General features: G+C 35.6%; 96 protein-coding genes, 5 tRNA genes, 1 pseudogene and 1 riboswitch (2 of these 103 cut by a window edge). Of the genes and pseudogenes, 61 read left to right on the plus strand and 41 right to left on the minus strand.

Translation table 11 applies throughout. From position 1 onward, the window contains the following. From Q5N69_RS06165 to Q5N69_RS06190, 6 genes are all read right to left on the minus strand, one after another. Positions 1-346, minus strand: the start of a protein-coding gene (locus tag Q5N69_RS06165) for a radical SAM protein (protein ID WP_304367983.1). Its footprint begins 557 nt before the window's first position; only the first 346 of its 903 coding nucleotides appear in the window; its start codon is at positions 344-346; the stop codon falls past the left edge of the window. Between the two features lie 84 nt (positions 347-430). After that, entirely contained in the window at positions 431-1,348 is a 918-nt protein-coding gene (locus Q5N69_RS06170) for a hypothetical protein (RefSeq protein WP_304367984.1), read from the minus strand. A gap of 80 nt (positions 1,349-1,428) precedes the next feature. Next, the gene (locus tag Q5N69_RS06175; RefSeq protein WP_304367985.1) at positions 1,429-2,076 is read right to left on the minus strand and encodes a hypothetical protein; all 648 of its coding nucleotides are present in this window, start codon (positions 2,074-2,076) and stop codon (positions 1,429-1,431) included. 84 nt (positions 2,077-2,160) lie between these two features. Further along, positions 2,161-2,634 (minus strand): hypothetical protein, encoded by a 474-nt coding sequence (locus Q5N69_RS06180; protein WP_304367986.1) that lies wholly within the window; start codon positions 2,632-2,634, stop codon positions 2,161-2,163. A 60-nt stretch (positions 2,635-2,694) separates the two neighbouring features. After that, a complete protein-coding gene (locus Q5N69_RS06185) occupies positions 2,695-2,955 on the minus strand; it encodes a DnaJ domain-containing protein (protein ID WP_304367987.1) in 261 nt (86 codons plus the stop codon). Positions 2,956-3,184: 229 nt separating this feature from the next. Then, a complete protein-coding gene (locus Q5N69_RS06190; RefSeq protein WP_304367988.1) occupies positions 3,185-5,572 on the minus strand; it encodes a TonB-dependent receptor in 2,388 nt (795 codons plus the stop codon). Between the two features lie 381 nt (positions 5,573-5,953). On the opposite strand from Q5N69_RS06190, the gene Q5N69_RS06195 reads away from it, so the two are divergent. The 4 genes and pseudogenes from Q5N69_RS06195 (at position 5,954) to Q5N69_RS06210 (ending at position 9,860) form a co-directional block, all read left to right on the plus strand. Next, the gene (locus Q5N69_RS06195) at positions 5,954-7,516 is read left to right on the plus strand and encodes an amidohydrolase family protein (RefSeq protein WP_304367989.1); all 1,563 of its coding nucleotides are present in this window, start codon (positions 5,954-5,956) and stop codon (positions 7,514-7,516) included. A gap of 109 nt (positions 7,517-7,625) precedes the next feature. Further along, positions 7,626-8,087: a RidA family protein gene (locus Q5N69_RS06200; RefSeq protein WP_304367990.1), complete on the plus strand. Its 462-nt coding sequence runs from the start codon at positions 7,626-7,628 to the stop codon at positions 8,085-8,087. Positions 8,088-8,172: 85 nt separating this feature from the next. Beyond that, positions 8,173-8,781: pseudogene (locus Q5N69_RS06205) on the plus strand (DUF4433 domain-containing protein). Positions 8,782-8,789: 8 nt separating this feature from the next. Further along, the gene (locus tag Q5N69_RS06210) at positions 8,790-9,860 is read left to right on the plus strand and encodes a macro domain-containing protein (RefSeq protein ID WP_304367992.1); all 1,071 of its coding nucleotides are present in this window, start codon (positions 8,790-8,792) and stop codon (positions 9,858-9,860) included. Positions 9,861-10,049: 189 nt separating this feature from the next. On the opposite strand, the gene Q5N69_RS06215 is transcribed toward Q5N69_RS06210, so the two are convergent. Further along, entirely contained in the window at positions 10,050-11,306 is a 1,257-nt protein-coding gene (locus Q5N69_RS06215; protein ID WP_304367993.1) for a Y-family DNA polymerase, read from the minus strand. Next, positions 11,294-11,707 carry a LexA family transcriptional regulator gene (locus Q5N69_RS06220; RefSeq protein WP_304367994.1) on the minus strand — a complete coding sequence of 138 codons (414 nt, stop codon included), beginning with the start codon at positions 11,705-11,707 and terminating at the stop codon, positions 11,294-11,296. The genes Q5N69_RS06215 and Q5N69_RS06220 overlap by 13 nt, the downstream gene beginning before the upstream one ends. Before the next feature lie 250 nt (positions 11,708-11,957). On the opposite strand from Q5N69_RS06220, the gene Q5N69_RS06225 reads away from it, so the two are divergent. The 6 genes from Q5N69_RS06225 to Q5N69_RS06250 all read left to right on the plus strand — a co-directional run bounded on the left by Q5N69_RS06225 (position 11,958) and on the right by Q5N69_RS06250 (position 15,718). Continuing rightward, entirely contained in the window at positions 11,958-12,206 is a 249-nt protein-coding gene (locus Q5N69_RS06225; protein WP_304368092.1) for a hypothetical protein, read from the plus strand. 127 nt (positions 12,207-12,333) lie between these two features. Then, positions 12,334-12,663 (plus strand): type II toxin-antitoxin system PrlF family antitoxin, encoded by a 330-nt coding sequence (locus Q5N69_RS06230; protein ID WP_304367995.1) that lies wholly within the window; start codon positions 12,334-12,336, stop codon positions 12,661-12,663. Positions 12,664-12,665: 2 nt separating this feature from the next. Further along, complete coding sequence (locus Q5N69_RS06235) at positions 12,666-13,124, plus strand: type II toxin-antitoxin system YhaV family toxin (protein ID WP_304367996.1); 459 nt, start codon at positions 12,666-12,668, stop codon at positions 13,122-13,124. Positions 13,125-13,591: 467 nt separating this feature from the next. Then, the gene (locus Q5N69_RS06240; RefSeq protein WP_304367997.1) at positions 13,592-14,671 is read left to right on the plus strand and encodes a site-2 protease family protein; all 1,080 of its coding nucleotides are present in this window, start codon (positions 13,592-13,594) and stop codon (positions 14,669-14,671) included. A gap of 79 nt (positions 14,672-14,750) precedes the next feature. Continuing rightward, the gene (locus Q5N69_RS06245; RefSeq protein ID WP_304367998.1) at positions 14,751-15,146 is read left to right on the plus strand and encodes a hypothetical protein; all 396 of its coding nucleotides are present in this window, start codon (positions 14,751-14,753) and stop codon (positions 15,144-15,146) included. A 53-nt stretch (positions 15,147-15,199) separates the two neighbouring features. Beyond that, positions 15,200-15,718 carry a hypothetical protein gene (locus Q5N69_RS06250; protein WP_304367999.1) on the plus strand — a complete coding sequence of 173 codons (519 nt, stop codon included), beginning with the start codon at positions 15,200-15,202 and terminating at the stop codon, positions 15,716-15,718. Between the two features lie 107 nt (positions 15,719-15,825). On the opposite strand, the gene Q5N69_RS06255 is transcribed toward Q5N69_RS06250, so the two are convergent. From Q5N69_RS06255 to Q5N69_RS06265, 3 genes are all read right to left on the minus strand, one after another. Continuing rightward, the gene (locus tag Q5N69_RS06255) at positions 15,826-16,350 is read right to left on the minus strand and encodes a RidA family protein (protein ID WP_304368000.1); all 525 of its coding nucleotides are present in this window, start codon (positions 16,348-16,350) and stop codon (positions 15,826-15,828) included. 62 nt (positions 16,351-16,412) lie between these two features. Further along, on the minus strand, positions 16,413-17,747 hold the full coding sequence (locus tag Q5N69_RS06260; protein WP_304368001.1) for an aminotransferase class V-fold PLP-dependent enzyme: 1,335 nt from the start codon (positions 17,745-17,747) through the stop codon (positions 16,413-16,415). A gap of 371 nt (positions 17,748-18,118) precedes the next feature. Next, complete coding sequence (locus tag Q5N69_RS06265; RefSeq protein ID WP_304368002.1) at positions 18,119-21,379, minus strand: TonB-dependent receptor; 3,261 nt, start codon at positions 21,377-21,379, stop codon at positions 18,119-18,121. Positions 21,380-21,673: 294 nt separating this feature from the next. Between Q5N69_RS06265 and Q5N69_RS06270 the strand changes: the two genes are divergently transcribed. From Q5N69_RS06270 to Q5N69_RS06355, 18 genes are all read left to right on the plus strand, one after another. Beyond that, positions 21,674-23,185: a tryptophan halogenase family protein gene (locus Q5N69_RS06270; RefSeq protein WP_304368003.1), complete on the plus strand. Its 1,512-nt coding sequence runs from the start codon at positions 21,674-21,676 to the stop codon at positions 23,183-23,185. Positions 23,186-23,216: 31 nt separating this feature from the next. Continuing rightward, positions 23,217-24,731, plus strand: a complete 1,515-nt coding sequence (locus tag Q5N69_RS06275; RefSeq protein WP_304368004.1) for a tryptophan 7-halogenase — start codon at positions 23,217-23,219, stop codon at positions 24,729-24,731. Next, complete coding sequence (locus Q5N69_RS06280; RefSeq protein ID WP_304368005.1) at positions 24,728-26,245, plus strand: tryptophan halogenase family protein; 1,518 nt, start codon at positions 24,728-24,730, stop codon at positions 26,243-26,245. The genes Q5N69_RS06275 and Q5N69_RS06280 overlap by 4 nt, the downstream gene beginning before the upstream one ends. Before the next feature lie 30 nt (positions 26,246-26,275). Then, positions 26,276-27,775 (plus strand): tryptophan halogenase family protein, encoded by a 1,500-nt coding sequence (locus Q5N69_RS06285; protein ID WP_304368006.1) that lies wholly within the window; start codon positions 26,276-26,278, stop codon positions 27,773-27,775. Positions 27,776-28,408: 633 nt separating this feature from the next. Further along, positions 28,409-29,593, plus strand: a complete 1,185-nt coding sequence (locus Q5N69_RS06290) for a hypothetical protein (protein ID WP_304368007.1) — start codon at positions 28,409-28,411, stop codon at positions 29,591-29,593. Next, positions 29,584-30,378 carry a hypothetical protein gene (locus tag Q5N69_RS06295; RefSeq protein WP_304368008.1) on the plus strand — a complete coding sequence of 265 codons (795 nt, stop codon included), beginning with the start codon at positions 29,584-29,586 and terminating at the stop codon, positions 30,376-30,378. The genes Q5N69_RS06290 and Q5N69_RS06295 overlap by 10 nt, the downstream gene beginning before the upstream one ends. A 223-nt stretch (positions 30,379-30,601) precedes the next feature. Next, the gene (locus tag Q5N69_RS06300) at positions 30,602-30,802 is read left to right on the plus strand and encodes an AlpA family transcriptional regulator (RefSeq protein WP_304368009.1); all 201 of its coding nucleotides are present in this window, start codon (positions 30,602-30,604) and stop codon (positions 30,800-30,802) included. Continuing rightward, positions 30,795-31,280: a helix-turn-helix domain-containing protein gene (locus tag Q5N69_RS06305; RefSeq protein ID WP_304368010.1), complete on the plus strand. Its 486-nt coding sequence runs from the start codon at positions 30,795-30,797 to the stop codon at positions 31,278-31,280. The genes Q5N69_RS06300 and Q5N69_RS06305 overlap by 8 nt, the downstream gene beginning before the upstream one ends. Further along, positions 31,270-32,373 carry a site-specific integrase gene (locus Q5N69_RS06310; protein ID WP_304368011.1) on the plus strand — a complete coding sequence of 368 codons (1,104 nt, stop codon included), beginning with the start codon at positions 31,270-31,272 and terminating at the stop codon, positions 32,371-32,373. Before Q5N69_RS06305 ends, Q5N69_RS06310 begins: the two co-directional genes overlap by 11 nt. A 214-nt stretch (positions 32,374-32,587) precedes the next feature. Beyond that, entirely contained in the window at positions 32,588-33,136 is a 549-nt protein-coding gene (locus tag Q5N69_RS06315; RefSeq protein ID WP_304368012.1) for a recombinase family protein, read from the plus strand. A 157-nt stretch (positions 33,137-33,293) separates the two neighbouring features. Beyond that, a complete protein-coding gene (locus Q5N69_RS06320; protein ID WP_304368013.1) occupies positions 33,294-33,470 on the plus strand; it encodes a helix-turn-helix domain-containing protein in 177 nt (58 codons plus the stop codon). Beyond that, positions 33,440-34,399, plus strand: coding sequence for a restriction endonuclease (locus Q5N69_RS06325; protein ID WP_304368014.1), 960 nt, complete (start codon positions 33,440-33,442; stop codon positions 34,397-34,399). Before Q5N69_RS06320 ends, Q5N69_RS06325 begins: the two co-directional genes overlap by 31 nt. Positions 34,400-34,429: 30 nt before the next feature. Further along, complete coding sequence (locus Q5N69_RS06330; RefSeq protein WP_304368015.1) at positions 34,430-36,508, plus strand: class I SAM-dependent DNA methyltransferase; 2,079 nt, start codon at positions 34,430-34,432, stop codon at positions 36,506-36,508. After that, a complete protein-coding gene (locus tag Q5N69_RS06335; protein WP_304368016.1) occupies positions 36,505-37,848 on the plus strand; it encodes a restriction endonuclease subunit S in 1,344 nt (447 codons plus the stop codon). Before Q5N69_RS06330 ends, Q5N69_RS06335 begins: the two co-directional genes overlap by 4 nt. Before the next feature lie 2 nt (positions 37,849-37,850). Continuing rightward, on the plus strand, positions 37,851-41,591 hold the full coding sequence (locus Q5N69_RS06340; RefSeq protein WP_304368017.1) for a DEAD/DEAH box helicase family protein: 3,741 nt from the start codon (positions 37,851-37,853) through the stop codon (positions 41,589-41,591). Between the two features lie 321 nt (positions 41,592-41,912). Further along, on the plus strand, positions 41,913-42,746 hold the full coding sequence (locus Q5N69_RS06345) for an ATP F0F1 synthase synthase (protein WP_304368018.1): 834 nt from the start codon (positions 41,913-41,915) through the stop codon (positions 42,744-42,746). Positions 42,747-42,874: 128 nt separating this feature from the next. Then, complete coding sequence (locus tag Q5N69_RS06350) at positions 42,875-43,708, plus strand: Hachiman antiphage defense system protein HamA (RefSeq protein ID WP_304368019.1); 834 nt, start codon at positions 42,875-42,877, stop codon at positions 43,706-43,708. Then, positions 43,698-46,814, plus strand: a complete 3,117-nt coding sequence (locus Q5N69_RS06355; RefSeq protein WP_304368020.1) for a DEAD/DEAH box helicase — start codon at positions 43,698-43,700, stop codon at positions 46,812-46,814. Before Q5N69_RS06350 ends, Q5N69_RS06355 begins: the two co-directional genes overlap by 11 nt. 172 nt (positions 46,815-46,986) lie before the next feature. Here the strand turns inward: Q5N69_RS06355 and Q5N69_RS06360 are convergent, their stop codons facing one another. From Q5N69_RS06360 to Q5N69_RS06370, 3 genes are all read right to left on the minus strand, one after another. Then, positions 46,987-48,228 (minus strand): integrase domain-containing protein, encoded by a 1,242-nt coding sequence (locus Q5N69_RS06360; protein WP_304368021.1) that lies wholly within the window; start codon positions 48,226-48,228, stop codon positions 46,987-46,989. A 166-nt stretch (positions 48,229-48,394) separates the two neighbouring features. Then, a tRNA-Val gene (locus Q5N69_RS06365) sits at positions 48,395-48,471 on the minus strand. A 127-nt stretch (positions 48,472-48,598) separates the two neighbouring features. Then, entirely contained in the window at positions 48,599-49,969 is a 1,371-nt protein-coding gene (locus Q5N69_RS06370; RefSeq protein ID WP_304368022.1) for an MATE family efflux transporter, read from the minus strand. 213 nt (positions 49,970-50,182) lie between these two features. On the opposite strand from Q5N69_RS06370, the gene Q5N69_RS06375 reads away from it, so the two are divergent. Both Q5N69_RS06375 and Q5N69_RS06380 read left to right on the plus strand, forming a co-directional pair. Further along, entirely contained in the window at positions 50,183-50,842 is a 660-nt protein-coding gene (locus Q5N69_RS06375; RefSeq protein ID WP_304368023.1) for a riboflavin synthase subunit alpha, read from the plus strand. A gap of 14 nt (positions 50,843-50,856) precedes the next feature. Further along, entirely contained in the window at positions 50,857-53,433 is a 2,577-nt protein-coding gene (locus Q5N69_RS06380; protein WP_304368024.1) for a prolyl oligopeptidase family serine peptidase, read from the plus strand. Positions 53,434-53,573: 140 nt separating this feature from the next. Here Q5N69_RS06380 and rrtA read toward each other — a convergent pair whose 3' ends face one another. After that, positions 53,574-54,167, minus strand: coding sequence for a rhombosortase (rrtA, locus tag Q5N69_RS06385; protein WP_304368025.1), 594 nt, complete (start codon positions 54,165-54,167; stop codon positions 53,574-53,576). A gap of 141 nt (positions 54,168-54,308) precedes the next feature. On the opposite strand from rrtA, the gene Q5N69_RS06390 reads away from it, so the two are divergent. Both Q5N69_RS06390 and ggt read left to right on the plus strand, forming a co-directional pair. Beyond that, a complete protein-coding gene (locus Q5N69_RS06390; RefSeq protein WP_304368026.1) occupies positions 54,309-54,971 on the plus strand; it encodes a tRNA-uridine aminocarboxypropyltransferase in 663 nt (220 codons plus the stop codon). Between the two features lie 35 nt (positions 54,972-55,006). Continuing rightward, a complete protein-coding gene (ggt, locus tag Q5N69_RS06395) occupies positions 55,007-56,821 on the plus strand; it encodes a gamma-glutamyltransferase (protein ID WP_304368027.1) in 1,815 nt (604 codons plus the stop codon). Positions 56,822-56,956: 135 nt separating this feature from the next. On the opposite strand, the gene Q5N69_RS06400 is transcribed toward ggt, so the two are convergent. The 9 genes from Q5N69_RS06400 to Q5N69_RS06440 form a co-directional block, all read right to left on the minus strand. Further along, positions 56,957-57,388 (minus strand): hypothetical protein, encoded by a 432-nt coding sequence (locus tag Q5N69_RS06400; protein WP_304368028.1) that lies wholly within the window; start codon positions 57,386-57,388, stop codon positions 56,957-56,959. A gap of 97 nt (positions 57,389-57,485) precedes the next feature. After that, the gene (cysK, locus tag Q5N69_RS06405) at positions 57,486-58,454 is read right to left on the minus strand and encodes a cysteine synthase A (RefSeq protein ID WP_304368029.1); all 969 of its coding nucleotides are present in this window, start codon (positions 58,452-58,454) and stop codon (positions 57,486-57,488) included. 286 nt (positions 58,455-58,740) lie between these two features. Then, positions 58,741-60,378 carry an HD domain-containing phosphohydrolase gene (locus Q5N69_RS06410; RefSeq protein WP_304368030.1) on the minus strand — a complete coding sequence of 546 codons (1,638 nt, stop codon included), beginning with the start codon at positions 60,376-60,378 and terminating at the stop codon, positions 58,741-58,743. A 6-nt stretch (positions 60,379-60,384) separates the two neighbouring features. Further along, complete coding sequence (locus Q5N69_RS06415; RefSeq protein ID WP_304368031.1) at positions 60,385-62,565, minus strand: CHASE2 domain-containing protein; 2,181 nt, start codon at positions 62,563-62,565, stop codon at positions 60,385-60,387. 67 nt (positions 62,566-62,632) lie between these two features. After that, positions 62,633-63,505: an MBL fold metallo-hydrolase gene (locus tag Q5N69_RS06420; RefSeq protein ID WP_304368032.1), complete on the minus strand. Its 873-nt coding sequence runs from the start codon at positions 63,503-63,505 to the stop codon at positions 62,633-62,635. Positions 63,506-63,673: 168 nt separating this feature from the next. Next, the gene (locus tag Q5N69_RS06425) at positions 63,674-68,149 is read right to left on the minus strand and encodes an Ig-like domain-containing protein (protein WP_304368033.1); all 4,476 of its coding nucleotides are present in this window, start codon (positions 68,147-68,149) and stop codon (positions 63,674-63,676) included. 53 nt (positions 68,150-68,202) lie between these two features. Then, positions 68,203-69,486 carry a FecR family protein gene (locus tag Q5N69_RS06430; RefSeq protein ID WP_304368034.1) on the minus strand — a complete coding sequence of 428 codons (1,284 nt, stop codon included), beginning with the start codon at positions 69,484-69,486 and terminating at the stop codon, positions 68,203-68,205. 11 nt (positions 69,487-69,497) lie between these two features. Then, positions 69,498-70,823, minus strand: a complete 1,326-nt coding sequence (locus Q5N69_RS06435) for a DUF2860 family protein (protein WP_304368035.1) — start codon at positions 70,821-70,823, stop codon at positions 69,498-69,500. Positions 70,824-71,133: 310 nt separating this feature from the next. Continuing rightward, positions 71,134-73,509 carry a carbohydrate binding family 9 domain-containing protein gene (locus Q5N69_RS06440; RefSeq protein WP_304368036.1) on the minus strand — a complete coding sequence of 792 codons (2,376 nt, stop codon included), beginning with the start codon at positions 73,507-73,509 and terminating at the stop codon, positions 71,134-71,136. 474 nt (positions 73,510-73,983) lie between these two features. Between Q5N69_RS06440 and Q5N69_RS06445 the strand changes: the two genes are divergently transcribed. The 14 genes from Q5N69_RS06445 to Q5N69_RS06510 all read left to right on the plus strand — a co-directional run bounded on the left by Q5N69_RS06445 (position 73,984) and on the right by Q5N69_RS06510 (position 86,353). Continuing rightward, positions 73,984-74,709: a DUF599 domain-containing protein gene (locus tag Q5N69_RS06445; RefSeq protein ID WP_304368037.1), complete on the plus strand. Its 726-nt coding sequence runs from the start codon at positions 73,984-73,986 to the stop codon at positions 74,707-74,709. Continuing rightward, the gene (locus Q5N69_RS06450; protein ID WP_304368038.1) at positions 74,702-75,190 is read left to right on the plus strand and encodes a DUF2919 family protein; all 489 of its coding nucleotides are present in this window, start codon (positions 74,702-74,704) and stop codon (positions 75,188-75,190) included. Before Q5N69_RS06445 ends, Q5N69_RS06450 begins: the two co-directional genes overlap by 8 nt. Before the next feature lie 25 nt (positions 75,191-75,215). Beyond that, the gene (gene dnaQ, locus Q5N69_RS06455; protein ID WP_304368039.1) at positions 75,216-75,938 is read left to right on the plus strand and encodes a DNA polymerase III subunit epsilon; all 723 of its coding nucleotides are present in this window, start codon (positions 75,216-75,218) and stop codon (positions 75,936-75,938) included. Positions 75,939-75,958: 20 nt separating this feature from the next. After that, the gene (locus tag Q5N69_RS06460) at positions 75,959-77,281 is read left to right on the plus strand and encodes a TIGR03503 family protein (RefSeq protein ID WP_304368040.1); all 1,323 of its coding nucleotides are present in this window, start codon (positions 75,959-75,961) and stop codon (positions 77,279-77,281) included. Positions 77,282-77,423: 142 nt separating this feature from the next. Further along, a tRNA-Asp gene (locus Q5N69_RS06465) sits at positions 77,424-77,500 on the plus strand. A gap of 49 nt (positions 77,501-77,549) precedes the next feature. After that, a tRNA-Asp gene (locus Q5N69_RS06470) sits at positions 77,550-77,626 on the plus strand. A 47-nt stretch (positions 77,627-77,673) separates the two neighbouring features. Beyond that, a tRNA-Asp gene (locus Q5N69_RS06475) sits at positions 77,674-77,750 on the plus strand. A gap of 431 nt (positions 77,751-78,181) precedes the next feature. Further along, entirely contained in the window at positions 78,182-80,002 is a 1,821-nt protein-coding gene (locus tag Q5N69_RS06480; protein ID WP_304368041.1) for an acyl-CoA dehydrogenase C-terminal domain-containing protein, read from the plus strand. A gap of 312 nt (positions 80,003-80,314) precedes the next feature. Then, entirely contained in the window at positions 80,315-81,328 is a 1,014-nt protein-coding gene (gene galE, locus Q5N69_RS06485) for a UDP-glucose 4-epimerase GalE (RefSeq protein WP_304368042.1), read from the plus strand. A 227-nt stretch (positions 81,329-81,555) separates the two neighbouring features. After that, a complete protein-coding gene (locus Q5N69_RS06490; protein ID WP_304368043.1) occupies positions 81,556-81,906 on the plus strand; it encodes an HIT domain-containing protein in 351 nt (116 codons plus the stop codon). A 155-nt stretch (positions 81,907-82,061) separates the two neighbouring features. Further along, a riboswitch (TPP riboswitch) is annotated at positions 82,062-82,186 on the plus strand. 39 nt (positions 82,187-82,225) lie between these two features. Further along, a complete protein-coding gene (locus Q5N69_RS06495; RefSeq protein ID WP_304368044.1) occupies positions 82,226-84,352 on the plus strand; it encodes a TonB-dependent receptor in 2,127 nt (708 codons plus the stop codon). Between the two features lie 141 nt (positions 84,353-84,493). Beyond that, positions 84,494-84,760, plus strand: coding sequence for a hypothetical protein (locus Q5N69_RS06500; protein WP_304368045.1), 267 nt, complete (start codon positions 84,494-84,496; stop codon positions 84,758-84,760). 25 nt (positions 84,761-84,785) lie between these two features. Then, entirely contained in the window at positions 84,786-85,409 is a 624-nt protein-coding gene (gene pnuC, locus Q5N69_RS06505) for a nicotinamide riboside transporter PnuC (protein WP_304368046.1), read from the plus strand. 83 nt (positions 85,410-85,492) lie between these two features. Then, a complete protein-coding gene (locus Q5N69_RS06510) occupies positions 85,493-86,353 on the plus strand; it encodes a phosphotransferase (protein ID WP_304368047.1) in 861 nt (286 codons plus the stop codon). A gap of 187 nt (positions 86,354-86,540) precedes the next feature. On the opposite strand, the gene pyk is transcribed toward Q5N69_RS06510, so the two are convergent. Both pyk and Q5N69_RS06520 read right to left on the minus strand, forming a co-directional pair. Then, positions 86,541-87,992, minus strand: coding sequence for a pyruvate kinase (pyk, locus tag Q5N69_RS06515; RefSeq protein WP_304368048.1), 1,452 nt, complete (start codon positions 87,990-87,992; stop codon positions 86,541-86,543). A 50-nt stretch (positions 87,993-88,042) separates the two neighbouring features. Then, the gene (locus Q5N69_RS06520) at positions 88,043-88,891 is read right to left on the minus strand and encodes a MurR/RpiR family transcriptional regulator (RefSeq protein WP_304368049.1); all 849 of its coding nucleotides are present in this window, start codon (positions 88,889-88,891) and stop codon (positions 88,043-88,045) included. A gap of 317 nt (positions 88,892-89,208) precedes the next feature. Between Q5N69_RS06520 and zwf the strand changes: the two genes are divergently transcribed. From zwf to Q5N69_RS06545, 5 genes are read left to right on the plus strand one after another with little or no spacing between them, the layout of a single operon-like run. Beyond that, the gene (zwf, locus tag Q5N69_RS06525; protein WP_304368050.1) at positions 89,209-90,678 is read left to right on the plus strand and encodes a glucose-6-phosphate dehydrogenase; all 1,470 of its coding nucleotides are present in this window, start codon (positions 89,209-89,211) and stop codon (positions 90,676-90,678) included. After that, positions 90,678-91,370 (plus strand): 6-phosphogluconolactonase, encoded by a 693-nt coding sequence (gene pgl / locus Q5N69_RS06530; protein WP_304368051.1) that lies wholly within the window; start codon positions 90,678-90,680, stop codon positions 91,368-91,370. Before zwf ends, pgl begins: the two co-directional genes overlap by 1 nt. Before the next feature lie 2 nt (positions 91,371-91,372). Continuing rightward, positions 91,373-93,196: a phosphogluconate dehydratase gene (gene edd, locus Q5N69_RS06535; RefSeq protein WP_304368091.1), complete on the plus strand. Its 1,824-nt coding sequence runs from the start codon at positions 91,373-91,375 to the stop codon at positions 93,194-93,196. 2 nt (positions 93,197-93,198) lie between these two features. Then, a complete protein-coding gene (locus Q5N69_RS06540; RefSeq protein ID WP_304368052.1) occupies positions 93,199-94,173 on the plus strand; it encodes a glucokinase in 975 nt (324 codons plus the stop codon). 9 nt (positions 94,174-94,182) lie between these two features. Continuing rightward, a complete protein-coding gene (locus Q5N69_RS06545) occupies positions 94,183-94,836 on the plus strand; it encodes a bifunctional 4-hydroxy-2-oxoglutarate aldolase/2-dehydro-3-deoxy-phosphogluconate aldolase (protein ID WP_304368053.1) in 654 nt (217 codons plus the stop codon). Between the two features lie 61 nt (positions 94,837-94,897). Here Q5N69_RS06545 and Q5N69_RS06550 read toward each other — a convergent pair whose 3' ends face one another. The 4 genes from Q5N69_RS06550 to gap form a co-directional block, all read right to left on the minus strand. Next, the gene (locus Q5N69_RS06550; protein WP_304368054.1) at positions 94,898-95,155 is read right to left on the minus strand and encodes a glutaredoxin domain-containing protein; all 258 of its coding nucleotides are present in this window, start codon (positions 95,153-95,155) and stop codon (positions 94,898-94,900) included. A gap of 9 nt (positions 95,156-95,164) precedes the next feature. Next, positions 95,165-95,833, minus strand: coding sequence for a cupin domain-containing protein (locus tag Q5N69_RS06555; RefSeq protein ID WP_304368055.1), 669 nt, complete (start codon positions 95,831-95,833; stop codon positions 95,165-95,167). A 117-nt stretch (positions 95,834-95,950) separates the two neighbouring features. After that, entirely contained in the window at positions 95,951-96,523 is a 573-nt protein-coding gene (locus Q5N69_RS06560) for a TetR/AcrR family transcriptional regulator (RefSeq protein WP_304368056.1), read from the minus strand. Positions 96,524-96,725: 202 nt separating this feature from the next. After that, positions 96,726-97,730, minus strand: a complete 1,005-nt coding sequence (gap, locus tag Q5N69_RS06565) for a type I glyceraldehyde-3-phosphate dehydrogenase (protein ID WP_304368057.1) — start codon at positions 97,728-97,730, stop codon at positions 96,726-96,728. 291 nt (positions 97,731-98,021) lie between these two features. Here gap and msrB point away from each other — a divergent pair, with 291 nt between their 5' ends. Then, a complete protein-coding gene (msrB, locus tag Q5N69_RS06570; RefSeq protein WP_304368058.1) occupies positions 98,022-98,399 on the plus strand; it encodes a peptide-methionine (R)-S-oxide reductase MsrB in 378 nt (125 codons plus the stop codon). Between the two features lie 49 nt (positions 98,400-98,448). On the opposite strand, the gene Q5N69_RS06575 is transcribed toward msrB, so the two are convergent. Further along, on the minus strand, positions 98,449-99,258 hold the full coding sequence (locus Q5N69_RS06575; protein WP_304368059.1) for a DUF2989 domain-containing protein: 810 nt from the start codon (positions 99,256-99,258) through the stop codon (positions 98,449-98,451). A 155-nt stretch (positions 99,259-99,413) separates the two neighbouring features. Here Q5N69_RS06575 and Q5N69_RS06580 point away from each other — a divergent pair, with 155 nt between their 5' ends. Both Q5N69_RS06580 and Q5N69_RS06585 read left to right on the plus strand, forming a co-directional pair. After that, positions 99,414-100,862 carry a glyceraldehyde-3-phosphate dehydrogenase gene (locus Q5N69_RS06580; protein WP_304368060.1) on the plus strand — a complete coding sequence of 483 codons (1,449 nt, stop codon included), beginning with the start codon at positions 99,414-99,416 and terminating at the stop codon, positions 100,860-100,862. 491 nt (positions 100,863-101,353) lie between these two features. Continuing rightward, complete coding sequence (locus Q5N69_RS06585) at positions 101,354-101,560, plus strand: hypothetical protein (protein ID WP_304368061.1); 207 nt, start codon at positions 101,354-101,356, stop codon at positions 101,558-101,560. Between the two features lie 149 nt (positions 101,561-101,709). Here Q5N69_RS06585 and Q5N69_RS06590 read toward each other — a convergent pair whose 3' ends face one another. The 6 genes from Q5N69_RS06590 to Q5N69_RS06615 all read right to left on the minus strand — a co-directional run bounded on the left by Q5N69_RS06590 (position 101,710) and on the right by Q5N69_RS06615 (position 104,620). Further along, a complete protein-coding gene (locus Q5N69_RS06590) occupies positions 101,710-102,048 on the minus strand; it encodes a TusE/DsrC/DsvC family sulfur relay protein (RefSeq protein WP_304368062.1) in 339 nt (112 codons plus the stop codon). Between the two features lie 2 nt (positions 102,049-102,050). Further along, positions 102,051-102,347, minus strand: a complete 297-nt coding sequence (tusB, locus tag Q5N69_RS06595; RefSeq protein WP_304368063.1) for a sulfurtransferase complex subunit TusB — start codon at positions 102,345-102,347, stop codon at positions 102,051-102,053. Between the two features lie 25 nt (positions 102,348-102,372). Beyond that, a complete protein-coding gene (tusC, locus tag Q5N69_RS06600; protein ID WP_304368064.1) occupies positions 102,373-102,738 on the minus strand; it encodes a sulfurtransferase complex subunit TusC in 366 nt (121 codons plus the stop codon). Beyond that, positions 102,738-103,121 carry a sulfurtransferase complex subunit TusD gene (gene tusD, locus Q5N69_RS06605; protein WP_304368065.1) on the minus strand — a complete coding sequence of 128 codons (384 nt, stop codon included), beginning with the start codon at positions 103,119-103,121 and terminating at the stop codon, positions 102,738-102,740. Before tusD ends, tusC begins: the two co-directional genes overlap by 1 nt. 104 nt (positions 103,122-103,225) lie before the next feature. Continuing rightward, on the minus strand, positions 103,226-103,891 hold the full coding sequence (locus Q5N69_RS06610; RefSeq protein ID WP_304368066.1) for a Bax inhibitor-1/YccA family protein: 666 nt from the start codon (positions 103,889-103,891) through the stop codon (positions 103,226-103,228). Between the two features lie 132 nt (positions 103,892-104,023). After that, entirely contained in the window at positions 104,024-104,620 is a 597-nt protein-coding gene (locus Q5N69_RS06615; protein ID WP_304368067.1) for a DNA-3-methyladenine glycosylase I, read from the minus strand. A gap of 147 nt (positions 104,621-104,767) precedes the next feature. On the opposite strand from Q5N69_RS06615, the gene Q5N69_RS06620 reads away from it, so the two are divergent. From Q5N69_RS06620 to Q5N69_RS06650, 7 genes are all read left to right on the plus strand, one after another. Continuing rightward, positions 104,768-104,858 (plus strand) — tRNA-Ser (locus Q5N69_RS06620). A gap of 468 nt (positions 104,859-105,326) precedes the next feature. Further along, on the plus strand, positions 105,327-105,770 hold the full coding sequence (locus Q5N69_RS06625; RefSeq protein ID WP_304368068.1) for a hypothetical protein: 444 nt from the start codon (positions 105,327-105,329) through the stop codon (positions 105,768-105,770). 305 nt (positions 105,771-106,075) lie between these two features. Further along, a complete protein-coding gene (locus tag Q5N69_RS06630; RefSeq protein ID WP_304368069.1) occupies positions 106,076-106,456 on the plus strand; it encodes a DoxX-like family protein in 381 nt (126 codons plus the stop codon). After that, positions 106,446-106,898, plus strand: coding sequence for a thiol-disulfide oxidoreductase DCC family protein (locus Q5N69_RS06635; RefSeq protein ID WP_304368070.1), 453 nt, complete (start codon positions 106,446-106,448; stop codon positions 106,896-106,898). Before Q5N69_RS06630 ends, Q5N69_RS06635 begins: the two co-directional genes overlap by 11 nt. Positions 106,899-107,043: 145 nt before the next feature. Beyond that, a complete protein-coding gene (yiaY, locus tag Q5N69_RS06640) occupies positions 107,044-108,192 on the plus strand; it encodes an L-threonine dehydrogenase (protein WP_304368071.1) in 1,149 nt (382 codons plus the stop codon). A 205-nt stretch (positions 108,193-108,397) separates the two neighbouring features. Beyond that, complete coding sequence (locus tag Q5N69_RS06645) at positions 108,398-109,759, plus strand: DEAD/DEAH box helicase (RefSeq protein WP_304368072.1); 1,362 nt, start codon at positions 108,398-108,400, stop codon at positions 109,757-109,759. A gap of 160 nt (positions 109,760-109,919) precedes the next feature. Then, a complete protein-coding gene (locus tag Q5N69_RS06650) occupies positions 109,920-110,711 on the plus strand; it encodes a hydratase (RefSeq protein ID WP_304368073.1) in 792 nt (263 codons plus the stop codon). A gap of 90 nt (positions 110,712-110,801) precedes the next feature. Here Q5N69_RS06650 and Q5N69_RS06655 read toward each other — a convergent pair whose 3' ends face one another. The 4 genes from Q5N69_RS06655 to Q5N69_RS06670 form a co-directional block, all read right to left on the minus strand. Continuing rightward, on the minus strand, positions 110,802-111,626 hold the full coding sequence (locus Q5N69_RS06655) for a peroxiredoxin family protein (protein ID WP_304368074.1): 825 nt from the start codon (positions 111,624-111,626) through the stop codon (positions 110,802-110,804). 355 nt (positions 111,627-111,981) lie between these two features. Beyond that, positions 111,982-112,902 (minus strand): carbohydrate kinase, encoded by a 921-nt coding sequence (locus Q5N69_RS06660; RefSeq protein WP_304368075.1) that lies wholly within the window; start codon positions 112,900-112,902, stop codon positions 111,982-111,984. Then, positions 112,902-114,434: a mannitol dehydrogenase family protein gene (locus tag Q5N69_RS06665; RefSeq protein ID WP_304368076.1), complete on the minus strand. Its 1,533-nt coding sequence runs from the start codon at positions 114,432-114,434 to the stop codon at positions 112,902-112,904. The genes Q5N69_RS06660 and Q5N69_RS06665 overlap by 1 nt, the downstream gene beginning before the upstream one ends. A 155-nt stretch (positions 114,435-114,589) precedes the next feature. Then, positions 114,590-115,343 carry the 3' portion of a cytosine permease gene (locus tag Q5N69_RS06670; protein ID WP_304368077.1) on the minus strand. The gene runs 962 nt beyond the window's last position, so only the last 754 of its 1,716 coding nucleotides appear in the window; its start codon lies off the right edge, out of view; it ends in the stop codon at positions 114,590-114,592.

Consider the following 115,343-nt stretch of genomic DNA (forward strand, 5'->3'; position numbering starts at 1 on the left):
TTTTATTAGTTAAGTTTCTAGGTAAACAATAACTTGAAACTCGGGTGACTTGTGGCAAGTGAGTTTTAATAAGAAGTAAAATTTCTTTTAAGCGATTAAAAGGTAGCATCATGGCATCGCCATCAGCCAAAAACACACGGCCTACAGGTAAGCCAGAAGCAACTATTTGCAGTAATTCTTGTTCGATTACATCTGTTTTTTTAGGCTTGAATTTTTTACTGTCAGCCGTATACATGTCGCAAAAAGTACACTTATTATAAGAACAGCCATTAGTGACTTGTAGTATTAGGCTTTTCCATTCACTTGGTGGGCGAAAAACAGGTTCTATATAATTTAGTGGGTACATATTATGCTCTTTGTTTTAACGTTTTTGCTTTTGTTACTTACAAATTGTTTTTACTAGAGTTGTTTTACACAACTCTAGCGTATTTTACTTATCATCAAACAGATAAGCTAAGTCTTCATCGTCATCTGCATGGAAATCATAACCACCATCAAAGTCATCGTGTAATTCATTCATTACAGAAACTGGAAGCTCTAAGATATCAGGGATGAAAATAGAGATATCCATTTGTTGTTCAATTAAACCTTTAAGATCGCTAAACTCTAATAAATTAAGCTCATCTAAATAGTCTCTTGCAGCAACAGGTAGCTGTTTAGTGATGTTTTCGATACACGTTTCTAGTTTGTCAAAAATATCCACTTGATCACTTGTTGTTAGGTAGGAAATTAACTCTTCGTATAAGCTATTGGTATATTTCTTTTTATCTGTATCTATTAATAATAAAGTTACCGCAGAGTTTAAAAACTTCTGTATTTCAAACTGCAGCATTTCTTCATCGTTATCAATGAGAATGGTATTTGCACAATAAACTGATGCGATGCTTTTATAAATATTTAATAGCATGGCACTTTCGTTACCGGTTTTTTCTATGGCGTTATGCATTAATCGGATATCAGAAGTATCGTTAACTGATTGTGCATAATTGGTGATTGATACTTCCTCAAAGTACGAAGGAGATATTTGCTTTAATTTAGCGTATTTAGCCCAACCCGCTCTAAAGCAATAAACTATACCTTGGGTGAGTAATATCTCTTTGGCTTTTTCTGTGTCGTTATCGCAAAGATCTAACAAACCTAAATTGCTCATACCGAGTACAATTTCACAACCTTTTCTAATTTGATCGGCATAAATAATTGATAAGTTATCTGACGCTATACGTAACGACATATCAGACAATTGCTGCTTAGTTTTATGCATGTATTCTGGCGTAAAATAGCCTTCACTTTCTCCATCTTTTAACACTAAAAGAAGAAAAGGATGATTACGTAACTCTGCTATTTTCATTAATGGTTCCTAATCAAATAATACTGATGATAATGCGTTAATATTCTATATAAATCTTTAATTATTAATTGGTTATAAAATTAAAGTGGCGCGAACATATCGTCTGTATCCATTTCAATAGCGGTAACGCGTTGCTTGTTAGCGTTCTGTTTTAATGATTTTTCAATGTTTTCAAGTGTACCATTTGTACTGATTGTCATCACTTCACGGTAAGCTTCTTCACTTAACGATTTTATCTTCATTAATAGCTCTTCAACGCTGCCAGATGTTTGCTCTTCGTCTTCTTCTATTTCTGAAAAATCGTGACCAACAAAAGGTAAAGATAAATATAAAAGTCCAAAGTCGTCGTGCAATATAGCGTTCAATACTTCAAGTTGTTTTTCTTCATCATCTGTCGATAAGAATATTTGCGTTAATAAACTATGTGCTTCGGTTTGTGCGCAAAATACTTCGTCTTCTTCCATGTTTTGCCAGTACGAAGGTTCAACATTAAGTAGCTGCTTAATTGATTCTGCGTCCATTAACCAAGTAGCAATTGATGGAATAGTCGCATCATGCTCTCGAACAATTTTAGCAACAGTTAAAATATCCATCTCCGTTAATACGGCAAGCATAGTTTCGTCACCTTGTTCTGAAGCTATGGCTTCTAAAGATGTGCCAGCACGTCTACCGCTTTGTTGCGCTTGTTCAATAATATCGGTGGCTAGAATTAATGCGTTTTTAGTCAAGGGAGTTCCTTAAAGCTTATGTTTGTTATTTTATTTATTAAGTTTTTTATATGTTTCTAGTAGAGCTAGCATGTTGCTATAAAACTAATAGTTCTCATCATAATCGTCAGATTCATATCCGTTTGAACCATAATCATCGTCGTCATCATCATTTTCTTCAGCTTTTAATGGTGTAGCATCGTAGCCGTTATAAAAATGAATCAATAAAATAGCGGTTTTTAAATCTTGCTCAGCATTTTCCATTATCTCTGTAATGCAAGCTCTTGCATCAGCATGTACGCCAACAAAGGCTTTAACATCTGCCCATGTTGGTTCTTCAGATAACTCAATTTTTGCTAAGCTTTTGCTGTCGATTCTTACTTTTGTTGCAATGGCCATAGCAAGTTGATCAGGCATGCCTGTAAATAGTAACGGCATTTCTTGCAATTGCTTGAACAAATTAGATAAATAATTGGTTAACAGATCCGGATTTTCAGGATCAGCTAAAGAGTTCATATTTTCTAAATACATAGAAAAATCACCGCTTAAATATTCAGGTATGCTTACTTCGGTTTGCATTTGTTATTTCCAGTTGGAGAGTCTGAGTAAAATCGTTAATTTATATTATTAAATAAATGCTTAGCTTAATGCACCATTCCAAAATGCATCAGCCACTTCGCGTGGATCTGTGATGATGGTGTAATTACTTTTTAAATATAAAGCACGTTTTTTAGGGTCAACAATCGCATCGTAAGCTTGTTGAATTAATTGGAATTTTTCTTTGGCTTCTTCACCGTCATTTCTGTCGGGATGATACTTATTAGCAAGCTTGCGATAAGCTTTTTTTATTTCAATGGTAGTTGCTGCTCTACCTACACCTAATTGTTCAAAATGATCCATAAATATACCGCTACCTTTTGCTAAACAACATTTAAATGCGTGTTGCTATAATAAGGCTAATTCTACCTTCGCAGCTGTATTATTCAAATCTTTATGTTTGCTTATTTTCGATTAAGGTTTGATTTGAGACTTATTTAAGCAACTTGATGAGTAAAAGATATCGAAGAGCATTTCTGATCTCCGATATCTGTCTTTAGCTGTAACAGCTTTGAGTTATACAAAGTACTAACTAAAAATTATACGTTCCTGTAATGGTATAGGTGCGAGGTGGATCTATTGCAACCCAATAAGCAAATGCATTACCTGGTAAATCTTGTGATGAACGTACCACTTGCTCGTCTGTTAAGTTTTTAGCTAACAAGGCAACACTCCATTTTCCATCGTTTGCATCACTTAGCCCGATACGAAAGTTAAGCTTAGCAAACGAGTCTTGCTTAGATTGTTCGTCTAAATCTGACGCGGTGTAAAACGATGAAGAGTAGCTTACCGATAAGTTACTTGATAACAACACAGAGCTTGTTACTTCATCGTCGTAATTTAATGAAAAACTTGCTGTTACTTCAGGTGCATAAACGCCACGTCTGCCAGTTAAGTTTTGCCCACCTAAGCCTTCTACCTTGTCTTGCCATACGGTAGCCACTCCATTTTCAAAACTATCGTATTCAAAATCTAAGTAAGCAGCAGCGCCAGACACGTACAAGTAATCGTTTAATATAAAGGTGAAGTCTGTTTCAAGCCCTTGTACGATAGATTTTGCAGCATTATCTACTACATAACTTTGCCCATCCCACGCAGATACTTGCATGTTGTCAAACTGGGTATAGTAGTAAGCAACATTGAATCTACCTCTGCCATCTAAAATATCTGACTTTAAGCCTATTTCAAATGCAGTCGCTTCTTCATCTTCATATTCAAACGAGTCTGCTGGAATAACCGCAGGATTGAAGTGATTATATGGGTCGCCAGAAGGTGAGCTTGTACCCATACTGCCTGTGTTATTTAATAAGGTTCCGTCGAATCCACCACCTTTACTACCAACAGTTGCGCTGGCGTAATACATCAGGTTTTTGTTTTCTTGATAGCTTAATTTTAAGCTAGGTGAAAAATGCGTTTCATCACGTTCTTCATCAAGTAGATGATTACCTGCGCCAAATGCCGCCAAAATAGTATCTGCTAAACCTAATGCGTTAGCTTCGGGTAGCCCAAAGTCTGCGGTGTAGGTTTCTTGAGATGAAGTTACTGTTTTATTTTCTTTGTCGAAACGTAAACCTAAATCGAGTTTAAGCTTTTCGTTTACCTGCCAACCTATCGAAATAAAGGCAGCAATGCTCCATTCGTCTAATGCAAAATCAGAAAATAAGCCGTAGCGACTGTCTGGAATAGGCGCAGATGGAAACTCAAACATATCCGCATTTTGGTTCAAGTCTAAGTTCTGGCGAGTGTAAAATAAACCTGCAATATAATCGAATTCTCCTACCTCAGCTTCAGGCGTTACAAAACGGAACTCTTGGGTAAGCTGATCAAAGTTTTCGGTTCTATCAAGAGCAACCCAGTTTTGTTCTGAATAAGTAGGATCGTAAGCGTTATTCCAAGTGTAATCTTGATAACTGGTGATTGAGGTGAGGGTATTGTTATTTAAATCGTATTCTAGGGTTAAAACCGCGGTATCGCTTTCAAAGTTGTCGTTAAAAGGAGATTGATCGCCCGCAGTATCATCAAACTCTACTCGTTGATCTATTATCGCGTTAGGATCTAACAAAGCCGTAAGTCCAGCTTGATGACCTTGATCTATCGCAGCAGCTAGTGCTTCGTTATCAACATAATATTGTCGAGAGCTCAGCTCAAAGTCCGATTCTGAATGTTCAACTTTAAAACCAATAGATAAACCATTATCTAAGTCGCCTTGTAGGGAAAGTCTTACGCCTGAGTTTTCTTGTCCGTCGATATGATCTACGCCTCGAATATCATTATTGTCGAGGTTGTTATCCATAAAACCATCTGTGGTTTTAAGCACTGCAGCAATACGAGCAGACCAATTGTCATTAATCGCAGTATTGAACATACCTTCAAGACTTAAAGTAGAGTGAGAACCATAGCTTGCACTGAATGAACCTTCCGTGTCGTTAATTGCGCCTTTAGTCATGGTTGAAATAACACCCGCGGTGGCATTTTTGCCAAACATAATACTTTGTGCGCCTTTAAGTACTTCAATTCTTTCTACATCAAATACCGGTGCTCTAGCCATAATAGCTCGGCCCATATAAATATTATCTTTAAATTGGGCAACAGATTGCTCAAAGCCATAATTAATACCTGCGCCAATGCCTCGCATATATATTTGCGGCATAGAACTCGTGCTCGATATTTCTACATTAGGCATCATGTCTGACGCATCAACTAAGCTAGTGATATGGTTGTTTGTAAGTTGTTCGCCAGTAAAGGCACTCACTGAAACGGGCACTTCTTGAATGTTTTGCGTACGTTTTTGTGCGGTAATTTCGATTCGCTCAAGTTGACTGCTTTCAACGTCTGCTGTGTCTTGAGCATAACTTTGTACAGATAAGACCGTAATGATGGCTGTAGATAGTAATTTAAACTGAAATTTTCTTGCTTCCATGTTGCAACTCCCCAGTTATTGTTTTTTATTTTATCGACTTAATTTGTCACATAGATTAATAATAGTACAGTTATCAATATACCCATGAGTTTTTAGCCAGATAACTGATAAATATTAAAAACAACATTTTTCTATTTTTAATTTATTGAAAAGTAAAAGATTAATTTGAGTTGTTCTAGATTTAGCATAACCTAATATACGAAGATCTAGCTCAGGATATGTATAAACTAGATCTAATAAGAAGACCGCCTATACTCTGATCACTAAGTAATGACTTAGTATCAAGTTTGAAGTGCAACAAGAGTTAAGCAAGGACACATATTACGCGTTTAAAAGAAGTAAATACTATTCATAAAACCAAGTAGTAGCTGAGGATAAATAATGGAAATATATAAAAACAAACTGATCACATTGCTCGTTATGGTTACCACATTAAGCTTTTCGTCAATCAGCATGGCTGAAAATTACGATTTAGTGATTAAAAATGGCCGAGTGATAGATCCCGAAACAGGATTAGACGCCAAACGTTGGCTAGGTATTTCTGCAGGTAAAATCGCTAAAATATCGGAATCATCCATTAAAGGTAAAAAGATCATTGATGCTACCGGCTTAGTGGTTTCGCCAGGCTTTATTGATTTACATGCACATGGCCAATTATTACCTTCAGCTCGTTTACAAGCCTTCGACGGTGTAACAACTGCATTAGAATTAGAAGCAGGTGTACTCGAAGTTGATAAGTTTTACAGCAATATAGCCAAAGAAGGGCGACCTATAAATTATGGCGCTTCAGCTAATTGGTCGATGGCACGTGCAATGGTGTTAGATGGCGCAACCTTTAATGGTGTTCCGGGTGAAGCCTTAGGTGTGTTTTCTTTACCTAACTGGAGCTCAAAGCTCACCACAAAAGCACAACAAGATGAAATTATAACGATTGTTGAAAAAGCCATTGATGCTGGCGCGCTAGGTGTAGGGATTTTGTCGGGCTATAGTCCTAATTCTAATAGAAAAGAATATTATCAACTGCACAAGTTAGCGGCTAAACATAATGTATCTACCTTTAACCACATTCGTTTTGCTAGTGCAGAAGAGCCTAAAAGCGCTTTTGAAGCCTATCAAGAATTGATTTCTGTAGCGGCAAGTACAGGTGCTCATGCACATATTTCTCATTTAAACAGTACCAGTGCACGCGATATAGAAGATGTAGCCGAACTTGTATTAAATGCGCAAAAGCAGGGCGTTAATATTTCTGTTGAAGCCTATCCATATTCAGCTGCAAGTACCGCTATTGGCGCACAAATGTTTCGTGGCGAAAATTGGAAAGAGCGATTAGGTAATGCTAGCGAAAGCGACTTCTCATTTAACGGACAAACCCTTAACGCTAAAACCTTTAAAGAGTTACAAGATAAAGATCCGCGTTCTATTATCATCTTCCGTTATTTAGATCCTGAACATTCAGAGTCAGACCAACACTTATACGACATCTCGCAACTGTTTCCTAACGGTGCTGTTGCTTCAGACGGTATGCCATTAATTGATTCTAAAACACGCAGAATGGTAACTGGTGACGTTTGGCCTTTACCTGAAAGCGCTAAAACACATCCAAGATCAGCAGGCACGTATTCGCGCTTCATTAGAGAGTTTGTTAAAGAAAGCAAAAAAGTATCGTTAAGTGAAGCCATCAGAAAAATGTCGTTAATACCTGCACAAATTTTAGAAGGCAGTGTGGCTCAAATGAAATTTAAAGGTCGAATTCAAGAAGGTGCCGACGCTGATATCGTAATTTTCAATTTTGCAGAACTGACCGACAGAGCAACATTCGCTCAACCTATATTAACGTCTACAGGCATGAAAACCGTTATAGTAAACGGCACGCCTATTATCGAAAATGGCGAATTAATAAGAACAGCTATGCCAGGAAAAGCGATTAGAAGAGAAGTTAAATAGGGAAGTGAAATAGGTAGGTAAATAAAAGTTAACTTTTTATTATCATCAATCACTAACAACTCAATATTAGCTCTTATTTTTAGGAGCTAACATGAACAAAGGAGAGAAAATGAAAAAATTATCAACCATTATTACGCTGGCGACACTTTTATTCACAAGTCATCTTTATGCAGGTTCAAGCGCTAAAGTTGAGTATTTAGATACAAGTAGTGTGTTTCCTAAATCAGCGAATATGCCATTTTCAGAAGCTGTTCGTGTTGACAACACACTGTATATTTCAGGTCAACTTGCCGTTACTCCAGGTACACTTAAACTTGTTGAAGGTGGTATTGATGCTGAAACCACACAAACCATGAATAACATTAAAACAATACTTGCTGCTCACGACTTAACCATGAAAAACGTTGTTAAATGTACGGTTATGTTAGCTGATATGAAAGACTGGCCGCGTTTTAACGAAATTTACACCTCATTTTTCAGCAAGCCATATCCAGCGCGTAGTGCTTTTGGTGCAAATGGATTAGGTTTAGGCGCAAAAGTTGAAGTGGAATGTATTGCTGTTTTTAGTTAATTATTAACTGATAAATTATCAAGTTAACTTTAGAGCGTTAAGTTATATTTTGGTAGTAGCTAGAATGATATAAAGGAATATATTAATGGCAGTCAAAATTTCACATATTACTCATGTCAGTAACTTAGCAAGTATTATAGAGCAGGATTGTTTATGGTCAGACTATAAACGTATTGAACTCGGTTTAGTTAATCAAAATATTGGTTATAATCATATTAAACAACGTCGTTTAGTTAGACCAGTATCTGTGGCGGCTGGCGGTACTATTGGGCAGTACGTACCATTTAATTTTTGCCCTCGCTCAGTTATGCTTTATGTAATTCATTGCCGTCATGATGACTTTCAAGAAGGACAAGAGCGAGTTCTGCATTTAATAAGTGATATAGACACGATTAAGCTAACCAACGAAAATTGTTTCTTTACCGATATTCATGCTGATCTTGATTATGCTGAACAAATAGATGATTTTACTCGTATTAATGAGCTAAACATTCAGCGAATAATCAATGAACGCTATTGGCAAGATTTTAAAGAAGAAAAACAAGCTGAATTTTTGGCATTTGAGTCAGTAAAATAGCACACTATTCATCAAGTTGGCGTTAAAAATCAAGCAATAGCAGATGAAGTCGCTGTATCATTACTAAGTTCTCAGCATAAGCCTGAAATTCTTATTCGCCCGGAGTGGTATTATTAGAGATTATTATGATTACGTATCAAAAAGGTAATATTTTACATGATCAATCTGACGCTATAATTAATACAGTTAATACTGTAGGTGTTATGGGTAAAGGATTAGCATTACAGTTTAAAAAAGCCTTCCCTGATAATTTTAAACAATACAAAAAAGCTTGTGATGATAACGTGATTCGTACAGGACAAGTTTTTTCTGTTCCTCTAAATTCGATGAGCGCACCATTCTATATTATAAACTTTCCAACTAAAGCCCATTGGAAAGGCAAGTCGACACTTGAATATATTGAACAAGGTCTGAGTAGTTTAAAAGCTGATGTTATTAAATTAAAACTTAAATCAGTCGCTATTCCTGCCTTAGGTAGTGGCTTAGGTGGTTTATCTTGGCAAGATGTTGAGCCTCTTATACAAAAATCTTTGGCTGAACTTCCAGATGTTAATTGGCATCTGTATCCTCCTCAAGAAGCTCCTAAAGCAGACGTTATGTTAAATAATACCAAACGACCTAAAATGACTATTGGTCGTGCTGCTGTTATTGGTTTAATTGATCGTTATGTTTCTACCGGTTTTGACTATCGTTTGTCTTTACTTGAAGTACAAAAACTTGTTTATTTTTTAACTGCTGTTGGTGAGCCTTTAAATAAAGTAGTGTTTAAAAAGCATCACTTTGGTCCTTATGCTGATGTATTGCGACATGTTTTAGACAAAATGGAAGGTCATTTTATTAGTGGGTATGCGGATGGTTTAAATAAACCTGAAACATCTATCGAACTGAAAGCTGATGCAGCAAAAGAAGCTTTAGCTTACTTAAGTGAAAATAAAGAAACGAAAGAAAGATTTGATCGTGTAGCACAACTTATTGAAGGCTTTGAATCACAATATGGTATGGAGTTACTTTCTACTGTCCATTGGGTTTTAACACAAGAGTCTGATAATAAAATACAAACAAATGAAAGCTTAATTGAAAAAGTTCATGGTTGGAACAATAGAAAAGCTCAAATGAAACCTGCACATATTTTAGCTGCTTGGAAGCGTTTAAAAGAGCAAGATTGGCTTGAGAATAAAGCACCTGCAATAGTCTAATATTTATAACAGATAAAGTAACATGGAGGGGGATGGTTGCTTTTTCATCCCTCAATCAGCAATGTTGTTGCGTCTTTAGCGCTTCGCTTATTTACCTGATGGAAATTATACCTTAGTAGGTATACACCAATTTCATACCTTATATTGATATAAAATCAGATCTGAGTATGTGTTGTTTTTAGCTAATGACTAACAACCTATTTTAGGAATATCACGCCAACTACTTGTATATTGTGGCGATAAAAAGCTACGTCGCATTTGCCATTTTTCTGCTTTACCTTCACTCGCTAGTGTTATTGCCCCTTGTCCATATCGGTTATTTACCTTATCAAAACAATCCATAATTAAAGGGCTAGGTTGTATCGGTGAGAATAAATCGGGTTGCTGATATTGCTCACTTTCTAGTGCAACAGCACCTACACCGCAGCGATAAAACTGAATACCTGTTTGGAATATTTCACGTAAAAGAATATTGATAGCAGAGGCTATTTGGCTGTTGTTATTGGTGGCTAGCTGAAATTCAAAAATCAGCGATCTTTTATAATACTGCGTATCGTGTGGCGAACTAGCAGCAAAAACCAGTAAACGTTTTACTAAGGATCCTTGCCTACGCAGCTTTTTACCGACAATAACGCCATGAGTGACTAAGGCAAACATGAGCGTTTCATAATCAGTCACTCGTTCACCAAAACTCCGCGTAGAGAATATTTCTTGCTTAGGCGCTTTAACTTTATCCCAAGACAAACAAGCAACACCATTAAGCTCATTCACCGTTTGTTCAACCAACACGCTAAACTGTTTTCGCATGTGCTGAGGCGACTGTTGAGCTAATTGTTGTGCTGTGTTTATGCCTAACAAATTAAGCTTTTTACCTAACCTGTTGCCAATGCCCCATACATCGGTAACGCTCATTTTTTGTAATATAGGCAAGCTTGATTGTTGGCTATCAATCACCGCTACACCGTCAAACCCTGCTAACTTCTTGGCTGCATGATTAGCGGCTTTCGCTAATGTTGGCGTTGTACCAAAACCTACACCCACAGGTAAGCGCGTTTCTTTCCAAATGGCTCTACGTATTTCGTGTCCGTATTTATGCCAATCGGTAATTAAACCATCGTATTGTTTAAACTCTAAAAAAGACTCATCAATCGAATAGATATATTGGTTGTCGCAGTAACGGGCAATCACATTCATCATGCGTTCGCTTAAATCGGCATATAGCTCATAATTTGACGAGCGCACAACAACGCCATGCTTACTTAAAAAGTTTTTAATTTGAAAGTAAGGAATAAATTTAGGAATACCTAAGCGTTTAGCAATAGGGCATACCGCACAAACACAGCCGTCGTTATTGGTAAGAACAACAACAGGTCTGTTACGGATGCTGGGATCGAATACTTTCTCTGCACTGGCATAAAAAGATACCGCATCAACTAGTGCGTACATAACGTAATTTCAGGCGACTTTTGATGTAACCGAATTGAGCGAGTAACTATACCTTCTAGCTGAAACTCATCTTCAGGTTTAATCTGCACAGGCGGATGTTCGCTTGAAGCCGACAGCAAGCGCGCTTGTGTTTTATCAATAAGCTTACACACAAAACAGCCATTGTAATTAGCCACAATAATATCGCCATTTTTTGCTGTTAATGATCTATCTACAATTAGCAAATCACCATTGAAAATACCCACACCTTGCATAGAATCACCGTTTGCTTGACCAATAAATGTCGCATTAGGGTGCTTAATTAATAATTGATCTAACGACAAACCTAACTCTTTATACTCGGCCGCTGGCGATTCAAAACCACTAATGCCAGCTTCTGCAAATATCGGAATAACTTTCATAAAACATCTATACCTTTCACAAAAAACTAAATGCTGTATTTTTGTACAGTATAGTTGTCGTTATTCAAAATAGAAAGATAAAACCGACTATTCTCTAACAGGTAGCTAATCGCTCCCTAACAAATAACGAATAAACACCTAGCAGAGTGTTTAATTAAAAGCCGAATACAGGAATAGTTTCGATAAACCTTGAAGCATTAGAAAATATAGCGAGAATCGTGCAAGGTTTTATTTTTATTGAGTTTATAAAGTGCAATTATTAGAAACACAATGTTTAGGAAAAACATTACGCCTAGAAGGTTCAATGGCAGGGTGGCAGCAACTTTTTTGGGACGATCAATGTGTATCGCAAATAGATGCAAGTGCCGACAGCGACACTTTTGTACATAAGTTTCCTCTGCAAAACGCACAAGGCGAACTTCACGTAGAGCTTAATGGTTCTTTAGAATGGCAGCCATTTGATCTGCAATTTTATCTACAATCAGTAAATCACCATTAAAAATACCTACACCTTACTTAGTATCGACCATCAGCATTAAGTGGTAAAAGCTTATTTCAAGGATATTTGCAATGGTAATGCACTTGCATTACCATAGTTTTATATACTTAACCTTTTGGAGGTTGTTATGTTACAAAAAAATTTAGAAACAGAATCTACATTAACAGATCGTTTTCAAACAACAGTGCCGAGTGTTGTTCGTCAAGCATTGCACTTAGAAAAAAAAGATAAAATTAAATTTACAGTTCAGCCGAACGGTAGTGTGTTATTAACACGCGTTGAAGCATCTGAAGAAGATCCTGTGGTTGAATCATTTTTATCATTCATTGCTGATGATATGCGTGAGCACCCGGAAAAGCTTCAGCCACTTACGGCCAGTATGCGTGAACGTATTGAATCATTAACCGCTGATGTTACGCTTGATTTAGACACACCACTATTGGATGAGGACGAGTAATCTTGTCTGATAATAATGCACTTATTGTTAATGGATGGACACTCTATGCCCATCCATTATTTGTAGAGCAAGTTGAGGCTCTTGAGAAAAAGGTTGAGGCGCTAAAAGTAAAAGATCCTGTTGGATATATCAAAAAAAATGATACGAAGAGGTTAGCTGCTATTAACAAGCTGGCTTATGAAATTATTCCTCAAGATCCTACTAAACCTGATTACCGTCAAGGTAAAACATTAGGTGAACAAAATAAGCATTGGTTCAGAGCAAAGTTCTTTCAACAATACCGATTGTTTTTTCGTTTTCATGTACCGTCTAAAGTGATTGTTTTCGCCTGGGTCAACGATGAAAAAAATAAACGAGCGTATGAAAGTAAAAATGATGTCTATAAGGTATTTTCTAAGATGTTGAAAGCGGGAAATCCACCTGATAGTTGGGATGACCTTTTAAAGTCAACTAAAAAATAAAGATCTCAAAAAAGCCTTGTTAAAGAGCTACAGAATTAAGGAATAGCGGTTCGTAAAATCAATTACTGTATATAAAGGCACGATACTATGATCCAGTTATTGGGCGTTTCTCCTCGAATGATTCGACGGATATGCTCGAAGTGATTCGAAGAGGCTAACCTGTCCATGGATTCAATTGATATGTTAATGTTGATACTACTACAACCGTTGCAAGTGTTTTAGGAGGAGGTCTTGTTGCGAAGGGGGTTGCGAATATGACAATGAAACCAGTCGAGGGTTAAGCACTGCCCCAAGATAAAACCGACTATTCTCTAACAGATAGCTAATCGCTCCCTAACAAATAACTAATAAAGACTTAGCAGAGTGTTCAATTAAAAGCCGAATACAGGAATAGTTTCGATAAACCTTGAAGCATTAGAAAATATAGCGATAATCGTGCAAGGTTTTATTTTTATTGAGTTTATAAAGTGCAATTATTAGAAACACAATGTTTAGGAAAAACATTACGCCTAGAAGGTTCAATGGCAGGGTGGCAGCAACTTTTTTGGGACGATCAATGTGTATCGCAAATAGATGCAAGTGCCGACAGCGACACTTTTGTGCATAAATTTCCTCTGCAAAACGCACAAGGCGAACTTCACGTAGAGCTTAATGGTTCATTAGAATGGCAGCCATTTGATCTGCAATTCAAACTACTGATTAACGACGAACTTGTTGAAGAAAGCACACTCAACGAAAAAGACATAGAACAACGCGACGTTAGCCAAAATAAAAAACAGTCTTTTAAATTTAGCTTTGTAGGCATGGCAGGCTTAGGTTTAAAACTCCTTAAAAGCGCAAAAATAGTTAAAGTATTATTTGCCGCAGGTAGTTTGGCAGCCTACAGCTGGTTGTTTTCAATTGAATTCGCCATCGCACTAATTCTTTGTTTAGTGTTTCACGAATATGGTCATATTAAAGCCATGAAATACTTTGGACTAAAAACCAAAGGCATTTACCTTATTCCTTTTGTGGGCGGTTTAGCACTTAGCGACGACAAAATTAACACCCGTTGGCAAGACGTTGTTATATCCATCATGGGACCGTTTTTTGGTTTGATCCTCTCGGTAGCCGCGTTAATTGGCTATTGGATAACCGACATAGAAATACTGGCAGGCATCGCCGTATTTAACGCACTACTTAACTTATTTAACCTACTGCCTGTATTGCCGTTAGATGGCGGACACGTACTGAAAAGCATCGCATTCTCTATAAATTCACGCATTGGTTTAGTGGCATGTATATTAGGCGCAGCACTGGGTATTTACATCAGCTACCAGTTTGGCTTAGCACTGTTAGGCTTTTTGCTCGCTATTGGTTGTGTTGAAATATTCTTTGAATACAAACGCCGACACTTAAGCCAACTACTACCACTTAACCGCTACGCGCAAATCGTTTCAGGTGTTTGGTATGTATTAACAGTAGGTGGTTTAAGCGCGATTATTTGGTTAGTAGGGCAAACTGATAACGGAGCATTGTCGCTACCGCTTAAAATATTGAATAGTTAGGTTGTGCTTTAATAAGCGTTAACCTAAATGGTTTTCAAAGATTAAAGAACAAAAGACTTTCATATCTCTAGGAATAACAGTGTTTGAACCTTATAAATTTCTTACATGGTACGCTCATAAAGAAGGTCGAATTCTTTTCGCTGCTTTTTTTATTCCTTTGATTATAGTTACCATTTGGGGAAGCTATCCAGATTACCAATATAAGAAAAAAACTGAGGAGTTAAGCGAATATTTTTTCAAAGAAAACTTAACCTTTATTATTTCTCATAGCTCTGGCAATGGAGTGTTCATAAAACTAAATTATTCTGACGGAAATCCTAAAAGAAATAATAATGATCAAATTAAGCAAGACTATAGAAAATTCATAATCCAAAAGGTTTGTAACTACCCTCATTATATTAAGAAGTTAAAAATGGTAGGAACATTTCAATTGACCTTATTGATAAAGATAACTTTAAACCATTTTTTAATTTAAATATCAAATCTGAAGATTGTGGGATATAGCGAATACCTCAACGAGATACATGTATGAAACCAAAAGAAGCGTATGCGTTATACATTCTGAACAACTTGAACAGTAATGAAATAGTTGAACTTGCAAATGAATGGCTCTTGAATGGTTTCTTCACAGATAGTCTTACAGATCTCATTTTTGAAAAAGAACCTGAAATGTATATTGTTGGGCCTATGTTTGAAGCACTTATGGAAGAGTTAAATATTCCATCATTAACTAGGCTTGAAGCTGCTCACATTGCTATAAAAAGAATTTTGACACGTATTGTTAATAATGAAATAGGGCCTAGAGCGGGCGCATCTTCTATTTATTATGATGTTTGGAGTGAAATCGAAGAAGAGTATCCAGCCATTAAATATCTTGGAGATAGTTTAGGTCTAGAGTTTATATTTTGTTGGCTTCGTGAAATATGGGATTGCCGTGATGGCTCTATGATCTTGTATTATTCGGATCTACCTCGTGACCAAGCAGAGCAAAAATTTGAAGAACACCTTATTGAAGAGGCTAGAAATTGGTTAACTAAAGCTAGATAATATGGATCTGTTAACTGAAATATTAATGGCTAACTTGTAGATTTATAAAAAACCAGAAGTCTCTACTAAAGAACTTCTGGTTTTTTTTGTTTAAATTAAAGTTAAATCTACTTCAATTCTACAATCGCACTTATTTCAACTGCCCAGTTAGCTGGTAAGCTACTCATTCCTACAGCGGCTCTTGCAGCCTTGCCATCGTCGCCAAACGCGGTAACAAACATGTCTGAGAAGCCGTTAATCACTTTAGGGTGATCGGTAAATGAAGAGGTGGCGTTTACCATGCCTGAAATTTGTAATACTTGTTTCACTTTAGACAAATCACCTATGGCAGATTTTATTGTTGCTAATGCACATAAACCTACTTGTTGTGAGGCTTCATATCCTTGTTTTACATTAAGGGTGTCGCCAAGCTTACCTAATACGCTTTTACCTTCACAAGCTCCGTGTCCTGATAGATATAAGGTTTTACCAGACAGTCGCCATGTTACGTAGTTGCCAATAGGCTTAGTGGCTTCAGGTAATACAAAACCTGCTTTTTCAATACGCTGTTCTGGCGTTGTTGATTGAGCACTTACACTTAATGGTAGAACTAAGGCAGCAGATAACATTGAGCAAAAGATAAGTTTTTTCATAGTGTTCCTAATTTTATTGAAGGTAATGGTTATTTATTTAAGTGACGATTTATTAAAGTATTTTAAGCAAGCGCTTGCATGGCTTTTACCAGTTGTTGCACTTCTGTAGCAGATATAAATATTTGTGGTGTGATACGCATACAGCAGCCACTGGCTAGGCCTTTACGTAAAACGGTAAATACACCAAATTCATTTTCTAGTCGTTTTTGTAAATGCTTGGCGTCATCTAGCGATGTTTTTCCTCGTAAGCGAAATGAGCACATACCGGTAGACGATTCTTCATCTAAACCACCAAGTACTTCGATGTGAGGCATGTTTTTAGCTTCGCTTGTCCACAGTGAGCGTAAGTGTCGTAATCGAGCTTCTTTATTTGCGGGTCCGATAGACTGATGAAAGTTAATCGCAGCAGGTATGGTTAAAATTGAGGCGAAGTTTGTTGTAGCTGTATGAACTCTGGTGCTGGCATTTATGTTGTTTGCATCGTGTTCTCCGGGGTAGGGCGATATTTTTTCCAGTGAGCCTTTTTTCATATAAAGCGCACCAACACCTACAGGCGAACCAATCCATTTATGTAAATTGAAACCTGCCCAATCTACACCGAGGTCGGTTATTTTAAAGTTAAGTAAACCCCAAGATTGAGCACAATCACAAATAACATCAATGCCGCGTTGTTTTGCTGCTTTAGCGATTTTTTTAACGGGTAATACTAAACCGTGTTGATTACTCACGTGGGTAAGTAACATCAGTTTTAGGTTGGGGTGTTGATCAAAAGCTTGTATATATAAATCTAAAATTTGTTGTTGGTTAGCTTGTGCTGGAAGTACAACTTCTACTGCTTTCTGGTTACGCGAGCTGGCTAACCATTGCATGGTTTCTTTAAAACTAGGATAGTCGATATCAGTGAACAGCACAGTGTCGTTTTCACCCAATGCGTTGTATTGTCTAATTAAGTTGTGAATAGATTCTGTAGCATTACGGGTAAGAACAATTTCTTCTGCTTCTGCACCTAGGGCTTTAGCGACTTTTATTGTGCTAAGTTCATTATCTTTTGAAAAACTTTTGCGAGCATAAAAAGAGAGTTCAGTATTAACCTTTTGAGTGGCTTCAATAAAAGTAGATTGCACGGGACGAGACATTTTGCCCCAAAAGCCATGTTCAAGATTAACAATGCCTTGAGCTTTGTCATAAAGGAGTGCAACTTTAGCCCAAAATGATTCATCTTGTGCTAATAATACAGGAGAAATATCTGCGGGTATTTTGGGAAGATCAAGATCGTTAGTTGTGTTTTTTTGTGTACTAGCATGCGTTAATCCAGAAGCGGTTATTGAGTATGCGGCGCCAGCTGCTAAGGTTTTTAGTACATTTCTACGACTTAGATTTCTTGTTTTTTTGCTCACCACAATAACTCCTTTTTTGATGCGTACTTATATAGTTAGGTATTCGTTATAGTAAAGTTGTCGTAGTTCAAGCATAACGCGAGCCAATATAATAGAAAGTGTGTTTTGTAGTGTAAGTAAATGTTATGGGTTTGGGTTTTAAGGAGCTTGATCACTTTCGCTGTGTAGCAGAAGTAGCATTTAAATTTTGTTACTAAGATGATTAGTAAGGTAAAGTTTGAAGGTATTATAGTGGTGCTGTAGTGCTGTTGTAGTGAAATGGTTGGATTGTGTATTTTGCGTTTATTACTAAGGGTTTTAATAAAAATATAAGTAAAGGGAGAGGTTAACCTCTCCCTTTTTTGCTTAAATAGGCTTAATAACTGTTTAAGTTAAAACGTATAAGTTAATCCTACTTGCATACGACGGTCATTTAAGAAGCTAGAGCGTTGGTAACGAGTACCCGCTTCATCAATTTGCGTTTCTGACTTGTTTTTCTCGTCAGTGATGTTTGCAATTAAAAGATTTGCCGTTAGGTTGTCATTAAAGTGATATCTAACAGACGCATCAAAGAATCCAGTCGCTTTTTGGAAAACAGGGTTGCCCGTTACAAAGTCACGATATGAATTTAGATATTCTGAACGGTAGTTATAAATTAAACGAATTTCTAAATTATCATCTTGATAAATACCAATTAGGTTACCTGTGTGCTCTGACTGTCCAAGCAGATTATCTAAACCAAAACGGAAAGTCGTATCTGCCGAGTCTGGAACTCCATCGTCATCAGCATCTAAAAACTGTGGCGGTGGTGTTGCTGACGCGTCAACAAAGGTGTAGTTGGCTTGAATACCAAAGTTTTTCCATATACCTGGTAATCCAGTAAAGAAATCTTGATAAGCAACTTCAAAACCTGATACTTCGGCTTCAGCTAAGTTAAGTTGACCATTGAAGTTAACATTAACTTGTGTGTTGTCTAAGTTGATTGTGTCTACCGGTTTTACGCCATATTGCACGATGTTTTTAATATCTTTGTGAAACACACCAAAGGTAATAAAGCCTGTTTCAAAGTACCATTCATATGATATGTCAAAGCTATTCGCTGTAGTTGCTACAAGGTCAGGGTTACCACCATTAATACGAATATTTTGTAAGGTACCATTAATTAAACCACGAGGAACATCAATGTTTGGATCATCAGGTTCAAGATTGGCAAAACGTTCAACACTTGTTTTGGCACTGATTGATTGAGTAGCGTTAAGGTCTGACATGTTTGGACGAGTAACACCTTTGCTCGCACCAAAACGAATAAGCATATCGTCGTTAAGGTTTAATTTAACATTTAATGAAGGCAACCAATGCTCATCTTCTACATCAACTCTTCGTACTGAATCTGCAGTTTTTAAATATGCTTCAGTTTCAGGCAAGAAGTCGTTTATTTCATCGATATCTTCAACTTCTTGTGTGTAACCTGGATACGTCACAGGATCGTCAAGCTCTTGTCTATCTTCACTGAATTCGTTGTAGCTAAGCTTTCCATTTGAACCCAATGTATTTTTAACATAACGTAAACCTACATTACCGTCTATCCACATTCCGTTGTCAAAATCTTGAGCAAATTTTACCATGGCATATAAATTAATTGTCTCTTCAACAACATCTGAAATCCCGCCTGGCTGATAAATTTTAGTATAGTTGCCATCGTTTGTGCGACGCAGTTGGTCTGGATTAGCTGGATTGTCAGGGTTAAGATCTGTAGTCGCGAATGGCGAATAGAACGATGTTGCGAAATCAGGTTCAGCCTGCAAGTAATCGTAGAATGACTCTGGGTTACGCAACAGGCTAGCTTTAGGGTAAAGTAGTGTTGTATTTTCACCACCTACCACGCCACCACGGAAGAAATCACTAAAATTAACTTCGTCGTAAATATTTTCCTCTAACGAATTTAAAGGTGCTACACCGCCGCCCCATAATGGGCTAACGCCTTTCCAGTTACCACCAGCATCTTTGTTAACTTGTTCACGTTCAGAGTAGCGTACACCCATTTTAACAGATTGAAACCAACCGTCTGTGTCGTCAAGTGCATATTCAACATCAAGCTTAACTGCCTGTAAATCGCCTTCGCCTTCACGGAATGTATCGTTCGCAAAGCCAACATAAGAACCTGAAGGATCTGCTGGGTTAGTTGGTGCTACGTACGGAACTTGAACCGTGCCGCCGTCTTGACGGTTGCCTTCAGCTATATTGGTACGTGGATCAACAGAAAATTCTAAATATGGATTATCCAAATCAGGACGAGAAAATACGTTTAAGAATGTATTTACACCAATCCATTGTTCTTCGAAAGACGCTTCAGCTGTTGTTCTATGAGCATCAAATTCAACAGTTAGTTGATCAGTAGCACGCCATTTTACGTTAATACTAATATCATCAGTTTTCGAATATTCTTGCTTACCTATACCTAGGTTAGATACTCGTAATCCGTACGCGCCAGCCCAGCTTCGGAAGTCATCTGTTATGAGTCCTTCTTCCATTAAACCACCTGAAACAGGGATTAGTTCGTCACATTCGCCAGCAAATTCTTCGTTGCTACCATTACATTTAGGAATACCGTTTGATGTAAATGGCGACACAACCAAATCGCTAACTTCTACGCCTCCTGATCTAACGGTTTCTGCGTCAGCATACCATTCAGAAGTACGTTCAAGACCATTTACTTCATTTTCTACAGTTACGTATTTAACCAATACTTCAAGGTTGTCGTCAGCACTACGCCATTGCCCAGCAAGGTAGTAACTTTCTCTTTCGCGATCAACTTCGTTAGTACGTAAATTGAAACCCGGTGTTAGGGCAACAGTGCCTACAGGGTTACTTACATCTTGACCATCAGCAAAGCTTTCGCCTGTTACATTATCGCGAGGAACAACCATACCTGCTTGATAACCATTAATGTCTGACTGTAATTCAGATGAAGAAAATGAACCTACAAATCCAAACTTGCCGTTGTCGGTATCAAAGTTTTTACCAAATATACCGCTATAGGTTGGGCTCCATTCTTCGCGTATATCGGTATAAACGGTATCAGCAGCAATTTGCGCTATACCGTCTTCGTTATCAAATGGTGCAAGTGTTTGTAGGTTAATCGTTCCACCAATACCACCTTCAATAAGGTCAGCTTGTTGGTTCTTGAAAACGTCTACACGGCCTACAAGTTGTGTAGGTACAGCAGACCAATCTAAAGCTCTGCCGCCGTTTGCTGAGAACGCATCACGACCATTAAATTCTGAACGAATAAAGCCAAGACCACGAATTAAGTTGCCTGAACCTTCTGGAGAAGGGAAATCACCAGCTGTTCCACCAGCGGTAAAACGAGAAACTGTTAGCCCTGGGATACGCGAAAGGGCTTCAGCAACTGATAAGTCAGGAATAGCAGATGCGTCAGATGCGGTAATAGAGTCAACAAATGTGGATGATTCACGTTTAATTTCAGCTGCATTAGCTAGCGCACCACGAATACCGGTAACTTGGATAACTTCAACCGCTTGTACTGGGGCTACAGCTTCTTCTTCAGCCTCTTGAGCGTATCCCAACGTGGATACGGTCATCGATCCTAGCGCAGCTAAGATGGAGGTGGTTAATATCTTTTTATTAAACATTTAAATCCCCTTATTGTTTTATATGTTTTATGTATTTTATGTTTACTTTTGTTATTGTCTAAATGACAATTACATTTTTAGCACATTATATTCAATATGACAATAAGGCGCGATAACTAAAGTTTAATTTATAATTCGAAATATTTATTTACAATATAGTATATATTAACGTTAATATGTTAGCGTTAACATTGTTTTGGTAGCATCATGCCAAACATTATTAACAATGTTTTTTGAATTTGCGGTACTTATGAAAACAAAAGTTAAATTTAATAATAAAAAACAGGTTGAATTATGCACTTATGTATAGTGGGAGGAGGCTCTGCTGGATGGATGACCGCGGCTGCACTTGCAAAGAAGTTTTCAAGGCAGAAAGTTCAAATTACCCTAGTTGAATCAGAAGAAATTGGTACGGTTGGAGTTGGTGAAGCTACCTTGCCACATATAAGGTTTTTCAATCAAACTTTAGGTATAGATGAGCGTGATTTTATGCGCAAAACCAAAGCTACATTTAAACTAGGCATCGAATTTGTTAATTGGGGAAGCAAAGGGCAGAGTTATATTCATCCTTTTGGTGATTTTGGCGAAAAAATAAATTCAGTCGACTTTTATCAGTATTGGTTATTAGCTCAAAAAAATAATGACATTGGTAATTTAGAGGATTACGCCTTTGGTATTGCCGCCGCAAAAGCGAATAAATTCAATATACCTGAGCTGGGAGCACCCGATTTAAAAAACTCTTTTGGTTATGCCTACCAATTTGACTCAAGCCTGTATGCGAAATACCTACGCGAATTTTCATGCAAACTTGGGGTTAATAGAATAGAAGGTAAAATCGTTAACACCTCGTTAAATGGAGAAAATGGCAATATTTCAGAGATAACGCTGGAGAATGGACAACGTATTAGCGCTGATCTATTTGTTGATTGTTCAGGTTTTAGAGGTTTACTGATTGAGCAGAGTTTAAAGTCGGGCTACCAAGATTGGTCTAATTGGTTGCCATGTGACCGAGCTATTGCTGTACCTTGTGAACGTACAGAAGAGTTAAATCCTTTTACCCGTTCAACAGCTCAAGAAGCGGGTTGGATATGGCGAATTCCGTTACAGCATCGTACTGGAAATGGTCATGTGTATTGCAGCAATTTTATTAGCGACGATGCAGCGCAAAACTCACTTTTAGAGCAATTAGACGGTAAAGTGTTGGCGGAACCTCGCAAACTAAGGTTTAAAACAGGCCGCAGAAATCACTTTTGGAAAAACAATGTTATTGCTATTGGATTGTCGGCAGGCTTTTTAGAGCCACTCGAATCAACATCCATTCATTTAATTCAAGAAGGGATTACTAAGTTAATTGAGCTATTCCCAGCGTGTGATGATCAACAAAACTCCTCAAATATACTGACAATAAATGCACTAGATATTAAAGAATATAACACTCAGATGAGCTTAGAATATGAACGTATTCGAGATTTCCTGTTATTACACTATGTTGCAAATGACCGAAGTGATAGCCCTATGTGGGCATATTTTAAAAATATGACACTACCCGATAGTCTGCAAGAAAAACTAGATTTGTGGATGCATCGTGCCTACATTCAACGTTATGAAATAGGCGCATTTTTACCTCCAAGTTGGGTTGCTGTTTTGCTTGGACAAAACTTGATGCCTCATAATGTTTATCCTAGAGTACAAGCGTTTGGTGCTGATCATATACGCTCTAAAGCAAATGCGATGCGCGAAGATATCAAGCTAGGTTTAGATCAGGCTCAAGAACATCAAGCCTTTTTGAATCGCTATTTATCATAACTTTGCCGAAGTATCGTAAGGAATATTGTAAATGAATAAAAATGAAGTGCCGAAGGCCAACCCCGATAATATATCGAATTCAAAGAAACTAGATATAGTGATATATGGTCATAGTATTGCTGCTTTCATGTCGGCTTTGGCAATAGATAACTCACTTGCTGATCAAGTGTCGCTTTCACTTATATTACCTGCTGAACAGACACACAGCGATATATTATATGGTGGTACAAGTTCTCCTGATGCTTATAATTTTCATTTGGCCATGGGGATTTCTGAACCAGAGTTATTTCAACAAACTCATTCCAGTTTTTCGTTTGGCACTCATTATAAAAATTGGAGTGGAGAAGAGTTTGATTGGGTACAAGCCTTTAGTTTGCCATTTACCTTGGAATACGGCGTCAACTTTCATCAGGTTTTGTTAAAACACCAACAAGACTTGCAAGCATACTTAGTAGGCGCTCAATCTGTTTTACATGACAAGTTTGCTCATCCACCTCAGAATCAACCAGCATCGCCATTGTCTAGGGCTGAATATAGCTATAATTTTGATTATCAAGATTACGCTCGGTTTCTACTAAATAAGCTTAAGCAGAAAAAAATAAAACTGATTCAGTCAGATGTTTTAGCAGCCAAGGTTGAAGATGAACATATTACTAGCCTGCAACTAAATGATAACTCGTGCATTAGCGCAGACTTATTTATTGACTGTTCAGGCGCTAATGCTAAATTAATGAGCGCTTTGGGCTCGAAGAAACAAGTACATTCGCAAATAAATCTTTCGTTATTAACTAACGAAAATGACACACAGATGAAACCCTGTAATCGAGTGTCAGGAGATATTAATGCTTGGCAGTCGACTCTTTATTTACAAAACTCTAGTCAGGTATTTCAAGCTGTAAGTACAGAATCTACTTCTGTAGAAAATAAATGTTCTGCTAACAGCCTTGTATCAATAAGCGCTGAGGTTGGCGAACAAGAACAAGCTTGGGTTGGTAATTGTGTTGCTATTAGCCTGAGTGCCGCTGTACTTGAGCCATTTTCCAATGCGCCGTTCAGATTACTTAAGCTTGATGTTGAGCGCCTCTTAGAGCTAATTCCTTTCTCGAATAATATGGCTATGGAACAAAAAGAGTACAATCGGCGCTATCGTTCAGACGTTCAACACGCCAAACTATTTAACTTGGCATTGACGGATACAAGGCATCTTTTGCGACATGATCACGCCACACAAAATCAGATTGCCGCTAGTGATCTTGATAACGACATACGAGCATTACTTGATAGAAAATTAGAGCAATATTTGCACCGAGGATTAATGGTTACCTATGACTTTGAACCTTTCAATACGGAAGATTGGATAATACTTCACTTTGGTATGCAGCGTGTTCCAAAACGCCTCAATAGTTTATGCGACAACATCGACAATCCCAATGTTAAACAACATTTATTACATACAAAAAATGCAATAGCAGCCATTGTGCCCAAAATGCCAAGCTGTTCACTATATACAGAAAAGTTTTTGAATTATTTAAAGAGGCAATCATGAATCAGTCATCTAGCAATCGTATCCGGAAAATCGTTATCGCTGGCGGTGGAACCGCAGGTTGGATGTCTGCAGCGGCACTAGCAAGTATGCTAAGCCCTGATAACGTGCAAATTGTGCTAGTAGAATCTGAGGAAATTGGCACGGTTGGAGTTGGTGAAGCGACTATTCCCGATATTATAAGCTTCAATCGTATGTTGGGCATTGATGAAGCTGAATTTTTAAAGGCAACCAACGGTACTTTTAAGTTGGGAATAGAGTTTAGTGACTGGGGTAAACTTGGCGACAAATACTTTCATCCATTTGGTAACCATGGCGCAGATATGAACGGTATTGATTTCCATCAATATTGGCTGCATACAAGGCAAGCTGGCAACAGCAACAGTTTAGAAGAATACAGCATGTGTGCAGTAGCTGCTAAAAACATGAAGTTTGCGCTACCTAACGACAATCCTCGATCGCTTTTATCACAAATTGGTTATGCCTATCATTTTGATGCTACTGCATACGCATTATTTCTAAGAGACTACGCAGAAAAGCGTGGTGTGATACGAATAGAAGGGCGTATTGAGCAGATAGTACAAGACGAAAAAACTGAAAATATTTCAGCGCTTGTTATGCAAAATAATCAACGTGTTGAGGGTGATTTCTTTTTTGATTGCACGGGTTTTAAAGCTAAGTTGTTAGGCGAAACACTTGGCGTACCATTTCACGATTGGTCAAAGTGGCTGCCATGCAACAGTGCTCAAGCCGTAGCAAGCGAACGCCGTGGTGAATTATTACCTTACACTAAGTCGATGGCAAAAAGCGCTGGTTGGCAATGGCGAATTCCAACTCAGCATAGAACTGGAAACGGGCATATTTATTGCGCTGACTTTATGGATGATCAGCAAGCTATCGATGTACTTATGCAAGGACTTGATGCTCCGGCACTTTCTGATCCTCGTACCATAAGGTTTACCACTGGGTGTCGAGACAAGTTCTGGCATAAAAACTGTATGGCCATTGGCCTTTCTAGTGGGTTTTTAGAGCCTTTAGAGTCAACTTCTATTTTTCTAATACAGCAGGGAATAAGCCGCTTTATTGCGTTATATCCGTCATTAACGCCAGCCGCAAAAGTAGTAGAAGAATACAACCGTTTAATGACACGTGAATTTAATCAAGTTAGAGATTTTATTATATTGCATTACAAAGCCACTCAACGCACAGACAGTGAGTTTTGGCGCTATTGTAAAAACATGTCGATACCTGATTCTTTGCAACACAAAATGGAGTTATTTCAGTGTGCAGGACGAGTATTCAGAGATGATCACGAGTTATTCTCAACTTCTAGCTGGGTAGCCGTAATGACTGGGCAAAATATTTATCCTGAAACCCCAGAACCCATGTTGCTTGGTGTGCCTATACAAAATATTGAACAAAGCTTACAAAGTATGCAAAGAGCAATGCAACAAACAAGCATACAAATGCCAACACATGCCGAGTTTATAAAGAATTATGCTGGTTCTTCGATTTAAATTTAAGCAGTTAATTAAATAGGTAATTTTATGCAAAGTATGGATGTTAAAAATGTTGTCATCGTTGGTGGTGGAACTGCAGGGTGGATGTCAGCAGCAGGCATGTCCAAACTACTTGGCAACAGAAAAATCAATATACGCGTCATTGAATCTGAATCGATAGGTACCGTTGGTGTCGGCGAAGCCACCGTTCCGCATATTCAATACTTTAATCGACTGTTAGGCATTGATGAAAACAGCTTTATTAAAAAAACAAATGCGACCTTTAAATACGGGATAGAGTTTGTTGATTGGCATAAACTTGGTGAATCTTATTTTCATTCATTTGGCCCTTATGGCATGGACATGGAAGGTATTCATTTTCATCATATGTGGTTACGCCAGAACAAAGCGGGAACAGCTAAACCCATCGACGAATTTAACCTACAAATTCAAGCATCTAAAGCGGGGAAATACATGCCTGCACGTCCTGAGTTGCAGGGTAGTCCATTAAGTGCACTTTCGTATGCCTTTCAATTTGATGCAGTATTATACGCGGCCTTTTTACGTGATTTTTCTGAAAATAACGGAGTGATAAGAACCGAAGGTAAAATTGTTAAGGTTACACAAGCAGAAAACACTGGCCACATTGAATCAGTTACATTGGAAAATGGCGAATGTATTAAAGGTGACTTGTTTATTGATTGCTCTGGTTTTAAGGGCTTATTGATCGAAGAAACGTTAAAGACTGGATATGATGATTGGTCGCATTACTTGCCTTGCGACAGTGCTGTCACGCGTCTTAGCGAGCGCATGACAAAGCTTCCTCCATATACCCGAGCGACGGCTAAAACTGCAGGTTGGCAATGGCGTATTCCACTACAATCAAGAACTGGAAATGGTTATGTATACTCAAGCCAATTTTTAAGTGACGAGGATGCAATCGAAAGCTTAAACCAAGACATTGATACTGCGGCCATCTCAGAACCTCGTCAGTTAAGGTTTAAAACAGGAATTAGAAAGCAACCGTGGAACAAAAATGTGGTTTCGATAGGCCTTTCGTCTGGTTTTTTAGAGCCTCTTGAATCAACATCTATTCACTTAATACAAACGGCTATTGCTAGATTAATGACTAACTTCCCGGATATGTCATTTAATCAGCCCGATATTGATTATTATAATGAACGTACAAAGAATGAATATGTACAAATCAGAGATTTCTTAATTCTACATTATAAAGCAACTACACGTGACGATAGCCCTTTCTGGAACTACGTACGCGAAATGGATATTCCAGAGTCGCTAGAGAAGCGCATCGCTATTTATAAAGAAAACGCGCGCTTATATAGTGAAGATAAAGAGTTATTTAATCACAGCAGTTGGTTTGCCGTATTTAATGGCCAAGGTATTCACCCACAACGTTATCATCCTATCGCCAATTTGTTAGAAGAAAAAGAGATGGAAAGGCGTATGACAGAAATTCATACCGTGACACAAAAATGCTTAAGCATCATGCCATCGCATGAAGATTTTTTAGCGAAGTTACCTTAGTTTTTTAAATTTTGTTTCAAAGAACTTGCATCCTTATCAGGTACCTAGCGAGAATGTTTATTTAAGATACGGTGAAAACTATATAGTTTCGAACTGAGCAACGGAAAAGTAATTACTATGCATCGTGTGAGTGGTTAGATATTAAATACTTAATCGATAATAAAGTGAATTAATGTATTTAGAAGTACTGCAGGTTACTTGATTTGTCTGGTACCGCTTTTAGTACTACTAAAAAGATAAATCAAACCTAATAATATTGATATTCAGCAGACATAAAAAAACCAGAAGCCTTTATTACTAAAGAGTTTCTGGTTTTTTTTAGGTTCTAAGAACCCTAATTTGGTGCGCTACTGGACTCTTCTGTATTGCTTAATTTATTGATAAATAAGTATTTGATTGGTTCGTTTTGTTTGTGGTACTACTATTGGTACTACTAAAAAAGAAAGTCACTTATTTTTTTGATAAATTTTAGCTGTTTTGAAATGTTTACAAAATGAGTGATTAAAGTTTAATACATAAGTAATAAATATATTTTTATATAATAACATCAAGTTTATTAAGAGATTACCTTTTCCTATAAGGTGTTAACTGCTACAGTTTATTTTGTCTGAATTTCGTACAAAAGGATTTTTAATGGCAGAGCCGTATTCACCAAAGCAATTTTTTAGAAATGTATATAATGTATTTTTGATTCAATACTTTGAAAAGAATAATATTGAGTTTCCTTTAGATCTTTATGCGATAAAGGAAAAACAAGTTGCTGTTATCTTCGATGCCTTTTTAACTTTAGATGATGATACCCGACACAAAATTGAATCAGACTTTCAAAAAGTTCATGCTTTAGCTACCGACGCTGGTATTATTTCATTAATTGAAGAGGCCAAAGAATTTGAAAACCATAAATTTATTGATACCTTACAAGGGATTTCTGGTTTACACGCTAAAGCAATGTGGGCTTTTATCGATAGTCCAGAATATTGGCAAGGTGCGTCAATATTATATCAAACTAAGATTATCCCTTCGTCATATTGGGTTAAAATCAATGAATTACCAGCACTAGAGCAGCCTTATACATCTAAAGATGTTGAATTTTTAGCTCAAGCGATAGGTGAATATTTTTTTAATAATGAAGGACGTGGCAAGCGGTGTAAAATTGATCACTATAAGCGGGGGAAAAATGATTACTTTTTTGCCTTTCCTGAAGATTTTGCTAAAACAGCAGTAGAGTGGCTTGATAATGACTTACAAAGTATACCGCATCAGATGGCCTTTGAAATAGTTTTTGTATATTGTGAACACACGGCAACTTTAGATTTATATGCAAGAAAAAATGCTAAAAATATTCCTCATTTACAAGAGCTGTTTGCTTTATATATTTTGAAAGCTAAATTAACTAACTTTACCCCCTTCGTTGAAAATAAAAGCTATGATCTTGAACCTATTTTCGAAGCAGGTTTTGAATTTAACATTCCAGATAAATCAGATGTTTATACAGTGCAAATATTATCGGCAGAAGTCACTTGTAAAAATAACCCTTCAAGCCACGTAACAGTAACTATATCCCCAAATAAGAACAAGGATGCTGTTCGTGATAGGTTGTTAAAAATACGCACCCAAACAGAATATGTTAGTGGCGTAAAATTAAAAGTGTTTTTTAAGCCTAATGGAATGAGAACGAAACCCGCCAAAGTAGTCACAATATCAATGCCAGATAAATGTAACTTAGGCTGTAGTGACGATGATATATTAATTAGTGAAATTTTATCCGCTTCAGGTATTGAGCCGCAACCGATAAACATGAGCTTACCATGCCTGTAGATCAGGTTTTATTATTACTATTAAATTCACTTTCACTAAAGAACCATAAACTTGTTTTAAGCTGGTTTTCGGTTAACTTATGGGAAGATCAAGCATTTAGTTTAATGCTTGATAATAAGCTGATAACGCCAGTTTCAAAAGCCAAGAGCATCCAATGCAGATATTGTGAAAAGAATTGCACCCTAGATGTTATCCCGCATTCATACCCTAATAAAACGATCTATTATGCTATTTGTGATGACCCAATAATGAATGAGCAAGTAGGACGAATGACTATTCCACCTGAGCAGCTTAACCAGTGGAAAATAAGTATTAAGCAACTTGCGGTATCTATTGCTGATTTATTGGGTTTACCTTGTGATATTAGCTATAACGCGGATCAAAGGAGCATTGTATTAGGCGCATTAAAGAGTAAGACGGCAGGGCGTAAAAGTGTTCTTTTAAATGTAGAACCTTTATCATTACTTATTAACCAAAGTGAGTTACTGATTAATGAAGTCCTATACTTTGAAAACAATAAGCTAGCGTTAGATAAAGAACAAATTGACCATGCTTTAAACCTTAAGCAATTATCTTCTGTTAAACCCTACCGCGCTAATACCGATAAAAAAGAACAACGTAAAGCTAACACTCAAGCCATGTATCAAGACTGGCAGGAGCAGGCTTTAAAGCTTCATAAACTTAATCCCACTAAGTCCAAAACGTGGCTATCACAACAAATTGCAAAAATGGCAATAGCAAAAGGTAAAAGCCCCGAAACAATAAGAAGAAATATCAATATTTAGCATAAAGTTGGGGGCAAACTTTGCGCCCAAAATACCTATCCTAACCTGTTGTTTTTAATAAGCTTAAAAACACACCTCAATTAAAGTGATATTTTTTAAACTCCCTTACCTGAATAATATCAATGAGTTAACGTGAGTTACTTACGTTGGTACATATCTTTTATCGCCCAAATCGCACACTTAATCTTTTAGCCGTTCCTACAAACTACTAAGAGATTTAAATATGTCTAATAAGATCATTCGCTTACCAGCGGTTAAAGAAAAAACAGGTTTATCACGCAGCAGTATTTACTTACGCATGACTAAAAACGATTTCCCCAAGAGTATTTCTTTAGGGGAACGTGCTATTGGTTGGCTTGAAAGTGATATTGAACAATGGCTTGATGAGCGTATCTCAGCATCTAAGGCGGCTAGCCATGAGTAGTCGTAATAACCCTAACCGTATCAAAATCCACCGTAGTTATACCGTTATTGATGTTAGTGAAACATTGGGTGTTCATCCCAAAACTGTGCGTAATTGGATTCGTGTTGGATTACCTGTTTTCGATGAAAAACGTCCACTCTTAATTCGTGGTATTGACTTAAAAATTTATTTAAAACAGAAACGAAAAACTTACATGCATCAATGTGAAGTACATGAAATGTATTGTTTCAAATGCAGACAACCTAATAACCCGAATATTGAATCACTTCAATTCATAGCTAAGCCTGCTGGAATGGCTCAAATGACAGGGGGTTGTGAAGTGTGTGGATGCAAAGCAAATAAGTATGTTTCTTGGCGTGATGTAAATCAAATTTGGCTTGAACTAGGAGGGAAATTCCCGATAGCTGAAAAACACTTAAACCTGAGAGGAAAAGCTCTCTTAAATTGTCCTTTAAATAAGGTATTTAATGATGAATAAAAGTAGCACAAATAATGTCAGAATTTTGCATGAATACATCAAGTATTTGAGAGATGCAAAACGCCAAGATCATTCAACAATTGATGGTGCATTAAAGTCAATTAATCGCTTTGAAAACTATTCGGGCTATCTTGATTTCAATAAGTTTAAGGCAAAGCATGCTATTGGATTTAAGAAGCACCTTCTTACTCAAAAATCACTTGTGACAGGGGAAAAGTTAAGTAAAGCAACGATGCTAACAGCCACTCGACACTTAAAAATGTTTTTCCAATATCTTGTCACACAAAAAGGCTATCGAGCAAAAATAAACTACAGCGATATTGAATATTTCAATTTGTCTGAAAAAGATACTCGCATTGCTAATGCCAAGCGTAAGAGAAATGTGGCGACAATTGAGCAAATAATGAAAACCTTGGAAGCTATGCCTTACTCTACTGAGATTGAAATGCGTGACAGAGCTTTAATTGCCTTTATTATATTAACAGGCGCAAGAGACAGTGCTGTTGCTTCAGCTAAGATTAAGCATATTGATATGGATGAACAAAGCTTTTATCAGGATGCAAGGGAGGTAAATACAAAGTTTAGTAAAACCTTTACTACTTACTTTTTTCCTGTGGATGAATTGCCATCAAAGATTTTGATTAAATGGATTGAGTATTTGAATAAAGAGCTTGGGTTTAAGCAAAGTGATCCATTATTTCCAAAAACTAAATTGGCACACAACAAAAATCAACAATTTGAAGCCGTTGGTTTACTTAAAGAACATTGGAGTAATGCAAACCCAATTCGCAAGGTCTTTAAACAAGCCTTTGAATCTGCTGATTTACCTTATTTTAACCCCCACAGCTTCCGTAATACTTTGGTAAGGCTAGGTGAAAGCCTTTGCCGAACGCCTGAAGAATTTAAAGCATGGAGTCAAAACTTAGGTCATGAAAGCGTGCTGACTAGCTTTTATAGTTATGGGGATGTACCAGATTACAAACAAGCTGAACTATTGCGTAAATTAACTAAGCCAGCTGAAAGTATTTCTTTAGATATGGAAGAGAAGTTTAAGCAATTTATGGCATTTCAAGAAATGATGGATAACAAATAAAGCCCATCTCAATGACTTGATTATCTGGTATCAATAAACAGTCGGATATTGATGCCAGTTTTTCAATAAGATATTTAATGTACATTTTAGGCATAGTCAAAGTGTACGTTCATCATTAATTGCTATTGTGTTCATTTTAAGTTGCTTTAGATTAAGTGTACGTATATTGTTATGACACCTAAAACTTAAAGTGAACACTTTTCAAGGAATAAATATGAGTGGTAAACAAATCGGGTATATTCGTGTTTCGACAATAGAACAAAACACCGAACGACAATTAAATGAAATCCCACTAGATGAAACGTTCACTGATAAGTGTAGTGGTAAAGATACAAACCGACCTGCTCTGAAGGAACTTATAAAATTTGTAAGAAAGGACGATACGGTTCATGTGCATGATATCAGCCGAATGGCTCGTAATACTGAAAATCTTCTTACACTTGTTAAAGAGTTAACTGATAAAGGTGTAAAGCTTATATTTCACAAAGAATCACTAACGTTCACTGGCGAAGATAATCCAATGCAGCAACTAATGCTGACAATGTTAGGTGGTATCTATCAATTTGAGCGTTCTATGATGCTTGAACGTCAACGTGAAGGTATAGCGATAGCCAAGCAGAAAGGGAAATATAAAGGTAAACCTGTCAATATTGAATTAAATGAAAGTATCTGTGCACTTGCGAATACAGGTATTAATAAATCTCAAATAGCTAAAAAGCTCAATTGTTCACGGACAACGGTTTACAAGGCTCTTTCTAACTAGTACGCAGTAGTCGAAAAGCTAAATATTGAGCTTTTTGGAAGAAAAACTGGCAATACTAAAACTTCCTTTTTCAGTACAGACGAGCATTGATACTCAAATGGTAGCTTTTTCCCTAATTTTCCCATATTCTCTCAATAGGTCTTTTGAGAGAATAATAATGACTGAACATATCATGACCTTGAAAGAGGTAGCAAAGTATCTAAAGCTCACCGAAAAAACTGCTTATCGCCTAGCTGCGGAGAAGAAGTTGCCTGGTTTCAAAGTGGGCGGTTCTTGGCGTTTTAAAAGTGAAGATTTAGAAACATGGATAGAAGAACAAAAGGACAAGGAATGATCCCAAATTATCAACAATTTATGCGTCCCTTCCTTGAGATAGCAAAAACAGCTAATAATTCACCTGAAAATAATAACGAAGTTAAACTTCGTGATGTTATTAATGAGTTGGCTGAAGTATTTAACCTATCTGAAGAGGATAAAGCTGAAACACTACCTAGTGGCAAGCAAAGCATTCTCGATAATCGAGTAGGTTGGGCACGTACTTATCTAACAAAAGCAGGTTTACTGGAAGTTACTAGACGAGCTCACTTCATTATTACCGAGCGGGGTATAAAAGCACTTAAAGATAAAAATGTCGTTATTGATAACAAATATCTAAAGCAGTTTGATGAGTTTATTACATTTAAAGATCAAAAAAATGTAGCTAGCGACAATGTTATTGAAACCATTGAAGGCACAGATGATATTACTCCTGATGAAGTCCTTCGTTCTGCTTATAAAAAAATTAATGACGCACTAGCCACCGATATACTCGACCGTACACGTAAGGTAACTCCTGATTTCTTCGAAGACTTACTTATCGAATTGCTACTTGCTATGGGGTATGGCGGCACTGGTGAAGGTGCAGCTCATGCTTTAGGAAAAACGGGTGACAATGGTATTGATGGCGTAATAGACCAAGACCCGCTTGGCGTAGACCAAATATACATACAAGCTAAACGTTATGCTCAAGGTAATAATATTGGTTCAGGTGATATAAGAGACTTCTTCGGTGCTTTAAGTCTTAAAAAAGCACAAAAAGGCATATTCATTACGACATCAGACTTCACACCATCCGCAGTACAAACCGCCAAAGACTTAGGCATGCGTATTGTACTTATCAACGGTAAAGAATTAGCCAAACTCATGCTGCGATACAACATCGGTAGTCGAGACGAACAAATACTGCACCTAAAGAAAATCGACGAAGAATTTTTTGAAATATAAATTTCAATAACCAATTTAAAAGAGAATAGAATGAACATTTTACAATACGAATCAAAAATATGGGCTACTGCTGACTTACTCCGAGGTAGCGGCATTAAAGAGTCTGAATGGCCATCGTTTATGATGCCATTTTTTGCTTTAGTCATGATTGAAAGCCGACTTATTCGTATGTTTGAAGAGCTCAAAACTGAAGTTGGTGAAGAAGCTTTTGGTCAAATTCAAAAGGAAGATCTCTACGACCTTATTAAAGACAAAGGGCAAGGTTATAACTCATATATCTTCGAAAAAGATCTATCCCTTCAAGGAATTTGTCAAAATGATAAATCTTTTGAAACTGACCTTGATGGTTATCTCAAAGGATTTGATGGTGAAACAAAAGATTTATTAGGCGTTGATGCCGGCGACGGAGAGAAATTCCTAGATATCAGAGGTGTAATAACCAAGCTAAAAGCCAAAAAAGTACTGCTTGGCTACACCAAGTTGTGGGCAGAAATTGATTTAAAACCATTTAACAACTCAGAAATCACAACACTCGAAGAGCATATTAAGCGCAAATGGGCAGACATCTCTGCTGAAACTGCTGGGGAGCAATATACCCCCGATGACGTCATAGCGCTTATAAGTGAAATAGTGGCTTCAAAAATTGAAGAGTCTGACAAACTCCTAAAAATATACGACTGTACCTGTGGTGGTGGCAACATGTTGTTTGGTGTTGAAGATCGTATAAACCAAAAATTTAAACGTCTCACACAAACTTATGGCCAAGATTGGAACGACGCTCTTTATGCTCTGGCAAAAATTGAAAGCCGATTTCGGCCAGACTCAAAAATAGAACACGGCAATACCTTAGTTGATGATAAATTCGACAACGAAGAATTTGATGTGGTTATTGCTAACCCGCCTTATGGTGTTAGTTGGTCTGGTTACTCTAAAGACATACAAAACGACAAAACCGAACGCTTTAAATTCCTTCCATCTATATCTGATGGCCAACTCCTTTTTATGCAACATCTGATATCTAAACTAGATTCAAATGGTATTGGGGTTGTTGTTCACAATGGTTCAAGCTTATTCAGTGGAGAGGCGGGTTCTTCTGAAAGTAACATTAGAAAATGGATGCTAGATAATGATCTTGTTGAGGCATTAATCCAATTACCAACTGAAGAATTCTTCAACACCAATATTTATACTTATCTCTGGGTATTAAACAAACGAAAGGATCATATAAAACAAGGTAAAGTTCTTCTAATAGATGCAAGTAATAGCGCTACACCACTAAAAAAGAAAAAAGGAGAGAAGAAAAAGGAATTGGCCAAGGCGGCAATCCAAACCGTAGTGGATAGTTTAACCTCATACACAGACAACTCTTTATCTAAACTTGTTAAGAAAGAACACCTGTATTTTAATAAGCAAACCATTATGCTTACTAACGTCGATGTAAATGGATTAAGTTTTGAATCTCAGCTTCCATTAAAGGAAGATAAGAAAACAAGCGAAAAGAAACAAGCTTCCTCAATGGTATTAACGCCTGTTTTGTTAACAGATGGTGAGCGTGAGTTAACTGAGTTCAGCATCACGACGTTTGATGAAGATCGATATACTTCCTTATTAGATTATTTTGAACTAAATATCAAACCGTTCATTTCGGCATTAGACTACAAAGAGCAGCCACTTAAAGTATCGACACCATTGCTGTCATACTGGTATGACAATGCTCAGGAAACTCTGATAAAAGAAGACCTAAAAACAGGTAAAAAAGAGAACTTAGGTTGTGGCAAAATAATCATTAAGTCTACTTATAAAAAAAAGACAAAAAAATTACCTGAGCGTATAGCTATTAGTATTGAGTTAACGCCAAACTATGAGAAAGACTATGAAATTACTCCTTTTGACAAAGATGAGTCGATTAATCAGCAAATCATAAGTAAGCATATGAATAAATACGTTGGACGACAATTCAAATATTTAGAAAATACAGTTGGCGTTGAGATTAACTTTAAAAAAGAGTTTTATAGGAAGACAAAGCTTAGGAGTACAAAGGATATTCAGTCAGAACTCATAAAATTAAATAAAAAACTAATTGAACTAGAAAATGAGTTTTTCTTGTGAAAATAATCGATAAGAGCAATACCTACATTAATTCTGATCTAAATTGGTTAGCAGATATACCTGCAAACTGGAGCATAAAAAGAATAAAGGAAATTATGTTAAGGCTAGACCAAGGATGGAGCCCTAATGCTGCTCCTTGGCCAACAATGTCTAATTCCTATGGCGTGCTTAAATTGTCAGCGATATCAAATAACCAGTTTTTTGAATTGGAAAATAAAGAAATTCCCCCGGATGAAGTATCTAGTGATGTCCTTCTAGCTGAAAAAGGTCGAGTACTGATGACAAGGTCAAACACTCCCGACCTTGTAGGGGAGGCGTGCTTTATTCGTAAAACGCCATATGCAAAACTTATTGTACCGGATCTCATTTTCTCATTACTGCTTAATCCAAATAAAGTTTCCTCATCCTATTTCGCCTACTTAATTAACAGTCATTCGTTTAGCTACTTAAAAACTATTTCTGCGAGAGGCTTGAACGACTCAATGGTCAAAATTTCTCAGGCTACTGTCAAAAATTGGAAAATTTGTTTACCGCCAAAAGATGTTCAACAGAAAATAGCCAATTACATTGAAATGCAATTAACGGATATCAATAAGACAATTGATATCCTTGAAGGGAAAATAGAACTTTATGAAAGCCTTCGGCTGAACATGATTTTTGATTGTGTAACAAAGGGAATCAATTTTAACAACAATAATATGACTGACACAGAAAGTAATTGGCTGGAAAAAATCCCCAAAGGATGGAAGATGTTGCCTGTCAGGAATGTTCTTAATAATATTTCAGTAAAAAATAAAAACTCTATTAATAATAATTATCTGTCTTTAGTGGCAAAAATAGGTGTAATTCCTTACGCCGAAAAAGGTAAGTTGGGAAATAAAAAGCCAGATAATCTCGAAAAATGCAAAGTTGTGTCTTGTGGTGACTTGGTTCTCAATACTATGAATTTCAGCATAGGGAGTTTCGGATTATCAAAATATAACGGAGTATGTAGCTCTGTTTACTTGGTTTTAAGAGCAAATAAAAACTGCAACGGTAATTATTTGTACAGAATATTTCAAACAAAGCACTTCCAAAACTACGTGTCCTCATTTGGAAAAGGAATATTGGATATAAGAATGGCTATAAAGTGGGAGTCGTTAAAAAACATTGAAATACCTATACCATCTGAAGAAGAGCAAATCAAAATAGCACACTATATAGATATAAAAGAAACTGAGATCAACAATGTTATAAAAAACATGAAGAAACAAGTCTCTTGTTTGAAAGAGCTTTCTATAGCCTTCGTTGATGAGGTTACGACAGGGAAGAGAACGTTTACTTATGAAAAGGATATATAAAAATGAACGAACTACACCTACAAGATAAGTTTTTAATACCTTTCTTCTGTAATGATCTCGTCTATAAAGAGGTTAAAGCGAATACGGTAACTAACTCATTGATCATAGAAGAGGATCTTGAAACTTTTATAAGCCAAACGGCCCTTAATGAAAAGGCATATGAATCGCTATTAAAGAAATACAAAGGTAACAAGGCTAAATTATTACAAGAGCTAATTGCCTTGATTCAGGAGCGTATTGGTAGCAGCCGAAATATGGCGCTGTTTATTAACGTCAATAAATCCATAACTCTGCAAGGTGTAAAGCTCCATCTATTTTACCCTAGCGATAGTATTACTCATGGCAATGAGATGTTTAATGAAAACATCTTTTCAGTCGTACAAGAGTTGTCTTATAAGTTTAAATTTCAGGGCGAAAAAATATTCTCATTTCGGCCTGACATTGTGCTTTTTGTTAACGGTATTTACCTTGGATACAGTGAATTAAAAAACAACTATACTAGCCAAAATGCCAACAAAAATGGCCGTGGTAAAGTTATTAAAGACTATTTTGAAGCCGTAAAAGTTTACCATCAACATATTGATAGCAATAACATGCTTAGTGAGAATGAAAAGCTATCTCAGCGCAAAGACTTCTTAAAGATTTTTGAAAAAGCTATTCATATTACCACCACCGATATCGGTGAAACCTATGTTATTCGGACTATTTCTGATTATTTTGACGAAATCCTAACAACTTGTCGTGAAGGTAAATTTGATCGAGAAGAAGTAGAAAAAAAGGCTCAAAGTGTTTTTAAGCTGTATCCGTTAATAAAGCCAGATGCTGACAAAAAAGATAAGCTGAAAGAACTATTTAATGCCTTGTACAGCAAGTTCATGATTGAGAAAGAGATACTCTACTACAATTTTATTGAACGTGATGTATATGTTAAAAAAGGTGTTAAGGAAGTCAAGAATGAGCAGGGCTTTCTTATTTCCCCAAGACCAAAGCAAAAGTTTGGCACTGATAAAATCATGGCTAAGATCGATGAACTCTTAGAGCATGAACAAGAACCCGATTACTTTGAAAAGCTACTTGAGAAGCAATTGTCTGGTGTTAGTGAATCAAAAAGGACTGAACTGTTACTAAAGCGTAGAGCTTACTCAAATAACAAAAATGTATATTCACTGCTAATGCAGTATGCGGCAGGCTTTGGGAAATCGAACATCATCGGCTGGTCAGCGCTGCAATTAAAAGATCTACTTCGTCCTGATGCTAATGGCAATATGAAGTATGTTTACGATAAAGTCATGATAGTTGTGGACCGTTTGCAATTGCGCAGCCAGATTGACTCATTAATGCTCAATATGAACATTGATAAGCGCTTGGTTGTTGAGGCAACCAATAAGAAAACATTTCAAAACGCTTTGGCCTCTGATAGTCGCATAGTAATCGTGAACTTACAAAAATTCGGTGCGGTTAAAGAGATGATGGGAGCCGAGGTGTTAGAAAGACTAGCTAAAATGCGTATAGCTTTTCTAATAGACGAAATTCACCGTTCTAACAGTGGCGACCAACATGAAGATATGGTGAGCATTTTTGATGAGCTACAAAGCCCATTTGATAGTAGTAAATATGCAGCTATAACCACCAAGAAAAACTTGATTGTCGGCTTTACCGCTACCCCAGACGACCACACGCTAGCAAGATTTGGTGAATTTAGTGGCTACGCTGAAAGCGAAAAGCTTTGGCGTCCGTTTGATAGTTTTACCATGAAAGAAGCGATTGAAGATGGCTTTATTCTTAACCCACTAAAAAATATTATTCCTGTCGCATCTAAAATGATATTTGATTTACCAGCTAACAAACTAGCTGGATTTACTGAAAAAGATTACAAAGATATCCCCAAGAAAAAAATCTACGAAGAACGTGAGCGTATTAATGCAAACGCTCATTACGTAGCGGACCTATTGGTAAAAGATGTTTATCGCCAAATTCGAGGAACGGGTAAAGCAATGCTTGCCGTATATTCCATTAAATCAGCTATAGCTTACAAAGAATCGGTAACTAAATGTTTTAATGAGTTGGTAAAGCTGCCCAAATACGAGAAGTATGCTGAAGCGCCTATTCATATTGTTTATTCTAGTAATCAAGATGAGCAAAGTGCTAAAGGGCTTAATGGCGGCTTGTCTGAAGAGAAAGTACTAGAAAATTTTGCCTTGAAGAAAAATGGCTTAATAATTGTTGTAGATAAACTTCAAACTGGTTTTGACGAAAAGAAATTGCATACTTTATTTCTGGATAAAGAAATTCGTGGCATAAGTGCGATACAAACAATTTCACGTGTTAACAGAACTGCCAAACATAAAAATGACTGTAAAATTGTTGATTTCTCATACAACAATGTAAATGTACAAAATATAAAAGATGCTTTCGAGCATTTTTCTGATGTTGTGGTTAGTGACTTTGATCCTTTTGGAGATAAAAAGGTTTTAGATATTCTCCTGATTGAGCTAAATAAATCAGATACCTACGATAAATTTTTCAATGCCTTCATGTCGATTTATAAAGATCCCATTAAACAATACCTGCCTGAGTCTTACCTTGATTTTGAAAGTAGCCTGAAGAAGTATATTGAGGCCAATCCAAAACGAACTGCTGATACCAAAGCTAAAGCTGGACAGTACTTTACAATCCTTAATCGCATCGAGTTTGTGATTGCACTTGACGCTAAATACAGTGATTCTAGTTTTTTATTTTTTTGGCGAAAATTCAACACGCTCTATAACATGTTGCATCGAAGTGAAGACATTAAAGATTCGATTGCAGTTTATTTTGACAACAAAATTGGAATAGTAGAAGTCGTTGCAGAGGAAACTAAGAAAAAGAAAAAGAAACTGACTGAAGTTGCAACCGGAACAATTCCAGGTGAAAGTGGACAATACGATATACTTTCAATTATTGCAGCACGTAATAAGCAAGAGGAAAAAACTGGATTTCTTATTCAAGAATTCGAAAATAAAATATGCAAGTTTTTCGAATTTATAAAAAAATCCGACGAAGGCAAGAGATTAATTGTCAAGATCAAATCGAATAGTACAGAGGATGAGATATCTAGTGAGTTTGCTAAATTATATCGTCGTTATCGAGCATTATTCCGTTCAAAAGTTGGCGATTATTTCTTTAAAGAGATGGATGATCTAGTAGAAAAGCTCTGCGATGATTTCGAAAATATTATCAGAGAAGATATATTTGACGAATTAGCTAAAGCAAATTCACACTTATTCTTAAGCACTAATAACTTAGAGGAAGCTGAGAAAGTCTTTGAGCATTTTGAAAAATTTACTCAGAGTCTAGGTTTTACTATTGACAATAAAGGTAAGCTGGAGAAAGGTTCTTGGATTAAAAAGGGAATAGAAGCGATAAAACGAATCAGTAGTAGTGAAGAAGCAAATGAACTTTATGTAAAAGGAAAAAAAGCTTTAGAGCTGGCGTCAATTGACAAAGTCCAATCGGAAGTGAACAAAAATAATGCGGAAGCTGCTGCTGCATTATTTGTAGCACTTAAGGATATTGATCATGCTGCAATGAGGATAGGTTCATTAGTTCTTATAAAAACTAATGTCAACGGTCAATCTCAAGCCATAACTCATGTGTTATCAACTGAACAAGTTTTACTTCTTGAAAGTAAGCCTGAACTTTTGAATCAACCCTCGTTATTGCTGGAGTCGTTGGATCTATCATCTAGTGAAGCCAAACATTAACTTGTAAAGCTCAGGCTCTTATAAGGTGTAGTTTTATATGACAAACTTTGCATACCGATTATTGTTAACTATAACAGCAACGTCATTGTTGCTGATAATTTTTGCTGTACAAAAAGGTTATACGGTTGGACTTTCCTATCGCAAGCACTCTACTTTAACCCACTGTTTCTGTTATTTGGTTTTGAGTTTTATAACATCAAAACGAAAAGTGGAGCAACAATCTTTCTGATAAGCCGAGAACGCTATAAAACACCTTCTGATATCGTGATTGATAGAGCATATAGAATTAATAATTATACATTTATAGAGCGAGGATAGTTTATGGATCAAGTACTGACCAAAGTTAAAGGACATAGCAAAAAGACAATATTTAAATTGTTATCTGATCAAACACTTTTTGATGAGTTAGTTATCACGGATGATGCTTGTGTTGAGTATGTACCAGACCATAACTTGGATGAGGATTCTTGGTTCAAAATAGAAGGTTTTAGTGAAAAATCATATTGTATTGAAATACTAAAAAAAGATTTTGACTCTAAAGACTACGATGATTTACCTAAAGCGAAGTTTAAAGGTATAACTCAACTTTATGCTATCCAAGGTAATGATTTCTATTTTCAGAAAATCACTCCTTCTCTGTTCGTTAGTAAGAAGATGATTGCATTTGGTGAAGCTGCTACCTTAGAAAATATTGGTACGCGACTTGTTGTAAATACATTTCCGGATGCAGTTTACTTTAAAAACACCGATAAGTTAGTCTTTAAGAGTTTAGCAACCATCTCTAGCATTTTTAAAGGTATTGATGTTCTATATAAAGAAGCTACTAATGAAGAGGTTAAAACCTTTCTTGACGAAGATTTTATTGAGCTATCAGGTGATTTTAGTATAGATAAAGTATCAAAGCCAAATCGAAAAAGAGTTGCATTAGCTATGGATACACTTGCAGCTATGCCATCTGAAGATAGAGACCAAATGTGTTCTTATATTCATAGCTACTGTGAGAAAAAACTTAAGTTTGATAAGGGTAACAGTAAGTTTGAAGTAACAACTGATGATGAACTAAAGTACCTGCTATATGGTATCGAACAGAGATTTTATACAACACCATTAGGCCACGAGAAACGTTTAGCTAATTCAGTTCAGGCGATGGATTAATTTAGATACAATATGAGATATCAAAAGAATTGATAAATACATTAGTCAATTTTTAGTTTGGTAAATACAAAGAATTTTTCATTAAAGCATATGACTATATTGAAGAACCTTATTAAGGAAAGAGTAGTATGCCATGGACAAATCAACACCTGAAATGGTTAGAAGATACAGGTCAAATAATCACTACAGCTTGTGGTAAAACAGCTCCTATTTATACTTTCAATCCAGATATGACAGACGAAGCTACTTTGTCTGCTTGGGCAAAACATTTCAGAAACCATTATTGTGATGATAATGAAATTGATGACTTAAGAGATGGTACTGGACTGTCTAGAACAGAGTACTTACTAAAAACAAAACTCCCCGTTCAAAATGTTACTGCACCCCATGAGAAAACAGGCCCAGCTACTAGGTCAGGAGATTTCACAGAGATACTTGTATCAGACTTTCTCGAGTTTAATTTAAATTACTGGGTTCCAAGGACTCGCTATGAATTTAAAGTGAACCCAAACTTATCTGAAAATGGTTCTGATGTAATTGGTTTTAAGTTTTCTAATGATGGTAAACCTAATAATGATGAATTAATGATTTATGAAGTGAAAGGGTCATTAACTGGAAAAAAACCTTCCAACCGATTACAAATAGCAGTTAATGATTCAAATAAAGATCGCTTTAGAATTGCAGAATCTCTTAATGCAATAAAACAACGATTAAAATTAAAGGGACTTCAACAAGATGTTCCTAAAGTTCAGCGTTTTCAAAATATTGGAGATCGCCCATACAAAGAAAAATACGGGGCAGCATCTGTTTTAACTAATACAATGTACTCGGACGTTGAGTTGAATAAAACGGATACTACAGGACATGTTAATAACTCTTCTTTGAGTTTATTGGTTATAAAGGGAGATGCTTTAATGGATTTAGTTCATTTCTTATATCAGAGGGCTGCTGATGAAGCTTGAACGTAGCTCAAAAATATATCTGTCTATTACCAAATCTAAAGCAAAAATGTATGAATTTGGTGTAGAGGAAGAACACCATATTAAGTTAACTATTGAACCTCAAAAATTACTGCTATTAACTATTGGTATACTAGGCGATTTATCAGCTATAGAGGCTTCTGATTCAGCGCAAGATGAAAATAATGAAGAATATCTAGCCTTAAAAAGTCAATTGATAGATGTAAGCCAATATTTTGATTCTTTGAAAAACTCAAGATTAGAAAGTTCATTATCTGATTATCTAAATTTGTTAGGTTCAGCCTCGTATTACTTAGCTGATATGCCCGGTAGTTCTTTAGTTTTAATCAAGTATGTAAATTATAATATTGATGAACTCACTCCTTCCTATATTGAAGGCGTGTTGATCTGGCTGCTAAAAGGAGACTTAGAGCATGAGTGGTATGTTTATGAAGATGGCTCCTTTAAAGACGAGTTAGAATATTTCACATCTAGTATAATTAATTGCTTTAGACAAGTAGTGCCATTTGCCGAATTTTATCATTCAATAAAAAAATTAAGGAAGGCTGTATACGAAGGGGGTAATGCTCGTGAATTGCTGATTGTTGATATCTTGTCCGCTGTAGCTAAAAGAAAATTACAATATTCATCTTTAATTTGTCTGCCAAAATATACAGGTTTATCAGTGGATATTTGGAAGGCTGCACTAGCAAAAAATAATTTCATGAAGGAATTTTGGCCAGCGCAACGTCTATTAGGTGAAAAGGGGATCTTTGAAGGGAGATCAGCTGTAGTTCAGATGCCTACCAGTGCAGGTAAAACTAAATCAACAGAGTTAATGATACGTAGTTCTTTTTTATCAAAAAGAACAAATTTAGCTGTTGTTGTCGCCCCATTTAGAGCTTTGTGTAGGGAAATCGCTGACTCATTTAAAAAATCATTTTCAAATGAAAATATTAAAGTTAATGAACTGCAAGATGTTCCACAACTAAATCCCAATGATTTAGCAATGATTAACGACCTGCTGAATATAGAGGACGATGAAGATGTAAGTGATTCAGTCATTGTTTCAACACCAGAGAAATTAGTTTATTTACTACGCCATGAACCAGAATTGGCTTCTAATATAGGTTTGTTGATTTTTGATGAAGGTCATCAGTTTGATTCTGGCTCTAGAGGTATTACATATGAATTATTACTGGCATCCTTAAAGGCTAATATTCCTGTTGATTCCCAACTAATCCTTATTTCGGCTGTTATGTCTAACGCTGAAACTATCGGTGATTGGTTGTATGGGGAGAATGGAACAGAGGTTAAAGGTACTCATTGTTTGCCTACAATTAGATCAACAGCATTTGCCAGTTCAACAGGTAAGTTACAATACATAGATAAAGATTTTGTAAGAGAAAGGGAGTTTTTTGTTCCTAGAATAATAGAACAAGTAAATTTAGGAACTCGCGGTACAGAAAGCGTTGATCGAATATTTCCAAAAACAGGAGATAACTCGGCTATATCTGCGTATTTAGGTATTAAATTGGCTCAACAATCACCAACTGCTATATTTTGTGGAACGAAAACAATAATCACATCCATTTGTAAAACTCTTGTAGATTATTATTCAAGAGGATTAGAAATACCACCCCCTTTATCTAAAAGTGATCAACAAGAATTATCAAAAATTGCAAGTTTAAGCAGAAAGCATTTTGCAGATAAAAGTATATTCCCTGAAGCTATAGATTTAGGTATTTTACCTCATGGATCTAATATTCCAAATGGACTTAGAGTTTCAGCTGAATGGGCGATGGAGAATAATAAAGCTTCGCTTGTTGTTTGCACTTCAACATTAGCTCAAGGTGTAAACCTTCCAATTAAGTATTTAATCATTTCAAATACAGCTCAGGGTATAAATAAAATATCCACAAGAGATTTTCATAATCTTATAGGTAGGGCTGGGAGATCTGGCTATCACACTGAAGGTAGCGTTATTTTTGCCAATACAAAGCTATTTGATGAACGACTTACATGGGGTGGTGATAAAAGATGGCAAGAAGTAAGAGCTCTATTAGACCCTTCCAATTCAGAGGACTGTGTAAGTAGCTTAAAAGGGTTGATTGAACCAATTATAGTTGGCATGAGACAATTGGCAGCTATTGAGTTTATCAAAAGCCCTAATGAGTATAGAGATTTATGCATAAAAATTGCAATAGAAGATAAAATGACAAAGCAAGATTTAAAGGATTTATCATTTGAGTTAGAGAGTAAAAAAAAGACAATCAATGCTCTTGAAAGCTATATGATGTCTTTTCTGAAAGACGCACCAGACGATGATAATGAAACTGTCTTTTTAGATTTGGCTCAAGGTACATTGGCTCATCATTTGTGCTCTGACAAAGAGAAGCTCTTACTCATTGAAGCTTTTGAATTAATTTATCAATCTGTAATGCAAATTGCCCCAGAAAAATTATCTTTTTACGGTAAAGCACTATTAGGGATAGAAGACTTAATATTTATTGAAGAATGGTTAGAAGAAAACTATGAACATTTGTGTACTCAAGAAGATATATTTCAACTATTTAAATGCATTTGGCCACTGCTGCTAGATGTGTGCAAAAACGAACTGTTTGAAAAATTAAGCCCTTTGGAGGTGGTTTTAGAATCGTCGTGTTTATGGATATCAGGGGCTAGTTATAGTGAAATATTTAACTTTATGGATAAGAAAAAGGTTAAATACCAAGCAGGAAGACAATCTAGAAAAGTCACTATGGATCAAGTTGTTAAATATACTGATAACACGTTAGGCTATGATGCAATGTTGATAGTAGGCGCATTAGCTGACCTATGTAGCGGAAAATATGACAATGAAGATTTAGAAGAAAAGTTTAAACATTTGCAAAATAGTTTAAAGCTTGGTTTATCCGGTAATTTTGAATTATGGCTGTATTCAAAAGGTTATGTGGATAGAGAAATTTGTAAACAGCTTGCAAAAACCTTCATTTCAGCAGAGGTTAATATAGACAGCTTTCAAAATAATGTGTTAATTGAAAATGCTGAGTTAGTGCAGAAAGAATTAGCTAATTTTCCTACTTATTTCACACATGTGAAAACATAACTAATATATGATTGCCTAATTTAGTGTCATTATAAATAACGGGGTATAAGTAGGGGTATCTTTTAATTGCCTTTTATATATTTATTTACTTATCAAGTGGTTATGCTATGTTGGGCGGCATGATGTAGACTGCCCAATGTGGGCAGAATACAGCATTTGAAGCATTTATAATTTAAACTACTTTTAAATGCTTAAGGTTATCTTCAATACTAGTTTTTCCACTTGCTGCTGTTTCAATATGTTGTGACCACCAGCACATTAACACACGTCTACGTTCTAGGTATTCAGCGCGATTATAAGCGCGTCTTACTTCATTTTTATCTACATGTGCAAGGGCAGCTTCAATAACATCTGGATCATGCCCTTGTTCATTTAGTGTTGTACTGGCTAAAGCGCGTAAACCATGAGCCACTAACTTGTTTTTGTAACCCATACGACTTAATGCTTTATTTGCTGATTCAACATTACAGTGTTTATTGTGATCAATGTAAGAAGGGAATAGGTACTTTCTGTCACCACTTAGTGGCTTTAATCGCGTTAATATTTCAATGGTTTGTGGCGTTAAAGGGACTTTATGTTCAAGTCTCATTTTCATCCGCTCGGCTGGGATCGTCCAAAGCTGATTTTCAAAATCAATTTCAGACCATTGTGCTTTCGCGCTTTCACTAGGGCGAGTCATGGTATGTAGTTGCCATTCTAGTAAACACCTTGTGACTAATTTTATGCTGGCGTAACTTAGATCATTCATTAGCTTACCAAGCTCATTAGGTCTAATAGTTGCCATATTGGTAGCTTTGGCTGTTTGAAATGCGCTACGAATACCAGACAAAGGATTATGGTGCAAAATGCCTGTATTAACTGCATGATTCATTACATTGTTTAAGTGACCAATTATTTTACCTGTTGTTTCTAAATTACCTTTAGCGGCTAAGGGCTTTAATGCTTCAATAGCTTCTGGCGCTAATATTTTATCAATAGGGCGGTGGCCTAACTTGGGGAAAACGTGGTTTTCAAACTTACGCCATAAACTTTTAGCGGTATTTTCTGCAATAGTCGTTTTCTTAATAGCAAACCAGTCGGTAGCTACACTTTTAAATGTATTGCTGGCGGAAAGTAGTTGTTCGCGGTGTTTATCGTCTTTGAATTCTTTGGGGTCAATGTCTTTGGCTAATAGCTCCCTTGCGACTACTCGTTTTTTCCTCGCTTCAGCTAATGAAACTTCGGGATATGTGCCAAAGCCCATTGAGCTTCTTTTTTTAGTAATAGGCTTAAAATAGTCAAACAACCAAGATTTAGCTCCTGTTGTTTTCACTCTTAATTGTAAGCCACCACCATCAGCGAGCTTATAAAGCTTATCTTTAGGTTTTGCTTGTTTTACTTCGGTGTTTGTAAGAGGAGTAACGCTTCTAGCCATTTTAGTAGTACCGCTTGGTTGTAATTTGAACTGGTACTACTTACGGTACTACTAAAAAGCGTGGATTACAAAGAACATAATGAAATAGCTTAGGACATAAAAAAACCCGCAAGCCATGTTTTATATGGTATTGCGGGTCTTTAACGGCTCTTAATGAACCCTAATTTGGTGCTCGCTACTGGACTCGAACCAGTGACACCTTGCATGTCATGCAAGTACTCTAACCAACTGAGCTAAGCGAGCTTTTTTTTAAACAGCTAATGATATAAATTAAATAGCATGTTCGAACGAGGCGATATGTTAGCTATGTGTTTTGTTAGTTGCAAGCAGTTTGTTGGTTTCACATTAAAATATAGAGTTTAATGATTATTTAAGCAGCAACTTGCGCTAACTCTATACGGTTTTGTACTATTTTTAAGCGCCAGCCAAGTAATATAGCCGCTAACGTTAAACCTGTGATAAAGCCTACCCAAAAACCACCAGCGCCCATGCTTGGAATTATCCAATCTGTTAAGCCTAATATTAGGCCTGCACTTAATCCTACTATCCAATATGAAAAGAAGGTGATGTATAAAATGGCTTGCGTGTCTTTGTATCCTCTTAAGGCGCCAGCTGAAATAACTTGTATGGCGTCTGAGAACTGAAATAGGGCAGCTAAAAACATTAAGCTTGATGCTAGGGTGATCACTTCTAAATTGTTGGTGTAAATTTGTGACACTTGGGTACGAAATATAAGAGTTAAACCTGCTGTAAATATAGCAATAATTAAACCTAATATAATAGAGTACTTACAAAGTTCTTTGGCTTCTGCAAAGCTTTGTTTACCCACTGCAAAGCCAACTTTAATGGTTACAGCCATACCTAAAGATAAAGGCACCATAAATACGATACTAGAGAAGTTAAGCGCTATTTGATGGCTTGATACAACGGTGGGCCCAAAGGGCGCTAAAATTATCGCTACTACAGCAAATAAGCTCACTTCAAATAATAACGACAGTGAAATAGGAACGCCAATCGCTAATATGGTTTTTATTTGTGACCAGCTAGGTGCATAAAATTTAGCGAATAAAGGGGTATGAGCAAAAGCTTTGGCAAAATAAGTGTACACCAAAGTGCATACAAACATTAACCAGTACACTAGTGCTGTAGCTATACCACAACCTGCACCGCCATAAGCGGGAACACCAAATTCACCGTAAATGAAGATGTAGTTAGCTGGAATATTTATTAGCAGGCCTATTAAGCTAATGATCATAGTAGGTTTGGTATGAGACAAACCTTCAGAGAAGTTACGTAATACCAGGTATAAGAAGTAACCTGGCGCTCCCCAAATGATGTAACTAAGGTAATCAAATATTAAGGTTTTGAATGTAGGCTCTAAATCAATGCTGTTTTCTGCTATTGGCGCAACAATAAAGAATAAGCCAATAAATAACAGACCTAAAATAGCGGCAATCCAACCGGTTTGATGGGTGGCTTTAACCGCGTCTTCAAATTTATTTGCACCTGCGTACTGCGACACTATGCTGGCGAGTGCCATAATTAACCCAAATACGGTTAATACTAAAGGTAACCAAACACTACTTGCTATGGCTACAGCGGCTAAATCTGTAGGGCTTACTCTACCTGCCATTACCGTATCAGCAAAACCCATTAAGGTTTGCACTAGCTGGGCAATTAAAATTGGGTAGGCTAGTTTCATTAAGCTTTTAGTGCTTAGTACAAATTTGTTCACATTCATTTAGTGTTTATGTCTCGATGCTTATGCTGTTGAGGTTGTTATTTCTATTTAATCTTAGTTGATTAAGTGCCTTTTAAGGGGCTTATTTTAAAAGTTAATTCGCAGAAAGTAATCAGGAAAAAGTATTAAATTGTGAGTACTTATGTCTTGAACCTTATCTCTTTAAGTAGAGTTTGATATTATGCGAATCATAATAAATTTCATGGATCATATATGTTTACAGGTATTGTGCAATCTCAAGCTGAAGTTATTTCTATAAAAACTGAAAATCAGTTGAGTCGATTAGTGATTTCGGTAACGCCTTCACTTGTTTCTCAGTTGGAAATAGGTGCAAGTATTGCTATTAATGGTGTTTGCTTAACTGTAGTAGAATTCTCTGAACACACTGATAATACTTATGTTATAGCGTTTGATGTAATAGCTGAAACGTTACGCGTTACCAGTTTGGGCGATTTATCTGTTGGCTCTTGGGTGAATGTAGAGCGTTCATTAAAATTTGGCGATGAAATTGGTGGTCATATTGTTAGTGGGCACGTTCAATACAAATCTACCTTGATAAAAAAACAAGAAACACCTACCAATACTACTTTATATTTTGAATGTGCAGCCGCTTGGTTGAAGTACATTTTTGATAAAGGTTTTATTACTGTTAATGGTGCAAGCTTAACGGTTGGAAAAGTTGAAACTATGACGCTAGATGGCATAGAGAAAAATTGCTTCAGTGTGCATTTAATTCCTGAAACGCTGAGTCGTACAAATTTAGGAAAACTGAATGTGAGTGATGCTGTGAATCTTGAATTTGATCAGCAAACTATCACTATTGTGAAAACAATCGAGCGCTTAAATCTAAGCCATTTAAACATCACACAATAAATTATGGAAAAAGAATGAAATTTAGATTACTAACTGTGGCATTAAGTGCTGTTTCAATGTCGTGTGCTAATACGTCTACTTTACTTGAAACGAACAATACTTCAGAAACAAACAATAAAAGCGTTATTGCGAATGCAGCACAAATTAATTCATCAGTTGCAAATAGCGCGAACGTAAACTCTAACCTTAATGCTGACAGTGTTTCTGTTAATGATCAGAACAGCAAAGAGATAGAGATAACGTTAGAGCAAATTATGTCGGATCCTGATTGGTTTGGTCGTCAGGCTGAGTCTTGGTATTGGGGCGATAACAGCGATACCTTGTTTTATAAGCAAAAGCGCGAAGGTAATAATTTACGCGACTTATTTGTTCAACCTATTTCAGCTGCAAACAAAGGGGCTGAAAAAGTAGATTTAGCTGATATACATAAAGTATTAGATCAAAATGCTGTGCTTAATAGCGCTAAAACTCAAGAAGTGTATACCTTTGAGGGTAATGTATTTGTTAAAACTTTAGCGACAGGAAATGTACACCAGTTAACTTATACGTCGGCTGTTGAAAGCGATGCTATGTTTTTAACTAATGGTGATGTTGCCTATAGAGTGGGTAATGTTTTTTATCGTTTTGATAGTAAAAATAAACAAATTAAAGAACTCGCTAACATTGTGATGAACGAAGACAGTAGTCAAACCACTTTAGAAGATGACTATTTAGCGAAAGAACAAAATAAGCTGATCCAATATGTGGCTTTGCAGGCTAAAAATGCTCAGTTAGAAAAAGACCAAAAGCGTAATTTTCGGGTAAATAATAAATCTATTACGCAAACTAACTTTTATTTTAATAAAGATTTAAAAGTGGTGCATGCGAGTTTATCGCCATCAGGCACTAAAATTTTGGTGAGTGTTACAGATAAAGACAGCAGCATTTATGGTAAGGGTAAAGACAGCGATGTAATGCCAAACTATGTTTCTGACTCAGGCAATATTTCAATTATACCTGCACGCAGTCGAGTTTCAGCTAACAGTCAATATCATGAATATATGTATGTGCTTGATATTACCGATGGTACTAAAGAGTATTTAGCTTTTGATGCGCTACCAGGATTTGATGAAGATGTATTAGCGAGTGTGCGTAAAGAAAACTACAAAGCACAAGGGCATACCTACAAAAGTGAGAAGTCAGCACGATATATTCATGTGATGGAAGCGAATAATCCTATTCAGTGGAATAAAAGCGGAGACAATGTCGCAGTTTTATTTGAAGCATGGGATAACAAAGACAGATGGTTAGCAACAATCGACTTTGAAGCTAAGAAACTTGTTTCGCAACATAGATTACACGATAACGCTTGGATCAACTGGTCGTTTAATGAATTTGGTTGGTTAAATAAAGGAGCTGCTGATACGGCACAAAGTAACGATGCTTTATATTATTTATCAGAAGAGTCGGGTTACTCGCATGTTTATGTTAAGCCTTTAAATGGCAAAGCTAAGCAGTTTACTTCTGGTAAGTTTGAAGTGAATGATGTGACTTTGGCTAGTGATGAACAATCATTATTTTTCCGTGCGAATATCAAACATCCGGGCATATATGAAATTTATGAATTGGCTTTAGATTCAGCTGACATTACTCAGTTAACAAATTTAGGCGGCGATAACTATTATCAGTTAAGCCCTGATAACACTAAGTTACTTATTTCTCATTCAACCATTAATATGCCTCCTGAGCTTTATGTTGAAACAGTAGATGCTACACCTGAAGCAACACGCTTAACCTATACTGTTTCAGAAAAGTTTTTAGCTATGCCTTGGTCTATGCCTAGTGTTGTGGCGATTGAATCTAGTCATCAAGCGGCGCCAATTTATTCTAAAGTGTATTTACCTGAAGGTTATGATTCGTCTACAAGTAAAAATAAAGCGGTTATGTTTACTCATGGAGCCGGTTACTTACAAAACTCTCATTTAGGTTGGTCTGGTTATTTTAGAGAATATATGTTCCATAGCATGCTGGTTCAAAAAGGTTATGTTGTGATTGATATGGACTACAGAGCTTCAGCAGGTTACGGACGCGATTGGCGAACTGCGATTTATAGACACATGGGTAAGCCAGAAGTTGAAGATATGCGCGATGGCGTTAACTGGTTAGTAGAAAATGCTAATGTAGATCGCAACCGTGTAGGTACTTATGGTGGTTCTTACGGCGGGTTTTTAACCTTAATGTCGATGTTTACCCAGCCTGATTTATTTCAGTCGGGTTCGGCTTTACGTTTAGTGTCTGACTGGGCTTATTATAATCATGGTTATACTTCTAATATTTTGAATACACCTTTTGATGATCCTATTGCTTACGAGCGTAGTTCACCGATTTATTTTGCTGAAGGGTTACAAAAGCCATTGTTGATTAATGCTCCTATGATTGACGATAACGTGTTTTTTCAAGATACCGTGCGTTTAGTTCAACGTTTAATTGAGTTAGAGAAACAAGATTTTGAAACAGCGATATATCCTGTAGAGCCACATGGTTTTATACAACCTAGTTCTTGGTTAAATGAGTATCGTAGGATCTTTAAATTGTTTGAGACAACACTTTAAGCTGAACTTGAACTAAGTTTGACTTAGCGTTAAATAAAACAAAGAAGATTGAAACAAAGCAGCTGTAATGGCTGCTTTTTATATGAGTTTTGAAAAGTGCAGGTTTTTAAAGAGATGAAGCTGTAGAAGCATGAACCGAGTTATACTTTTCCTGATTTATAATAACGAACTAAGCTAACTATCCCAATTAGCGCACCACCAAACATTCCCCATAAATGCGCATCTATCGCTACATTGGCTGAAATGAGTGATGCAACACTTTCGCTGGCGCCATTGACTTGCTCGTGTGTTACTTTACCAACAACCGCGATAAGTAGGATAAAACCGGTTTTATCGTGATGTTCAATGTCCTTTATCGCTCCCCATATAAATATGCCATGTAAAACGCCTGACAAGCCAACATATTGCATAATTTCAGGTGAGAATACGTAAATACCAAAACTAGTGGTGATCGCTGAAACTATAAAAACTACTGAGTAATTGAGGAAATTATAATATTGCCCATGTAACGCCCACAGTAAAACAACCGCACTTATATTTAGCGCGTAGTGATTAAAATTAGTATGTAGAAAATGCCCAGTAAAACCTCGCCAAAATTCACCTTGGATAAATAACTCTCGATGAAAAGGTAATATGTCTGAGTTAAAGAAAAAAGCTAGGGTCGATAAAACGATAACAAGCAAAGGCAGGGCGATTTGATGCTTTTTTATCGGAAGTGATTTAATTGTGAGCATATAAATATTTAAACTTAATTTTTAGTATTCTTTTGTGTGAATGAATACGGTAATAGGAAATTATTTTGATAGTATACCTATTATATGTGAAATACACCTGTGCGATGAATAGGTGATATGTGGAATTAAAGTACTAATACGATGAAACGAGAATGTTGTAGTGTATGTTTAAGGGCAAAAGTAGGTTGTATTTGTCATTTATTTACCGAAATTAATAATGAGATCCATGTTGTTGTGCTTCAGCATCCAACTGAAGTAAGCCAAACCAAAGGTACCGTAACTTTGTTGGCTAATTCATTAACAAATTGTGACATTATTATAGGTGAAAATTTTTCGGGCAACGAAGCCTTTGTCGATCTTTTATCTCGTTATGAAAATGATATAGTACTTTTGTATCCAAGTGAAAACGCTGAAGTTATTGCTTCACCTGAGACTTTCATATCAGATCTTGCGGTTTCAAACTCAAATACGCTTGATGCAGATGAGGTTAAAGAACAAGACTCTGTAGGTTGCAAAACACGCTTACCAAAGTGTCTTATTTTGATCGATGGTACGTGGAAAAAGTCTTACAAAATGTACATGGTTAATGAGGCTTTGCATGCTATTCCTCATTTTAAATTACCTGATCATATTCAAGGTGATTACCGTATTAGAAAAACTCAAAAAGACCAGGCTTTATCTTCTTTAGAAGCTTGTACTTACGCATTGCTCTTATTAGAGAATAATGCAAAAAAATACCAACCATTGCTCAATAGTTTTAGTCAGTTTAATGATTTTCAATTGTCGTTTAAGCCAAGCAACTAGCTCATTAATTAAGTAGTTCGTTAATAAGGAAAGTTATGATTTCACCATTCAAACAATCACTTATCTTTAGTGCACTTTTCATGATCTCGTCATGTGGTAGCCATAGTGATCCAGCACAAAACACATCAAAAAGTTCTGCAACACAGGTAACTCAGAGTGCAGCAACAAAGTTAGTTAGGGAAGATCGTGAGCCTGAAGCTGCAACAGGGTTAATTGAAAATAATGATGTTTTTACTAAAAAGTTTATGGTGTCTGCGGCAAATCCTTACGCAAGCCGAGCGGGATATAATGTATTAGCTAAAGGTGGTAGTGCTGTTGATGCGGCTATTGCCGTGCAATTAGTATTAACGCTAGTTGAGCCTCAATCGTCAGGTATTGGTGGTGGGGCATTTATTTTACATTGGGATAAAGCGAATAAAAACTTAACGACTTTTGATGGTAGAGAAACCGCGCCTGAGTCTGCTACATCTGATTTGTTTTTAGATGAAAATGGTGAAGCTGTTCCATGGATAAAAGCCGTAGTAGGTGGACGCTCTGTTGGTACACCAGGTGTTTTAGCTGCTTTATATAAAGCTCATCAGCAATACGGGAAATTAGCTTGGAGCGAGTTGTTTGATGATGCGATTAAACTAGCAGAAGATGGTTTTATTGTTTCACCACGCTTAGCTAAGTTGATTGATTTAGCTTACAACCCTGGTGTGTTGAAATTACCAGAAATACATAATTACTTTTACCCTAACGGAGAAGCTATAAAAGCAGGAGACTTATTAAAGAACCCTAAGCTAGCAGCTGTATACAAAAGTATTTCAGCTGAAGGTATTTCAGTATTTTATGACGGTTGGATCGCAAAGAAGATTGTCGATAAAGTGCAAAACTCTGAAATTGCTCCGGGGCGTTTAGCGCTTAGTGATTTAAGTCGCTACAAACCGAATCAGATAGATGCGGTATGTGGTGCTTATAAAATTTATAATGTGTGTGGTATGGCACCGCCAAGTTCTGGTGGTGTTGCTATTATTCAAATGTTAGGTGTTTTAAGTCATTTTGATTTAGCTAGCCAAGCTCCTAACAGTACTGAAGCTCTACATTTATTTACGCAAAGTTCAAAGCTGGCGTTTGCTGACAGAGAAAAATATATTGCTGATCCTGCCTTTGCAGATATTCCTGTTGCTGGATTAATTGATGCAAGCTATTTGGCTGAGCGAGCTAAGTTAATTAGTTTAGATAAAGATATGGGCAAAGCCAAAGCAGGTGAACCAAAAGGTGCACTAGCAATGGGGTTAGATAATGCTATTGAACGCCCGAATACGAGTCATGTTTCAATTATTGATGCTGAAGGTAACTCAATATCGATGACTACAAGTATAGAAATGGCTTTTGGCTCAGCGGTTATGGTTGAAGGTTTTATTTTAAATAATCAATTAACTGACTTTTCATTATCACCGAAGCAAGATGGTAAATGGGTAGCAAACCGAGTTGAAGCTTTTAAACGTCCAAGAAGTTCAATGGCGCCAACTATGGTATTTGATCAAGACAACAATCTGAAATTAGTTATTGGTTCACCAGGTGGTAGCAGAATTATCAACTACGTAGCCAAAGCTATTGTAGGTGTTTTAGATTGGGACTTGTCGTTACAAGAAGCGATTAACTTACCTAATGTTACTAATCGTAATGATACTACAACCCTTGAAAGAGGAACTTCGATAGAAGCCTTAGCACCTACTTTAGAAGCTATGGGACACAAGGTTGCTATACGTGACTTGAACAGTGGTTTACATGGTATTAAAGTGCTTGAGAATGGCTTACAAGGTGGAGCAGACCCTAGACGTGAAGGTAAAGTGTTAGGACAGTAGTGATTTTATTAAATAAGGCCTAGCTTGGGAAATATATAAAGTGAGTGCCTAGAAAAAACAAAAGCTCGAACATTATGTTCGAGCTTTTTTGTATTTAGAGAATAGATATTTTTTTGTTAAGAGGTGTTCGATTATTTAAAACGGGTCTTTGAGGATTTTATCAATGATCCATTTATCATCTACTTGAACTAGCGATAACCGTTTAACGTCTTTTACCTTATCCCCGAGATAAGTACCCGATAAAAATACTGTAATTGTAGCTGCGTCTTTAAATTGTTCGCGAACTTTAACGCCACTGCTATCGGGGGCTACTTCTACTTTATCAAATTGCATGTTAAATAGATGTCTACCTACCGCTTGTGTAGATTTATAGTGGAGTATTATTCTTGATAATTTAGGTGCACATACACTTGCAGCTTTTTTAATATCTTTCTCATTATATAAAGCATTAAAAAACGCGATGGTAACTAACTCTGGATTGTCGATAACGGTAATATCGTCTTTATCTTGATTACATCCAGCAGTTAGTATGGCTAAACTTAGTAGTATATATTTTATAATGCTCATAATGTCCTTATGAAATGAAGTAACATAATTCATTGTAGGGATATTTTTGATAATAAAAAAGGCGCTTTCGCGCCTTTATCAATATTTGTTTTAGCTATTATTGAACAAGTTCTTTATCAGAAAATGTGTCTGTAAATAACGCACTCGATAAGTAACGTTCAGCTGAACTTGGTAATATAACCACAATATTTTTGTCTTTGTTTTCTGGCTTTTCAGCTAAGCGTTTAGCCGCTACCACTGCAGCGCCTGAAGAAATACCTGCTAAAATACCTTCTTCTTTCATTAGACGATGTGCCATTGCCATAGCATCTTCGTTAGATACTTGCTCTACAGCGTCAATAATATCTAGATCTAAGTTACCAGGAATGAAACCAGCCCCAATACCTTGAATTTTATGAGGACCAGGCTTTAATTCTTCGCCCGCTAATTTTTGTGAAATTACCGGTGAGTCAGTAGGTTCTACAGCTACAGCTAACATTGGTTTGTCTGATACACTTTTAAGGTAACGACTTGTACCTGTAATTGTTCCACCAGTACCAACACCAGCAACAAAAATATCAACGTTACCGTCAGTATCTTTCCAGATTTCAGGGCCAGTTGTTTTCTCGTGGATCTCAGGGTTTGCTGGGTTATCAAACTGTCCTAAAAGAATTGTGTTTTCAGGATCTGCATCTCTGATTTCTTGTGCTTTAGCAATGGCACCATTCATACCTTTAGCGCCGTCAGTTAGTTCAACTTTAGCACCTAACGCGGCTAAAAGTTTACGACGCTCTAAGCTCATCGTGCTTGGCATAGTTAGAGTAATGCCGTAACCACGAGCAGCAGCAACAAATGCTAATGCAATACCTGTGTTACCACTGGTAGGCTCTACAATGTTTTTACCAGGACTTAGTAAACCTTTTTTCTCTGCATCCCAAATCATATTTGCGCCAATACGACATTTAACGCTGAAGCTTGGGTTTCTTGCTTCTACTTTGGCGAAAACGTTACCTGTTGTTACGCGATTAAGCTTTACAAGTGGTGTGTTACCTACTGAAAGCGAGTTATCTTCAAATATATTTGTCATGCTAATTTCCTATCAATGTGGCTTTAAGTTTTGATTCTGACTTAACAGCACTTTATTTGGTATTAATTTTTTATCTTTAACGAATGATATTACTCGTAAAAAATTTACCCGTTAAGATTATATGCTTATGAATAAAAAAGAAGTGATATTTAGTTATAAGATATACGGGATAAATTGAATAGATAAATATGATGATACATAAAGTATAAATTTATAGTTTATTTATCACGATGAGAATTAATTATAAGAATCTATTTAAAAAGTAATTATTTATATAAATTTAAAATTAAGAATATGTAATTAATCCTGGAATGCTTTCAATATCGAAGTCATCTAGTTGTTCTGGATTTGCAAATTTGTTGATGTATTTTTCGTAAACCTTTGAACGAACAAAAATGGTAAATATATCGCCATCAAGATGATTTTTTACAACGAGATTACCTATAATGTTTAAACATTCACTTACCGGTTTTGCTTTTTTGTAAGGTCTGTCTGATGCAGACAAGGCTTCAAAAATATCAGCAATAGCCATTAGCCTGGCAGGTACAGACATTTGTTCCTTGGTTAAGCCTTTAGGATAGCCTTTACCGTCCATTGTTTCGTGATGACCTAGAGCGAATTCAGCAACTTTTGAAAGATGCTTAGGGAAAGGCAATGCTTCTAGGATATTGCTAGTTACTACCATATGATGTTGAATAATTAAACGCTCTTCATCGTTAAGTGTGCCGCGTTTTATAGAAAGGTTTTCTATTTCATCATCATTAAGAATGGGGACTTTAATTCCATTAATTTCAATTGTATAACGATTAGCTATTTTATTAATTTGAGCTTCATCAATATCAGATAAGAACTCACCACCAATGTTTATTTTTTGTATAAAAGCTTTATCTAAATTGAGCTGTTTATGTTTTACCATACAACCTCTTTCAAGCTGCTTTACTTCAATTGTTTTACCCGCTTTTAAAGCAGTAATAACTTTTTGTTGATGAAGTAAATCAATATCACGTTTAGCTATTTCAAACTTTGTATCTATAAAGTTAATGCGATCAAAAATTGTTTGAAGTTTAGTTGATTTGTCAATGATATGTTCTGGTGTCGCTATTTTTCCACAATCATGTAACCAACCAGCGATGTTAAGTTGATGCCTATCTTGTTCCGTTAATATGAAATCTGCTAGTGGGCCTTTATTTTCATTATGTACGGCATCGGCAATTAATAAAGTTAACTCGGGCACTCTTTTACAATGACCACCCGTATGAGGTGATTTTTCATCAATAACGGATGCTATTGTTTTGGCGAATGACTCAAATAACAACTCCATGTTAGATATCAAGGCTTTATTGGTTAATGCAATTGCCCCAAGAGATGCGAAAGATAGTATTTGTGTTTCAACATCAGCTGTAAATTCTACAGTTTTTAATTCGCCTTCAGGCGTTTCTTGTTGTGCATTGATTATTTGTATTGCACCTATGGTATCACCAATATGATCTTTTAAAGGGAAGGTGAGCATAGATTGGGTTCGATAACCTGTATCTTTATCAATCCGTCGTGCAGCGCTTAAATCATAAGGCAATTCGTCATAAACATCCTTGATGTTAATCACTTTACCACTATTAACCGCATGAGCTACCATGGCCGACTTATTTGGTTGGTCGTCAATGTATAAAGGAATACTTGGAAAAGTAATAGGTTTATTAGAACTTCCACCTAAATGCATCTTTAGGCTTGTATTGATAATAGTTCGAAATTCAATCTCTTTTGATTGATTAACCATATAGATTGAACCCGCATCAGCATTAGAAATAGTCATTGCTGCAATAAGGATTTTTTCCATCAATACTTCAGTGTTTTCTTCACTACTTAATTCAATACTAATTTTAAGCAGGTGTTGGAAAACTGTCTCGTCTAAAACTTTTTTATTCATAAGTCACTATTTTGATTGATGGGTGTATGTACCATCCCATTCCTTGGGAGGATTATCTTTTAATGATGCTAACCTATTTAAATATATATCATAAATAGTTGTTGTATAAAATTCATTTTGTTTTAATTGTGTAAATAGTTGGACAGCTAAATCCCATTGTCCCTGGTTATAAGCATTAATACCTTCTTGATGCAGTCGTAAATTTTGCTCTGTTTCTTGGTTGGTTTCTTCTACAAAAGCTAAAGGTTGATAAACGGTTACTGCTTGATTTTTCCCTTTCACTTTAATTTTATCAATTTGCCTACAGACAATTTTATTGGGTACTAATTGGTTGAATGTTTTTTCAGTGAATAATATATCTACACCGTAGAACTTAGTTAATGACTCAATACGAGATCCTAAATTAACTTCATCGCCCAGTACCGTATAAGCTTTACGATAAGTTGAACCCATATCACCAACGTTCATATCGCCAGAACTAATACCCACGCCAATATTGACACTTGGCCAATCTCTTTTATTAAATATAACAGATAATTTTTTAGTTGCTTGAATCATTTTCAAAGCGGTAATAACAGCGTGTGTTGCATGGTCTTCGTCATCTAGTGGGGCATTCCAAAATGCCATTACCATGTCGCCTACATATTTATCAATTGTGCCTTGGTTTTCAAAAATAATAGAGGTGACGTCAGTTAAGTAAATTTGCATAAATTCAGTTAACTCTTCAGGTGTAAAGTTTTCTGATAAATCAGTGAAGCTTCTTATGTCGGCGAACAATACTGACATATTTCTTTTTTCACTTTTTAGCTCTAAGTTTTTACCTTGTTTGATAAGTTTATCTATGTAGGCTGGAGGTACATATTGGTTAAACATACCTTTAATGTTTTTACGTTTGTAACTTTCTATCATAAAACCAATAGCTGCATAATAAAGGGTTAACAAGGTGATAAGTAATAGGTTTTGAAATAAAGGTAAGCTAACTTTTAAAGCACTCCACAAGTACCAATTAATACTAATGTGTATGATAATAAATACTAAACAAATCAGTACTATATTACCGGGTGTTTGCTTGGTCATTGAAAAAGAAAGAATGATACCTGTAAACGCCAACATTAATAATGACAGTGCTAAGCCGATGTCAGGTTCTACAGGAATAATTTCCGGATGAATTAAGCTTTCAAACACGTTAGCGTGTACTTCAACTCCAGGGTATTGAACACCTACCGAAGTTGTTCGTAAGTCAGCTAAACCAACCGCTGATGTGCCGACAAAGGCAATAGCACCTTCAAGGTAACCTTCAGCTAATCTTTCATTTAACACGTCGGTTGCCGAAATATATTCAAAGCTACGTGCTTCACCTCTAAACGGGATGATCACTTGGCCTTTTTCGTTGGTTGGAATTATATGTTTACCAAAACTTAAACCTTGTAACCAAGAGATATTTTGGCTTGACTCTGTAATTGCATTTATTGAATCGTTAAGTGTGTATACACGAGCCGCTTCTAGCGCTAATGAAGGATATAAGGTGTTATTATAGTTAAGTACAAGCGAGGCTTTTCTGATGAAACCATCGCTTTCTGGTAATGAATTAATAAAACCGGCACCAATCGCCGATGTTTGTAGCTGTTCTATATTCCCCAATACTTTATCGAAAGATTCTACTTGAGAGGTGTCGTATTGATTTTTCTGCCAAACAATGGAAGTGTCGGGTAAATAGCCTATTGTTTTTGCTTCGTTATCAAATAAGAAACCTAAAATAACTTCAGAATCGCTTAAGGTATTTGAGAATATGGTGTCAGCGTCAACTGAGCTGGAAAGGGCCGTTATTTGATCGATTAATTTATTGTCTAATTTTTTGTTGTTATTAAGTATTTCATCAACAGGGTTACGCTCTGGTTCGGCAAAAAATATATCGAATGCGATAACCAGTACACCAGCTTCGTGTAGCTTCTCAACTAACTGGGCGACTTTACTTCTGCTCCAAGGGTAGCGTCCTTGTTCTTGCATGCTTTTTTCATCAATATCAATAATAACTATTTGTTCATCAAACTGCCTTTCATCAGTGCTAAGAGTGGTATTTAAACGCAAATCGTAAAGCATGCCTTCAATACGTTCTAAAAAACCTTGTACTTGCGATAGGTTAATAAATTGAAGGCCAATGACTAAACAAGTTATACACATGCCCATAAAAAAACGGGTGGTGTAAAATCTTGAACGCATTGATTGGTATAGGTTAATAAAGAACATGAACGTTTTATTGAGCTCTTTTGCTGGTAACAGTACCAAGGACTTGAGTGTCTACTAAATATGAAGAACCTTCTTTTGCCCAAGTAATACTGAGAGTGTTTTTTAATTTATGTTGTAATTCTTTTTCATGGTCTTCTAATTCAGTGTCTGTAGCTGAAGGATCGTGACTTATAATAAACAATTTTTTTACATTTGCTTGCAATGCTAGTTCAGCCACTTGTTCATAAGTACTGTGTCCCCAACCATGCTTTAGAGGTAAATCTTTGTTGGTATATTGTGCATCGTGTATGAGTACATCGGCATCTTTAATAAACGCTACCCATTCATCCCAAGTGCTTGATTCTGTATAAGGTGGTTTAAGTTCATTATCTGTAACATAGGCAACTTTTTGGCCATCACCTTGTAAACAATAAGCTGTACCGCCATCTGGGTGATTAAGTGCTTGTGTCGTGACTTTAAAAGTATTTAGTGAAAATTCTTTCTGGTGAGCAAGTTCGGTATTTAATGTGATTTTTGAAGGGAGTTGGTCGTATTTTATTGGGTGATTAGACCCTGACATCTGCTTTAATATCATATCAGTGTCATTACTATCGGTGATGCCCGTTATTATTTCAATTGTTGTGTTTTCACTATAAATTGGCGCGAAATAAGGAAAACCTTGAATATGATCCCAGTGATTATGGGTAACTAATAAATGGATAGGGCGTTTGTAACTTTTAAATTTGCCGTTAAGTTTAGCAATTCCTGTACCTGAATCTAAAATAACATTGTTACCGTTACTTAATTCAAGATAGACGCACGAAGTATTGCCGCCATATACAACGGTATTTTCTCCGGGAGTTGGCATTGAACCTCTAACGCCATAAAATTCTATTTTCATTATGTTAATACCATTAATTATTCGTCATGGTTATTATGGCTAAAAAGTTACACTTATTTTCTAGATAGGTAAGCAGTAGTCTATCCTTCTAGTGTTTCGCCATTATAAAATATTTATATTTAATCTATTTTTATTATTACTCATTGCCTGAACTAAACTTTACAATGCTTAATCATCATCATCAGTTACTGTTATGTGAACAATGGCAGAAGATGTAGTTAGACCTGTATGTGAAACTGAATAAATAAATGTGTCTTCCCCTACAAAGTCATCGTCTGGTGTGTAAGTAAATTCACCGTCACTGTCTAAATAAAGAGTCCCATGCTCAACATCTTGTTGTTGCGTTACTATAAATGGTAATTCGCCTATAGTTATTCCAAGTACAACTAAGCCTACAGCATCGTCATTATCTAGTATTGAACTTCCATTTAACGTTCCTTCTTCTTCAACCGTGTAATAATCATCACGAGCAAAAGGCTGTAAAATTGTTGAGGTATTAGGTTCAACCACTATATTTACTATTCCTTCACTTTCACCGCCATTATTATCAATAGCTTTATAAGTAAAAATGTCTGAACCGACATAACCAAAATCAGGGGTATAAATAAAAGTTCCATCACCATTAAATATGACAGCACCATACAATGGCGAAGACACGAAAGAAGTATCTATAGTTAATGTATCACCATCAGCATCGGTATCGTTGTTGAGTACACTTGATGCATTGAGCGTTGTGTATTGAACCATAGAATAAAAGTCAGAGGTTGTTACCGGAGAATCATTTCCAAATTGATTATCTAATGGCGCTGTAACCGTTATAGTGACTGTGGCTAAATCAGTATTTCCACCTTGATCAGCTAATTCATAAATAAATTGATCTGTACCAATATAGCCAGTGTCGGGTGTGTATTCAAAGTCACCATGTTTACCTAATGTTAATTTACCATTTTCAGTATCAACAAATGGGTTTTCATTAATTTCTAAATGCAGGTTTTCAGGATCACTATCATTGTCGAGTAAAAAGTCACCTATATTTTGACCACTGTTCATTTCTACTGTAAAAACGTCGTCGATAGCAATAGGTGCGTCATCAATAGGGTTAATAGTAAGGTTAACTGTTGCAGTTGCTGATTTGTTGTAAATATTAGTGACTTGATATGAAAATGAATCATTACCGTAGTAATTTAGTTCTGGAGTGTAAGTAAACGAGCCATCACTAAAAAGTATCAGGCTGCCATTGCTTGCAGCCGTTACTGGTGCTAATGAAACAGTTAATATACTGGTATCAGAACTCTTATTTTGGTTAACAACATCGTTATCTAAAAGTGTTGTTTCCATTAATGAAAAGTCTTCATCAATTACATAATTATCTGTTCTCGCTAATGGATTACCTTGAGTATCAGGATCTGCCGATACGCTTATATTAATTAATCCTTCATCTTGTCCACCATTACCGTCATCTACTACATAACTAAATCTGTCTGATCCAAAGAAACCTATATTTGGCGTATAAGTAAAGCTACCGTCTTCTAAGAAAATAACAACGCCATCAGAAGGTTCAGATAGAAATGAAGTATCAAGAGTTAATACATCATTATCAGCATCCTTATCATTATCAAGCACAGTATCGCCATTTAGAACATTACCTTCAATCATATTGTAATTATCTGGGATGGCTTTTGGTGCAGTATTAACATTAATAACGGTAATACTTACTGAACCTGTAACAGATCCCCCATTACCATCTTCTAATTGGTAGTTAAATGTATCAACACCAAAGAAGTCTGTATCAGGGGTATAAGTAAATTCACCATCAGTATCAATAGATAAACTACCTGAAGTTGGATTCGTACTTGCACTTACATTAACTGTTAAATTGTCTTCGTCAGAATCACTATCATTGACTAATAAAGCATTAAAGTCGGAAGCTATAACAGTAAGGCTAGTGTTTTCTAGCATAGTGTAAGTATCAAACACCGCAATAGGGAGGTCATTAACTGGATTCACTGTTAATGTGACTTGAGCACTAGTAAAGCCACCTTGGCCGTCTGTTAATCTATAAGTAAAACTATCAGTACCACTAAAGTTAGCTTTAGGAGTGTAAGTGAATGTGCCATCTTCACCTAGTATTAATATACCATTGGAAACATTATTTAATGGGGTGGTTAATATAGATAAAGTTCCACCATCAGAGTCAGAGTCGTTATCTAACAAGGTATTATCTGTTAGTAGAGTATCTTCATTTAATGAATAAAAATCAGCAAGAGCAACAGGGTCACTATTTGAAGAACCAACTATATTAACTGTTACTTGCACGGTAGCACTACTTTCTACCCCTTCAGTATCAGCTATTGTGTAGTTAATTACAGCTACATCTCCGAAAGTTGTTACAGGGGTATAAAATAAAATATTGCTTACTGTATCTATGGATACAGTTCCAAACTCAGCTAATGTTGAAGCATCAATTATTGTTAAATTATCACCATCAACATCGATGTCATTACTGATAACATTAATTGCAAGTCGTGTTTCAGAGTTTGTTTGTGCGTTGTCATTTACCGCTTGTGGTGCATCATTAATTGCGTTTACTGTAATACTTGCTTGTGCTGTTGATGAAAGGCCACTTGTGTTAAGTATTTGATAAGTGAATGAATCAGAACCTTGATAATCACTGTTAGGTGTATAAATAAAACTACCGTCTGAATTTAATAAAACACTACCTTGCTGTGGTTTAACAAATGGTGATTGATTAACTGTTAATGTTCCACCATCAATACTCGAGTCGTTAGCTAATAAACCTTCATCAACGGCAATATCTAGAATGTTATCTTCATCTATTTGATAGCTATCAATGTTCGCTACTGGAATATCAGTAACTGGCTTAACTATAATACTAACAAAAGCTTGTGATGTTTCACCTAATGAATTCATTATCTCATATTGAAAACTGTCAAGCCCATAAAAATTGGTCTCCGGTATATAAGTAAATGTACCGTCTTCGCTTACATTTAATTCGCCATTTGAAGTTGTTGTGATAAGACTATTATTAAGTGTTAATTCAAGATTGTTGGGATCAGTATCATTAATTAAAATACTATTTTCTAGACGAACAATTAAGGTTTCATCTTCATCAATCTCATAAGTGTCGCTTACTGCGACAGGTGTTATATTTTCACTAGAAATTAATAATGTAACTGTTGCTGTGCTTGTTCCACCTTTGTTATCTGTTACTTGGTACTGAAAACTATCACTGCCTATAAATGTTCCATTATCTGAATACGTAAAACTACCATCAGAATTTAATTGTAAAGCACCATGTAAGGGCTCTGTTACAGCAACAGTATTAACAAAAAGAAAATCACCATCTATATCTAGATCATTTGCAATTAAAGCGCCTGAATCTGATGTAAATGTTTGATCAAAATCAAGACCAAAACTGTCATTAGCTGCGCTAGGTGAGTCATTAACATTATTTACGATGATAGATACATTTGCTTGAGCTAAGTTTCCTTCGTCATCAGAAATTTGATAAGTAAAACTGTCACTTCCGTTAAAATTTGTATTCGGGGTATAAGTAATTTCACCGTTTGTTTGACTGGTTAAAATACCATTAAATGGTTGTATTAAAATAGCGGTGAGAGTAAGTCCACTATTTTCAGGATCAATATCATTTGTTAATAGATTTGAACTAATAGTAGAATCTTCATCAACTTCAATTATGTCGTTAACGGCATAAGGTGCTTGATTGGCAACTTCAAGGGTTGAAGCTATTTTTAACGGTACATTTAAACCACTTTCACCATTCTCATCAATGCCTGTGATCACTACGTAATAACTTTCTGTAGGATCTTGATCATCAATTTCTATACTGGTTTCTGTTATAGCTAGTTGTTGTACGCCATGTTCTAAAGTAAGGGCATTGAGTGGTGTTAAATTGGGATCGGTAGCGGCATAAACGTTGTAACGTTGAAGAGATGCCTCGCCATTCCAGTTTATAGCTAGTTTGTCATTTTCACGAGTAATGTTTATTCCTGAAATACTAATAGGGCGCCAATTAACCGTTTGTGCGTCTAATTTTGCTGTGTTTTGTGCGCTATCTGTAACGAATAGTTCTATTGTTAAAGTACCTTCAGCCAATCCGTATAACTGAGGATTGTAGCCTATAATATTCTCACTGTATTCTGAGCCACAATTTTGAGAACATAAAACGATAGTTATTTGTACATCAGGTAAGTATATAGATATGTCTGTTATTTCATCAGGATCACTTACGTGAACGGAAAATGTAACATTACCAATAATGTCGGTTGTTTGGCCTTTATAAACAAATTCGCCAATCGCATTAGAAAATTCAGCATCAACAATGGCGTTTTGTTGTTTGATTACACCACTGACTTTTTGTACCTGTATTTCATTTTTAGCTGCAACACCGACTAGAGATAATGAGTTGTTGTCAGCAATATCAGGCTCGTTTTGTTCGCTTGTTGTCGGCAAAGTTACAGTAGGTGAAGTAATACTAGGTGATGTGATTTCTGGAGTGCTATTGGTAACTTCTTCAACTGAGTCACTTTCACCGCCTCCACAGCCAGCAAGTAGCAAGCTTGAAGTTATTAATGTTGAGGTAATAATACTGAATTGACGCATTGATTAAGTCCTAATTTTTATATTTATATCTGAAGTGGCTCTGTTATAAAATCTTATTTAATCTGAAAAGAGCCTTCAGTTGAAATTGATGTATCATCAACTTCCTGTAAATTAAATTCACCGGTAATTTCATCTAAACCATCTGAAAATACCGCAGTAATATCACCATCTGCGCGCTTATTAGCATGTGAAGCAAAGTTAACATTGAGTTCTAACTGATCTACATTGATCAAGCCCGAATATGAAGCAAACCATTCACCTTGAGCATCAGTTAAGCTTAATGAACCACCAGGAACGGTTCCATTGTCAAAATCGACAGCTAAGTTAAGAGATAAATCGCCTGCATTTCCAACCGATGAAGTTACGTCGCTTTGAGTGATTTCTGCGTAATTAAAAGTACCTGTACGCTCAGAGATAAGCTCTGCGATAGTTTGAATGTCTTCTATATCTACAATCTCTTCAGTTACGCTTTCTATTTCTTCAGATACCAAATCAGTGTAAACATCAGAGGCAACCAACTCTTCACTACTATTAACTTGTGTATTTGATGTTTCTGAATCCGATGCTTCTGAGGTATCATTTGTTGTTTCTGGAATAACATCAGTAGAAGCAACACTAGTGACTGGTGTAGCGTTACTATTTTCAGTCGGCACATCTTCATCTACAGCATCATCTGAGCTTTCTGACTGTGAAGTGTTATAGCCTAAGGATAAAATTTCAGGTGCTTTAGTAAATGGGGTAATTGTTCCTGATTGGCTAACCGATGCAAAAGCAAAACCTTCACTAACACCCAATGAAAGGGTTTGCTCATTGTCTAACTCTATATCTATATTGCCGCTATAAACGCCAAAATATACATCGTCGCCTGATACTTCTACAGCAAAGTGAGTTCCGCGAATACCAATCGAGCCTACAGGGGTTTTAACTTGATAGTCGCCACCTGTTTTTTTGATCAAACCACTGATTGAACGTAAACCACCGCTAATAACTTCTAAGGTTGCTGAACCTTGTTGTGTTTCTTCATCAAATACATAGTGGCTAACGTTAATTTCAGTATTCTCTTTTAAGGTGATTAATCCACCATCAGACATACTAAACTGGGCTTTACTATTTTCACCTGTAGTTATATGTTCAACAGACATTATTTTAGAGCGACGCTTTAAAGAACGACTATCGTTTGTCTCGGGATTAATAGCTTTAACATTGCCTTTAGCTAATAGTGTTTTACCCGCAACGATTTCTTCGGCAGCGAAGCTTGGGCCAACAGAACCTAAACAGCTAAGTAAAATAAGCGTAGGTGTCGTTTTTGTTAATAGAGCTTTAGTACGTATTCTCATATCAATTACCTCTAAAAGTTCATACTAGCGGTTAAGCTGATATCTGAACGTTGATAAGAAAAGAGCGATAAATTACTGTCTTTATCTTGTGCATTAATGTTTAAGTTATATGACCATTGTTTAGATTGATTGTATTGCAGACTTGCCGATGCTAGCCACATGTCATCGTCACGTTGTTCAAGAAAGAAAGGGTGTGAGTCTTGGTATTCTTTTTCTTGATAAGCAATCATTCCGCTAGCAATCCAAGCGTTGTTTATGATCCATACATTTGAATAGCTTACCGTTGTGATTTTTTGGCTATTGTAATCGTAGATATCTTTATCGCTATTTTCATCTGAGTAACTTAAACCAAAAGAATGTTTTAAGTTGTTAGAGAAGTAATGCCCCGCGAGGTTAACTGAAACGTTATCAGTATTTAATGCATCACTAATTTTATTATTGGTTTTGCCCACGTTTAAACCTGTTGTAACTAACCATTGAGGTGTTAGTTGCTTCTCAAAGCTAGTCGTTAAGGTAGTTCGGGTTCTATATAATTCGTCGTCCAACCATAAAGGCGTTAATTTAAGACCAACAGAAACACGTCCAAAATCAAAACTATGTTGATATTGAAGCGCGAGATCAGCAAACATTCGGTCGAATTGTGATTCGTCTTGGAATTTATGTATGGTGCCTTTACCTGAGAAAAGAATTTTTGATACTTGAGAAAAAACCTTACTTCCAGAAGCTTGATAACTAAGAGAACCATAATTATCGCTATTCTCTTTACTTTCTTCGGTTAATAGAAATGTATCGCCCGTTGATGGGATAAAAATGTTGTCTTCTGTTGTACCTGAATTAATGTTTGAGTCGTGTCCTAAACTTAATGATACCCGTTGTGATACATAGAAAGATTGTTTGTCTAATTTAGATTGAGATAAGCTCATTAAGGTATTAGCAGACTCTTTTAATTTCTCGGATGTCTTAGGGTTGCTTAATAATATTTGACTAGCGGTGATTGCCCCTTGGTAATTTGCAATTTTATAATTAGCTTTAGCTAACAAATATTGGGCGTCTAACCATTCAGGTTTATTAGCGGTAACACGCTCAAATGCAAAAACAGCATATTCAGCTTGATCCTTTGCTAGGGCGGTTAGACCATATAAAAAATCAAATGCTGGATCACCTAAGTATTCTTCTTTAAGTGTTTGGGCAGTCAGCCAAGCTGAATCAAAAGCGCTTTCGCTAACTTCTTTTTTTAACTTCTCTAAATTTGAATCGGCCTCTACTGTATTAGCTGATGCGTTGTGTGAAATACAACAAAGAGATAAAAATAAAGGAAAAAGTGTTTTTTTGATCATAATTACCTGCGGCTAAAAAGAGATATTTATTTAAAGATAAATTCATAACTCAACAGGTTAAGAATAATGAGTCATTCTTAAAGTTAAAGTTACCAGAGTTCTAACTATTTAAAGTGTAGTATTTATTCTTAAATAAGTTACAAATGTTTACATAAAGTTCGAATGAATTGTATCGTACCCCCAAAAAGGGGGGCAGATCAATATAAATAGAGTGGATTTTGAGGGATATAGAGGTATTTTATCTAATTGATTTTAATGGATAAAGTTTGCAATATTTGGTTAACTTAATTCACATTTCCCATTAACAATTTTATAACGACCAAGCATAACTGACTTTAGTGAAAAATGTTTTTTCTGCACGTGAAAGCTTTCTCAAATAATCATCTTGGAAGCTGTTGTCAGAATACCCTAAGAAAAATACGGTTTGAGGGTTCAACTTATATGAATATATTAACTGAGTAGATAAATCCTTATAAATATCACCTGTATCTATAAGTGGGTTATTTTCTGGGTTATATTCAACATCTATATAAGCTAAGCTGAATTTCAAATAGCTTTCTACATCAAACTGGTAGGAAATACGTAAATTACTTAAATTAGCGACAAATACATCATCGTTTGACAGGTTGGTGACGTGATCAGCTTTTAATCTGCTGTAAGTGTGATCAAATTCAATAAATAAATGGTCGGTAATATTACTCGTGATCTCAATATATACTTCATTGAAGCTACCTAAACGATTATTGTTATAGTCAACTTTGTCACCAAAATCATAGCCTATACCGGTAAATAATCGATTAAAAGGCTTAAATTCAGCGTATAATTTTACCTGTTGCTCGTCAAATAACGTAGTGTTATTAGCTAAAGTTAATACAGAGTCATCATGCCTTAAGCCTGTTTTTGTTGCTTGTACTATGTTTACACTTAATAGTGATAATTTAGGCCCAAATAACTCAATTCCACCATCAAATGAGCGTTCAAGAAAGTCACCTTCATCATTTTTAGTATTATACCAAGTGGCAAAGTAGAGGGTTTCTGACCAAAAGTCATCGTTATCACCGTAAAATAAACGAGAAAAACCGAGTTCATTTTTTTGATAGTCGACTTTTGTCATAAAGCCTAAATCAGCACGAAATAGGTTACTGATTTTTTCATGTGAAGCTTGGAAATCCCATAACTCAGTTTTAAATTGGTAATCAATTATGTAGGCATTATCACTAAAGTCGTCAGTGATATTAGTTCGGTTAACTTGTTCAGTAAATTCACAGTTACCGAATAAGCATTGTGTCGATGGTGTTAGACAAGAGTCACCTAAACAGAAACTTTCAAATAGGTCTTCTGGATATTCAGTGTCTGAATATAAATATTGAGCATTTACTGTATGGGAGTCATTAAACTTATATTTTGCATCTATACCTGCGACAGCATTATGATAATCATCTGCGCTTCTAAGAGTTGATATTAAGCCTAATGTGAGCTGCTTATTAAAATTATAACGATAGTTAAAAGCCGCAGAGTGGCTTTCGGTATTTAAGGTTGCAATATCATCACTGACATTACCTGGTACGATAAAGTTGGTTTGTTGATCGTTGGTAACAAATATACCGTAACTATATTTATCTGTTCTGCTGGTGAGCTTAGCACCATAATCTGGATCGGCAATATTACGTGTGTAAACGAGATCATAATTACTACTAAAGTAGTCTGAGTTTTCTAAAAAGAAACTACGTTTTTCATCGAAATATAACGAATTAATATTATTAACACTTAATTGACCAGAATCAGACTCTACCGTTGAAAAGTCTGGGTTGATTGTGGCGTTAAGTAAGGTATTTGCTGTTACTCCCCAACGAATATCTATACCCGCATCGATATCATTATTTTTAGCCCAATCAGAATTATTATCGTACGGATCTCTTTGTTGATTATTGGCAGCAACCATTGATGGGATAACTGTTAGGTTTTTACTTTCACTTAAATGTTCAAAGCCTGTGATTTCTGATACTTGGCATAACCAACAATCATTATCTTTATCAAGTTGAATATGCGAAATACGAAGGCGTTCATCTCGTGGATAGAATCTTACAAATTCAATTCCCCACGTTTTTTCACTGTTTTTAGCATCAAAGTTAAGAATATTATAAGGAATAGCTATTTCTACTTGGTAACCCGTACTCGTTTTTTTCCCAAATGATTGCCAGTTTCCATCCCATAATCGGTTTTCGTCACCATTAACTTCATTAGAGATTGAATCGTTCTGCACACCAAAAGGGTTAACAAAAAAGTTATAATTTAGTTGTTTACTATTAAATGTATCTAACTTGATACCAACGATGTCATCCCCCCAAGTAGTATCTCTGTCACCAAGAAAACCATGAATGTTGTCAGGGTTTGGATCTAAAGCAAGAAAGGAAATGTAGATGAATTTACCATCTTCAATGATTTTTGCTTCAGTTTTTACGGGGCTAGGAAGGTTATCCCAAGGACTATTAACAATATCTAAAGAAATATTGAGGGCATTTTTCCATACCAAATCGTCAAGTACACCATCAATAATGATTGCTTGATTGGTATTGGGGATAATTAACTTATTATCTTTATTAAGAGATTGTGCTGATGTAAACATCGAAATTAATAAGAATAAACCAGCTGAAAAATATAAACAGCTACTCCTTAGCTTTTCCATTTGTTCTCCAAATTTTAATTATTATTAGTCATCATCTTGTCTTTTTCACATGCTATATGTGTATGTTGTAAATTGTTACAAATATAATTTGTTTATACAACCTATACTTAGAGTCTTTTTTAACCTGAACGTTAAGATTTGTGATAGGCACAAAACCATTAATCTCGACGGGCATGATTTAGCCTAGCCTTCCAATATAATGAGGAGCTAAAATAGCTTAGCTTTTTATTTAACCTTCTGGACAGTATTGTCTGTTTGTTTCAAAGCCTTTTATCAAATATGTATGGAAATTACACGATTATAGGTTTTTACTCGATGTATGTAATATGAAAAGTTTATCTATTCAAATCAGCCAATGAAGGTTTTTTTTCATAATTAGTGAATGTTTTTATTTGGTTTTAACTGTTTTAAGCTCGAATCTTTTTTTTAGCTACTGCATAATATGAACAAAATCTACATACCGAAATCGAGAAAATGTCTTTATATCTATTAAACTGCGTCGCCTTATTTTGTTTTGTTACTTTTTGGGCAGGATATACTATATTTGCTCGTAAAAAGGCTAAAACAACAGATTGCCTTGCTAGAAGTTTAAATTATCATCGTATTTACTGGATGTATGGTGTTATTAAAAAAACTAATCGGGTAGGCGAAGCTGCGCTTATCTCCAATCTTGAGCGTAATATTGCTTTTTTTGCTTCTACAACACTATTAGTTTTAGCTGGTGTATTAACATTATTTAGTCGTACTGAGCAGCTACAAGAAGTCTTTCATGCAATACCTTATGCTGCTTTATCTGATGTAGCTATGTATCAACTTAAGCTTAGTATTTTAGCTTTAATATTTATTGTTTCTTTTTTCAAATTTACCTGGTCTATGAGGCAATATGGTTTTTTGAACGTTATGGTGGGAGCAGCTCCAATTGATGAGAGTGGGTTGAATGAAGACCTTAGAGCTTATGCTCGTCAAATGGCTAAAGTACATGACCAAGCTGCACACTCATATAATTATGGTTTACGTGCCTATTATTTCTCTATTCCTGTTATGTGTTGGTTTTATCATCCTCTGTTATCAATTTTTGCAACAATCTTTGTTGTTCATACTTTATATAATCGTGAATTTAAATCTAAAGCTCTTATTGCTATAACTCAGGCGAAAATGCATTTAGAGGATAATAAAGAAAAAAACTTTCCTGATGAATAAACAGCTATATTCTAATTACTCATTAAAAGACTTTAATCAATTTGATTGTCTGAAACTTTCTATAGGCATTTATGCGATATTAGCTTTTGTTACGCGGGGCTATATTGTATGGATAATGTCGATCTCAAATATGAATAATCAAACTGATACCATTGAGATGATTTTTCCTGATCCTAAGATGTTTTACCTTAGTTTAGTTTCAGGTGCTTTAGGTTTATTTGTATTTCTAATCATTAGCTTAAGGCGCCCGAATGCAGCTTTGTGGATTAAGTTTTGTTGGCAACATATAAGAAAGTTTTTACTTTGTGCGTTAGTTGTAGATTTAACTGTAAGTGTTATCGGTTATTTTTATTTATCTCTTTTATCTTACACATGGCTATTAATACAAATAGTTATAACGTTAGTCTTGGTGGTTTTCCTCTATACTAATAAAAAAGTAAAGTTAAATATTAAAGAATTCCCTGAAGAAATCGAAAAATAGAATATTCAATTAAAAGGCATTACACGTGAGTAACATTGAAAAAAAAGATGAACGATTAATTATTCTAGATACTGAAACAACGGGTATTAACCCAAGAGAAGGGCATCGTATCGTTGAAATTGGTTGTGTTGAAATGGTTAACCGCCAATTAACTGGTCGTAACTACCATGTTTATATCAACCCTCTCATTATAATGGAGCAGGAAGTTATTGATATTCATGGTTTAACTAACGAGTTTTTACAAGATAAACCTATATTTTCTCAAGTTGCTGATGACTTTATTAAATTTATTGATGGTGCTGAATTAGTTATCCATAACGCTAAGTTCGATGTGGGCTTTATGGACCATGAATTTTCAATGTTAACAAAAAAAGTACCTATGACGTACGACATGTGTACGGTTATAGATACATTGAAAGTATCTAAAGATGAATTTGGTTCTCCTAAAACCCTAGATTACTTAGCTAAATTTTATAAAGTGGATAAGTTAGTTGACCGTACTTATCATGGGGCATTAATTGATGCTCAGTTACTTGCATTTGTTTATGTAGAAATGACACGTAAGCAAGCAGCTTTTAATTTACTTGCTGGTGATGGTGAAAATGGGAACTCTGATGAAATAAGAAGATTGGATCCCAATAGAAGTAAATTAAAGGTTATTGGTGCAACTGCCGATGAACTAATAGCACATCAAGAACGTTTGGCTATTATAAAAGAAAAAGGTAGCTCACCAATATGGGGAAAATAAAAATGAGGAAAAATAATAAGATGTTAAATATCCTATTTCATATAAGTACGGTATTTCTTATTTTACCTTTATTTGTTTTTGCCGATAGTAATGTACCTCAAGTTAAATATTACGATTCAGACAATGTTACTAACCAAATCCCTTATTTTGATAATCGCTTTCGCATAGATTCTAATATCGAAGAAGTAAAACTTATTTTTTATCGTCAACGCGGCTCCCAACCCATTATTTTAGTAAAACCTGATGGCACTAAACTCAAAATAAATAGTCTGCCTGGTGACAATAGCGTTGAATGGTTTGATGATCGTACTTACGACATGATTAAAATAAAAAATCCAATGGCAGGACCTTGGCAAGCGATTGGGCAAATACTTCCAGGCAGTCAAATTCTTGTAGTAACAGATGTAATGATTGAGGTTGAACCTCTACCTAAAATATTACTTGCAGGTGAAACACTAAAAATTACAGGTAAACTAGTTAATGGTGAAAAAGGATTAACCGATCCATTATTTAGAGCGGTAGTAAATTTAGATATTGATTTTTTTAGCTCTAATAATAAGTTGTACGATAATTTTGGTGCAGCGCCTGTTAAATTAGGCTCATTTCTCGATGATGGCTATGATTACGATGAGAAAGCAGGGGACGGGGTATACACCGGAGAGTTTGTTCTAAACTTTGCTCCTGGTGAATGGTTACCTATTTATTATGTGAAAATGCCTATGATGAGTAGGGAGTTAAGACAAAAGCCTGTTGTTATTCAGCAATCTCCGGTAAGTATCACTGTTAAAGCAAGTGATGAAGAAGGGGTAAATCATATTGTTAAATTCCATATTGATCCTACTTATGTTGATCCTCAAAGTATTATATTGCAGGGGAAAATTGAGTATCCAGATAAACAAGAATTTGAATTTTCTTTGCTTGAAGAAGATAAAGACTTAAGAATAAAGGAATTTGAATACACTGAAGCAGGAATACATCGTATTAATGCAGATGTATTTGGCAAAACCATAACCGGTCGAGAATTTGTTTTAACTTTACCTCAATTTAATTTTAATGCTGAAAATAAAAATGGACTGTTAATATCTTCAATTGATGAAGAAGGTAATGAAATTTTAATACCTAGAAAAACCGCAGCGGAAATTTTAGCAGAAAAAGAAGCTTTAGCTGCCGAAACTTTAGCAATTGAACAAGCCAAAATGAAAGCTGAGGAAGAAGAAAAACAAAAACAAATGTATATAACCATAGGAATTATTAACGCAGTTATCATTATTTTAGGTATTTGCATTTTTGTTTTTATCGCAATACGTAAGAAGAAAGCAGCAAAAACTGAACTATCCTTATAAAATATGGCGAGTTTTCCAACGTATTGGTTATCAAATATCCATACAGTAAATTATATTAAAAAAGTGGTTGACTGACAGTCTTCATAACCGTATTATCTCCGCCGCATTCAACGACATGTTGTTGAAAGCGCGATTGATGTGTGGAGTGGTAGTTCAGTTGGTTAGAATACCGGCCTGTCACGCCGGGGGTCGCGGGTTCGAGTCCCGTCCACTCCGCCAATTAATCTAAGGTTAAGAATCCTGAAAAAAATCTGAAAAGCGATATAGCGGAGTGGTAGTTCAGTTGGTTAGAATACCGGCCTGTCACGCCGGGGGTCGCGGGTTCGAGTCCCGTCCACTCCGCCAATTTTATTTGTATTTTTCTCATTGTTTTATAGCTATTTAAAAATAGCGGAGTGGTAGTTCAGTTGGTTAGAATACCGGCCTGTCACGCCGGGGGTCGCGGGTTCGAGTCCCGTCCACTCCGCCAATTTTTAAAGTAGTTTTTGTCATTATCCTGTTAATGACAATGTAAGAATTTACATATACCCCATATGTAAATTATAAAATCCTCATAAATTCATATATAAATCTCACTAATATAAATTCTTTATTTATTTTTCTATTTATTCCTTTTAAATTTATTTTCTAAAACCATGTGATTTTAAAATGCTTAATTTTTGCTTTAAATAATATACCGAACTGCGCTTGCTTATTCATTGTCTTAACATTCTTAAATTCGTTATTTTCCCTTTTTTATACCTACAAACTTTTGTTGGATAAAATTAATTAACCCTAATTTTCTTTAAATTAAGGTTATTTTTTTAATTAAAAATAAGAGGTACGACCAGTTGACATGTTCTTAAAGTTATTGTCTACTTACAGGCAATAGTTTTATTCAAATTTTTAGGAGCATGTCTGATGCTAAGTTATAAAGCGCCAATAAAAGATATAAAGTTTTTGCTAGAAGATGTTTTTGATTACTACGGGCATTACGGAAAAATACCTGAGTATGAAGAAGCAACTCCAGATTTGGTTGATGCCATTATGGAAGAGTGTGCAAAATTTTGTGAGGGCGAATTATTACCATTAAATCAAAGTGGTGATAAAGAAGGTTGTACATTTAACGAAGGTAAAGTTACAACTCCTAAAGGTTTTAAAGAAGCTTATCAACAATATGTTGATGGCGGATGGCAGTCTTTATCTCATCCAGAAGGTTACGGTGGTCAAGGCTTACCATCTTCTTTAGGTATGGTTAAATCAGAAATGATGGGAACAGCTAATTGGTCGTTTGCTATGTATCCAGGTTTAAGCCATGGTGCAATGAACACGATTCATGAGCACGGTACAGACGAACAGAAAGAGCTTTACCTTACCAAGCTTACCGAAGGCGTTTGGACTGGCACCATGTGCTTAACAGAGCCTCAATGTGGTACAGATTTAGGGCAAGTAAAAACTAAAGCCGAACCTAATGATGATGGTTCTTATAACATCTCAGGTACTAAAATATTTATTTCTGCGGGTGAGCACGACTTAACTGACAATATTATTCATATTGTATTAGCACGTTTACCTAACGCACCAGCTGGCACTCGAGGTATTTCATTATTTATTGTACCTAAAATGCAGACTGATGAAGCTGGAAATGTAGGCGAACACAATAATGTAACTTGTGGCTCTATAGAAGACAAAATGGGGATCAAAGCTTCTTCAACAGCGGTTTTGAACTTTGATGAAGCGAAAGGTTATTTAATTGGACCTGAAAATAAAGGTCTTGAATGTATGTTCACCTTTATGAATACAGCTCGTGTGGGTACAGCACTGCAAGGTATTTGTGCTGCTGAGTTAGCTTACCAAAATTCACTTTTATATGCGAAAGAACGCCTTTCAATGCGTTCGTTAACAGGTAAGAAATTCCCTGACAAAGTAGCTGATCCTATTATTGTGCATCCAGATGTTCGTAAAATGCTGATGACACAAAAAGCTATTTCTGAAGGTGGTCGTGCAATGATTTATTATGCGGCTAAAATTGTTGATCAGATTGATGTGGCTAAAACCGATGAAGAGAAGCAAATTGCTGATACTAAACTTGGTTTTATTACACCTATCTTAAAGGCATTTTTAACTGAATTAGGTTTAGAAAGTGCTAACCATGGTCTGCAAATTTTTGGTGGTCATGGTTATATTAAAGAATGGGGTATGGAGCAAATTGTTCGTGATACTCGTATTGCAACACTTTACGAAGGCACTACAGGTATACAAGCTTTAGATCTGCTAGGTCGTAAAATATTATTGTCTCGAGGTCGTTCGTTAAAAGACTTCAGCTATGAGGTTTTATCTTTCTGTAAAGATAAAAGTATGATCTCAAGTAATCCACACAAACGCCAAATGAATAAGTTTATCTGGCCATTAAGTAAAGCTATTGCTAATTGGCAACAGTATTCATTTAGGTTAGCTCTGAAAGCTAAGAACAACAGAGATTTTGTTGGCTCTGCTTCAGTAGATTACCTAATGTACTCGGGTTATATTGTTATGGCTTACATGTGGGCACAAATGGCACAATCAGCTTACGAAAAATTAGCGGGTGATGTTGAAAACCGTGATTTCTACCGAGCTAAAATTAAAACTGCAGAGTTTTACTTTGAAAAAATGTTACCAAGAACTAAATCACTTGCCGCTACCATGATGGCAGATCCTAAAACATTGATGCAGCTTGACGAAGAGTTATTCTCTTTCCTTTAAAACCGTCTCTAAAAATATAGGGCCACACCCCCAACCGTGGCTCTGTATTTTCTTATATCTCCCTTTCATTTAATACTTTTATTCTTTTACTGTTCTGGTAAATATCTAACTAAAATCGATAAAATATAAATCTTGCTGATACTAACCTTTAAATAACATGTATAATTTAGCGCGTTAGTAAAATCAGCATACATTGAAGTATATCGATTGTTTTTTCATTAATTTTTTATATTCTTATTACTTAATTATCTGTTTTTAAATATAATTTAAAAGATTAATGAAAAAATTATTAAACTTAAGGGACGTTTTATCATGAAAATATTAGTAACAGGTGGCGCCGGATATATAGGTTCACACACTTGTATTGAATTATTAGCAGTTGGCCATGAAGTGGTTATTGTTGATAATTTAAGTAACAGTAGCGAAGAGTCTATGAGCCGAGTAGAAAAAATTTCGGGCAAGAAAATGACTTTTATTAATGCTGATATTCGTGATGAAGCTGCGCTTGATGCTGCTTTTTCTCAACATAAGGTTGATGCCGTTATCCACTTTGCTGGTTTAAAAGCTGTAGGCGAATCAACTGAACAACCATTAAAATATTATGACAACAACGTAAGCGGTTCACGTGTGCTTATGCAAGTGATGGAAAAGCATAATGTAAATACGTTAGTGTTTAGCTCGTCTGCTACCGTTTATGGTGATCCTGCTACGGTTCCAATTACCGAAGACTTCCCATTAAGTACAACCAACCCTTATGGTCAAACGAAACTTGTTGTAGAGCAAATGTGCCGTGAGACAGTTGTTGCTAATAATAAATTATCTGTTGTTTTACTCCGTTATTTTAATCCTGTAGGCGCACATATTTCGGGAACTATAGGTGAGGATCCAAAAGGTATTCCAAATAACTTGATGCCATTTATTACTCAGGTAGCCGTAGGGAAACGTGAATTTTTATCTGTGTTTGGTGACGATTACGATACAGTTGATGGTACAGGCGTTCGTGATTATATTCATGTTGTCGATTTAGCGAAAGGCCATGTACAAGCGATTGAAAAACTACATGGTCAAGCAGGTTGTCATACATTCAATTTAGGCACGGGCCAGGGTTATTCTGTTTTAGAAATGGTTGCTGCATTTTCTAAAGCATGTAATAAAGAAGTACCTTATAAGATTATTGAACGTAGAGCTGGTGATATTGGGCAATGCTATGCAGATCCTGCTTATGCTCAATCAGTTTTAGATTGGCAAGCTGAAAAAACATTAGATGATATGGTAAACGACTCGTGGCGCTGGCAATCAAATAACCCTGACGGTTATAACAGCTAGGCATTATTTATCTTTAACGATAAGTTATTCAAAGGTCACCGATAAAGCCAATTATTGAAAAGTAATTGGCTCTTTTATATCCTCGTCTTTATAAATAATTTCGCAGACAGTTAATTCAAGTTATAGTGATGATTAAGTCTTTCTTTAAATATCGCTAATTATCACTAATATTTAATAAATACTGAGTAAAATAAATTAATCCAATTACGGGTTACATAGGAAGTAAAATGCCAGAAGAAACTATATTTTCTAAAATTATTCGCCAAGAAATTCCAACGACACTTCTATACCAAGATGATCTTGTAAGTGCTTTTAGAGATATTTCCCCACAAGCTAAAACTCATATTCTTATTATTCCTAATAAACTGATCCCTACGGTAAATGATGTAACACAAGACGATGAGTTAGCTTTAGGGCGACTATTTACTGTTGCGCGTAAATTGGCAAAAGAAGAAGGCATAGATGAAAATGGCTATCGTTTAATTATGAATTGTAATAAGCATGGCGGCCAAGAGGTTTACCATATTCACATGCACTTAGTTGGCGGAGAGCCATTAGGTAAAATGTTGTCTATCTAAATTTGTAAGTTTTAGATTCATTAAAATCTCTAATTAAGGTTAAAACTTATCCTTTTCTTATAGCATTTTATTATGAGATACATAATAAAATGCTGAATTATCTTTATCTTATCTCGTTATTTTCTGTACATTCCGTTAGAAATTGTTAATATTCACGCCAAACCAAGGGGTGCCAATACAAGTTAACTGATTGTTAATGTATTTGCTGAGATGTGTTAAGCACAAACCCTAGAACCTGAACTGGATAATGCCAGCGTAGGAATGGGATAGAACACCGCCATTAATTGCGCTGGTTCCATATTATTTATATGAGAACCAAATGACAAACAAAGTATCTACAATCGCTTTAGCGATATCTTCAATTCTCTTAACTGCCCAAGCTGTAGCTGATGACACATCAGTGATGGAAGTGATCACTGTTAAAGGTGACTTCAGAGAAACCAATATTCAGACAATACCAAGTGCGGTTAGTTTATTATCAGAACAAGATATTAAACGACGTAATGCGCAAAACTTAGAAGAAATTATTGCTCTAACACCTAATGTTAACTTTGCAGGTGGTTCACAACGTGCAAGATATTATCAAATACGTGGTATAGGTGAACGTAGCCAGTTCCAGGAACCAATTAACCCATCAGTAGGTATTATTATTGATGAGGTGGATTTCACTGGTATTGGTAGTGTTTCATCGATGTTTGATGTTGAACAAACTGAAGTGTTTCGTGGGCCACAAGGTACACGCTTTGGTGCTAATGCTTTAGCAGGTATTGTAAATATTACTACAAACGCACCATCTGATACCTTTGAAGGCGCTATTAAAGCTACTGCGGGTAATTATGGCAGCAAAGGGTTAGGGCTTGTTGTATCTGGGCCTGCGGCTGAAAAAGTTAATTATCGCTTAGTTGCAGAGCAATATAAAAGTGATGGTTTTATGGAAAACCTTTATTTAGATCGTGATGATACAAGCAATCGTGACGAATTGAGCCTTAGAGGCAAGCTGGCAATTGAAGCAAGTGATGACTTAAACATTGATGTAACGGTGATGCATTTCGATTTTGATAACGGTTATGACGCATTTTCATTAGATAATAATCGTAATACTTATTCAGATGAGCCAGGTTTTGATACACAAAAAACTACAGCACTAGCGACTACTTTTAACTACAGCGGCTTCAATCAAGCAGATGTAAAACTAATAGCAAGTTACGCTGATAGTGAATTGGCTTATGGATATGATGAAGATTGGGCGTTTGGTCAATACGATTGGCAAACAGGTGCTTGTACTTCAGAAAGTTGTTTAGCTGATGCTTATGGTTACTCGTCAACAGATTATTACTTCCGTGATAAGAAAACACAAACGTTAGAGTTACGCGCCACCTCAAAAGAAGGTAATGAAATCTTTAATAATTCTACATCATGGGTAGCGGGTGTTTATTTCAAAAACGACGAGTCTGATTTAACTCGCATTTATACATGGGATCCTAGCTTCTCATCTAACTTTGAAACTACAACAACAGCGGTTTATGTTGAACTATCAACCATTTTATCTTCACAGTTAACGCTAACAACAGGTTTACGTTTAGAAGACCGTGATGCTGATTACACTAACAGCACTGATTTTAGCGCTTCTCCGTCAGATACTATGGTGGGTGGTAAAGTTGTGCTTGCATATCAGCTTGATCCATCATCTATGGTATACGCCTCAGTAAATCGTGGTTATAAAGCGGGTGGTGTTAATACCGATGGTTCTTTATTAGATGAACAACGTGAATTCGAACCTGAGTATTTATGGAACTACGAACTAGGTTATAAAGCTACATTCCTTGATGATGCAGCATACTTTAGAGCCGCAGCTTTTTACATGGACAGAGATGATGTTCAAGTAAAAATATCATATCAAAAAGAAGCAACAGCACCTGGTGAACAAGGCGAGTTTATTGAGTTTTTAGATAATGCTTCTTCAGGCTCTAACTTAGGACTTGAGCTAGAAGCCGGTTGGAACATCAATGATCATGTTGAAGTGTATGGCTCTGCAGGTTTACTTGATACAGAGTACAAGTCTTTTGATTACATAACAGAAGCGGGTGCTGTTTCTTTATCAGGAAGAGATCAAGCACATGCGCCGTCTTATCAAGCTAATTTAGGTCTTAACTATTACATCAATGATGAATGGTTATTTAATGTATCAATTGAAGCTAAAGATGAATTTTTCTTCTCGGATAGCCATGATGAAAAATCAGAAGCCGTTGAATTATTGAATGCGTCAGTAACCTATAGTGTAGATGATTGGAATATAGTGATTTGGGGACGTAATTTAACCGATGAAGATTACCAAACTCGTGGTTTTTACTTTGGTAATGACCCACGCGATGGTTATATTGATAAAGCATATTATCAATTAGGTGAACCTGCAGTGTTTGGTGCAACATTTAATTATAATTTTTAATTTATTTAAAAGCCGAGTTATAAACATTTGAGTTTATAACTCCGGTATAAATATTAATGAACTCTTGATAATAATGAAAACTTAACATTGAAGTTAACTGCATTTTTATCAAGGATTTAATCTAAATATAAGGTGAGTAGTATGGAAATTTCGATAGAGATCAGTTTATATCCATTGGCCGAAGAGAATTTCAAAAAAGACATATGGGATTTTATTAAAAAACTTCGCTTAGTTGATGGTTTAGAAGTTGTTACTAACGGTATGAGCACTCAGGTTTTTGGTGAATACGATCTTACCGTTAAACATGTTATGGCTGAAATCAAACATGTTCATGAAACTGTAGGCTCAGCTGTTTTTGTTTGTAAGTTTATTGGTGGAAATAGATCAGAAGTAGAACCTGAACTGTAATATTAAATTTGTAAGGGCTAGTGTAGTGGAAGATCTTTTAAATTATTATTCAACTTTATCGTTTTTAGAAATAATTGCTGTTATAAGTTCATTACTTTATGTCATTCTGGCTGCTAAAACTAATGTATGGTGTTGGCCTGCTGCTTTTATTAGTACCGCTATTTATACCTTTTTGTTTTATAGGTTTTATTTGTGGATGGACAGCTTTCTTCAGGTCTATTACATGGGAATGGCTCTTTATGGTTGGTATTGTTGGAATAAACATACTGAAGAATTTGATGCCAAAAAAGTCCAACTAAAGGTATATCAGCTAAAAACACATATAATTATTATTATTAGTTTGAGTGTTATTTCAATAATTGTAGGAGCTTTAATGGATGCATATACACCAACTGATTTTCCTTATTTAGATAGCACTACAACTGTATTCGCCGTATTTGCAACTTATTTAGTGGCACAAAAAGTGGTGGAAAATTGGCTTTATTGGATAGTGATTGACGCGGTATCTATTCATTTGTATGTAGAAAAAGATTTAATGCCTACTGCTTTTCTTTTCACAGTATTCATTGGTCTCGCGGCTTATGGATATTATAAATGGCGAAAAGAATATAAAACCTATGATGGTTTAACCGTTAACTTAGCTAGTTAACGCTGATGAATTTACATGAGCAAAAACAGCTTTGTGAAAGAATAAAAGTATTACCTTGTTTCAATCTATGTGATGGTGAAAGCTTGTCTGTTACAAAAATTGAAACAGGGCAGAGTAGTTCATGTTTTGACGTTTCAATTATAAATACCTCAGTTCATCAATCAGCCAAAAATCACTCAACGATTAAACGTTATTTTGTTAAGTATGAAACTAATTCAGAATCTTTTAAAAATGAACTGAAAGTTTCTAACGCGGCTTCTAAAATCAAATTATCACCAAAGCTTATTTATACTGACCAAAACTGGTTAGTGAATGAATTCATAGAAGCTGTAAGTTTAGATAAGGTTTTTAGCCATATTAAAAACAAAATAGAAATCGCTATAGAATTAATGAAGCAATGCCATACTTTAGATGTTTCAATTCCTGAGTTTAACTTCTCTGAGATCATTACACATATAATCAAGAGTAAAAGCTTCTCTGTTAGCCAAGTAAAGCATATTAAATTTGTATTGGATGTTATCTCTACTATCGAAAATAAACCTCAAAACAAGCCTCTGGTTTGTCATGGTGATGTAAATTTTTCTAATATAATGACATTAAACAATAAAGCGTGGTTGGTTGACTTTGAATGTGCTTGTTTAGCAGAAAAAGAATATGATCTAGCCATGTTTATGGCAATAAACTTTCTGAATGCCGATGAGCAAGCTTATACAGTTACGTGTTATGAGAAATTTAAGAGTCCTGATAATATTAAAGTAGATCAGAAAAAATTAGCACAATATCTAAGTTATGCTTATTTGATCAATGGTTTGTGGTATTTCGATAAAGCTCAAGGTTTACAGGGCTCTGAGATGACTGAATTTCATGATTTGGCTGTTCAGCAGTTAACACAGTTTGATAAAAGGAATCCTGAAAATACGGTGTTAAGTCAGTTATTCCCCTAGTGCTTTCTACTTATTTTATATTCTGTAATCCTTTAAGAATGTTTTGGATAGCTAATTTATTTTTGTAACTTTTATGGGGCACTTATTCTGATAGCATCAATGTTATTTTGCACCAAGAAAAACAGACAATAAAAAAGGTAGCTATTTAGCTACCTTTTTCGTTTCAACTAGATTACTTATTACGTAATTAGCTAAAGTGCTTGTCTTGTACAGTTAATATTTTAAGTGTATTTGTTGCACCAATTGTTTCCATTGAATCACCGTGAGTAAAGATAATTTTATCGCCCACTTGTAATTCTGATTTACCAATAACCTTTTTAAGTGTTTCAGCAGACAATTCATCGTTGCTACAAGAAGTAGAATCAAACTGAACTGGGTAAACACCACGGTAAATAGCCGATCTTGTTAACGTTTTGCTGTGTCTTGAAACCGAGTAAATCGGTAGGCCAGACGTAATACGAGACATAATTTTGCTCGTTTGACCTGATTCTGTAAGAGCAACAATTGCTTTAACACCATCTAAGTGGTTAGCTGCATACATTGCAGATAAGGCTAAAGTTTCTGATATTTCAGTAAACTTAAGTTCTAAACGGTGATTTGAACTATTTACTGAGCGATGTGTTTCAGCGCCAACACAAACAGCAGCCATTGCTTTAACTGTTTCTACAGGGTATTTACCTGCAGCAGTTTCAGCTGAAAGCATTACCGCATCAGTACCATCTAGTACAGCGTTTGAAACATCCATAACTTCCGCACGAGTCGGCATAGGTTGTTCAATCATCGTTTCCATCATTTGAGTTGCAGTAATTACAGCTCTGTTTAACTGACGGCTTCTAGCAATAATATGTTTTTGCTTACCAACTAATGCAGCATCACCAATCTCAACACCTAAATCACCACGAGCAACCATTACAACGTCAGACGCTAAAATAATATCATCTAATACTTGGTCATCGTTTACAGCTTCAGCACGTTCAATTTTAGACACTAATAATGCATCACAACCAGCTTCAACGGCTAAAGAGCGAGCTAAACGCATATCTGCAGCATCACGAGGGAATGAAACAGCTAAGAAATCAACGCCAATTTTAGCAGCCGTTAATATGTCAGCTTTATCTTTTTCAGTTAATGCTGGAGCAGTTAAGCCACCGCCTTGACGATTAATACCTTTATTGTTTGATAAAGGACCGCCAACAGTAACTTCAGTAAACACTACTGTATCAGTAGTACTTAATACTTTAAGTTGAACACGACCGTCATCAAGTAACAAAATGTCATCAACGTTTACGTCTTGAGGTAATTTCTTATAATCGATACCCACTTTCTCTTGAGTACCTTCACCTTTAGCAAGTTCAGCATTTAATTCAAATTTATCACCAACGGCTAATTTGATAGGACCATCTTTAAATGTAGATACGCGGATTTTAGGACCTTGTAAATCACCTAAAATACCAACATAAACACCTAACTCTTCAGATATTTCACGAACCATGTTTGCACGATCGATATGATCTTGAGCTGTACCGTGAGAAAAGTTAAGTCTTACAACGTTAACACCTGCTTTAATAACATCCTTTAATACTTCTCTACTTTCTGTTGCTGGACCTAACGTGGCAACTATCTTCGTTCTTCTAGGCATTTTAATCCTTAATTTTTTTAAATTTAATTTAATTGGTAAAGAGTAAGTCTTTATTCTTTTCTGTCAAATCTTGAGCTTCTTAAACTGTCTTTCACTTTTTTGAGGTTATCTCTAAACTTCGTACCTCGTCTTAATGTAAAGCCAGTTGCCAATATATCGATCAAGGTAAGTTGAGCAATACGTGAAGCCATCGGCATGTATAAATCTGTATCTTCAGCATCATCTATTGATAAAACGATATTACATTCTTTCGCTAGAGGTGATCCCGCAGCTGTAATACCGATAACGGTTGCATCATTTTCTTTTGCTAAACTAGCGACTTCGACTAAAGATTTTGTTCTACCTGTATGAGAGATAACAACTACAACATCACCTTGTCGGCTATTTATAGCACTCATGCGTTGCATTAATATGTCATCAAAATATACGACAGGAACATTAAATCTAAAGAACTTGTTCAATGCATCGTGTGCAACTACAGCGGAAGCGCCTAAACCAAAGAAGGAAATTTTATTAGCTTGAGTTAGAATATCTACAGAACGGTTTATTGAAGATGTGTCTAAACTTCTGCGTGCAAGTTCAAGGTTAGCCATGGTTGATTCAAAGATTTTGGTTGTATATTCATCAGCAGAATCGTTTTCATCAACATGTCTATTTACATAAGGTGTACCATTTGCAAGACTTTGTGCTAAATGTAATTTAAAATCAGGGTAACCTTTAGTATCTAATCGACGACAAAATCTATTTACCGTAGGTTCACTAATGTTTGCTTGTTTCGCCAAGGCAGCAATACTTGCATGTATAACTGTTCCAGGAGACGAAAGTATTACATCTGCAACTTTACGCTCTGATTTACTAAAGGTATCTAGTTCATTGGCGATTTTTTCTAATATGTTCATTAATTACTAACCCTAGATCTTAAACGTTATAAACGAATTGTAATTTATTTTCGCTATGATAACAGAAAAAATGAAAGTTTATTTCATAATTGTGAATAATATAATTAAAACGCGGTTTTTTGGCAATTATTTAATTGAAAATAGCCAATAATTTTTTACAAATAATGCTAAAGTAGATAGATAAACTATATATAATCGTCTCATAAATCGATTATGTAATAAAATTACAAAAAGTCCTTTACTGATGGACTAGCACACGATAAATTACACTATATATAGTGTTTCCCAGCAATAAACGAATTTAGAGAAATAATATTATGAGTATATTTGATAGCCAAGCTCCTAGTGAAGTTGTTATTTTCGGTGCATTAGGTGATTTATCTCGCCGTAAGTTGTTACCAGCCTTATACCAGTTAGATTGTGCTGGCCTATTAAATCCAGCTAGCCGAATCGTTGGTGTTGCTCGTCAAGAGCATGATTTAAAAGAGTTTGCAACAATAGTAAATGAGAATCTTACTAAATTTGTAAAAGAAGGATTAGATCCAGTTGTTCTTGAACGCTTTTTAAATCGTTTGGTATATCAACAACTCGACTTTAAAGAAACTAGCTCTTTCAATAAGTTATTTAAAACACTTAAAGGTGCTAATGAAACTCGTGTTTATTACTTCTCAACGGCTCCTGCTATTTTCGGTGATATTTGTGACGGGTTATATGCTGCGAACCTGATCACAGATAAAGACCGTGTTGTGATGGAAAAACCAATTGGTCATTGTTTAGAATCATCTAAAGTGATTAATGATCAAGTTTCACGCTTCTTTAAAGAAGAACAAATTTACCGTATCGATCATTACTTAGGTAAAGAGACAGTTCTTAATTTATTAGTATTACGTTTTGCCAACTCTTTATTTACAACCAACTGGGATAGAAACAGTATTGATCATGTTCAGATTACTGTTGCAGAAAGTGTTGGTATTGAAGGTCGTTGGGGATTTTATGATGACGCAGGTCAAATGCGTGACATGATCCAAAACCATTTACTTCAAGTTTTATCATTATTAGCAATGGAACCGCCTGCCGATTTAAGCGCAGATAGTATTCGTCTTGAGAAGTTAAAAGCAATAAAAGCGCTTGTTCCTATCGACAGAATGAATATTAAAGATAAAACAGTACGAGGCCAGTACGCAGATGGTTACCTAAATGGCAGCCCTGTACCAGGTTACTTGAACGAAGAGGGTGCTAAAGAAAATAGCAATACAGAAACATTCGTTGCTATTAAAGCTGAAATAGATAACTGGCGTTGGGCTGGTGTACCATTTTACCTAAGAACAGGTAAAAGAATGCCAGCTAAGCACAGTGAAATTGTTGTACATTTTAAAGAGCAACCACACAATATTTTCAAAGAAAGCTATTCAGAGCTACCTGCAAACAAACTAACAATTCGTCTACAACCAGATGAAGGTGTTGAATTGCAAATGATGAACAAAATTCCTGGTATAGCTTCTCAAATGCTTATCCAAGAAAATAAACTTGATTTAAGTTTCTCTGATACTTATGAAAATCAACGTGTTGTTGATGCTTATGAGCGTTTAATGCTTGAAGTAATTAACGGTAATCAATCATTGTTTGTGAGTCGTGATGAAGTAGAAGCTGCTTGGACATGGGCTGACAGTATTATTGAAGCATGGAAAGAAACAAACGAACCACCTAAACCTTATCCTGCAGGTTCTTGGGGGCCAGTTTCTTCTATAGCTCTTATCGCACGTGACGACAGACAGTGGGTTGAATAATGTATCAATTAAACGATTTTAATACACGAGAAGCGTTAGATGAAGCGTTAGCAAATAAAGTTGCTAACGAACTCACTCAAGCAATTGCTGAAAATGGAAAAGCAAGTTTAGCTGTTTCAGGTGGTTCAACACCTAAAGGTTTTTTTACTAAACTTTCTCAATTTGATTTAGCTTGGGACAAAGTAACGGTTACTCTTGCTGATGAACGTTGGGTTGAATTTGAAAGTGATGCAAGTAATACACGTTTAGTGCATGAAAGTTTATTACAAAACAATGCAGCGAAAGCTACTTTTTTTCATTTAAAAGTGGGTGAGTTAACAGAAGAAACATTAGCAGAACTCAATACACAAGCTAAAATAAAGGTATTACCTTTTGATGTATTGATTTTAGGCATGGGTGAAGATGGTCATACAGCATCTTTATTTCCATGTAGCGAACAAATTAAACAGGGTTTAGATGTATCTAATCAAGATGCGTTGATGAAAGTTGTCCCTAAAACTGCACCAAATGATCGAATTACGTTTACTTTTTCTCAATTAATTCAAAGTAAAAATATTATTCTTCATATGTGTGGTGACAACAAAAAAGTTGTATTAGACCAAGCAAATTCAGGTGATGACTTTTTTGAAATGCCAATTAGAGCTTTCTTACAAAACCAAAACACACAAACACAAGTTTACTGGGCTGAATAATGATGAAACAAGAAATTATAGATATTACTCAACGGATTATTGAACGTAGTAAAGGACCTAGAAGTGCTTACTTAGCAAAAATTCGTGCAGCAAAATCAAATACTGTTCATCGTGCAGGCTTATCGTGCGGTAACTTAGCTCATGGTTTTGCGGCATGTGGTAAAGAAGATAAGTTAAAGTTACGTGGTTTAAACCATTCTGATATCGCAATTATTTCAGCATATAACGATATGCTTTCTGCGCATCAGCCATACCAAACGTATCCAGATATTATTAAAGCTGCTGTTTCTGAAACCGGCGGCGTAGCTCAATTTGCTGGTGGTGTTCCTGCAATGTGTGACGGTGTTACACAAGGTCAACCGGGTATGGATTTAAGCTTGATGAGTCGTGATGTTATTGCGATGGCAACAGCTGTTGGCTTATCACATAACATGTTCGATGGCGCATTAATGCTTGGGATATGTGACAAAATCGTACCAGGTTTAATGATCGCAAGTATGACTTTTGGTCATTTACCTACAGTATTTGTTCCTGCTGGGCCTATGCCTTCAGGTATTCCAAATAAAGAAAAAGTACGTGTACGCCAACAGTTTGCTAAAGGCGAAGTGGGTAAAGAAGAGTTATTAGAAGCTGAGTCAGCTTCATATCATACTGCAGGTACTTGTACCTTCTTCGGAACAGCGAACTCAAATCAACTTGTTGTTGAAGTAATGGGATTACATCTTCCTGGCGCTTCATTTGTTGCTCCTAATGGCGCCCTTCGTGAAGAATTAACTAAAGCAGCAGCCCGCCAAGTGACTCGTTTAACTCAACAATCTGGTAATTATATGCCAATTGGTGAAATGATTGACGAACGTTCAATTGTTAACGCTATTGTTGGTTTAACGGCAACAGGTGGCTCAACAAACTTAACAATGCATATTATCGCATTTGCACGTGCTGCTGGTATCATTATTGACTTCCAAGATTTTAATGATATTTCGGATGTAGTACCGCTTATTACGCGTATTTACCCTAACGGTCACGCCGATATAAACCAATTTGAACAATCTGGTGGTATGGCACTTCTATTTAAAGAGTTAATAGAAGGTGGTTTAGTGCATGAAGATGTTGAAACTATTTGTGGTCGTGGTTTGTCACGCTACACTAAAAAACCAATACTTGATGAAGACGGCAAGCTAATTTGGGTTGATGGCGCTACGGAATCAGGCGATACAGAAGTTATTGCTACAGCGGCCAAACCATTTAAAGCGGATGGTGGTTTAAAAGTATTAAAAGGTAACTTAGGTATATCTGTTATCAAAACCTCTTCATTACGCCCTGGTTGTGAAATTGTTAAAGCACCAGCGGTTGTTTTTGAAGATCAAAACGACTTAGATGCTGCGTTTCAATCAGGCGAATTAGATAAAGATTTTGTTGCAGTAGTTCGCTTCCAAGGGCCAAAAGCTCGTGGTATGCCTGAGCTACACAAGTTAACTCCACCTTTAGGTGTGTTGCAAGATAAAGGCTTTAAAGTTGCTTTATTAACTGATGGCCGTATGTCTGGTGCATCAGGTAAAGTACCAGCTGCTATCCACTTATGTCCTGAAGCCTTAGATGGCGGCTTAATTGCCAAAATCCAAACAGGTGACATGATTTTACTTAACGGTGAAACAGGTGAATTAACGCTTCTAGTAAGTGAAGAAGAGTTGGCGCAACGTGAAAATGCACAGTTTGAAGTTAATGGCCATCATCAAGGTTTAGGGCGTGAGCTTTTCGGCTTTATGCGTAAATCATTAAGCTCAGCGAATACTGGCGCTTGTTCACTATTTGACGAAGATTTATAACAATGACTTTACCTATTAATTTAGTTGCAGATATTGGTGGTACTAATTTAAGAATTGGTACAACTGATGAAAAAGGCGTTATTAACAATATTGCTTTATATCAATGTAATCAATTTTCAGGTTTAGCCGAAATCATTCAAGATTATTTATCAAAGATTGATACAAGTGATGCGGAACTCAATGCCTGTTTTGCTATCGCTTGTCCTGTCGACAATGATTTGATTTCAATGACAAATTTACCGTGGAAGTTTTCTAAGAAAGAACTTCAACAAACGTTAAATTTAACGAAAATGTATTTCATTAACGACTACACCGCTATTGCTCATGCTGTGCCATTTTTAAATGATGAACAAAAAGTGCAAATTGGTGGTGGTAATGTTGTTGCAGGGAAACCTATTTCAATTTGCGGCCCAGGCACAGGTCTAGGTGTTGCTAATGTTGTTAATGTAAATAATCAATGGGTAAGTTTAGGCGGTGAGGGCGGTCATGTTGATTTTGCTCCAACCGACGAAACAGAAATAAAAATACTTAACTTCTTATTGACTAAGTACAAGCACGTTTCTTATGAGCAAGTACTTTCAGGTTTAGGTATTCAACAAATTTATCAAGCATTAATGTCTATTAAAGGTGAAGAGCCTGAAGCATTAGAAGCAAAAGATATTACACAAAGAGCAGTGAATAATGAATGTGATGTGTGTAAAGCAAGCTTAGATAAATTTTGTGCAATTTTAGGAAACTTTGCTGGAAACTTGTCGTTAACATTAGCGAGTTTTGGTGGAGTATACATTGCAGGGGGCATTGCTCCTCGCTTTATCGAATTTATTAAAACTAGTAACTTTAGAAGAAGTTTTGAAGCAAAGGGAAGGTTTGAGGCATTTAATCAAGCGATACCAACTTTTGTGATCATTGAACCACAACCTGGTTTATTGGGCGCATCTGCTTTTCTTGCACAACAATTAACTTCTACAAATGCATAAAGAGGAATTATGACGTTATCAAAATCAAACAACTGGAAATTACAGCCTAAAGATCTATTTGCTATGGGCCCAATCGTTCCTGTTCTTGTTATTAAAGATGTGGCAGATGCTTTACCTATCGCTGAAGCACTTTTAGCTGCTGATGTTAAAGTATTAGAAGTAACTTTAAGAACACCTGCAGCATTAGATGTAATTAGCATTATTGCAAAAGAACTACCTGAAGCTGTTGTAGGTGCTGGTACTATTACTAACAGAGCTATGTTACAGCAGTGTTATGATGCAGGTGCTAAATTTGCAATCAGCCCTGGTTTAACAAAAGATTTATTACAAGCTGGTCAAGAAGGTACTATGCCTCTTATCCCTGGTATTTCTTCTATCTCTGAATTAATGGATGGTATTGATTGTGGTTACGACCACCTTAAATTCTTCCCTGCAGAAGCTTCTGGTGGCGTTAAAGCGTTACAATCTATCGGTGGACCATTCCCTGATATTAAATTCTGTCCTACTGGTGGCATCAACATCAATAACGTGCGTGATTACTTAGCACTTCCTAATGTTGCTTGTTGTGGTGGTTCTTGGTTAGTATCTGACGAAATTATTGCAAACAAAAACTGGTCTGCAATTACAGATTTAGCTGGTCAAGCATTAGCACACGTAAAGTAAACTTTATGTAGGTGTACTAAAAAACCAAGCAGTGCTTGGTTTTTTTGTTTTTAATACTAAATTAAATTGTCGAGTTTTTTAAAAATTCTATAATCTCATCTGACTCATACAACCATACTGGCGCACTGTTATTTTTTACAATTTTTAAACAAGGAACTTGTCTTTTTCCGCCTTCTTGGATCAATGCGTTATTATGCTTCTTACTCTCATTAATATCTTTAAGGCTAACCTCTATATCGAGACTTTTGATTACTTTTATTGTTTTCACACAATAAGGACATGTGTCCATCTTATATAAAGCGAATGTAGTGTCTTTCATTTCTGTATCCTATAGTAACAAATGTCCGGTTTTAACGTAAATAATCGCACCATCGTCTTTAGTAAACGGTGTATGCTTGCTCAAATGTGGACTTCTAATCCATGTCCCTTGGGGGTAGCTTCCATGCTCATCATAAAAAGTGCCTTCAAGTACCAAGATTTCTTCACCACCCCAATGTTGATGAAGATTAAAAGTAGTATTAGGTGCCCATTTAACTAAAGCAACGTGTTCATGCTCAAATTCATGCAAAGGCATAACAGACAGACCCTGCATTAAACCCGGCAACCAATCTCCTGTATTCGTTTTTATAAATTTCTGTTCGCTATCTTTACTTTCAAATTGATGCAACTTAACAAAGATAGTAGCACCTTCTGCACTTATTTTAGGTGTGTGTTTTGTTCCTATTGGATTACGAACATAGCTGCCTTTAGGGTAATCATTATGCTCATCTGAGAACACACCATCTAATACGTAAAACTCTTCGCCACCTGAATGTAAATGTGATGAAAACTCACTATGAGGCTCGTACTTTACGATTGTTGTAGCTCGTGCAACTTCATCGCCTACTCGGTCTAACATCTTTCGAAATACATTAGGCATCGGAGAAGGTGTCCATTCTAAGTTGTCAGTTGAAATAACAACTCTTGCCTTAAAATCATCATTTATTCTTAAACTCATTATATTTCCTTTGGGTATCTATTAATAGATAGATACTTTTAATTAAATAAAGCCAATGAAATCATGTTTTATAAGCATCAGGTTATACATTACAAACAGGGGTGTTGGCTTATGTTGTTAAGCTTTTAATTGACCAATAGTATTATTCATTACATTAATTAGGTGCTCTGGTTCACCTTTAGCTCGTGCAATTAACATTGCACCTTCTATTACTGAAACAAAGCCTGTCGCTGTTGCTTTAGCTGAGATATCTTTTTTAATTAGGCTTTGCTCTTGACCTAATGTGATCGCTTCCTCAACCCAATTTTGCACGACTTCAAAAAAGAAAATAAGTTTGGCTACAGATGCATCACATATAGAGGTTAGCTCACTGGCTAACATACCGCACATACAAAATTTATTTTGTTTTACTACATCAATATAAACTTCTGTCATATTCTGTATTTGATCAACTCCTGAAGGGTATTGATCACGAATATTCAATAAGGCGATTTGAAAATTATTAACATAACGTTCGGTCATTGCTAGCGCTAAATGTTTTTTAGTCGGAAAGTAATAATGAATACTTGAGGTTTTAATGCCCATTTCAGTTTGAATATCTTTATAACTAAATGCATTAAAGCCTTTCGTTTGAGTGAAAAACTCAGCGATATCTAATATTTTATGGGCTGTATCATTTAACTTTTGCATAACGTATCTCTTATTAATATGGCGTTATTATGCCTAGTCATTAGGATAAGTCAATACTTACCTACTTGTAGATAGGTGTTTTGTATTGGTCTTTTTTAGATGGTTTTAATAAGAAAGGAATAGAGTAGAAAATGAAGATACAAAAAAGCCAAGCAATGCTTGGCTTTTCTTTCATTATTTTGTACTTAAATTACAAAATAGTTTATTTTTTAAAGTTTGATACAAATGCAGCTAGATCAAGAACTTTGTTTGAGTAACCAATTTCATTATCGTACCATGAAACTACTTTCACAAAAGTATCTGTTAGAGCAATACCAGCATTCGCATCGAATACAGATGTACAAGTTTCACCAATAAAGTCATTAGAAACAACTTGATCTTCAGTGTAACCTAAAACACCTTTCAAAGAGCCTTCAGAAGCTTCTTTCATTGCTGCACAAATTTCTTCATATGTAGCAGGTTTTTTCAAGTTAACTGTTAAATCTACAACTGAAACATCAGGAGTAGGAACACGGAAAGCCATACCTGTTAACTTGCCGTTAAGTTCAGGGATTACTTTACCAACAGCTTTTGCTGCACCAGTAGATGATGGAATGATGTTTTGACCAGCACCACGACCACCGCGCCAATCTTTAGCAGAAGGGCTATCAACAGTTTTTTGAGTAGCTGTTGTTGCGTGAACTGTAGTCATTAAACCGTCAGCAATACCCCACTTGTCATTTAATACTTTAGCAAGAGGCGCTAAACAGTTAGTCGTACAAGAAGCGTTAGAAACGATGTCTTGACCTTCATATTTATCAAAGTTAACACCAGAAACAAACATAGGCGTATCATCTTTAGAAGGAGCAGATAAGATAACTTTCTTAGCACCAGCTGTAATGTGTTTACGAGCAGTTTCGTCTGTTAAGAATAAGCCAGTAGACTCAATAACAACGTCAACACCGATCTCGTCCCACTTTAATTCTTCTGGGTTACGAACAGCAGTAACTCTGATAGTGTTACCGTTAACAATTAAATTGCCGTCTTTAACTTCTACTGTGCCATTAAAACGTCCATGCGTTGAGTCGTACTTAAGCATGTAAGCCATGTAATCAACATCAATTAAGTCGTTAATACCAACAATTTCAATGTCACTTCTTTCTGCTGCTGCTCTAAATACGAAGCGTCCGATACGGCCAAACCCGTTAATTCCAACTTTAATAGTCATAGTAAAAATCCTAAATAAAAATAATGTAGTAAAATTACACCATTCTGAAAAAAATTCAAGTTAAACTTACATAATATGTAATAAAAGTTGTTATATTTTTAATGTTACATAATAGCTGTTTACATCTGTTATTTCCTGTGTTTGTAATGTGTGTGTTGATGCTAACTTTTTATCTTTTGTACATTAAAAATATAGTACTAATATTGGTTTTAATATTGGTTTTAATATTGTCTGGAAAACGCTAAAGGCATTTTGTTATAGTGATTGTAGTTAATAAAAAAGGTAATACAAATGAACGATGAAGTTTATAAAGAAAAGCTCAGTGATGAGGCTTTTAAAGTATGTAGGCTAGCAGCTACAGAAAGACCATTTACCGGGATATATAATGATCATTGGTTAGATGGGACTTACTTATGTGCCTGTTGCGATACACCTTTGTTTTTATCTGAACATAAGTTTAATGCAGGTTGTGGCTGGCCAAGTTTTTTTGAATCTGTCGCTGAGAAAGTTACATATAAAGTCGATACGTCCCATGGAATGCAGCGTACCGAGATTGTTTGTTCGGCGTGTGATTCTCACCTAGGTCATGTGTTCGACGACGGACCAAAACCTACGGGTAAAAGATACTGTGTTAATTCTTTAAGCTTATCTTTTAAAAATGAAGCCTAAGTTGGAAAATATTTTTTGTAATTAATTTACTTAAGCTATTGCCACAAAATTAAGGCGCTTTGAATTCCCCTTCTAAAATAGTATTAAGAGTTTTAAGTGCAACCGTATCTAAAAACTCTTGATCTAAATTAAACGTTTGAGCATAGGATTGTAAATTAACGTTTTTTATCGTTTCATCTTCAGGAGAGTATGTCGCTAATATCTGAGACCAGATATACACTTGCGTATATTTCTTTTTATCTGCAAAAATAGTGGCTATTGATTTAAATATTTCAGTATTAACAACTTCATTTTCATTAGTTAGCTCTAATGCATGATACAAAAGCTTTAGAGTTTTACTTTGATCACGCTTAGCGTAATAAGTTGCTAAATTAAACTGTAAGTCAGGTGTTTCTAATTTATTTGTACTTTCTAAATCCAAAAATGTTTGTAGAGCATTTTTATTTAGATATCTGCTCCAATGGTAATAAAGAAGATGAGGGTGGTTTGAGTTCTCAGTTGCTTGAGATATCTCTTTTATTTTCTGTTTTGCTTTAACAACATTAGTAACCCGCATCGTTTGTTTTTCTTTAAACTTAATATGCTCTATTTTAGATGCGTGATTCATACATTGGGCATAATTTTCATAGCTAATTAATTGCTTATACTTTCCTGCATCATCTGGTTTTTGTTGGTGAGATAAATTAGCAAAACCTACAGCAATCCTTTCTTTTTTACACCATGTATCTTCTTTGAATTCATTACATATTTTGGGATTTTCGTCACACAAATCAGCAAAGGTTGGCGCTTTATTACAAGCGCTAATGGCAATGATTAAAATCACAAATAATGAAGAGGTTATATAAAGGCTTTTATGCATATTTCAAATATTCTCATTATTTTAAAAGTTATTATATGTAACCTATGGTGAAAGCTTTTATAATCACTTACAATATGTATGAGTTTTCTTATATCAATTAGTTAGTAATTAATCATAGCCTATAGCGCATTCAACAGAAATAAAAAGGTTTAAAAATGACAAGCAATCTTGAAGTAGAATATCAAAATAGTTGGCAAGAACGACAAACTTTAGCAGAAAACATGCAACCTATTATTGGTCAATTGTTTAGAAATAAAGGCATCGAAATTTCTATTCATGGTCGTCCTTTGGTTAATGCCTCTGCTATCGATATTATTAAAGCTCATAAATCAGTTGCTTTGCACGAAGAAACTAAATTAAGACTTAGAGAAAGCTATCCCTTTATAGAAGCTTTAAACAAGCTACCACTTTCAGCTGCACGTATTGATGTAGGTAAATTAGCTTACCGCTATTTATTTAAAGGTGAAGCTAAAGGTTTAAGTATTGAAGAGTTTTTAAACCAAGAATTAAATACAATAAGTAACAATGCACCAGCTGCTAAAGCACAAGATGTTGTTTTATATGGTTTTGGCCGAATTGGTCGCTTATTAGCACGTTTACTTATTGAGAGAACAGGACCAAGCAGCGCATTAAGCCTTAAAGCTATTGTTATTCGTCCTGGTAAAGCAGATGATCTTGAAAAACGCGCAAGTTTATTAAGAAGAGATTCTGTACACGGTGCATTTAACGGCAGCATTACTATAGATAAAGAAAACAATGTTATAAAAGCTAACGGTGCTTTTATTCAGGTTATTTATGCTAAATCACCTTCAGACATCGACTATACTTCTTATGGTATTAATGATGCCTTAGTAGTTGATAATACAGGTATTTGGAGTGATGAAGAAGGTTTGGGACAACATCTTAAATCTAAAGGGGTAAGTAAGGTTTTATTAACTGCTCCTGCTAAAGGCGATATTAAGAATGTGGTTTACGGTGTTAATCACAAGATGATTTTACCTGAAGACACTATTGTTTCAGCAGCTAGTTGTACAACAAATGCGATTACTCCTGTTTTAAAGGCCCTTAACGATAAGTTTGGTATTAAAAACGGTCATGTTGAAACTGTTCATTCATATACTAATGATCAAAATTTAATTGATAACTACCATCCAGCACCTCGCCGTGGTCGTAGTGCACCATTAAATATGGTTATTAGTACAACAGGTGCCGCTAAAGCTGTTGCTAAAGCATTACCAGAGTTAGCTGGTTTGCTAACAGGTAACGCGATCAGAGTACCAACGCCTAATGTTTCTATGGCAATAATGAATTTAAACCTGAAAGAAAGCACAACTAAGTCTGACTTGAATGATTATTTAAGACAAATTTCGTTAAATTCAGAATTACAAAACCAAGTTGATTACACTGCTTCAACTGAAATAGTATCTACAGATTTAGTCGGCTCGCGTTACGCTGGTGTTGTTGATTCACAAGCAACAATTGTTGATGGCGATAGAGCTGTGTTATACGTTTGGTATGATAACGAGTTTGGTTACAGTTGTCAGGTTGTTAGAGTGATGCTTGAAATGGCAGGTATTGAAATTCCAACATTACCTCAAGCATAAATAAAAAATAACACTTAGCCAAATGATTGCTGAGTAACTATAAGTCAGTTTAAGTAATAATTAAATGCAGTTTATCGCAAGATACGCTGCTTTTTTTATGCATCTTCTACAAATACAGTCTATAGTTATAACTCGATCTGAGTTTATACCAAACGGATTAATTTATTGAGCAACTTAGAACTACATTAGCAAGCTTAGAAGAATCAAAATTGATTAAACATAGTTATTTTATATTTTTTTAATTTTTTGATGTTATCAGTTTGCTAATGAGTTCCCGAAGGGCGAGAATTTAAAGGCTCATATGCCGCGTTATTGATTTTGACAAGGGAATAACCATTTTCTTCAATCAATGCCTCGCCTACATGGATGTAGGTGCTTAGGTTCAGTCTGGAACTATGAACCTGTGCCTCTAAGCCTTTAAATTCTCGCTAAGTGAGCAATAAATTAATCTGTTTGGTATTAGATAACTGAATACGTTTAGGACTTATATTATGTCAATCACAATGAACACATCAAATAGCTCTTTGTTTTTACAAACAGAAACGGCTCAGGGTTTGAAAACCATGGGGGTAGCTAAAAACCAGATGGAGTTAGAAGGGAAAATGGCTCTACAATTAATTCAATCTGCTAATGTTGTTGCACCTCAACAGTCGTCGAGCTCTAGCACGTTAGGTGGAACTGTAAATATAAGTGTATAGTTTTTTAAAGCTTATTCAGTTGAGTAGATAGCTAAAATGCTAACCTCATCCCCTTGATAGTAATACACCATTCTATATATAAGCTTGTTCATTAAAGCTTTTACACAACTTTACTTATAATCACTTTGATTAGCAGCAATCATTTTATCTTATAAACAACGAGCTGGTTTAGGTAAGCCCGCATATTTAGTTGCTTGCTTTGCGGGACCATCTGGGAACAATCTAAACAAGTATCGGCTACTGGCTTTATCTTCTCCAAACTTTGTTTTTAATGCTTTTGTTAAAGCTCTTATTGCAGGGGAAGTGTTGTAAGTTAAATAGAATTCACGCACAAATCGCACTATTTCCCAATGTGCTTCTGTTAATTCCATATTGTCTGACTTAGCTAACAGCGGAGCCATTTCCTCATTCCATTGTGTAAAATCGATTAAATAGCCATGCTTATCGGTAGGAATAACTTTTCCATTATATTCTAATACTGTTGTCATTTTTACTGCCACGTTATCGTTGAATCATATTCAAAGGTTAATTCAACCAACTGCGCCATAGCGATTGGTTGGGATTGTGAATTTTCTATTTTAACTGCTCTGGCTTGAGCGTGATCGTCAATGTGAAATATCTTAATATCAGGATGTTGGTTCTTAAGTGTATTAAACATTGAATGAGTCAAATTGTAGCAACCATCATCAATAAGCACTAAAGCATCGTTAGATTGAATTGTTGCAATACATTGAGCGAAATCATTTTTATCGAAAGCAGATGTTCTTTGTACATGTAAAATAGTCATATAAAAATATTAAAACCTTTAAGTATTAGAATCTCAAAATTACTTGATGCTGATGTAATGCTTTTGAAAAATCATCAGAGTTTAGTACCTGAACATTATCGAGATGAAATTCTTCTTTTAAACCTCGCTCAGCAAGTGAGGCTTTGCATGCATAAATATTTTCAATATCGTAAAACTCTAATGCCGCCATCGTTTTTAAATAATCTTTTATGCTAACAATTTCTACATTCTGATTATTAAGTAACTGTCGAACACCTTCACCTTGAAAAAATAAAGATGTTGTTTGTTCGTAGGAACCATAAATTAATGCTGCATCTAACGCTTCTTTACTCGCTTCATTTATGGTTGATGAAGCATTCAAAATTGCGATTTTTTTACTTGAAGTTAACATTAAAACTGCACCATTTTATCAGCTTTTGCTGTTAACTCTACTAATTCACCTAAGCCAGAAACAGTAAAGTATTGACTAATATTACTTTGACTTTCACTCGAACTATCAGCTAAATCATCACTGAGTCCTCTTTTCTCACATGCAGTAATGCAAACATGTAAATCAATACCATGATCTTGATTTAACGATTGCCATTGTTTATGTGTTTGATATTCATCGTTAGGTATAGATATATTTGCACTCGCGTTTAATACGCCATCTTGATAGAAGAATACACCAACAACATCAACGCCAGCATTAATAGCATGAGTAATGTAATCAATAGCTGTTATGGTTAAATAGCTAGAGGGTGGGGTAGTAATAACAACGGATAATGTTCGCACAAATATTTCCAAAACTTAAAAGTAAACTAAATAATAACGTAAAAAAAAGCCTCGCATTGCGAGGCTTTCATTATAAACTGATAATCACATTAAATTAATGATTATTAATCGTCGTTACCAAAAACACCTAAAAGACTAAGTAAGTGCACAAAAATATTATAAATATTTAAGTACAAAGATACTGTAGCTCTAATGTAGTTAGTTTCGCCACCATGAATAATACGGCTTGTATCAAATAAGATTAAGCCAGACATTACCATAATGATAGCGGCACTTACTGCTAAAGAAAGTGCTGGAATTTGGAAGAAAATGTTAGCAATACCTGCTACTAAAGCAACGATAAGACCAACCATTAAAAAACCACCCATAAACGAGAAGTCTTTTTTACTTGTTAATGCATAACCAGATAAAGCGAAAAAGATTAATGCAGTTCCACCAAGAGCTTGTAAAATTAGAGAACCACCATTAGGCATTGCTGCATAGTAGTTTAGCATTGGTCCTAAAGAAGCACCCATTAAGCCTGTGAAAGCGAAAATCCAGTAAATGCCGCTTGCTTGGTCAGCTTTTTTGTTAACAACAAATAATAAACCGAAAGCGCCTAGTGTCATAACCAATGCAACCATATGAGATAAACCCATGGCCATTGATACACTAGCAGTAACAGCACTAAAGGCTAATGTCATTGATAACAACATATAAGTATTTTTTAATACTTTATTAATCTCAATTGCAGAGCTTTTGCTTGCATTTAAACTAATATTTGATTGCATACTAATTCCTTAAAAAAACGTAGTTATACTTCTTAGATATGGTCATACTAATGAAGTTCAAGTATTTATACTACAAATCTTCGATAAACCATTGTGACATATTATGGCACGGGTTTTTTTAAATTGCTATGGTTAACCTTGTTGATATTCATTAATAATTTGTGAACGTTTGTAACAATCCATACTGTGGTCGTTTACCAGCCCACATGCCTGAATAAATGCATAACATGTTGTAGAACCTAAAAATTTAAATCCACGTTTCTTTAAGTCTTTACTTAATAAATCAGACAAAGGGGAGGTAGCGGGGTAATCTTCTTTCTTTTTAAAGCCATTCACTAAAGTTTTATTATTTACAAAACCCCATAAATAATGACTGAACGAACCAAACTCTTTTTGAATTAACATAAAGCATTTTGCATTATTGATAGTCGCTTCAATTTTACCTTTATGGCGAATAATTTTATCGTTAAGTAAAAGCTCATTAACTTTATCCGTACTAAACTGTGCGACTTCTTTAATATTGAATTCGTTAAAAGCTTCTTTATAACCTTCACGTCTTATAAGAATGGTGTACCAACTTAAACCAGCTTGAGCAGACTCTAAAGTAAGATATTCAAATAATTTTTGATCATCACGAACAGGAACTCCCCATTCATCATCGTGGTATTTTACGTAATCAGGCTTAGTTGTATCTAGCCAAGGACAACGACATTTTACATTTTCAGGCATGATTTTCTCTTTTACGGTATAAATAGAAAGCAAACTGATTAATTACTCAGCAAACAAACACTTAATGCAAATTAATACTTTACAAGTAATTTCCCACACTTTAATATTCGCCTCGTCTTAAGGCAAGCAGTTGCTTTATTACATTCAGGTGAGATGGCTGAGTGGTCGAAAGCACCGGTCTTGAAAACCGGCAAGGGTTTGTAGCCCTTCTAGAGTTCAAATCTCTATCTCACCGCCACATTCTAAAAAACCGCTAATTATTTAGCGGTTTTTTTTCGTCTAAAATTTAATGTTTAAGCCAGAGGGTTTGTAGCGCTAAACCTGATGTAGAGTTCAAATCTCTATCTCTTGGTTTTTATCACATCCATGTGAAAACCATATAACTTCATCCTTGAATAAAACCGCCACATTCTAAAAAACCGCTAATTATTTAGCGTTTTTTTTTCGTCTGGAATTTGATATTTTGTTAATATAGAGTCTAGTGTCTATAGCGCTAAAACTTCGTAGAGTCCAAATCTCAACACTTTCATTTAATTAATCACTTTTCTCAAAAACCGTATAACCTTTTTTATTTTCATTAAAACAGGCGAAAATTCGATTTTTAGTATTAAATTGCTATTGATAGTGGTTAAATAAAATACTGATTGAAATTTGCACTATAAAATTTATAACAACAATTATAATTTTAATTAAAGAGGGAGGTTAAATGAGTAACGATAAAAGTACTTTAATAATTAAAAATGAAAACCTATTTAGAACCTTAGTTTTTTCACCTGTCGCGATTTTATTAATAATATTTGGAGGGGATTTTTTAGCATCTTCGGGACTTTTATTATTTAAAGTTATCTACGTTTTAGTTGGCTTGTATTCTTCACTCTGTGCTTTGGCATATGGTGCTTATTATACAAATGATCTTTATGAAGGCGGAGAAGAAAGTTTTATTGAAAACGATAATCTATTTAAAGCTATTGTTTTTACGCCATTAGCCGTACTTTTTACATTTTTCGCTTTTGATTCAATAGCAGGTTCTAGCCATATAGTTTTTAATGTAATGTATATATTAATCGCTATGTACTTTATTCTGGGTGCACTTGCTTATGCTGCATTTTATAGTAACGATTATTACGCTGAAAAATACCATGAAGCCTGAACACTCTGGATATTAAGCTTTATTGTATCTGTTTCAGTAAATAAAGGCATTACAGTTAGATTGTAATGCCTTGAACTTATTAAATAATTCATACACAAACTTCTTCATTAATGAAACTTTAAATGATTTCCTTAACATTATTTCTCACTGTTTATAACTAACTCATACTCAATGATCTTTAATTCAAATAATAAGTACAATCCCTGCTTTTTTAACTGACTTATTAGTTTTACAATTAAACAACATAGAAGTGATTAACTATCGCTGGTTCAGAATTGTAAAACCTATAGATAAACGAGGCTAACTTGTCATCAATACAAATTGCACGCTACTTTATTGCTTTTTCTTGGTTATATCACGGAATATTCCCAAAACTTGTTCATGTTGCACCATTAGAAAAAGTAATAACGGCTAGTTTAGGTTTTTCAGATGAACTTTCCTATTTTGTCACCAAATCAGCAGGAGTTGCTGAAGTGATTTTTGGTTTGGTCTTTTTTGTTTTGTATCGCAACCAAACTATCGTATTACTAAATATTACAGCTTTAACTGGGTTATTATTCTTTGTCGCTTTGTTTCAACCACTGTTACTTATTGAAGCGTTTAATCCTGTAACGACTAATTTAGCCTTAATAGCTTTTAGTTTTATTTTGTTGAACGAAACTAAAAGGAACCTTAATGAACGATAATAAATATCCACCTCATATAACAGCTGGTGATTGCGTTATTTTATTTGATGGCGTATGCAAGCTTTGTAGTATTTGGAGTCAATTTATTATTAAGTACGACACACAAGGTCGCTTTAAGTTATGTAGTGTTCAATCACCCGAAGGACAAAGCATATTAAGGTATTTTGACATGCCGACTGGTCACTTTGACACCATGTTATATGTAGAAGGTAATCAATGTTTTGATAAAAGCGATGCTTTTTTAAATGTTATACGCAAGTTTGGCTATCCGTGGCGTTTGTTATACGTGTTCAAAATATTGCCTAAATGTATAAGAAATTGGTTTTATGATCGTATTGCTTTGAATCGGTATTCTTTATTTGGAAAATACGATACCTGTGTAGTTCCTTCTAAAGAAAATGAAAATAGATTTATAAAGAACGAGTCTGAAAACAGTTCCTGATATTAGTTTATATATAAATACCTGCCTTTAGCTTACGTTATTTCTAATTCTAGAGTGAATACTGAATCTATGTTTTAGATCAATATTATTAATGCAAGTACGTGTTAAAAATAATATGAGATAGTTAAAACTAGAGGAAAGGATGATGAGTTCTACATTTTATATGCCTGCTTTGAATATTATGGGAAGTGGTAGCCTAATAGAGGCTGTTAACTTTATTAAAGAGCAAGGATTTAAAAAGGCTTTAATTGTAACTGACAGTGCTTTAAACAAACTTGGTGTAGTAAAACAATTCACCGATTTACTAGAGCAGCAGAAAATTTTAAGTATTGTTTTTGATAAGACACAACCTAACCCTACTGTAGGAAATGTGAATGACGGGTTAAAAGTACTTAAAGAAAATAATTGTGATTTTGTTGTTTCGTTAGGCGGAGGATCTCCACATGACTGCGCTAAAGGCATAGCACTTGTTGCGAGCAATGGTGGAGAAATAAGTGATTACGAAGGTCTTGATCAATCTAAAAAACCTCAACTACCTTTAATCTCTATTAATACCACTGCTGGTACAGCTTCAGAAATGACACGTTTTGCAATAATTACAGATGAAAACAGACATGTAAAAATGGCTATTGTGGACAAGCATACTACGCCTATGCTGTCTGTGAATGATCCTTTATTGATGGTGGGAATGCCTGCCACATTAACGGCAGCAACAGGAATGGACGCATTAACTCATGCTATTGAAGCTTATGTTTCTACTGCCGCAACACCAATTACAGATGCTGTTTCCTTAAAAGCTATTGAGTTAATTAAAGATAATTTAGTCACAGCTGTTGAAGATGGTGAAAATATTCATGCACGAGAGCAAATGGCGTATGCGCAGTTTATGGCGGGTATGGCATTTAATAATGCATCGTTAGGTTATGTTCACGCTATGGCGCATCAACTTGGTGGGTTTTATGACCTGCCTCATGGTGTATGTAATGCAGTGCTTTTACCACATGTACAAAGATATAATGCGTCTGTTTGTCCTGCTCGCTTAAAAGAAGTTGCAGTTAGTTTAGGTGTTGATGTAACTGGAATGTCTGTAGAGCAGGGGGCAAATGCTGCTATTAGTGCTATAGAAACACTTTCGTTGCATGTAGGTATTCCTGTAGGTTTAGCATTATTAGGTGTTAACAAAGATGACATACCATTATTAGCTGAAAATGCTTTAAAAGATGTTTGTGGCTTAACTAATCCTAAACAAGCAAGTCATGATGATATTTGCCAGATTTACCTTTCTGCGATGTAAATTTAATTTCATCAAATATTGTTTACATGTTGCTTAGTAATACCAGCCCAATTAAGTTGTATTGGGTTGGTTAACACTTATTAATTAATTCTCCGTACTTTTGTCATTTTTTATCCTCTTTATAAGATTTTATATTTCTCTAACTTACAGGGCTTAAATAAGCTAAAATAGAGACAATTATTTTAGATTTAAGCCCTTTATATTAATGACCTCTGCTAAAAATACCGATACAACTAATACAACAACCGAAGCTTCAACTTCTATTAGCTTTAATGAGCTTGGACTTATTCCACCGTTATTAGCACGTTTAACTGAATTGGAATATAAACACCCAACACCTATACAAGCGCGAGCTATTCCTAGTGTATTAGCTGGACGCGATTTAATTGGCGGAGCTAATACCGGTTCAGGTAAAACAGCTACTTTTGCATTGCCTATTTTACAGCAGCTTTATAAAAGTAAAGACGCTGAAAAATCGTCAGGTAAAAACACCCGTTCTAAAGGTAATTTTGTTACTCAGCTTATTTTGGTTCCTACGCGCGAGTTAGCGAAGCAGGTTGCTGATAGTATTAAATCGTACGCCGTACATTTTAATGGCGAGATCAAAATACATGCAGTTTTTGGTGGAGTTTCAGCTAATACACAAATGTTAGCATTACGTGGTGGTACCGATATTTTAGTGGCAACACCTGGTCGTTTACTCGATTTAATTTCAAGTAATGCTATTAAGCTCGATAAAGTTAAAACCTTAGTACTTGATGAAGCCGACAGAATGTTAAGTTTAGGTTTTACTGAGGAGCTAACCGCGCTATTAGCTTTATTACCTAGCAAAAAACAAACCTTATTATTTTCTGCTACTTTTCCAGAGCAAGTTAAAGCGTTAACTCAAGAGTTATTGAATAACCCGATTGAAATACAAGTACAAAGTGCAGATGCAAGTACCTTAGTACAGCGCGTGTTTGAAGTGAATAAAGGTGAGAAAACCGCAGTATTAGCTCACTTAATTATTCAACATTCATGGCGACAAGCACTTATCTTTGTTAATGCTAAAAACAGCTGTGAACATTTAGCTTCAAAGCTTTCTAAGCGTGGTATTACTGCTGAAGTATTTCATGGCGATAAAGGGCAAGGCGCTCGTAGCCGTGTACTTGAAGGTTTTAAGAATGGCGAAATTGAAGTGTTGATTGCAACCGATATTGCTGCGCGTGGTTTAGATATTGAAAAGCTGCCTGTGGTTATAAATTTTGATTTACCAAGAAGCCCGTCTGATTACATGCATCGTATTGGTCGAAGTGGCCGTGCTGGTGAGGTAGGGTTAGCATTATCTTTGATTGATCACGAAGATTATCGTCATTTTAAAGTGATTGAGAAAAAGAATAAAATTTGGCTTGATCGTGAGCAAGTTGAAGGTTTTGAAGTTGATGAAGACACTATTGAAGCATTGTTAGCTGAAGTTGAAGCTCAATCAAAACCTATGGCTGCGCCTGAAGGTACAGGTAAGAAAAAGCGTAAAAAGAAAGCCACCATCAATGCTGATATTTGGTTGAATAGCGGTGATTCTGAGTAAATTAAGTCAACAATATTAATAGAGATACTGAATATGATTATAATAAAACATCATTAAATCAGTATCCTATATCACCGTTTAAGTTATATGAAAGTAAAACGACTTCGAGTAAACTTAATCAATAAATTAATTCACACACAACATTAAGTAATATTTAATTATGAGCATAAAAAACTTTTCAACTGCTGCACAGCAGTATTTAGCACGACGTGTTACGGGCACTAAAGCACAATGTTTACCAGAAAGTGAACGCCCAACTTCAATTGAAGATGCATTAGCGGTTCATCAAGAAATGATCAAACAACGTTCAGATACAGTAGGTGGGTGGAAGTGTTTATTACCACTTGCTGAAGATAAAATTATTGTTGCGCCTATTTTTAGCAACACGGTTCAATCAGGTGATGTATGTCACTTGATGATGGATAAAAACGTAGCTCGTATTGAGCCTGAAATTGTTTTCATGCTAAATAAAGATTTACCTGCCCGCGCTGAAGATTATTCTGAGCAAGAAATTGATGACGCTATTGGTGGTTGTTACATGGCTTTAGAATTAATGCAAAGCCGTTTTCATGAAGACGCTGGTAATGAGTTTGCTGAGAGCTTAGCCGATTGTATGTTAAACCAAGGTTTATTTATTGGACCTGAAATTGATAAAGCATTAGCTTATGCAGCTGCTGAAATTAACATTACGGTTACTCAAACAGAAGTTGAAGGTGACGATACAGTAAAAGTACTTGAAGGTAAGCATCCTAATCCATTACCTCAATTACCTGTGTACTGGTTAATTAACTTTATGAGTAAACGTGGTACTAGCTTTAAGAAAGGCGAAGCTATTACTACCGGTTCTTATAAAGGAATTGTTGAAGTTGATTTTGATAAGCCAACTGAAATTGTTTATGAAGGTTTAGGTAAATATAACGTTGAGTTTAAAACAATAGGAAAATCTGCTTAAGCTTTAAAAAAAACTTCAATGCATAGTCATTAAAATAGCTAACTTCAATTCGAGTTAGCTATTTTTTATCTATATTACTCGTACTTTTTTCTATTTTCCATTGAAACACTCTTCTAGTGCCGCAACAATACGTTTATTACTAGCGCGCAAGCGATAATCTTCAGATTGATCAATCCAGCGGATAATACCATTTTCATCAATCAATAATGATGTAGGGATAGACATTGACTTAAACTTTAATTGATTCAGTTTAGGGAAGGGTAAATCAAAAACAGTCATTACATCTTGCGAGTCTGCACCTAGTGCTTTGTGATGTTCAACACCATATTTTTTGACCACATCAAGCTGAGGATCGGCTAATAGTTTTAGACCTAAATTATCACGTTTTATATGAGCCATAGCCTCTTCTACACTATCACCAGAAAGCGCGATAACTTCTACATTATATTTGTTAAAGTCGCTCTGCATTTCATCAAACATTGTAAGTTCACGGCTACAGTATGGACACCAAGAGCCTCGAAAAAACTTCAGTAATATTTTTTTATTTTTTAAATCTTCTTGTGAAAAAGCATGTCCTTGCGCAGATGTGCTTTGAAAAGGAATGATCGAATCACCTATTTTTACTTTGATATTACCCAACGGTGTCTTTTTATTCATAAACACAAATAAGAATAAGCTACTTATAATAATGGATAATATCGCTGGAACAGCAATAGGGAGAACATTAATAATTTCATTAGGTATTGATAAGTAAAGTCCGTATATCGCAGAAGTAGTAGCAACAAAAATTGAAAAGAATAAGCCGATTGGAGTTTTTGGTACTTTGTTTTGTATAAGCTTATAAAAATAAACAGTGATACCTAAAATTAATACGATAAGTCCTGTGAGTGAAATTAGTAATGCTAATGTATTCATATTTGATCTCTTTGTTTTTTTGTACTAATTGGTAATGATTTGATTAATGTGCCGTTAGGTACAAAATTAGACAAGTAATAATAATTATAAACAACATATTAGTTGGTAAAAGTTAATAATAAGTATTAACTGTATAGTTCAACTGAAAATGTATGCTTTTAAACACACTTTAATAACGTTGAAATAAAGAAGTTGAAGGTGATGGTAAATATGAATGTGTGAAACAAATGTGAAAGGTATTAACCGTTGAGAATAGTTCTGACTGATTTTGAAAAGAGCTAAAATTTTCAGCGATAAAAAAGCCACTACAGAATATGTAATGGCGATTAACTTATAACTGAGCTTAAGGTTTAAGTTAAGCAGGATCCATAAACTCTTCAATGTCTTTAAGTGGTAACTCAGGTGTTGCACCATGACTCTGTGCCACCATTGCGCCAACAGCACAGGCAAAGTTAACTGCGTATTGTGCATTAGTGGTGTTACATAATTGATAGATTAATGAACCTAAAAACGAATCACCAGCGCCTACCGTATCAACAACTTTAATAAGAAAGCCGGAGTTGTAATAGTTTTGGTCATTAATTTTAAGTAAAGCACCATGCGAACCTTTAGTAACACAAAGATAAGGCGTATTCGTTTTCTCAGCGATAAACTCTAGATTTTGCTCTAACGAGTTGAATTTAGAACCCATAGCATGAGCTATTTCGTATAGTTCATCATCGTTTAACTTAACAAAATCAGCAACGTTCATTAGCTCTATCAAAGTTTCAAGTTCATAATGAGGCTTACGTAAGTTCACATCAAAAATTTTAAACTTGGCTACATTTATCAACTCTCTTAAGGTATTTAATGAGGTTGCTTGACGACCAATTAAACTACCAAAAACAAAAATGTCTGAAGCTTTTACTTGTTCAATAAGGGCAGGGGTTAAAACAATATTATCCCAAGCGGTATCAGCTACAATTTCGTAAGAGGCTGAGCCACTTTTATCTAAAGTTACTTCAACTGTACTGGTTTTCTTTTCAGAATTAACTGCAATAAAGTCGGTGTTCATTTGACGATCTTTGATTTGGTCTAAAATTTCATGACCTAAAGCATCATCACCAACAGCGCTTAGCATTTGTGCTTTTATACCAAGCGAGTTTAAACGTAAGCATACGTTTAATGGCGCGCCACCTAAACGTCTACCACTTTCAAAACAATCCCATAACACTTCACCAAAACAGTTAATGGTAATGTCGCTTGGCGCTTTATCATTGATGAATAAGCTATTCATTATAACTTCTCCGCTGCTAATTTTTGGCTAAGAGTATTTTTCATGATGTTTTTGATATTGCTTTCTGGTGAGTACAACTCATCAATAGCTTCTGAATATGCTTTGCTTAATGCAGGTTGCTCAATTAAATCAGCAAATAAGCTGTTAATTCTTAAGAAAGCAAGTTTGTCTTCAGTTGTTTTATGAGCGTACTCAGCAAGTTCGTCGTGTATTGCATCTTGAATATCTAAAGTTTCTAATGCTTGGTTAACTTGTTTATCGCTGTATAAACACCAAGTAGCTATAACTAAAGTGGCTAATGAGCAATCACGACCAACCGCTAAGTTTTCGTTTATAGTTGCTATTAAAAACTTAGGTAATTTAGCTGAACTTTCAGAACAAATACGCGCTAGGCTGTCTTTAATGTTTGGATTTGAAAAGCGTTCAATTAATGTATCTTTGTATTCTTCTAAATCAATACCATCTAATTCATCAAGTAATGGTGTAACTTCTAAGTCCATAAAAGCACGTAGATATTCAGCAAAGTCTTTGTCTGATACTGTTTCATCAATAGTTGCATAACCATGAATTGAACCTAGTAAGCCTAAAACTGAGTGACCAGCATTTAATAAGCGTATTTTCATCTTCTCAAATGGTGTTACGTCTGTTACAAATTGTGCACCTGTTAAATCCCAGTTAGGACGACCATCACTGAAATTATCTTCAATTACCCATTGTGAGAATGATTCACAAGTAATTGGCCATTCGTCCGTTAAACCAAAAGTTTCAGCAACGTATTCTATGTCGGCTTTTGTTGTTACCGGTGTGATGCGATCTACCATAGCATTTGGAAACTCAACATGGTTTTTAATCCATTGGCTTAACTCAGGATCTTGTTGTTGAGTAAAAGTAAGTAGCATTTTACGGGTTACTGCACCATTGTGTTGAATGTTGTCGCAAGACTGAACAGTGAAAGCTCGTTTACCTTGGCTTTTACGTATTTGTAATGCTGCTGCTATATAACCAAATGCGGTTGTAGGGTCATCTGGATTTGCAATGTCGTGTTTTATACTTTCATTATCTAAATCTAAATCACCTGTAATAGGGTTTAAGTTGTAACCACCCTCAGTAATCGTTAATGAAACAACTTTAGTGTCGCTATGAGCTAGCTTATCTATAACAGCTTGTTTGCTATCTGGAGCGAATAAAAAGTCGATCATCGAACCAATAACTTTATTATCTATTTGACCGTTAGGATGACGTACCACTAAAGAATATAAGTAGTCTTGTTTAACTAAAATATCACGTAAGCCGCGATTGTTTTCTAATAAACCTACACCACAAATTCCCCATTGTTCAGAACCTGGAGTTTTCAATAATTCATTAATATATACCGCTTGGTGTGCACGGTGAAAACCGCCCACGCCTATATGAACAATACCAGCTTTAAGCTTAGTTCGATCATAAGTTGGAATATCAATATGGCTAGGTAAATTAGCCAATGTTAATTGGTTTAACGAACTGCTTTGTGTTTCATTTAGTGGATTAGTCATGTGTTTGGCCTTACTTAATAGGATTAAACCTAAAAATAAATCTGAGTAACTTTAATTTTGCTACTCAATTTTGTTATGTTAAACACAACACACTGGCGTGTTGTAAGTTAGCTAAATCGCTAATGTGTGCGTATTTTATTGTTTAATTTACTTGGTTAGTTATTTAGTGCTTTTTGACGCTTAAGAGACATATAAGCACTAGCAAAGTAAACGATAGTAAAAATGAAACAGTAATGTTCAAACTGCACTTTGTTGGCGTCGTAAATGTCCATGGTTGAACTGAAGAACATAACTTGAGTAGCAAATGCAGCAATTATTAATAAAGAAACTGTAGATACAGTGTTTAATATTTTGCTGATTAAGCTTGTATCTTCAACAAAAGGTGTATCGTTAATTGCTTGTTCAGTTTGGTAAGCAATAATTTGTTTTTGCTCAAGGTTTTCAGCAGCTACTTCTTTTGTATAGTCTTTATCTGCACCGTATTTTTTAGCTAACACAGTGTATACAACAATACTGAAGATCCATGTAGGAATGAACAAGTAGTAGAAAGACATAACATCTAAAATATTTAAACCAAAACCGAAAACTAAAGCTAATGCCCAAGTCGCGATAGCAGGCACACTGCGTGATATGTTTTGATATTTAGCCCAGTAACGTGTTAAACCAATTTTTGGAAATAACACGTGCTCAGCAAATACGATACCGCCAACAGGTACAACTAATAAACCAGCGTACGTTAGTAGTGGTAACATTTGAGAGAATACAAATGGGAAACATGCAATAACTACAGTAACAACACCTACAATAAGCGTTGTTTTTTCACGAGATTGATTAACGAAAATAGACTGTGCCGCTAAACCTGCACGGTATAAATTAGCGTTAGCTGTTGTCCAACCAGCGATTATGATA

It is taken from the genome of Pseudocolwellia sp. AS88 (assembly GCF_030551755.1).
Classification (GTDB): domain Bacteria; phylum Pseudomonadota; class Gammaproteobacteria; order Enterobacterales; family Alteromonadaceae; genus Pseudocolwellia.

Excerpts from the sequence above, each read along its gene's own strand:
- Q5N69_RS06665 (WP_304368076.1), bottom strand. The coding sequence starts at position 114,434 with ATGACTAATCCACTAAATGAAACACAAAGCAGTTCGTTAAACCAATTA.
- Q5N69_RS06315 (WP_304368012.1), top strand. The coding sequence starts at position 32,588 with ATGAGTGGTAAACAAATCGGGTATATTCGTGTTTCGACAATAGAACAA.
- Q5N69_RS06190 (WP_304367988.1), bottom strand. The coding sequence starts at position 5,572 with ATGGAAGCAAGAAAATTTCAGTTTAAATTACTATCTACAGCCATCATT.
- Q5N69_RS06350 (WP_304368019.1), top strand. The coding sequence starts at position 42,875 with ATGCCATGGACAAATCAACACCTGAAATGGTTAGAAGATACAGGTCAA.
- msrB (WP_304368058.1), top strand. The coding sequence starts at position 98,022 with ATGAACGATGAAGTTTATAAAGAAAAGCTCAGTGATGAGGCTTTTAAA.
- Q5N69_RS06255 (WP_304368000.1), bottom strand. The coding sequence starts at position 16,350 with ATGAAAAAACTTATCTTTTGCTCAATGTTATCTGCTGCCTTAGTTCTA.
- cysK (WP_304368029.1), bottom strand. The coding sequence starts at position 58,454 with ATGACAAATATATTTGAAGATAACTCGCTTTCAGTAGGTAACACACCA.
- Q5N69_RS06495 (WP_304368044.1), top strand. The coding sequence starts at position 82,226 with ATGACAAACAAAGTATCTACAATCGCTTTAGCGATATCTTCAATTCTC.
- Q5N69_RS06170 (WP_304367984.1), bottom strand. The coding sequence starts at position 1,348 with ATGAAAATAGCAGAGTTACGTAATCATCCTTTTCTTCTTTTAGTGTTA.
- Q5N69_RS06285 (WP_304368006.1), top strand. The coding sequence starts at position 26,276 with ATGCAAAGTATGGATGTTAAAAATGTTGTCATCGTTGGTGGTGGAACT.
- Q5N69_RS06560 (WP_304368056.1), bottom strand. The coding sequence starts at position 96,523 with ATGCAAAAGTTAAATGATACAGCCCATAAAATATTAGATATCGCTGAG.
- Q5N69_RS06555 (WP_304368055.1), bottom strand. The coding sequence starts at position 95,833 with ATGAGTTTAAGAATAAATGATGATTTTAAGGCAAGAGTTGTTATTTCA.
- Q5N69_RS06380 (WP_304368024.1), top strand. The coding sequence starts at position 50,857 with ATGAAATTTAGATTACTAACTGTGGCATTAAGTGCTGTTTCAATGTCG.
- Q5N69_RS06370 (WP_304368022.1), bottom strand. The coding sequence starts at position 49,969 with ATGAATGTGAACAAATTTGTACTAAGCACTAAAAGCTTAATGAAACTA.
- Q5N69_RS06310 (WP_304368011.1), top strand. The coding sequence starts at position 31,270 with ATGATGAATAAAAGTAGCACAAATAATGTCAGAATTTTGCATGAATAC.
- Q5N69_RS06415 (WP_304368031.1), bottom strand. The coding sequence starts at position 62,565 with ATGGGCATGTGTATAACTTGTTTAGTCATTGGCCTTCAATTTATTAAC.
- Q5N69_RS06410 (WP_304368030.1), bottom strand. The coding sequence starts at position 60,378 with ATGAATAAAAAAGTTTTAGACGAGACAGTTTTCCAACACCTGCTTAAA.
- edd (WP_304368091.1), top strand. The coding sequence starts at position 91,373 with ATGAAACAAGAAATTATAGATATTACTCAACGGATTATTGAACGTAGT.
- Q5N69_RS06220 (WP_304367994.1), bottom strand. The coding sequence starts at position 11,707 with ATGAAAGTTATTCCGATATTTGCAGAAGCTGGCATTAGTGGTTTTGAA.
- Q5N69_RS06660 (WP_304368075.1), bottom strand. The coding sequence starts at position 112,902 with ATGAATAGCTTATTCATCAATGATAAAGCGCCAAGCGACATTACCATT.
- Q5N69_RS06290 (WP_304368007.1), top strand. The coding sequence starts at position 28,409 with ATGGCAGAGCCGTATTCACCAAAGCAATTTTTTAGAAATGTATATAAT.
- Q5N69_RS06340 (WP_304368017.1), top strand. The coding sequence starts at position 37,851 with ATGAACGAACTACACCTACAAGATAAGTTTTTAATACCTTTCTTCTGT.
- Q5N69_RS06295 (WP_304368008.1), top strand. The coding sequence starts at position 29,584 with ATGCCTGTAGATCAGGTTTTATTATTACTATTAAATTCACTTTCACTA.
- Q5N69_RS06305 (WP_304368010.1), top strand. The coding sequence starts at position 30,795 with ATGAGTAGTCGTAATAACCCTAACCGTATCAAAATCCACCGTAGTTAT.
- Q5N69_RS06185 (WP_304367987.1), bottom strand. The coding sequence starts at position 2,955 with ATGGATCATTTTGAACAATTAGGTGTAGGTAGAGCAGCAACTACCATT.
- Q5N69_RS06330 (WP_304368015.1), top strand. The coding sequence starts at position 34,430 with ATGAACATTTTACAATACGAATCAAAAATATGGGCTACTGCTGACTTA.
- Q5N69_RS06440 (WP_304368036.1), bottom strand. The coding sequence starts at position 73,509 with ATGGAAAAGCTAAGGAGTAGCTGTTTATATTTTTCAGCTGGTTTATTC.
- Q5N69_RS06195 (WP_304367989.1), top strand. The coding sequence starts at position 5,954 with ATGGAAATATATAAAAACAAACTGATCACATTGCTCGTTATGGTTACC.
- Q5N69_RS06375 (WP_304368023.1), top strand. The coding sequence starts at position 50,183 with ATGTTTACAGGTATTGTGCAATCTCAAGCTGAAGTTATTTCTATAAAA.
- Q5N69_RS06625 (WP_304368068.1), top strand. The coding sequence starts at position 105,327 with ATGAGTAACGATAAAAGTACTTTAATAATTAAAAATGAAAACCTATTT.
- Q5N69_RS06445 (WP_304368037.1), top strand. The coding sequence starts at position 73,984 with ATGTCTTTATATCTATTAAACTGCGTCGCCTTATTTTGTTTTGTTACT.
- Q5N69_RS06480 (WP_304368041.1), top strand. The coding sequence starts at position 78,182 with ATGCTAAGTTATAAAGCGCCAATAAAAGATATAAAGTTTTTGCTAGAA.
- Q5N69_RS06270 (WP_304368003.1), top strand. The coding sequence starts at position 21,674 with ATGCACTTATGTATAGTGGGAGGAGGCTCTGCTGGATGGATGACCGCG.
- Q5N69_RS06435 (WP_304368035.1), bottom strand. The coding sequence starts at position 70,823 with ATGATCAAAAAAACACTTTTTCCTTTATTTTTATCTCTTTGTTGTATT.
- Q5N69_RS06520 (WP_304368049.1), bottom strand. The coding sequence starts at position 88,891 with ATGAACATATTAGAAAAAATCGCCAATGAACTAGATACCTTTAGTAAA.
- Q5N69_RS06590 (WP_304368062.1), bottom strand. The coding sequence starts at position 102,048 with ATGACAACAGTATTAGAATATAATGGAAAAGTTATTCCTACCGATAAG.
- Q5N69_RS06425 (WP_304368033.1), bottom strand. The coding sequence starts at position 68,149 with ATGCGTCAATTCAGTATTATTACCTCAACATTAATAACTTCAAGCTTG.
- pgl (WP_304368051.1), top strand. The coding sequence starts at position 90,678 with ATGTATCAATTAAACGATTTTAATACACGAGAAGCGTTAGATGAAGCG.
- Q5N69_RS06635 (WP_304368070.1), top strand. The coding sequence starts at position 106,446 with ATGAACGATAATAAATATCCACCTCATATAACAGCTGGTGATTGCGTT.
- Q5N69_RS06490 (WP_304368043.1), top strand. The coding sequence starts at position 81,556 with ATGCCAGAAGAAACTATATTTTCTAAAATTATTCGCCAAGAAATTCCA.
- Q5N69_RS06345 (WP_304368018.1), top strand. The coding sequence starts at position 41,913 with ATGGATCAAGTACTGACCAAAGTTAAAGGACATAGCAAAAAGACAATA.
- Q5N69_RS06360 (WP_304368021.1), bottom strand. The coding sequence starts at position 48,228 with ATGGCTAGAAGCGTTACTCCTCTTACAAACACCGAAGTAAAACAAGCA.
- Q5N69_RS06575 (WP_304368059.1), bottom strand. The coding sequence starts at position 99,258 with ATGCATAAAAGCCTTTATATAACCTCTTCATTATTTGTGATTTTAATC.
- Q5N69_RS06265 (WP_304368002.1), bottom strand. The coding sequence starts at position 21,379 with ATGTTTAATAAAAAGATATTAACCACCTCCATCTTAGCTGCGCTAGGA.
- Q5N69_RS06545 (WP_304368053.1), top strand. The coding sequence starts at position 94,183 with ATGACGTTATCAAAATCAAACAACTGGAAATTACAGCCTAAAGATCTA.
- Q5N69_RS06325 (WP_304368014.1), top strand. The coding sequence starts at position 33,440 with ATGGATAGAAGAACAAAAGGACAAGGAATGATCCCAAATTATCAACAA.
- Q5N69_RS06420 (WP_304368032.1), bottom strand. The coding sequence starts at position 63,505 with ATGAAAATAGAATTTTATGGCGTTAGAGGTTCAATGCCAACTCCCGGA.
- Q5N69_RS06320 (WP_304368013.1), top strand. The coding sequence starts at position 33,294 with ATGACTGAACATATCATGACCTTGAAAGAGGTAGCAAAGTATCTAAAG.
- Q5N69_RS06230 (WP_304367995.1), top strand. The coding sequence starts at position 12,334 with ATGTTACAAAAAAATTTAGAAACAGAATCTACATTAACAGATCGTTTT.
- pyk (WP_304368048.1), bottom strand. The coding sequence starts at position 87,992 with ATGCCTAGAAGAACGAAGATAGTTGCCACGTTAGGTCCAGCAACAGAA.
- Q5N69_RS06355 (WP_304368020.1), top strand. The coding sequence starts at position 43,698 with ATGAAGCTTGAACGTAGCTCAAAAATATATCTGTCTATTACCAAATCT.
- Q5N69_RS06655 (WP_304368074.1), bottom strand. The coding sequence starts at position 111,626 with ATGAATACATTAGCATTACTAATTTCACTCACAGGACTTATCGTATTA.
- Q5N69_RS06585 (WP_304368061.1), top strand. The coding sequence starts at position 101,354 with ATGTCAATCACAATGAACACATCAAATAGCTCTTTGTTTTTACAAACA.
- Q5N69_RS06400 (WP_304368028.1), bottom strand. The coding sequence starts at position 57,388 with ATGAGCATTATAAAATATATACTACTAAGTTTAGCCATACTAACTGCT.
- galE (WP_304368042.1), top strand. The coding sequence starts at position 80,315 with ATGAAAATATTAGTAACAGGTGGCGCCGGATATATAGGTTCACACACT.
- Q5N69_RS06390 (WP_304368026.1), top strand. The coding sequence starts at position 54,309 with ATGAAACGAGAATGTTGTAGTGTATGTTTAAGGGCAAAAGTAGGTTGT.
- Q5N69_RS06645 (WP_304368072.1), top strand. The coding sequence starts at position 108,398 with ATGACCTCTGCTAAAAATACCGATACAACTAATACAACAACCGAAGCT.
- gap (WP_304368057.1), bottom strand. The coding sequence starts at position 97,730 with ATGACTATTAAAGTTGGAATTAACGGGTTTGGCCGTATCGGACGCTTC.
- Q5N69_RS06180 (WP_304367986.1), bottom strand. The coding sequence starts at position 2,634 with ATGCAAACCGAAGTAAGCATACCTGAATATTTAAGCGGTGATTTTTCT.
- Q5N69_RS06460 (WP_304368040.1), top strand. The coding sequence starts at position 75,959 with ATGTTAAATATCCTATTTCATATAAGTACGGTATTTCTTATTTTACCT.
- Q5N69_RS06430 (WP_304368034.1), bottom strand. The coding sequence starts at position 69,486 with ATGAGAATACGTACTAAAGCTCTATTAACAAAAACGACACCTACGCTT.
- zwf (WP_304368050.1), top strand. The coding sequence starts at position 89,209 with ATGAGTATATTTGATAGCCAAGCTCCTAGTGAAGTTGTTATTTTCGGT.
- Q5N69_RS06450 (WP_304368038.1), top strand. The coding sequence starts at position 74,702 with ATGAATAAACAGCTATATTCTAATTACTCATTAAAAGACTTTAATCAA.
- ggt (WP_304368027.1), top strand. The coding sequence starts at position 55,007 with ATGATTTCACCATTCAAACAATCACTTATCTTTAGTGCACTTTTCATG.
- tusB (WP_304368063.1), bottom strand. The coding sequence starts at position 102,347 with ATGACTATTTTACATGTACAAAGAACATCTGCTTTCGATAAAAATGAT.
- Q5N69_RS06250 (WP_304367999.1), top strand. The coding sequence starts at position 15,200 with ATGAAACCAAAAGAAGCGTATGCGTTATACATTCTGAACAACTTGAAC.
- Q5N69_RS06500 (WP_304368045.1), top strand. The coding sequence starts at position 84,494 with ATGGAAATTTCGATAGAGATCAGTTTATATCCATTGGCCGAAGAGAAT.
- Q5N69_RS06200 (WP_304367990.1), top strand. The coding sequence starts at position 7,626 with ATGAAAAAATTATCAACCATTATTACGCTGGCGACACTTTTATTCACA.
- Q5N69_RS06280 (WP_304368005.1), top strand. The coding sequence starts at position 24,728 with ATGAATCAGTCATCTAGCAATCGTATCCGGAAAATCGTTATCGCTGGC.
- Q5N69_RS06610 (WP_304368066.1), bottom strand. The coding sequence starts at position 103,891 with ATGCAATCAAATATTAGTTTAAATGCAAGCAAAAGCTCTGCAATTGAG.
- Q5N69_RS06215 (WP_304367993.1), bottom strand. The coding sequence starts at position 11,306 with ATGTACGCACTAGTTGATGCGGTATCTTTTTATGCCAGTGCAGAGAAA.
- Q5N69_RS06580 (WP_304368060.1), top strand. The coding sequence starts at position 99,414 with ATGACAAGCAATCTTGAAGTAGAATATCAAAATAGTTGGCAAGAACGA.
- Q5N69_RS06615 (WP_304368067.1), bottom strand. The coding sequence starts at position 104,620 with ATGCCTGAAAATGTAAAATGTCGTTGTCCTTGGCTAGATACAACTAAG.
- rrtA (WP_304368025.1), bottom strand. The coding sequence starts at position 54,167 with ATGCTCACAATTAAATCACTTCCGATAAAAAAGCATCAAATCGCCCTG.
- Q5N69_RS06540 (WP_304368052.1), top strand. The coding sequence starts at position 93,199 with ATGACTTTACCTATTAATTTAGTTGCAGATATTGGTGGTACTAATTTA.
- Q5N69_RS06210 (WP_304367992.1), top strand. The coding sequence starts at position 8,790 with ATGATTACGTATCAAAAAGGTAATATTTTACATGATCAATCTGACGCT.
- Q5N69_RS06275 (WP_304368004.1), top strand. The coding sequence starts at position 23,217 with ATGAATAAAAATGAAGTGCCGAAGGCCAACCCCGATAATATATCGAAT.
- Q5N69_RS06650 (WP_304368073.1), top strand. The coding sequence starts at position 109,920 with ATGAGCATAAAAAACTTTTCAACTGCTGCACAGCAGTATTTAGCACGA.
- yiaY (WP_304368071.1), top strand. The coding sequence starts at position 107,044 with ATGAGTTCTACATTTTATATGCCTGCTTTGAATATTATGGGAAGTGGT.
- Q5N69_RS06550 (WP_304368054.1), bottom strand. The coding sequence starts at position 95,155 with ATGAAAGACACTACATTCGCTTTATATAAGATGGACACATGTCCTTAT.
- Q5N69_RS06300 (WP_304368009.1), top strand. The coding sequence starts at position 30,602 with ATGTCTAATAAGATCATTCGCTTACCAGCGGTTAAAGAAAAAACAGGT.
- tusC (WP_304368064.1), bottom strand. The coding sequence starts at position 102,738 with ATGTTAACTTCAAGTAAAAAAATCGCAATTTTGAATGCTTCATCAACC.